Below are 84,981 nucleotides of genomic sequence, written 5' to 3' on the forward strand. Positions count from 1 at the left end.
GTTTGATTTTCAAAAGCAACAGATACTTTCCAATGCTGCCATGCTCGATGCCAAAAAGAAACCCAAAGTCAGTGCTTTTATTCAGGCGGGACTCGGTTATCCCAATCCTTTGAATTTCTTTGACGATTCGGTGAGCCCATTTGCCATTACGGGGGTGAAGTTTGCCTGGGATATCTTTGATTGGGGAGCGACCGATAAGCAAAAGCAGGCGCTTCAAATACAGGCGCAACTGGTGGACAATAAGCGGGAAACGTTCGAATTTAACCTCAATGCACTCAGGGGGAAGTACGTGGAAGAGGTAACGGCTTTGGAAAATCAGCTTTTAACAGATAAGGCTATTGTAACCTTACAGGAAGATATCCTCAATGATTATTCCTCTCAACTGGATAACGGGGTCATTACCGCCACCGATTATACTACCCAGTTGAATGAAGGCATACAGGCGCGGTTGCAACTGGAAGTCCATCGATTACAAATACAACAACTCAAATCAGAATATCTAACTAAAATGGGAAGATAGGTTTTTCTTCTTCCGTGGTTATTGAAAAAAAGAACAACAAAAAATTAAGACAGATGTATAAATTCAGCTTAATCCTATCAGCAATTGGCATAATGGTTTTTTTCTCCTGCGGAAAGGAGGAAAAACGGGCAGATGCCTATGGTAACTTTGAAACGACCAGTACTATTATCAGTGCCGAGTCCAATGGAAAATTATTGTCCCTGAATGTAGAGGAAGGACAGGTCATGGAAGCCGGCCAACTCGTCGCCGTGATTGACACGACTCCATTGGTTTTGCAAAAACAACAATTGCTTTCCCGCATCAATGCCATTCGCAGCAAAACCCAGGATCCGGGTCCACAAATCGATGTGCTTAAGGAGCAGAAGCAAACCCTTTTGCATGAACAACAGCGCATAAAAAATCTATTGGCGGATCAGGCGGCCACTCCAAAGCAACTGGATGATATCACCGCACAGATTGCCATTGTAGACAAGCAGATCGATGCTGCAAAACGGCAGGCCGGGACCGCGAATACAGGAATACTCAGCGAAATCGAACCGGTGCGTACCCAGATCGATGTGCTGGAGGAGCAGATCAGGAAATGTTACATCTATAATCCGGTCAAAGGAACCGTTTTAACCAAACTGGCCGAGCCTTCAGAAATCGTCGCCTTTGGAAAACCTTTATACAGGATTGCCAACCTCGAAACTTTGACACTAAGGGCTTATGTCAGCGGAGACCAGTTGGGTTCAGTGATGGTAGGTCAGCAAGTGGAAGTTTTGACCGACGGACCGGACGGTACCATGGAACGGCAAAAAGGAACGGTAAGCTGGGTTTCCGAAACCTCGGAATTTACCCCAAAAACCATCCAGACCAAAGCAGAAAGGGTAAACCTGGTGTATGCGATTAAGATCATGGTAAAAAATGACGGATCCCTTAAGATCGGTATGCCGGCAGAAGTAAATTTCCTTTCCACCACCAGCAACCAGTAATTTATGGAAAATCATCACGCCATCACGGTAAACAACATCAGCAAATCCTACGGGGAAGAGCAGGCTCTTCGTGACATCAGTTTTGACGTGGAGCAGGGGGAAATATTCGGGCTCATCGGACCAGACGGCGCAGGAAAAACTACCTTGTTCAGGATTTTAACCACGTTGATCCTGGCGGATAGCGGGAATGCCACCGTCGAAGGGAAGGATGTCGTTAAAGATTTTAAAAAAATCCGGAAGACCATTGGTTATATGCCGGGAAGGTTCTCCCTCTACCAGGATCTGACGGTTTTGGAAAACCTGGAATTTTTCGCTACGATCTTTGGTACGACCATTGAAAAGAATTACGATTTGGTCAAGGAAATTTATCAGCAAATCGAACCTTTTAAAAATAGGAGAGCCGGACAACTTTCAGGAGGGATGAAGCAAAAACTGGCCTTGTCCTGTGCGTTGATCCACAAACCGGAAGTGTTGTTCCTCGACGAACCGACCACCGGGGTGGATGCCGTATCCCGGAGTGAATTCTGGGATATGTTGAAACGGTTGAAGAAAAAAGGGATCACGATCCTGGTTTCCACGCCTTATATGGATGAAGCCAGCAGATGCGACCGAATAGCACTGATCCAGAAAGGACAGATTTTGTCCATTGATACGCCGGAAAAAATTACACAACAGTACGATCTCAATTTGTATGCCATTTCTTCGGATAACCGCTACCGCCTCCTGCAGGATTTGAGGACTTTTGATCAGTCGGAAACCGTTTTTTCTTTTGGCCACAAAATGCATTTATCGACCAAAAAACCATTGGACGAATCTTCCCTCCGAAGTTATCTGACGGATCAAGGTCACCAGGATATTGAGGTCGATAAAATTTCGGCAGGCATTGAAGATTGTTTTATGGAATTGTTGCGGGATGAAGGGGTCGCGAGTGGGCGGGATTAGCCTGGAGTGGCAAGAGGTTGGTATTAATAAAGAGAAAATCAAAAAAATAGTGGAATACGCAATAGAAGTAAAGAAGTTAACCAAGAAATTCGGGGCTTTCACCGCTGTGGATGCCATTAGCTTTGAGGTGAAACCGGGGGAGATTTTCGGATTCCTGGGGGCCAATGGAGCGGGAAAAACGACGGCCATGCGGATGTTGTCGGGCCTTTCGATGCCGACTTCCGGAGAGGCCAGCGTTGCTGGATTTGATGTGTACCTGGAACAGGAAAAGATCAAAAAGAATATCGGTTATATGAGTCAGAAATTTTCTCTTTATGAAGATCTGACCATCAATGAAAATATACGTTTTTTTGGAGGGATTTACGGCCTTCCGTTGAGGGAGATAAAAGCCAAAACAAAAGTGCTTTTGCAGGAACTCCAGCTGGAAGGTTCGGCCAGGAAGCTCACAGGATCCTTGCCCTTGGGCTGGAAGCAAAAACTGGCTTTTTCGGTAGCCCTTTTCCACAATCCCAAAATTGTATTCCTCGATGAACCTACCGGCGGGGTGGATCCTATTACAAGAAGGCAATTCTGGGAGATGATTTATGCCGCTTCTGAAAAAGGGGTGACGGTTTTTGTGACGACCCACTACATGGATGAAGCTGAATATTGCGACCGTGTTTCCATCATGGTGGATGGGGTAATCGCGGCCATGGATACTCCTTCGAAGTTAAAAGAAAATTTTAAGGCGGCTTCCATGGATGAGGTGTTTTTGAAATTAGCTAGAGGAGCATCATAAAAGGGAAAAGTAAAAAGACTAAAGACTAAAGTATCATTTATCAAAGGATAAAATAACCCGCAACAAGCCACCCAGTAACCAGATATCCAGCAACCAGCAACCAGCAACAAGTATGAAAGTATTTATAGCATTTGTAAAAAAAGAGTTTTTCCATATCCTGAGGGATAAGCGGACGTTGCTTATTCTTTTTGGGATGCCTATTGTTCAGGTTTTAATATTTGGATATGCCGTGACGAATGATTTTAAAGGTGCAACCATTGCTGTCTTTGATCAATCTAAAGATGATTTGAGCATTGAGCTTACCGAACGATTGGAAGTGAGCGGTCATTTTAAAATTGTCAAATCCATTAAGACACAGGACGATATCCACAATGCTTTTAAAGCAGGAAAAATAAAGCTGGCCGTTATTATTCCGCCAGATTTTTCAGCAAAATTTTATGGAGCAGGAAATGCCCCGGTTCAGTTCATCGCTGACGGGACAGAGCCCAATACCGCTACGATGCTGATCAATTATGCCTCGTTAATGTTACGGCAATTTCAGGCGAAAAAGCAGGAAGGTTACGTTATGCCATTTGCTATTGGCATAGAAACGCAAATGGTTTATAATCCCGAATTAAAAAGTGTTTACATGTTTGTTCCCGGGGTGATGACGATGATTTTATTGCTTATCTCCGCCATGATGACCTCCCTTACCCTGGCACGCGAAAAAGAACTGGGAACGATGGAACTGCTTTTGGTCTCTCCTCTGCATCCCATGTTGATCATAATCGGAAAAGTAACCCCTTACATTTTACTTTCCATGATTATAGGATTGTTTATTCTGGCGATGGGGGTTTTCATTTTTGGCGTTCCTGTGATAGGCAGTCTTGCATTACTGTTGTTGTTAAGTTTGTTGTTCATCATTACTTGTCTGGCATTGGGTATATTCATTTCCTCCATGACGAATAACCAGCAAACCGCCATGATCGTATCGCTCATGGCCCTGATGATGCCGACCATGCTGCTTTCAGGGTTTGTTTTCCCCATAGAGAGTATGCCTAAATTACTCCAGGGGATCTCGTATATCGTTCCCGCCAAATATTTTATTGTCATTTTGAAAGACATAATGTTGAAGGGCAGCCCCTTTAGTTTTATTTGGAAAGAAGTCGCTTTTTTGGGAGGGATCACCCTCATTTTTCTGGGGCTAAGCCTTAAGAGTTTTAAAATAAGAATTGAATAAACAGCAAATATATGCGCACGATATTTATCATATTAAAAAAGGAATTGTTGCAGGTCTTTCGCAATAAAGCGATGTTGCCTATTTTAACGGTTATCCCTATAGTGCAGCTCATTTTGTTGTCTTATGCTGCGAGTAATGAAGTGAAAAATCTGGGGCTCGTCATTTACGATGCCGACCATTCTGATTATTCCAGGCAGTTGCGGGATAAGTTTGCCGCCTCAGGGTATTTTGTCCTTAAGGCCATGACAGACGACATGGAAGGCGCCGATGTTTTATTGCAATCTGACGAAGCTGACATTGTGTTGAATATTCCTGCCGGTTTTGAAAGAGATTTGTTGCGAAACCAGGTGACAGAAGTTCAGTTGAGGGTAAATGCCATCAATGGTTCAAAAGGGGGACTGGCCGGTTCTTATGCCGCTACGGTTATTGGTGATTTTAATAAACAAAAATTACCGGAGGCTCTTCGTACCGCTTCGGTGCGGGTGCAAAAAATGCCCGGATTTAACGTTACTTTCTCCAATTGGTACAATCCCACACTGGATTATAAAATTTTCATGGTACCGGGAATCCTGGCTGCCCTGGTCACAATATTAACCTTGTTATTATCCGCAATGAATGTGGTGCGTGAAAAAGAATTGGGTACCATAGAACAAATCAACGTTACCCCGATATTGAAATACCAGTTTATCATAGGGAAATTAATACCATTTTTGTTCATCGGCCTTTTTGACCTGGTGCTGGGACTCGCCTTTGCCAAGCTCTTTTTTAATATCCCCATTGTTGGGGACTTATGGCTGATCTTCGCTTTTTGTATCGTAAATATTATTGCTATTCTGGGAATAGGGTTGCTCATCTCAACTACGGCAGATACTCAGCAACAAGCGATGTTCATCGCCTGGTTTTTTATGATGATTTTCCTGCTGATGGGAGGACTTTTTACCCCGGTGGAAAGTATGCCAAAGTGGGCGCAGTATTTTACTGTTCCCAACCCGATTTATCACTTCGTTGAAGTAATGCGTATGGTGATGCTTAAAGGCAGCGGGTTCCAGGATATTAAACAACATTTTTATATCATGGGAGGACTGGCTGTGGGGATCAATGCTTTGGCGGTTTGGACTTATCGGAAACGGGGGTAGTGGTTAACTCTCCTCGTCGTAAAACAAAGTGTAATATCTCATGCCCTTTGCATCATTATAGCCCTGTTCAATGTTGCTCTCGTTGCCGTGAACATAGATATGGAAATTCTTATCCAATTTAATGACGCTGCGGAAACGTCTTTTGACATCTTTAAAGGCATCGGTTGAGATCTCAAAACTATCCGCAACAGGAATATCTGTTTCCCGGGTATAATTTTCTTTATAGGTTTTAAAAGTAGAAGCGGTTTCCGGGTTGGAGAAGACTTCCGCCTCAAATGTTTGGCTGTCGAAATTCTCATTATTGGCGAAGTAATGGATGGTATTGTTCTTCACCTCTATCTGTTCATGGGTGCTGATCTCATCGTTGCTTTCCGCAAAATGCCTGGCCATGTTGAGAAAATTCTGAGTGTAGTGATAATTGTCTTCCCGGGCTTTTATGTGTAAAAAAGCCATTTTCCAGTATTCGGCTTCCTGGGATTTTGTGTCAACAATACTTACAATATACCCGTCGGTTTTTCCGGAATTAAAAATGATACATCCTTTATCCAGTTTGTTGATATTGACACCGGTATCAAAGCCAATTTCAAATCCGTCTTCTTTCTCATCAACTTTGAGGTAGGTGTCCTTGTTTTCTGTTTTAAACAAACCGATAGCATCCACCAATTCATCTTCCACCACACAATCCTTCAGCAATACCACATAAAATTCACCGCCGTTTATTTTGGGGTGATTAGACTGTTCATAGAGGTGTCGGCCAATATTTTTTGATTGTTCCAAAAGGGTTTCCGGGTTTTCGAAAATCTTGGACGCATAAGAAAAAACTTCGTTCAGTTCAATATCGGTGCTGTGGGCAAAGTTGTAAAATATTTCATTTTTGAAAGGACTCAGAAAGTATTTCAACAGCAGTTCTTTCATGAGTTCACTGCCCAGGTACAGCTCGTTTTCAGAAAAACGGGTGCCTTCCTCCCTTGCCTTATTACCAACCTTATGAACAAAGGTTTTATCTAATCTTACATTTGAAAAATCTATCATTGCTGTTTTTACTTAATTTACCACATAGACACATAGCTATTTTTTTTCTATGTATTCTATGTGACTATGTGTTAAAATTAAAGTTCTAATTTCAAAAACCGTCCTGTATGGCTGGTTTTGTGTTTCGCCACCTGCTCAGGAGTGCCTTCACAAACGATGTTTCCTCCACCATTTCCACCCTCTGGGCCGATATCGATGATGTGATCCGCCACCTTGATGACATCCATATTGTGCTCGATAACGATGATGGTGTTTCCCTTTTCAACCAGTTTGTTGAGTACGGCCAGCAGGTGTCTAATGTCTTCAAAATGTAAACCGGTGGTTGGTTCATCGAGAATATAAATGGTATTGCCGGTATCTCTTTTCGACAACTCTTCGGCCAGTTTTACCCGTTGAGCTTCTCCGCCAGACAACGTGGTGGCCTGTTGGCCGAGGGTAATGTACCCGAGACCGACTTCGTTCAGCGTTTTGACTCTCCTGTAAATTTTAGGTATGGCCTTGAAGAATTCCACCGCATCTTCAACGGTCATATCCAGCACATCACTGATTGATTTTCCTTTAAAAAGAACCTCCCTTGTTTCCCGATTGTAGCGGAGCCCCATACATTTTTCACAATGCACATAAACGTCTGGCAGGAAATTCATCTCGATTACCCTCATTCCCGAGCCCTGGCATTCTTCACACCGGCCGCCTTTAACATTGAATGAAAACCTTCCTGGTTTATACCCCCGGATTTTTGCCTCAGGTAAATCGGAGAACAATTTCCGGATGTCGGTAAAAAGGCCGGTATAGGTGGCCGGGTTGGATCGCGGCGTTCTGCCGATGGGGGATTGATCAATTTCGATTACTTTGTCGAGGTGTTTAAGGCCTTTAATGGAGTCGAATGGCAGAGGTTTCCCCAGGCTGTTATGAAACTCTTTTCTAAGGATGGGGTAAAGCGTCTCGTTGATGAGGGAAGATTTCCCACTGCCGGAAACTCCCGTGATACAACAAAATACCCCCAGGGGAATTTTTAGGGATACATTTTTCAGGTTATGCCCGGTAGATCCTTTGAGTTCCAAAAACTTCCCGTTGCCTTTGCGGCGTTTTTCCGGAATCTCAATGCGGATTTTATTGGTCAGGTAATCCGCGGTTAGGGTATGTACGTTTTTCAGGAAATCTTTTGGCTTTCCGGCGCCCACCAGTTCCCCTCCGTGTTTTCCTGCTCCTGGTCCCAGGTCGATGAGGTAATCAGAAGCCAGCATGATGTCCTTATCGTGTTCGACCACGAGCACGGAATTGCCAATGGAGGCTAATTCACGAAGGGCCTCTATGAGTTTCTGGTTGTCACGCTGATGCAAACCGATGCTGGGTTCGTCGAGAATATAGGTGATTCCCGTGAGCTGGGAACCAATTTGTGTGGCCAGCCGGATCCGTTGGGCTTCTCCTCCTGACAAGGTACGGGCCGGTCGGTCGAGGGCCAGGTAGTCCAGCCCTACATGTAACAAAAAGGTCAGCCGGAAACGGATTTCCTTGAGGATTTCAGTGGCAATCACCAGCTGGCGCTCACTCAGGTGACCTTCGATTTCATTCATCCATTGGTTCAGGTCCGAAAGGTCCATGGCCGCGAGGTCGGCAATATTTTTTTCATTGAGTTTGAAATGGAGGGCTTCCTGTTTCAGTCGTTGTCCCTGGCATTCCGGGCAAATGTCGATGGTCATGAATTCTTCGGCCCAACCCCGTATTTTTTCAGAAGTAGAATCTTTGTACCAATGCGTCAACATTTTGATCAGGCCCTCATGGGCAAGATCATAAGAGTAGTCATTGGTGGGGTTGACGGCAATTTTAAAGCTTTCGTCTCCTCCTTCCAGGATAGTTTTCAAAGCCTCCTTCGGGAGATCTTTGAGGGGGGTTGAAAAACTGAATTTGTATTTTTTGGCTATAGCCCGCAATTGTTTGAACGTGAGATTGTCTCTAACCTCTCCAAAGGGAACGATAGCGCTATCATTGATGCTTTTGGAATAATCAGGAATGACTTTTTCCATGTCCACGGCATTTACTTGCCCCAATCCTTTACACGTTGGACAATAACCATAGGGCGAGTTAAAGGAAAAGCTGTTGGGAGAGGGCTCATCATAGGAGATGCCTGACGTTGGATCCATCAGGTGTTTGCTGAAAGTAGCGACTTCCTCCGTATCAAAATCCATCACCAGCAACAATCCATTGCCCATTTTCAGGGCAGCATCCAATGATTCATTAAAGCGGTCGTTGTGTTTGGGACCAATGGTTAACCGGTCCACTACCACCTCAATGTCGTGAACCTTGTATCGGTCAACCTGTAAATTAGGGGTGATTTCGATGATTTCTCCATCCACCCTGACCCGTGAATATCCTTGTTTTCGGGTGTACTCGAAAAGCTCCCGGTAATGGCCTTTACGCCCTTTTACCAGGGGGGCGAGCAAGGCGATCTTGCGCCCGGCATATTGGGTCAGGATATGATCCTTCATCTGGGCTTCGGTATACTTGATCATTTTCTCCCCCGTTATGTAGGAATAGGCCTCACCGGCCCTGGCAAACAATAACCTCAGGAAGTCGTAAACCTCCGTCACAGTACCCACCGTTGATCTCGGGTTCCGGCCTGTAGTCTTTTGTTCGATGGAGATTACCGGGCTAAGTCCCGAAATATGCTCTACATCCGGGCGTTCCATTTCACCGATAAATTGACGGGCGTAAGCGGAGAAGGTTTCCATATAACGACGCTGTCCTTCGGCGAAAATCGTATCAAAAGCCAGGGAGGATTTCCCACTACCGCTGATTCCAGTGATGACCACCAGCTGGTTGCGGGGAATTTGCAGATCAATGTCCTTGAGGTTATGCACACGGGCACCGATGACTTCGATGAAATCTTCAGAAAAAGAGTTTGGATCAGATGGATTATTATTAGTCATGGACGCCTGAATGTTTATTCCTGAACAACTTGCCAAAGCAGCTTGTTTTATGATTGTAGCTCAAACCGCAAAAATAGCAATTTTTTGTTTGAAATTATACTTTCCATTTTTTGTCTTCAGGCATACCTATTGCTTTTTGGGAGATGCTTTTAAAGCATGTTTGTTTTATTTTTCGTAATTTGAAAATGCTTGCCTGTTTTTTAAAATGGGCCTTAAAGGGCAGGGAAATATCAGAGGTATGCGATTAAAACAATTGACCATCGGTTTGTGGTTGTGGTGGAGTTTAACCCAACTTTCTGCCCAGGTGCCCTTTACCTGCCAGGGTCAGTATTTTCTCAGTTTATCCCCAACGGTGACCAGTAATTCAGGACTTTACCTGGTGGAAATCGATCCGGTTTCGGGCAATACTGTTTTTAACACGATAACCACCTCGGTGGGCGCTACAGTCAATGCAATGGGGTATCGAAGTACCGATAATTTCATCTATGGAGTCAATCCTCAAACATTGACTCTCTATCGGGTCGGGGCTGATGGGATTGCTCAAAATCTTGGGGTTCCCCAGGGGATTATTACCAACGGGTTCGCCTATTATGCCGGGGATGTTACGCCGGATGGGAATTATCTCGTTCTACTCGGGCAGGCTACCGCCAATAATATTTCCGGGTACCTGGCCTTTGTGGACCTCACCGATCCCGATTATCAAGTGACTTCTTTGAGTCTGATCAACCCTCTTTCCGGGATATATGACATTGCCTTTGATCCATACACCGGAGAATTGTACGGTTTTAGTACTGGTGATGCCAGGTTGGTGAAAATCGATCCGGCTACGGCCACCATTACAAGCGGATTCCCGATGCAACCCCAGGTAAACCAGCTTGGTGCTATTTTTTTTGATGTGTCGGGCAATTTGTTTGGTTATGGCGCCATCAACGGACAACCCACTTTGGTGTCGATCAATAAAAATACAGGCATCATGACCTCGGTGGCGAATGGCCCCCCTTCCGGTGGGGAAGACGGTTGTTCCTGTCCTTATACCATTGAACTGAAAAAAACCGTTTCGACCGATATTGCCTTGCCCTGCACTGAAGTGATCTATACCTTCGTGATATTCAATGGTTCGGGCATTCTGCAAACCGGCCTTCAGCTGACGGATATCCTGCCGGAAAATTTTACCGTACTGGAGATCCTTTCCAATCCTTTTGGAGGCATTGAAACGATCAGCGGACATGCTTTTGATATCAATAATATGAGTGTGCCTCCTGGAATAGACAGCATCCATGTTTTGGTTGAAATTGGTCAGAATGCCCTGGGATTGTATCAGAACCAGGCTGTATTGACCGGACTGCCCTCGTCGTTGGGTGATTTTACCTATTCCGACTACCCAAACACACTTATCACTCCGGACAGTACGCCCATACAGATTAACCCACTCGACATCACTTTTATTGAAGAGGAGTACATGATTTGTCCCGGAGATTTTGAAGTGATCGATGCCAGTTTGTACGGGGTGACTTACTTGTGGGAAGATGGTACAGATGTGCCTATCCGGGTATTGGATACGCCCGGGGATTATTCCGTTACCGTTACCTCCGGTTGTGACCAGGTGGTAGCGAATATTATAGTAACCACGGAGCTCGTTTATTCCTATCTGGAAGAGCAATATTACCTTTGCGAAGGAATCCCTATCCTGCTAGACGTAAATTCTTTTGGAAATATTATTCAGTGGGAAGACGGGGCTGTTTCACCACAGCGAGAGATCGAAGCTGCTGGAACCTATGCGGTAACGGTTTACGACGGTTGTGAAGTGACGGTCATTGATTATGAAGTTTTATCGGAAGATTTTTTTGTAAATATCCTTCCTGAATTCATTCAAATTGAACTGGGATCGTTCACCCCTTTAAACGCTATATTTTCAGCGGAAGGGGCAATGGTAAGCTTTGAATGGATCGATCCATTGAGTAACAGCTTGTCCTGTTATGATTGCCTTTCCCCCATTTCAAGCCCCTTTGATGATGTGGAATATACTTTGATCATGTCGGTGGAAAACGGATGTATTTACCAGGATTCGGTGGTGGTGGAAGTTAAAAAAGATCGGGCGATTTATATTCCCAATGCCATCAGTCCGAATGGCGATGGCGTAAATGAATATTTTTACGTACAGAGCAAACGCAATAATGTAGTGGTAAATAAAATGAGCATTTTTGACCGCTGGGGTAACCTCGTATTTAAAACAGAAAACGTTCCTGTTAACCAGGAGCGTAGCGGATGGGATGCGAAATTTAAGGGAGAACCCGTTCAAAGTGGGGTTTTCGTTTACCTGGTCGAACTGGAATTCATTGACGGTTTCGTCCTGATGAAGCAAGGAGATGTGACGGTGATCCGGTAAACTGGTTCCTGGTTATCGATAACCAGCAACCAGCAACCAGTTCCTAGTCTTCCAGATCTAAAGCCTGATCAATCCTGGAAAGCATATCCAGATAATGGAATTTTGTCGATTCATCCGATACCTTTTTGCCGTTTTTCGCCAGGTTGGTCCTCAGCTTCATCAGGGAACCTTTGGCCACGGATTTTATATCGGTGGCATCGCTATTGCCTTTGTCGTCTTCGAGTAATTTAAAAAGCATTTCCACATGAGCTTTTTGCAGGTTACGGCGATAGACATCCACTGGCCCGGGGGTGCTCAGTTCTGACCAGATGCCATTTTGAACCTCCGAAAATAAGTCGGTCAGTTTATAGCTGTTTTTGTCCATGGCTTCTCCTTCGATCAATCGCTTCATACGGTCGGCTTCAAAAAGTCCGTTCAGCGTTGACTTTTGCAGGCCGTTAATTCGGTCGATAATGCTTGCTCCGCCGATGCGTTGCAGGATATCCCGGTCAATGAGCCAACTCGGAGTGCGGAAAAGTTGATCGTTGATGAACCTTACGGCCTCCCTTTGCCGTTTGGCGGGTACTGGAGTAAAGACAACGCCTTCTTCATCGGCGGTTTTCCGGAATTCATACACACCGCCGACATTGGTTCTAACATGGCGCATGTACCGGCCCAACTGGCTGTAAACATTTTCGTACATCTCGCTGAGCTGATCGTAATCCTTGCCTTCCTGCTTCGACCATTTTATCAGTTCGGGCAGGATACGTTTTAAATTGTTGATCCCCATTTGGCTGGCGTAAACCGCATCATCGCCGAGATCTTCCGTCTGTGAACTTGGATCATCAGGGTTACCCCGCTGTTGTCCGTAACGGTATTCCGGATTCCCTGCTTTTTCTTTTACCCATTGGTTGAGGGTAGCCGCCTCGTCATCCGGTTTTTCCACATTGGGCAGAAGTTTATAACCGTAATAGATGGCCCAGTCATCATAAGTTCCGATGCCGGGATAAAAATTGGTGACCCCGTCTTCCGGCTGGGCTATGTAGTTAAAACGGGCATAATCCATGATAGAAGGTGCCGTGCCGTGGGTAGCGGTGAAAGTCTTGCTGCGCAAAGAATCAACAGGATAAGCAACGGAAGAACCCATATTGTGAGGCAATCCGAGGGTGTGTCCCACTTCATGTGCCGCTACAAACCGGATCAGTTGTCCCATTACCTCATCGTCAAAGTCGACTCCCCGGGCAGCCGGGTTACAGGCCGCTGTTTGCATCATAAACCAGTTGCGCAACAAACTCATCACATTGTGATACCAGATGATATCACTTTCGATGATCTCACCGGTCCGGGGGTCATGTACGTGTGGGCCCATGGCATTTTGGATGTCGGTAGTGACGTATCGTAATACAGAGTACCGGACATCTTCCGGACTCCAGTCAGGATTTTCTTCTTTGGTAGGGGCCTCCATGCCCATGATGGCATTTTTAAAACCTGCCTTTTCAAAGCTGGGTTGCCAGTCGTTGATCCCCTGGATCAGGTAAGGAATCCATTTTTTCGGGGTAGCCGGATCGATGTAATAGATGATGGGTTTAACCGGTTCCACGATTTCTCCACGAAAATAAGCTGCCGGATCTTTTGGCTCCAGGCGCCATTTGGTGATGTATCGGCGGGTGGCGGCCCTTTGCTCTTCTGATCCGTAATCGATTTGCTGAAAGGAGAAGTATCCCACCCGGGCATCGTAATATCTGGGGATCATAGGTTTTGCCGGCAGGCGCACGAAAGACTGGTTCATGCCAACGGACAAGGTTTGTGTAATCTGGTTATCCGGTAATTTTTTGCCTTTGTAAGTCAACACGTGGCGCACCTCTACATTGTCGGGAAAGGCTTTCATGTATTCGACAAAACTTCTGGTTTTATCGAGTCCGCTGATCTCAAAATCTTTTCGTTCCGAACTCGATAGTGCACCGATCATTTCCACATCATCACTAAAAAAAGGTGTTACTTCGATCACATAGGAAGTGCTGTCTTTGGAGATGGCTTTGATGTCAAATACCTCGATTACCGGTTCGAAATTATTGTTTTTCACCGATTGGTAAACTGGTTTTTCAAAGTCTGCCACACTATTGTACGACACCGACCTCAAAAGGATTTTGTTGTCTTTTTTTTGCCAGCGGATCACCTGCTGTGGCCTGGAACGCATCCCGGCGCCACCGAAATTCAGGTTTTTGACATGGCCGGAGATGCGGCTCACTACAAGTATTTCTTCTTCCAGGATATCGTCAGAAAGTTCGAAGTAATATTTCCCTTCGACTTTATGAATATCGAACAATCCTTTCTGGCTGACGGCTTTGTCCGTTATCAGTTCATCGTAGGGGTGTTTTTTCTCTTTCTTTTCTTCTTCTTTTTTAGGCTCGTCCTGGGCGACCACGAAACTGGGCAGGAAGAACAAAAAAATGAAAAGCGTTGTGAATGTTTTCAGGGAATAGGTATTGTTTTTCATGATTATGTAGGTTAATTTTTTACTTTATCCAAGATCACAAAGTATCACATCATTTTCCTCCCAGTCTTTTTTAATATATCAAATTTTATTGCTTAGAGTTGCGAATTTGACAACCGGTATAAGGTGAAAATAATTCTCATTTTTAAATGTAAAAAAGAATATTAGGGTTTGATTCTGAAAGCATTTGTTATGTATTATTGATTGCCTTCGATTATTTCGGATATTTTCATTTTGAGATCCTCCAGATTGTTTTCAATAATTGACCAAAGAATTTCGATATCTATCCCAAAATATTCATGTACAATACGATTTCGAAAGCCAATTATCCTTTTCCATTGAACAGTTTGGTATTCTTTTTGAATTTCATGAGATAATCTATTGGCGGCTTCTCCGATTATTTCAAAATTCCTCACCACCGCATCTAATCTCATGTCATCTTCCTTAAAATCATCTTTCGAGAGGTTCTTTGTATATTTTTGGATCTTATCGATGCTTTCAATAATATCCTCAAGTAAAAATTTATCAGAACGTTTAGACATACTCTAAATCCGGTTTTATGAATTGATAGTATTTTTCTTTTACTCCATTCCTGGAAACTAAATCTACTTTTTTATGTAAAATGGCCTCTAATTCTTCTGCAAGGTCAATAAATTCTATGCCGATATTTCGATTGAAATCAACCAATATGTCAATATCACTGGTTTCATTAAAATCGTTACGACTCACAGAACCAAAAATTGCCAATTCCTTGATGCTATATTTTTTGAACAACCTAGTTTTGTTTTTTCTAAGTTGATCAATAAATTCTTGTTTATATATTTTATTCGTTACATCCATGGTTCTGGATTTTTTTAACCTTAAAAGATTACCAAATGACTAATCTCAAAGAGAATTAGACCTAAAAATACATTTGTTATAAACCAAAACAAACATGACACACACTTTTGTTCATTATTCAAAATATATAATTATTAAGCCCCCTTTGGGTACACCTAATATATTCTAACCTCAGTTACTTCTTTTTAAATTTATACAGCCGCACACTTCCTTCTTCCTCATACCCGTCAAACACCCATCCTTTGGTATTGAGGATAGCCTCGCCAATAACGCCAACGGCCAGGTCACGTTTGGCCGGTTTGCCATAGACGAGGACTTCTTCGCCCAGGGCAAGCCTGAATTCCCTGATATCTCCACCAAAAGCTTCAATATACATAACGGCATCTTCGGTAGATTCGACCGCCTGGATGTGTTGCGGTATTTTTTCGCCACAGGCAAAAAACAGGAGGGCAATAAAAAATAATTTTTTCATGGATCAAATATTATCAGTTAATTAAATTTTGTCTTTTTCGCCAATATTAATGACCTGCGTCGCTGCAATCGAAAGGATGCAATAAGCCAGGAAATAATAAAAACCTTCATGTAGTTCTGCATGGATGTTGTCATCGGAATTTGTTGCCAGAAAAGCCAGGAAAACACCCACTACAAATACGTCTGCCATAGACCATTTGCTGATGATGGCAACGAACCAGTGCAGAAATGTACGGTTTTTTATTTGTTTGAAGAACAGAACTACCATTAAAATAAGCGCCTTGACGAGGGGGACGATCACGCTGAACAATAAAATGAGGTTGGCCACAAGGTTGTTATCATTCTTCCAAAGGGTGCGTATGGTTTTTATGATGCTTTGGGTACTGTCGTACAATCCGATCTCTCCGATGAGCGGCAGTTTGGCTCCTATGTGAATACTCAGAATGGGGAAGGTCAATCCTGGATATAGACAGCTCAGGGAGATAAGAATCAGGGCCACGGCCACGATATTTCTGGGTGTCATGTGTTTTATTTTTCAACAAATATAAGAGAGTGTTCAAAAAAATCATTTTTTCTTTTCCCCGGCCCTCAATAGCGGTACTTTCAATTCCTGTTCCGAGGATTCGATCAGGATGCTCAGCCGGCGCAAACGTGTTGCTTCCTGTTTGGCGCTCATCACCCAGTGGATGGATATTTTTCTGGAGGAAGGAGCCAGTTTTTTAGAAAAGAATAACCAGGCGCGGGGATTGGTTTTTAAGGTTTGTATATAATCTTCACGAAGCTCCTGATGCTCTTGTTCGAAAGAATAAACCTTTGTTTTTTTTTCCTGCCGCTTTTCCCATGCCTGGATACCGGCAGGGCGCATCAACCCTTTTTCGATTAGTGTTTTAACTTTTTCAATATTGACGGCACTCCAGATACTGGTGGGCCTGCGTGGGGTGAAACGGATCATATAACTTTCCTCGTCAACGGATTTGCGAAGCCCGTCTATCCAGCCGTAACAGATGGCTTCATCAACAGATTCGGACCAGGTATAATTTTCCTTGCCTGAATTTTTCTTGTAATAACCCAGCCATAATTCCTGGGCATTGTTGTGGTTTTCTTTCAGCCATTGGCGCCATTCGGTTGTGTTCTTAAAAAAGGTCGGGTTCATTTTTTGATCAAAGTTTTATTTTTTAGCTACATTCATTCACCATCAGGATCAGGATTTTATGATTGTTGGATTAGCAGGATTGATTTTTTTGCCCTGTTCTTATCATCAGACATGGAAAATAGCGACATTCCATCCCATACATGTTCGTGTCGGAATCCGCATGGAGTCTGAATCAAAACGCTTTCCTTTTAAATTCAAAAACATCGTTCCGTGCATAATGCCCGATCACATCAAAATCGAATTTACTTTTGGCAACGACATCCATGTCCAATTCAGCGATGAGGATGGTTTCTTCATTATAAACCGGACCGGCCAAAACTTCTCCCAAAGGAGAAATCAGAACACTGCCTCCGCGACACATAATTTCCGGTTCATTTTGAATCTCTTCCTGCAAATGGGCCGGATAATCTTTTTTAGTGACAAACTGGTTACACCCGATCACATAACAGCGCCCTTCACGGGCAATATGCACAAGGGTCGATTGCCAGGTATCTCTCGCATCAGCTGTTGGGGCCACGTATATTTGAACGCCCTGCTCATACAACGCCATTCGCGCCAGCGGCATCAGGTTCTCCCAGCAGATCAGTCCGCCAAGTTTACCAAAATCGGTGTTCAGTACCTTGAGGGTAGTGCCGTCGCCTTCTCCCCAAAGAATGCGCTCGGTGCCGGTGGGTTTCAGTTTACGGTGTTTGCCGAGGAGGGTTCCGTTATTGTCAAAATAGAGGATGGAGCAATAGAGCGTACCGCTAACTGCATCCCGCTCCGTAACGCCCAAGACAAGGAACAAGCCTGCCTGCCTGACAAAATCACTGATCTGCCGGCAATATTCATCTCCGATAGTGATGCTGTTTTCTGCAAATTGATGCCAAAGAGCTCTCCCCGCTTCCCCGCGCCTGCCGACCACGGTATCGAATGACAAACCCCTTGGGTATCCCGGGATAAAGGATTCCGGAAATACCAGTAAACCGCAACCTTTTTCAGCAGCTTCAGCAATCAGCCTTCCGGTTTTCTCCACCGTTTTTTGTGCATCAAATAATACGGGAGTGGCCTGGACAATGCCCACTTTTATTTTTTTGTTTGAATCGGAAATAGAGCTAAAATTTTATTGTTTAAAAAGTGATTTCGCTGCGATTATCATAAAATGCAAACAACAAAATTAATAGTTTTTGGATTTAAAGTAAAGGATTTTAAATATACGTTGAATTCAGTTAACTAACAAAACCGTACATTTGTGTATGGCCGGATCAACAAAGGATATTCGTCATTATAATAAAGCTTTTACCGAGGCGCTTGACATGCTCAACGATGCGCAGCGTGAGGCCGTGGAGCAGATCGAAGGCCCTGTACTTACCATTGCCGGACCAGGAACGGGAAAAACCCACATGCTCACCGCCCGCATCGGGCGCATCCTTATGGAGACCGATGCCCAGCCCCACAATATTCTTTGTCTGACTTTCACGGATGCCGGGGTCGTGGCCATGCGGGAGCGGCTTCTTGAATTTATTGGCCCGGAGGCGCACCGGGTTCACATTTTCACCTTTCATTCTTTTTGCAATACCATCATTCAAAATCACCTGGAATTATTCGGTCGGCACGAACTGGAACCGCTGAACGAACTGGAAAGGGTGGAGCTCATTCGCCAGCTTATCGATGACCTGGATGTGGATCATCCGCTTAAAAAAGGGCGCGCGGATATCTATTATTACGAAGGGCATTTGTATGACCTGTTCAAAAGAATGAAAGCGGAAGACTGGACCGTTGCTACGGTGCACGAAGCTATCAATAGTTTCCTGGAGAGTTTGCCGGAAAGAGAGGAATACATTTATAAAGTCAACCGAAGAGATACCAAAAAAGGGGAACTCAAAACGGCCAAAATAGAAGAAACACAGCGGCGCATGGATTTATTACGGGCTTCGGTGGACCTTTTTCCTTTGTACCAGGAAGCCATGGACAAAGCCCGAAGGTATGATTTTGACGATATGATCCTGTGGGTGCTGCGGGCCTTTGATCAGCATGAATCCTTATTGCGCAATTACCAGGAGCAATACCTCTATTTTCTCGTCGATGAATACCAGGATACCAACGGCGCCCAGAACGAGCTGTTGCAAAAGCTCATAGGGTTTTGGGACAATCCCAATGTTTTTATCGTTGGCGATGACGACCAGTCGATTTATGAATTTCAGGGCGCCCGTTTGAAAAATCTCGTCGATTTTCATGATCAGTACGAACAGGATCTGAAACTGGTGGTGCTCAAAAATAACTACCGGTCTTCCGGGGCGGTATTAAAACTGGCCGAAAATCTCATTCGGTTTAACCAAAAAAGAATTGTCAACAGCCTGGCAGCCCGCGGGGTAGATAAATCCCTGATCGCTAGTCATCCTGATTTTGCCAAAACCAAAGTGAACCCAAAAATCATCTCCTGGCCCGATCGCTGGCAGGAAATCACCGGAATTGTTTATGAAATAGAACGGCTCCGGCAATCGGGGATAAAGCTGGAAGAAATAGCCGTGATCTATGCACAACACAGGCAGGCCGACAACCTCTTTGCCCTGCTTGAAAAGAAAGGCATTCCTTACAACAGCCGACGAAAAGTAAATATTCTCGATCTGCCCCTGATCCGTAACCTGAGGATGTTCATGGAATATCTCCAATTGGAATACCGCCGGCCGTTCAGTGGAGAATATTTATTGTTTAAAGTATTACATCTGGCATTCCTGGGTATTTCTCCCCAAGACCTGGCATCCCTGAGTCTTTTCATGGCCAAACAGGAGGAACCGGATCATTATTGGCGTCGGGTCATCGGTGATCCGGGGGAATTGAAAAAAGCCGGAGTTAAACATCCTGATTCTTTTTTGAAATTCGCCGCACTTACGGATGAACTTCAGCTGGCCCTTGCCAATGAATCCATCCCTGCTTTCATGGAGAAACTCATCAACCGCAGCGGATTGCTAAAATATATCACAGAGCATCCTGAAAAACTGTGGCTCATGCAGGTGTTGAACACCTTTTTTACGTTCATTCGCCAGGAGAGTATTCGCCGACCGAGGATGACCTTGTCCCGGTTGCAGGAGTTACTGGGAAGTATGGATGACAACCGGCTTCAAATTGGGCTGGAAAAGGTGATCCAGGCCCACGAAGGGGTTCATTTGCTGACGGCCCACGGTGCCAAGGGGCTGGAGTTCCGGTATGTGTTCCTGTTGGATTGTGTTAAGGATTTCTGGGAGCCCAGGAACCGCAGTTCCTACAGATTCGTGATGCCTGATACCCTCACCTTTTCTGGGGAAGAAGATGCCATGGAGGCCCGGCGACGCCTGTTTTTTGTCGCCATGACCCGGGCCAAGGAAGGATTGTATCTTTCTCACAGTCGGATGGAAAAAGGAAAACCGCTGCAGCGGGCTGTTTTTGTAGATGAAATTGCCGATTATAACGGGGTGGAAAAACTTGAACTGGAAGTGCCGGAAGCGCAATTGGTGGAAGCGACTTTCCTGCAATTGCAGGAAGTGGCCCGCCCGAAACTCGACCTCATGGAAAAAGCTGCAGTCGATGCTTTATTACAGGATTTTAGCCTCAGTGTTTCGGCCATGAACATGTATTTGAAATGCCCGCTTGGATTTTATTATGAGCGTGTCCTCCGGGTGCCCACCCTCATGAGCGAAGCTGCCGCCTATGGTACCGCCATGCATAATGCCTTGCAGCGTCTTTTTGACAAAATGCTGATGTCAAAGACGAGATCCTTTCCGGATATTTCAAATTTTTTACGGTTTTTTGAAAATGAAATGTTGCGGCAGAAAGTCCATTTTGCTCACAAGGAATACGAAAGACGCCTTGAAATGGGGAAACGAAACCTCGAAGCTTTGTACCAACAGAAAATTCAACATTGGCACAAAAATGTCAGGGTGGAACTGGTTATAAAAAATGTGGAAATCGATGGAGTACCGGTCAATGGAACCCTCGATAAATTAGAGTGGTACGAAGGAATGAGTGCTCACATTGTCGATTATAAAACAGGCAGCACCAATACGTCGAAATTGGCTAAAATGACCGATTCCAATCCTTTGGGCGGCATTTATCGCAGGCAGCTGATCTTTTATAAATTGCTTTATGAAAATTCAACAGGGGCAAGCCATACGGTGACTCATTCATTCATCCAATACCTCGAACCGGATGAAAAGGGTGTTTTTGTCGAGAAAGAAATCCGTATTTTGCCGGAGGAGACGGAAGCGGTAAAAAAAATGATCGTTATGACTCATCGCAATATCATGGAACATCAGTTTTATGAAGGGTGCGGCGAACCTGATTGTTCCTGGTGTTCCTTTGTAAAAGACAATGTTTTCCCGGAGCGTTTTAGCGATCCGGAGATTGAAGCACTGGACGATAATATGTAAGTTACCTCACTGAAAAATTCAGACAGGATATCGAACGGATCAACCGCGGCCGCTAAATCTCAGGGCTTTCCTTATGCCTGGAGTTTTCCGGAAGCAAACCCAAAAGTGGCTCAACCAGTTTAAGGCTTTTGTGGAGCGGGTTAATCCCTGGAATAACTATATTTGCGCCTTTTGAAGCGAGAATCCGTAATCTCACGGGGGGCTCCGGGGGTAATTTATATTTTCAACTTATGATAAAAACAAAAAAAACGATTTTATATCTCCTCTTGCGCGAATGGTGTTTTATCGGAACCCGATTGTATTTTAAGAAAGTGGAGACCAAATATTTGGAAGACTTTCCGAGGGATAAACCCGTCATTTTTGTCGGCAATCACTGCAATACCTTTATTGATCCCATTCTCATGGCGGTGAATACCCACAGCTATCCTGCTTACCTCGCCACTGCCGCGGCATTTAGAAATCCAACTCTTGCCAAATTTCTATATGCCATTCGCATGCTGCCGGTTTATCGACAAAGAGATGGGGGGGATCCGATAAAGAAAAACGAAGAGATCTTCAATATTTCGATTCAGCAGCTGGAAGCCAACATGCAATTTGTAATATTCCCGGAGGGCAGCCATACGCCTTTCCGCCGGTTGAGGGATTTTAAAAAAGGCTTTGCCCGGATAGGTTTTGAAGCTTTGAACAGAAATAACGGAGCATTGGATGTACTGATTGTTCCCGTAGGGGTGGAATACCGCCAGTATCGAAAGATGCACCAGGAAGTTTTACAAACTTTTGGCAAGGCGATTCCCTTGAAAAATTATTGGGAATCTTACCAAAAAGATAATGCGTTGACGTTGGTTCAATTGAAGAATGATGTTTATAAGGAACTTAAGGAATTAATGATTCATATTCCCACCGAAGAACATTACGAGGCTGTAGAGTCCCTGCGGAATTTTACCCGGCCATGGTTGTATGATTTTTTGGGGTTGAAAAATCCGGATCTCTACGATAAATTCCTTGCAGAAAAGAAAATGATCGCCAGCCAAACGGCCTTTGAAACCGAAAAGCCCGAGGAGATGGAATCCTTTGCCCGGAAAATAACCGATTATCAAAAAGCACTGGATAAACAAAATTTCAGGAACCACCTGGTTCAAAACCCTCCTGACATACTAAAGATGGCTTTTCAGTTCCTTTTGATGATTTTGTTCCTGCCGATTTACCTGCTTGGAGTGATCACCAGTTACATTCCCTATAAATTACCGGTAGTTATTTCCAAAAAACTTTTTAAGGATACCATGTATTATGGGGCGGCTAATTACGCAGGCGGGTTGTTGTTTTTTACCATTTCCTGGATCGTGGAAACCCTCCTGGTTCAAATGATTTTTCACAATGGCTGGATTACCCTTGCTTTTGCATTGCTTATGCCTGTTGCATCATTTTTCTCTTTCAGGTACTGGATCGCTTTGAAAAAATTATGGCATGGCTGGCGGTATATTATTTTTAGCAAAACAAAACCGGAACAGGCAAAAAACCTGAGGGAACAACATGAATCCATTATTAAAGAAACTGCACAAATGATGAAAGCGTTTGGAGCATAATGGAAAATGCTTTGTAGGGTCTGCACATTAATTTACAATAGTTTTTCCGCATGAATAAGGATAAAATTTTAAGGGATCTGGCTTCCCTGATCGGCCAGAACAAAAAACAGATCATCGATCACAATAAACGGGATCTTGCCAATGCCGCAGATCTCGATGCTACCCTGCTGGACAGGCTCAGGGTGGATGAAAAGAAGGTCAACGGCATGGTGAATGCGATTGAGGAAGTGATCCGGATCGAAGACCCGGAAAATAAATTACTGGACGAATACCGCCATCCCAACGGGATGCTGGTTCAAAACAAAGTGGTTCCTTTTGGCAATATCCTGATCATTTACGAATCACGCCCCGATGTGACCATCGAAGCTGCCATCAGCGCCTTTAAAGCCGGCAACCGGATCTTCCTGAAAGGAGGCAAAGAAGCGGTGTTTACAAACACCTTTCTCGTAGGACTTTGGCACCAGGCCCTTCAACAAAACAATGAAGATATCGGCTTTGTCACCTACCTCAACCTAAACCGGCAGGAAACACAGGATCTTATTGAGAAAAATCCTTACCGGATCGACCTCATCATCCCGCGTGGGGGCGACGGACTCATCCATTACATCAAATCAAACACCAGCGTACCCCTCCTGATCAGCGGGCGTGGGAATAATTTTGTGTATGTGCACGAGGATGCCGATTTTGATATGGCCATCGACATCATCGTGAACGGCAAAAGTCGCCTGAGCGTGTGCAATGCTACCGATAAGGTCTTGTTCCATCGAAACCTTCCGGAGCTGGATTCAAAATTATCCAGACTGGTGAGCAGGTTAGCCGCCGCCCAAATCCACGTTTTGGGCACTCCGGAAATGAATAAAAAAAATGAAGCCATTGAGCCTGTTGAGAATGAAGCGATATTTTATGAAGAATTCCTGGCACCAAAAATCCTGTTCGCGGCCGTGGATTCCCTGGAGGAAGCCATAGGAAAGATCAACCAATTCTCGGGCGGGCATTCCGCAAGCATCGTATGCAGTGATGAGCAAGCGGCAGGAACCTTTCAGAACAAGGTCGATTGTGCGGCAGTGTACCACAATGCTTCGACAAGGTTCACCGATGGAGGGGAGTTCGGGATGGGAGCGGAGATTGCCATCAGTACCCAAAAACTGCATTTCAGGGGACCATTGGGGTTGTCGCAGCTGGTAACCAATAAATGGTTCGTTTACGGAAACGGTCAAATTCGTTAAAAATGGACAAAAAGGATATTTTGGTGCTAAAACTCGGTTCTTCGGTATTGACCAACGGGACCAACAGGATCTCCAGGGGGAAGTTAGAAGATGTCGCTTTCCAGCTCTCGGAATTGAGGACAAAATACAGGATCGTGCTGGTCTCTTCAGGGGCTATTGCCACCGCACGTCAGTTCATCGAACCCGGCGATTGGGCAAATGCTGTGGCCTCCAAGCAGGCCATGTCGGCCATCGGGCAGCCCAAGCTCATGCAGATCTACTTCGAGGTATTCAATGATTACCACCTGAAAATCGCCCAGTGTTTGCTGACCTACCGTGATTTTGTCAATCCGGTGTCCAGAGAAAACACCTACAATACGTTGATGGAGTTGATGAACCACAGTTACGTGCCTATCATTAACGAAAACGATACTGTGGCAGTGGACGAAATTGTCCTGGGGGATAACGATAAATTGTCGGCCAAAGTAGCTACCCTGCTGGGCGCAAAAACCCTGATCCTCGCTTCGGATATCGATGGGCTCTACGATAGTAACCCGCATTTGAATCCGGAGGCGAAGCTGGTGACGGATATTTCCGACTTTTCAGCCATCAGCCGATATATCGAAGAAAAAGACTCGGGCCCCGGAACCGGCGGCATGACCTCGAAACTTGAAGCGGCCCGGATTTGTGCCGAAGAAGGAATCGAGACCATCATTGTGAACGGGCGAAGGAGCAGATTCCTGCTGGATTGTTTTGAAAATAAAATCCCCTTTTCGAAGTTTTCAGAGGAAGAGAAATAAACCGAAAATGCCGGATGGCATCCTTTTTAGGCGTTTGGATCGGCTAACGTAGCGCTGACTTTAGTCGGCGGACTTCTGTATCCTTTGAAGAGCAAGCGACACTGTAGATCGCACAAGCGTATCGCTCATCCATTATAGATCATGCACAAAACCACAATACAAAAAGCCCGATTAAACGGAAAGGCTTTTGATTTCGTTTCATTATCTGTGTATTTTCTGAGGCTCGGGCCTGCAAACCTTACAGGCATATTCCGGCCAAAGTTATAAACCTTGATCATTGGCTCCGATTCGTAAAGCCTAAAATCATTTCAGGTTGTCTAAACATAAACTCCATTGAAATATTGCCATTCAGGAAACCCTCTTCAATCGTTGGTGCATTTATTAATGCAAAACAGCATACTTTTAACCACATTCAATTTCTTTTCAGTCCCATAATCTCTATCTTTGGTCTTCTGCCTTGAAAAATGCAGCTATAAAGTATGAAGAACTTGTCAGCGCTCCTTTTGGGGGTATGGCTATTAGCCTATACCACTGCTCTTCCTGCCCAGGATACCAGGAAATCTGATGTACTGTTGCAGTGCGTCGAGCGGTATTACGGAACGAACGATCTTTTGGTCAACGGAAGACCTTACCTGCCTACCAACACCAGGGCATCCGGTTATCCTTTTTTCGGGAACAGTGATTTTTACAAAGGAACCCTGTATGTCAAGGATCTGAAATTCGAAGCCGTCGATATTAAATACGATATTGAAAAGGATCAACTCGTTTTAAGGCAGACCCTGACCAATGGAATCCCGGTGCAGGTGATCGTGACCCCGGCTTTGGTCGATTCTTTCCGGATGGGGGCTAACCTTTTTGTCCAAACGAATGGAATATCGGATGAAACAACCGGGTCTGTTTTTTTAAAGCAACTGTATGTCGGGACTCTTGGGTTTTATCAAAAAAATCTGAAGCTCTTTTATCCCAGTTTTACCCAGGTACATCCTTTCGGGAAATATGGCGACCCGGAAGTAAGCTATTTTCTTGTTTCGGATGGCGTGATGCATGAGGTGAAGAATAAAAAAACTTTCCTCGAATATTTCGGCGCACAAAAACGGTCGGTCAAAAAATTTATGAAACAAAATGACATCCGTTTCAAAAAAGCTACCGACGCTCAATTTTATAACCTGTTGAAATACTGCGATGAACTCAATCTATAAAATATTCAAACCTTTTTTATTTCTGCCGATCCTTCTGGCCATATTGTTTCTTCCCGTATTGGCAGGAGCCCAGACGACAGCGCCCGTAGTAGATGTTTCTTTCAGCGGTTTATCCTGGGATGATTTTGTGCAAAAGGCGGAAAAAACTTTGGGCTTAAAGTTTTACTATGATGCAGAAGCGTTTAACGACATCAGGTTGGGAGCGATTGAGGAGCCTGTTCGGGTTACCGTTTTCCTCAGCCGAAACCTGGAGCCCCGGGGGATAAAAGTGGCACTGGATCGAAATGGCAATATTTTCCTCACCAAAGGAGAAGCTATCGTTACAGAACTCTCAGAGGATATTTATCCAATAGTCATATCGGATCAGCCTTCTGAAGGAGAAACAGGAAAGGAGCAAAGCGATTTTATTGAGACTAAAAAAGAACACCTGGCCAAGGTTTTGGTCATAGGGAGTAAAAAAGAAGGGATTAAAGAAAGGAAGGCCACCCTGAGCGGTTACCTGTATGAAACGGAAGAGAAAATACCGGTTTTTGGGGCTACCATTCTCATTGAAGAACTGGGTATTGGAACGGCCACGGATGAAGACGGCTTTTACAAACTTCGTGTAGATAAAGGCAATTACACCCTGCTGATCAATGAACTGAATCATGCGGAACAGAGAATTCGATTGCAGTTGCTTTCCAGCGGTACAAAAGATTTTTACCTCGAATCAAAATCCATTACGCTGGAAGGGGTTGTGGTGACTTCTGACCGGTACGACAAAGTTCAAAACACTAAAATGGGGTTTGAGCGGCTCAGCACCAATAGCATTAAAGAGATCCCGCTGGTATTGGGAGAAAGGGATATTCTTAAGGTAGCTACTTTGCTGCCCGGCATCCAGAGTGTAGGGGAAGGCGCTGCAGGATTTAACGTAAGAGGAAGTCCGGCGGATCAAAACCTTTTTTATATCGATAATGTGCCGGTTTACAATACCTCCCACCTGTTCGGCTTTTTCTCGGTTTTTAATTCCGATGCCATCAGCGAGTTTTCGCTCTCGAAAAGCAATATTCCGGCCAGATTCGGCGGACGGCTGGCCTCCATTTTTGATATTAAAGCCAAAGAAGGGGATAATCAGCAGGTAAAGGTAAGGGGCGGCATCAGCCCCATCACCGGCAGTGTTTTGGTGGAAGGGCCGATAAAGAAAGAAAAGAGCAGCTTTTTGGTTGGCGTACGCTCCACTTATTCCAACTGGATACTGAAACTCATCAAGAATCCTGATTTCAACAAGACCAAAGTATTTTTTGCCGATGCGATTGCCAAGTTCAATTTTAACATCAACGAGAAAAACAAATTACAGGCCTTCGGTTATTACAGTTTCGATAAAATCAATTTTGCCGGGAACACGCGTTTTGATATGGGCAACGAAGGCGCCTCCATTTCCTGGAAACGCTTTTTAAACGACAAGAGCAACCTGGATTTTTCCGTCGTTTACAGCAAATATGCCCTGGAGACAGAAAACAATGAAGTGGCCTTCGAAGCTTATCGCCAAAACAATGTCCTTCAGCATAAAGAAGCCAAACTGGATTTTACCCTTAGACCCAATACACAACACATACTTTCATTTGGCACCAATGCCATTTTATACGATATCGACCGCGGAACCTTTGAACCGGCCGGAGAGTCAAGCCAGGTCATTGGCAAAGACCTGGGAATGGAAAGAGGAGTTGAATCCGGGGTGTTCGTCAGTGAGGAATGGAGTCCCTCCCCACGGCTGTCAATCATCGCAGGCTTGAGGTATAATTTTTACGCCTACCTTGGTCCCCAGGCGGTGTTCAAATACAAAGATGGCCAGATCAAGGAACCGGGTAGTATCATCGATACCCTGAATTTTTCAAGGAATGAACCCGTTAAGGTTTATTCCGGACTGGACTACCGGGTGGCGGCCAAGTATAACATCAACCCGGACTGGTCTGTCAAGGCTTCTTACAACAAATTGCACCAATACATTTTCCTGCTGTCCAATACGATCGCCCTGTCGCCCACCGATAAGTGGAAATTGACGGATTACAACATTGAACCCATGGAGGGGCAGCAAATTTCCATGGGCATTTATACCTATTTAATGAATAAACGGTTTGAGTTTTCAGTGGAAGGGTATTACAAAAAAGTGGACAAACTGGTTGAATACAGGGATGGCGCAGACCTGCTCGTCAATGAAGTGCCGGAATGGGATATTTTGCAGGGCGACCTCGATGTTTATGGATTGGAACTGATGCTCAAAAAACCGGGAGGACGTTTCAACGGATGGATGAATTATACTTATTCCACGGCCAATGTATTGGTAAACGGACCGATAGAAGGGGAGCAGATCAATTTTGGAAATCCTTACCCGGCCAATCACGACAAACCGCATTCGCTGAATGTAGTCGCCAATTATAAATTCATCAGGAGGTTCAGCCTTTCGGCCAACCTGGTTTATTCCACCGGTAAACCGATTACTTACCCGACAACCGTTTATTACCAGGGAGGCATTCAATTGGTCAACTTTACCTCCAGGAATAAATACCGGGTGCCCGATTACCTGAGAATGGATCTTTCTGTTAAACTGGAAGGCAACCTCAAAGCCGAAAAATTCATGCATGGGGTTTGGGTCTTCAGCATATATAATATTGCGGGAAGGGATAATGTGTACAATGCCTATTTTAAGTCGACCAAAGGAAAGTTAATAGGGTATAAGGTTTCCATTTTTGCCAACCCAATCTTTTCGGTAACGTATAATTTTAAATTTGGAAACTATGACTATTAGATGGTACATCCTCCTGGTTTTGGCCTCGGTTTTGTCAGCCTGTGTGGAAGAGTTTCAGCCTAAACTGGATGAATTTGATAACCTGCTCGTAGTGGATGGGGAAATTACCAATGAAGAGGGCCCTTATACCATAAAACTTTCCGTTTCATCCGGACTGGAGATCATTTCTCCTGAACCCGTGACGGGGGCCACTGTTGCCATCGTTGAAGAAAACGGAGTAGCCGAAACCCTTACGGAACAGGAGCCAGGCATTTACCGTACCGCCCCGGGGGGCATACAGGGTACCGTTGGCAAAAAATATAAGCTGATCATTAACCAAAACGGAAAAAATTACGAATCCGAATACGAGCTGCTCAAGCAGCCCACACCTATCGCTTCCGTTGAGGCAGTCCAGGAATACAAGGCTTTTCCCGATGCCCCCGAAGAGGTTCCCGGCATACAGTTTTATGTCAATACAGGAACTTCGTCCAACGAAAAAGATTATTACCTCTGGAGCCAGGAAGGCACTTATAAATATGAAGCCAATTTATTGATCTATTTCGTTTATGAGGGTGTTATCAAGGAATTTAAGAATAGGGATTCTTTGAAAACATGTTACCTGACGTATAAAGTCGGGGAGGTGTATACCGCGAATACAGATAACCTGACCGTGCCTGTAATCACCAACCTTCCCCTTCATTTTTTACCGGCAACGGATATAAAACTGACCATTCGGTACAGTATGCTGACCCGCCAATATTCCATTACCAAGCAAGCCTATGATTTCTGGCACGCCATTGAACGCCAGACTTCCAATGGGGGGGCGTTGTATACATCCCAGCCTTACCAGATAAGGGGAAATTTAACAAATGTCAATAACCCTGACGAACCGGTGCTCGGGTATTTTATGGTGGCGGGAGTTGCCGAAAACAGAATTTTTGTGGATCGTCCTGAAAATGCTGAAATATACATTGCTGATTGTTTCCTTGATTATATGGGATATGCGTATATTTTTGGTCTTCCACCTAGTGAATGGCCGATTTACGTGACCCAAGGAGAAGGCGGCGGCAGAGCTGTTGCCTCGGATGGATGTATGGATTGCAGGGTAAGCGGAGGAGGGTTACTGCCCCCGCCATTTTGGGAAGAGTGATCCCTTTGAAACAGGGATAATAATTTAAAAATTTATGATGATTACCTGGAATAAAGTTGCGTTGAAATTATTATTGATTTTTTTCGGGGCCCAGGCTTTCGGGCAGGAAAATGGTGAGCGTCTTTTAGCTTGTGTTGATGATTTTCCGGAAGAAAGTACTGTTCTGATAACGGATCGTGACTTTTACCTGGCCGGAGATAAGTTATGGTTCAAGGCTTTTGTTTTTGTCGATGATGAACTCAACAGCGATTTGAGCAAAGTACTCTATGTGGAGTTGTTCAATGATAAAGGGCAGGTCTTTGCCCAGCATAAATTTGAGGTTTCCCAGGGAAATACAGCCGGTGTCTTCAATATTCCTGCGGAGGTCAATACCGGGGTTTATTACTTGAGGGCCTACACACAATACATGAGAAATTTCCCTTTAGAACGGTTTTTTACCCGAGCTGTGACGATCGTCAATCCACAGTCCGAGACAACCAAAATAAAGGTCTCTGACAAAAAAATGAGCGAACCTGGTAAAGGGTCTGTGCTGATTGGTTCCGGTTTAAATAAAGAAACCATCCAACTCAATTTTTCTGCCTCAAAAAAGACTTTCGGACAGCGGGAGGCGGTTGAATTGAATATTGAAAATCCGATACACGCCAATCTGGTCGTCAGCGTAAGGAAAAAAGGAACAGGGTATAGTGAAAATGATATAACACAAATTCTATCGGCCAATCCATGGCTGGCTGCTTCCTATGCCTCACTCCCTCCTTTTAATATTTCCGGGTTAAATTTGAGTGAAATGACCCGGCCAGCTGCTTTGGAGTGGGTGCCCGAAGTGAGAGGCCTAACCCTGACGGGGATGATTCGGAACAAAAATACCGGGCTGCCCGTTCCCGAGGTTTACTGTATCACTTCAGTTATGGGAAAACAAATACAATTGCATATGTCCAAAACTCATGAGGATGGAACATTTATTTTCCCTTACAACCATCTTCAGGGAAATAAAGACATCTTTGTAGCGATCAGGAACAATGAAAACCGGGATCTTGAAATTTTAATCAATAAAGATTTTTCGACCACATTCCCTTCTGTACTACCTATGGCCATGCCATTTGACTCTTCCAGGCATGCGCTTTTTGAGGCACTTTACATTAACAGCCAGCTCAACAGGACTTTTGAGCCGTCTTTTAAAAAAGGAGCATATCCTGAGCCGGGACCAATGCCTTTGCCTTTTAACATCGGTTCACCCGATCTGGTGGTGGAGGTGAAAAACTATATTGATATTCCGACGATGCCCGAGGTGTTTAGGGAGTTGGTGCCTACTGTTTCGGTTCGTGGAAAAATAGGGAGAAGAAAACTGAATGTTTTTGATAAGAATGCCTTTAGAGACTACGATAATCCGTTGGTGCTTTTGGATAATGTGCCGGTAAGTGATGTGGAAAAACTGCTGCAACTTAACCCGGCGCAATTGAAAGCCATAGAGGTGTATCATTCTGACTATTTTCTTGGAGATTATGTTTTTGGGGGTATCGTATCGGTTAAAACCAATACGGAAGATTTTGCAGGGTACAAATGGGGCGACGAATCTGTTTTTTTGACTTATAATACGTTCCTTTTATCCGAAATTTTTCAATACCCTGCGTATGTTGACCAGGTGGATAAACAAAATAAAAAACCTGATTTCAGAACGTTGCTATATTGGAATCCTGAGGTAAGCTTAAATGGGCATCCTGTGAAAATTACTTTTTTTACTTCCGATCATATTTCCGAATACGAGGTGGTCGTCCAGGGCTTTACTCAGGATGGGAGGCCTTGTTTCGGCAGTACAGAGATTGAGGTGCTTAAATAAATAAAAAAATGACTTCAGATGCCTTTGCCCATATCGAAAAAAAGGGGAACGTTAATTTAACTCAGAGGGCAGTCAAATTACTTTTGACCTGTTTAATCGCAACGATATGTTTTTCCTGTGTGGAAGAATTTCAGCCGGAGTTGGATGAATTCGAAAATCTTCTGGTGGTGGATGGCGGCATTACGAATGAAGAAGGCCCTTATACCATTCTTCTCAATATTTCTTCCGGCCTGGAAATTATTAAACTTGAGCCGGTTTCGGGAGCAACCACCATAATCAGGGAGGAAAACGGACCATTCGAGGTACTCTCGGAAATAACCCCCGGAACCTACCAAACGGCCCCTGGAGGCATAAAAGGGGAAATCGGAAAGCGTTACAGGATTGAAATAGCGGTCAACGGAAAATTATATGAATCAGATTATGAATTATTAAAAGAACCTACCGCCATCGAGTCTGTGCAGGCCTCATTAGAATTCAAAGCCTTTCCCGATGCTCCGGAAGAAGTGCCGGGCTACCAGTTTTATATCAATACGGAGTTGTCACCCTACGAACAGGATTATTACCTGTGGCGGCTGGAAGGAACCTTTAAATATGAATCAGATTTTTATATATTTTACATTTACGAGGGAGGTTTTAAGGAGTTTAAAAATCATGATTCCCTTAAAGTTTGTTACAGGACTTATACGGTGGGGGATATTTTTACCACCAATACAAATAACCTGGTCGAACCAAAGCTTTTTGCAAAACCGCTGAATTTTTTGCCTGCAATCGATAATAAACTTTCTATCCGTTACAGTTTGCTCACACGACAGTATTCAATAAGCAAGGAAGCGTATGAATTTTGGCACGGCATAGAACGCCAGACTTCAGGAAATGCTTCATTGTATACGGGGCAGCCTTACCAGATTCGGGGCAATTTGAAAAATATAGACAACCCCGATGAACCCATACTTGGTTATTTTTTGGTAGCCGGGGTTTCGGAAAACAGAATATTCGTGGATCGTCCACTGAATGTTGGATATTACCTGGCCGGTTGCCAACTTGATTACGAAGGGATGCAATATGTAACGTTTACTTCCCCGGATGAATGGCCTATTTATATAACCGTTGGGGAAGATGGTTGGGCACTTTCCGGCAATGGATGCCTGGATTGCCGGCAATTGAGTGGCGTATTGAAAGTACCTGATTTCTGGATCGAATAAAGTCAAAAGCCTCTTGGGGCTCTTTGAACTCTGGCAAATCGAATGCTTTGAATACAATTCATTATCTTGCGGCCAATTTTGGGCTTGACCCGGAACGAATAATTTTCAAAAAATCAAAATTCATGCAAACAATAAGAACCATTATTATTTTTTCAGCGATTACTTTAATCATGGGGATGAAAGCTGGCGCCCAGGATGAGGTTGTCTTCCCTCTTGAAACCGGATCATGGGCGTTCATGCGGCTGGCATACAATACTGAGACAAGTTCCTACAGTGCCTCCTGTTACAGCTACACCTCCATTGGAGATACCACCTTTAACGGAAAAGCTTATCAAACCATCTGGAATGAATACCTCGGTGAACCGGGTTATTTCCGCCAGGAGGGACAAAAGGTATTTTACGTGCCTGATCCTGAAATTTATGCCTGGAACGGCGATGCCAATGAATATACTGTTTATAACTTTTCTCTCAATGATGGGGACATTACCTGGCTTTATGGGTTCACCCAAAGTCAGGTGGATTCGGCAGAGGCGACGGTGTTGGCCGTCGATTCCGTTGCGATTGACACCGTGCAAATGCGTAAAAAAATTGGCTTCGGAGATATTTTACAGGATCTTCCTTATTCAGGTTGCAGCCTTACATGGATTGAAGGCATAGGACAAGCAGATTATTTGCCTTTTTACTTTTGGCCGAGTGAGAATATGTGTGTGACGGCTGATTACCAGACGTTGTTTGATTGTTTGACCATCGGTGGCGAGAATGTTTACGGCCCCTGTAATTGCATCGGATTTACAGGAGTGGAAGAGGTGGTCAATGTTTCGCTGGGCATCACGCCAAATCCTACCAGTGGAAAATTCACCGTAGATCAAATATCCGGGGAAGTTTTAGATATCGCTGTTTTTAACAAACTCGGCATCCTGGTGAAACGAAGCAAAACCGGTACCGTCGATTTGACGAATTACCCGGCGGGGGTTTATTATTTAGTTGCCTTTTCGAAAGGGTATCGTTATACGGGAAAGGTGGTAAAATTTTGATGAATCAGGATATCCTGCCGTTGGGCATTCCGTCCTATTTTGCGGGTGATTCCTTCGGAATGAACGGTAAGAAACTTTCCGGGCAGGGTGCAAAAGGTCTTTCCATGCTACTTTGATCAATAAATTTTCTCGGAAATGAAAATAGTCGTTACAGGGGCTACCGGTCATGTAGGAGTCAATATGATCAGGGCATTACACGAAAAAGGTTTTGAGGTCCTGGCCAATCATTTAAATGGAGATAAACTGTTGGCGATGCAGTTCCCGGAGGTGCAGTGGATTCAGGGGAATGTGCTGGATAAGGCATTTTTAAGCCGGGCCTTTAAGGGCGCAGATGTTGTGATCCACCTGGCGGCCAGGATTTCTATCAGTGGTGATCCCCGCGGAGAAGTCATGAAAACGAATATACAGGGCCCGGCAAATGTAGCCGAGGCTTGCCTCGAAAATAACGTTCAAAAACTGATCCATTTTAGCTCCATTCATGCCTTTAAATTTAGTGGAACGGACCCGATAGTCAATGAGGATAGCCCCCGTGCCGACAATACCTGCTTCAAGTACGACCAATCGAAAATAGGGGGCGAACGAGCGGTTCAGGAGGCTATTTCCAAAGGACTCGATGCGGTCATTCTTAACCCAACAGGGATATTGGGCCCTTACAATTACTGGAACTCTTTCACAGGACAGATGCTCAAGGATCTTTATTGCGGTCGTATCCCGGCCCTGGTGAAATCAGGCTATAATTGGGTAGATGCCCGAGATTTGGCTGATGCAACGATAAAGGCCATAACGCATGGGAAAACCGGAAAAAACTATATCCTGGCAGGGCACAACCTGGATATTAAGAGCATGGCACAGATGGTGCATGGTTTAGGGGGTAAAAAACCGCCGATTTTGTCGGTAAGCTTAGGCGTTGCCAAAATCGGTCTTCCAATCCTTGGACTTTATAGCCGATTGACGAAAACGCCACCGCTGTACACCGAAGAATCGTTGGAAATTCTCAAAAATTACAACCCCAATATATCCAGCGAAAGGGCCGGAAAGGACCTCGGTTTTTCACCCCGCCCCATTGAAGAAACTATAAAAGACTCGATCGATTGGTATAAGGAACAGGGGATGTTGTGAGGTTGAGGTTCTGAAAAAAAAACGATAAACCAGCAAGTCATGATCAACACAGACCAGTTAAACTTTTACCTCCTCATCTGGATTGCCGTAGCGATTGTTTTGTTCCCTTTTCAATTGAGGATCACGGCCCCTTACGGGCGGCACACTACTAAAAAATGGGGCCCCGTTATGGACAACAAAATGGGCTGGCTGGTGATGGAGAGCATTTCCATTCTTCTTTTTGGCTGGCTGTTTTTAACCGGGGACAACGAAAAAACCTGGCCCATGTGGTTGTTTTTTGCCATATGGGTCGGGCATTATACCTACCGGAGTTTTATTTATCCGTTCCGGACCAAAACCAAAGGGAAAGTCATTCCTGTTTCCATCGTATTGATGGCCATTTTTTTCAACCTTATTAACGGGTTTACCAACGGTTATTACCTGGGAAGCCTTGCCGAGGGATACCCCGTTTCATGGTTTTGGGATGTGAGGTTTATCACGGGAATTTTACTATTTGCCGGAGGGGCTTACATCAACTTCAGTTCCGATAATATTTTGCTGGCTTTGCGCAAACCGGGTGAGACAGGTTATACCATTCCCCATGGAGGACTTTTTAAATACATTTCCTGCCCCAATCTTTTTGGAGAAATATTAGAGTGGTTCGGGTTTGCTGTAATGTGCTGGAATTTGCCGGCGCTGGCCTTTGCTGTCTGGACGGCGGCCAACCTGATTCCCCGTGCACTCAGCCACCATCGTTGGTATCGGTCGCATTTCCAGGATTATCCGGCCAAAAGGAAGGCGGTTGTGCCGTGGGTTGTGTAAATGAGTCCCCGGGAAACGGCTATTTTTCCACTACTGCCGTCACTTCGATTTCCACCAGCATCTCCGGATCGATCAGAGCTGAAACTTCCACCATGGTGGAAGCCGGTTTTACTTTTTGAAAAAAGATATGGTGGGCTTTTGCGATGTCTTCCCAGTCTTTGATATTGGTCACGTAAATGCGGGTGCGCACGACATCCTCTACGCAGCTGCCGAGGTTCATCAGCACTTCTTCAATGGTATTGAGGATGTACCTCGCCTGTCCGAAGGCGCTGCCTTTGGCAACCACCTCTCCGTTGGAAACCGCAGTGGTGCCGGATACTTCGATCACATTGCCGATTCTTACTGCCCGGGAGTAACCGACGATATCCTCCCATTTTGCGCCTGTGGTGTAATTTGTTCTTTCCATGAGGTAAAGATAGGCAAGAGCACCGATTTTTGCCTCGCTTTTGCACTTGCTTTTAAGGTATAAATGAGGTAATTTACCAAAAATTTTTAATCATCACTGGCTTTGCCAATGATCAAAGTCAGCGGAATCACCCTCTAAATCTTTCAATCATGGGATTGCATGAACTTGGATACAACGAGAGGATGGAGACTTTCCGGAAAGAGAATAAGCTTGAGGATTTTGAGATCGGAAGGATATCCCAGGAACACAAAGAACGGTATATCGTGAGCACTGCCGAAGGAGAACTGGATGCCGAAATTACCGGGAATATGCGTTTTGCTGCTCAAAGCCGTGAGGATTTTCCGGCGGTTGGCGATTGGGTGGCGCTGAGCGTCTTTGATGACCTCGCGATTATCCACAAGATATTTCCCCGGTATTCCACCATAAAAAGGCAGGCGGTTGGTCATTTTGGGGAAGTGCAGATCATTGCCACCAACATTGATTTTGCCTTTCTCATCCAGACGGCCGACAGGGATTTTAACATCAACCGGCTGGAAAGGTACCTGACATTGTGTTATGAATCCAAAGTCCGGCCTATCATCGTGCTCAATAAAACAGACCTGGTGGATGAGGCCGAAAAGCATGATCTTTTGGAACGGATCACGGCCAGGATCAGGGGCGTGCCCGTTGTGGCGATCAGTAATGAGACAAAATCCGGCTATGAAACGCTCATGGAATTCATTGAGCCGGGCAAGACCTATTGCCTGTTGGGGTCATCCGGTGTGGGGAAATCCACCCTGATGAATAATCTTTCCGGCAAAACGCTCATGAAAACGGATGAGATTAGCCAGAGTTCTTCCAAGGGGAGGCACGTTACGAGCCACCGTGAATTGGTATTGCTTGAAAATGGCGGGATCCTGATCGATAACCCGGGGATGCGTGAAGTGGGCATTGCTGATGCCGGCAGTGGTCTGGAAGAGACTTTTGACGATATTGTAGCCCTGGCCCAAAATTGCAAATTCAAGGATTGTACTCATACCAGTGAAATCGGTTGTGCCGTGATTGAAGCGGTTGAGGCAGGGGAGATAGAGGAGGATGCCTATGAAAATTTTCTCAAGCTGGAACGCGAGAAGGCCCGTTTTGAATCCTCTGTTGCCGAGCGGCGCAAAAGAGACAAGGCTTTTGGTAAAATGGTAAAAAACATGAAGAAGGATCATAAGAAAATGAACCGTTAAAAAAACAAATCGACATTTTTGATCTTGTAAGTCATTGAAAATTAATAATTTATCATTTTGAATCAGCCTTCCTGCGGAGCTTGCAGGTTTATCATTTTAAACCTGCCTCTCTAGGTCTGAAGGCAGGTTTTACATTTCCCTAATGGTGTTGACTAAAAATATAAATTATGGAAACCCAGCTTGTCATTAATGATGTTCGCAGGAAATTGAGTCTCGGCCATACAAAGGACGCGATTTCCATATTGGAAAATTTTCTGGAAGGAAGCCCCAAACACGATCATATCATTCTTCAATCGGCCAGGTTAAATACCCTCGAAAAGCAATTCCAGGAAGGAGGGATTACCCGGGAAGTAGCCAATGTGGAAGGCAATAACATCAATAAGGCTTTGATAAATGTGGCTCGTGAAATAGAGGAAGAAATGTCCGGAAATGTTGTGGATGATCCGTTGGTTTATTATGTAAAGGTTTACTTTTTTGCCTGTGATTTTGAGGTTGCTGAATTGAAGAAGGCGATCATCCGTCAGAATACCCGTCAGCATATTTTCGAATTTGAAATCATCAACTGGCCTTTATGGTCGGGTAGCCCGGACCTGGAAAAGGATATCCGTGTACAGCATTTTGATTCCAAACTGGCTTTTGTGAACAGCGTCATTGAAAAAGTCAGGCAATTTCCTCAAAAACAAAAGGAAGAGAACACCATTGACCTGGTCATTACTTCTTTTTACCTGCCGGGCAACTTCTACAGCTGGAACAACAGGGACCGGAACGGCATCGTCATCAGCCACGGCAAGATCGAACAAATTTTTAACGCCGACCCTGAATCCATTCAGTCGATGATCATCAGGGTCATACAGCGAATGCTGATCTACGCCCTCCATATTCCCGGGCTGGAAGCTCATGAAGCTACCCGGGGTTGCGTGTTTGATTTTACGGTTGATATCAGGGATCTGAAAAATTCGATCGAGATCAATTATCTTTGTCGGCACTGTGAAAAGATCATTTCGGCCGATGAAAAAGGACGGAGTGTGCTGAAACAGTTAAATGAATGGATCGACAACCTGATTTTGGAAAAATAAAGGAAAGTCCTTTAGGTAAAGGATTTGTTTAACCTATTCATCCACTGAACCTGCCTATGATCCAATTTGCCCACACCAACCTTATTACTGACGACTGGCAAAAACTGGCCGATTTTTACATCAACGTCTTCGGCTGTAAACCTTTATTCCCGGAAAGGGATCTGAAAGGGAAATGGCTGGATCGTGCTACCGGCATCCGTGATGCACATCTCAAAGGGATTCACCTGGCCCTTCCTGGTTACGAAAATGATCTTCCGACGCTTGAAATTTTTCAATACATCTCCAACATAGAAAGCCCCGAATCGGTACCGAATACGAAGGGATTTGGACACATTGCTTTTAAGGTTGAAAACGTTTCGGAATGGCTGGATCGTTTGCTGGCCCACGGAGGGTCGATGGTGGGCGAGGTGGTGGAAACAGAGATCGACGGTGCCGGGACCCTTGTCTTCGTTTATGCCCGTGACATCGACGGAAATATCATTGAATTACAAAGCTGGAAAAAATAAAAATGAATGGAAAAAGTAAATGTGCCCGAAAAGTTATCCCTTTTTTCTGACCACTGGAACCCGCGCATCGTGGGTGAACTAAACGGGCAATATGTCAAGCTGGCCAAGCTTAAAGGCGAATTCGTCTGGCACAAACACGAGGAGGAAGATGAATTATTTTATGTGGTGAGTGGGAAACTCAAACTCGAATTCAGAGACAAAGTCGTACATTTGGCCCCCAATGAGTTTTATATTGTCCCAAGAGGCATAGAACACCGGCCGGTGGCCGAAGAAGAGGTGTCGGTGATGCTTTTCGAGCCTGTGGGGACTTTAAATACAGGGGATACGATAAATGCATTTACAAAAGAAACATTGAACAAAATTTAGGGATGATTAATAAAAGACTTAAAAATGTGGCATGGCTGTTGCTACTGCCCTGTTTTGTTTTGGCCCAGGAAGGGTCAAACCTGCAATTGATTTTAGAAAAGGCAACGTTTAGAAAGGGGCAAAGAAATTTTCAGATAGAAGTATATTTGGAGAATAAAGGGCTGGACACTTTATTTGTCATTCAACCTCAATCCGGGCATTTCGAAGGAAATTTTTTGAATCACGGAGACCTGGGTTTTGTCGGAGAGGTCAAAAAACCCTATCAACTGGCCTTAAAACAGGAAGGAGTTTGCGCGAATGAGGAAGTCACCTATTCTTCGAATGAACCGACCAAATTATTTCATTTGTACAACTTCCATGTGGTTACACTATATCCCGGACAACGATCCAAAAAATTTGTAGCGAGTTTTGCCGCCGAACAAACGTTTTGTCCTGAAGCCCAATACACCGTTCAAATAGCTTACGATCCCCAATTCACCACCATTACAAAAGAACAGAAACAACAGATTGAGCTCCGGAAAAATGCCTTTGATGAAATCATGGGAGAGGCCGCAGATTTCATGGAAAAAGAAGGCATAGAAACGGAACAGCGCCAACCTCCGAGATCCCTGATGCATACCATTTGGGATAATGACAATATCATTCAATCCCTTTCCCGAACCAAAGCCAGCTCAGCAGCTGTTGCCGTGGTTAAAGCTTAATCTATAAACACTAATAACATGCTAAAGAATGATCACTTTAAAATCATAATACTGGCCTGCCTGATCCCGTTTTTTGCTACGGGCCAGGAGCAATATCGCTTGATTCTTGAAAAAGGAACCTATGAAACCGGGTCGTCAAAATTGGGATTGGATATTATTATAGAAAATAACAGCCAGGATACTTTGGTCATGGTGAAACCCGGGTATAACCATTTTTTGGAACACTATGCCTTTCAGGGCATCCGTTACATAGGCGAAAAACAAAAACCTTATAACTTACAGCTCAATATCGAAACCCCATGTGAGGAGGAGGTTGAAATGATGGCCCCCGTTCAGGATTATCCAAAATCCGTTCATCTCAGGCATTATGACATCGTTTCCATTCCGCCCGGAGAACGATCTAAAAAATATAGTGTATTCATCAACCTGGCAGGGTTGGAGTTTTGTGAAGAAGGCTTATACAGTGCGCGGCTTATCTACAATCCTCAATACGAAACCATTACCGCAAAGCAGCGTAAATTCCTTGAGAATAAAAAGAAGGCATTTGATGATTTGATCCGGGAATCCAGGACTTACATTGAAAAAGAAAAACTTTCTCCGGATACGTTGAGCACTTCGGGCACCCCATTGCATTTGGTGCTGGACAGCTATTACAATATTCAGTCCCTGACGGAAACGAGCCTGATTTCGGAAAAAATTGAATTGACACAAAAATAGACGCCATCTAAATTGATGAAGCACCTTTTAACGATCGGGCTTTTGATCCTTTCAAACTCATTCATGACCTTTGCATGGTACGGCCACCTGAAATTTGCCGAGTGGAAATGGTTCAACAAGTTGGGATTGTTTTCCATAATCCTCATCAGCTGGGGCATTGCCTTTTTCGAGTATTGTTTCCAGGTGCCTGCCAACAAATTCGGTTTTAAAGCCAATGGCGGTCCTTTTTCCCTGGTGGAACTAAAAGTGATTCAGGAGGTGATTACCCTCATCGTATTCATGGTGTTTACTCTTTTGGTTTTTAAAAATGAGACCTTCAGAGTCAACCATTTGATCGGGTTCATTTTTTTAGTGCTGGCCGTTTACTTCATATTCAAAAAATAATGAAATACCTCACGACTAAAACACTTTCAGCCCTTCAAAAAAAGGAAATCATTGCCCTTTGGAATGCTGAATTTGTCACCACCATCCGTATGGGAGGAGTGGAGGATCTTGAAAAGTATTTGGCAGGAGTGACGAATCATTGCCATCTTTTTATGCTCGATGAAGCGGGCGTGATCAAAGGATGGTTTTTTACGTTTGACCGGGAAGGCCAGCGATGGTTCGTCATGATCGTATCCTCCGGATTTCAGGGTAAAGGATATGGCAGTGCACTGGTTGCGAAAGGCAAGGAAGGGCATTCGGAACTCAATGGCTGGGTCGTCGATTCATTGGACTACAAGATTCAAAACGGGATCACCTACCGGCCTCCGCTCGATTTTTATCGAAAAAACGGGTTTGAGATTCTGCCGGATATCGTGCAGGAAACGCCGAGGTTGAGAACGATAAAAATCAGGTGGACAGAAAAACCGGAAAAGATTGATTTATCCTAACTTTATGAAGTCAGTAAAAACGAAGAAATATTCGACAAGGGCAACCAAATTCCCTTGTCATTGTTAATAAAACATAAGAGAAAAATCAATTTAGACAGTTTTATGAATCAAACGCCGGTACGCAGATTTTGGAGTTTATTGCGGTTGTATAAAAACCAGTTGCGCCAAATTTATGCATTTGCCATCTTCAACGGGATCGTCAATTTGTCTCTCCCCCTCGGAATACAGGCCATCATCAACTTTTTGCAAACCGGGGAGGTGACCTCCTCCTGGGTGTTATTGGTCATTTTTGTGCTTTTAGGCATTGCCGTTACGGGCATCATCCAGGTCTATCAGTTGCGTATCGTCGAAAATATACAACAGGATATTTTTGCCCGTTCTTCCGTTGAGTTCGCTTACCGTATTCCCAAAATAAAATTCTTGAAGCTGGATGAAATACACGCTCCGGAACTGGCCAACCGTTTTTTTGATACCCTGACCATTCAAAAAGGGTTGCCAAAGATATTGATCGATTTTTCATTGGCTTCTTTCCAGATCGTTTTCGGATTAATTCTACTGGCTATTTACAGCCCTTATTTTATCATTCTTGGATTGGCTCTCTTTTTTATTCTCTGGGTCATTTTCAGGATAACGGGTGTCAAGGGCCTGGCGACCAGTCTCAAAGAAAGTAAATACAAATATCAACTGGCCCACTGGCTTGAAGAAGTGGCCAGGATCAATAAAAGTTTTAAGATAAATGCTTTCAACGGGTTGCATTTAATTAAAATGGATGACATCACCTACAAATATTTAGAAGCCCGGGAAAATCATTTTAAAGTACTGCTCAACCAATTCCGTTATTTTATTGGATTCAAAGTATTTGTTGCAGCCGGATTATTGATTTTGGGTGGTTTGCTGGTCTTCCAGGAACAGATGAATATCGGCCAATTTGTAGCCGCTGAGATCATGATCATCCTCATTATCAATTCGGTTGAAAAGGTCATTCGCGTGATTGATACCATTTACGATGTTTTGACAGCGCTGGAGAAAATAGGTTACGTTACAGACCTTGAATTGGATCAGGAAAACGGGCAATTGAATATGGAGACGAAAGGCCCCGTTGAGGTGGAAGCCCGGAATATTAGTTTTACTTATCCCGATGAGAAGCGATCGTTGTTTGATGAACTGTCCTTCAAAGTTCCGGCCGGCGCCAGGGTGGTTATTGCCGGGGAAACGGGAACAGGAAAATCTACGCTCCTGCATTTACTCGCCGGGGTTCATCCTTTGGATGGAGGAGAAATACTGATCAATGGCATCCCCATGGATAATTATTCCAGAAAACAATTGTACGACAGAACAGGAATGGCTTTTTCCTCCAACCAGCTTTTTGAAGGTACTATTCGTGAAAACATTTTAATGGGAAGGGAGGTGCCGGAACGAAAAATTTTGGAAGTGATCCGATTACTGAGATTGGAAGAATTTATTGTCAGACAACCCGGAGGACTGGACTGTGCCATTGATTCAGGAGGCAGGAGGTTGCCGAGAAGTTTTATTCAGAAATTATTGGTGGCCCGAACGATTATCGGCGACCCAATACTGTTGTTGATGGAAGACCCGCTACAGTTTGTCAGCGATGAAGAGAAAAATAAAATCATTGATTATATCATGGATCCGGAGAGAAATTGGACGGTTATTGTGGTGGCGGATTACGCCTATTGGAAGACAAAGAGTAACCAGGTGCTTGAACTTAAAAATAAGATTTAAAAAATGCTGAATATCTCGGAAAATAGCATCGCGGAATTCGTTGATCTGAAGCGGTTCAAGGCTTTTCGGTTGTTGCGAAAAAAAAGTTTCAAAAAATTTCCGCTTTACCTTGGCATAGTTCTTTTGGCCGGGTTGGTCATCAGTTTGTTTTTGCCCTGGACTCAAAATATTGAAGCCAAAGGTTATGTAACGACCCGATCGCCGGAGCAAAGACCTCAAGCCATCCAATCCGTTATTTCCGGCAAACTGGAAAAATGGTACGTTCGGGAAGGTGATTTTGTGGAAGCCGGGGATACTATCGTTTATATTTCGGAGGTCAAAAGTGAGTATTTTGACCCCAACCTTATTGAACGCACTACGGAACAGGCTCAGGCTAAATCACAGAGTATTGATGTTTATGACAATAAAGTTACAGCGCTCGAAAATCAGTATGAGGCGCTGGAAGATGGTCTCCGGTTGAAACTGTTGCAGACCCGGAACAAAATCGAACAAACGCGGAATAAAATAAGAATCGACAGCATTGATCTGTACGCTTACCGTGCAAATTATGAAATTGCCCTGAATCAGCTCAGTCGTACGCAGGAACTTTATGATAAAGGCCTGAAATCACTTTCCGAACTTCAGGAAAAACAGTTGAAAGTACAAGAGGTCCAGGCCAAGGTCACCGTCCAGGAAAATAAATTGCTCAATCAGAAAAATGAGTATGCCAATTTAAAAATCGAGTTGCCGGCCATCGAAAGCGAATATGCAGATAAACTGTCCAAATCACAATCTGACCGGCAAACGGCATTTTCCGGCAGGCTGGAAGCCGTAGCCGCTGCCTCCAAGCTTCAAAATCAATTGAGTAATTACAGCCTGCGCCAAAATTTCTACTACATCACGGCCCCTCAATCGGGATACATCACCAAGACCCTCAAAAAGGGCGTTGGGGAGATCATCAAAGAAGGAACCGATATTGCCACCATCATGCCCGCTGTTTATGATCTTGCAGTAGAAATTTATGTGAAACCGCAAGACCTTCCTTTGTTGCAGACAGGTAATGAGGTTCGCCTGCGTTTTGATGGCTGGCCCGCTATAGTAATCAGTGGCTGGCCGGAATCTTCCACAGGTATTTTTGACGGAGAAATTGCAGCTATCGACCAGTTTATCAGCGAAAATGGACACTACAGGATGTTAATAAGCCCCGCTGGAACACGAAAATCCTGGCCGGAACAATTGAGATTCGGAGCAGGAGCCAATACCTTTATCCTGCTGAACGACGTGCCTTTATGGTACGAAGTGTGGAGGCAGTTAAACGGGTTTCCACCGGATTTTTACCGGAAAGGAAAAGAAGAAAATCAGGATGTTAAACGAAAGGCTCCTATAAAATCTGTAAAATAGCTATGAAATTTTATTCCAGGAAATTAATCAAACCCGGTGACCTTAATGCTCGTAATACTTTATTTGGCGGGGCACTGCTTAAGTGGATAGACGAAGAAGCAGGGATTTATTCAATGACAAAGCTTGATTCCAAAAGCGTGGTGACGAAATATATTTCAGAAATAAATTTTGTAAACTCTGCCCGACAGGGTGATGTAATTGAGATTGGCCTGGGATTTAAATCTATTGGGCGGACTTCGATTTCTTTTTCTTGTACCGTCAGAAATTTATTTTCCAAACAAATCATCATAATCATTGACAATTTAGTATTTGTTAACGTGGACGAGCATGGCAGCCCAAAGCCTCATGGCAAAACTTTGGATAATTTGTCGCTCGATCTAAAAGCGTAAATCACCGGGATGAAAAAAATATTGTGTTTGAAATCAGTGTGTCTGATCTGTTTTCTCCTCGTTTTCCATAATGGTTTTGCCCAGGCAGATTCCTCTTTATTGTCTTTTAACGTGTTTGCGGAATATGTACTGAACAATCATCCTCTGGCCCGGCAGGCGGCATTGAAAGATGATTTTGCTGCCGCGGAATGGATGGCTGCCAGGGGACATTTCGATCCTGTGCTCTCTTCAGGCTGGAACGATAAATTTTTTGACGATAAACACTATTACCGACTCTTTTCCAACCAGTTAAATATTCCCCTTCGGTATGGAATTGAAATTGAAGGCACTTATGAAAATACAGAAGGCGTCTATTTGAATCCCGAGCATAAAACCGACGAGAACGGCCTTTGGAGCCTTGGCGTGAAAGCTAATTTACTCCAGGGCTTATTGATCGATGAGCGTAGAGCCGGTTTACAAAAAGCGGAATTTTTTCAAAAGATTGCAGAAAATCAAAAAGCATCCCTTTTGAATGACCTGCTTTTCCAGGCTTCACAAGCCTACTTGTTGTGGCAAAAAGATTATTTTACCCGGGAAGTGATCAGGGAAGGGATTGATCTGGCGGTTGTTTATTTTGAGGCCACCAGAACCTCTTATCTAAACGGGGAAAAAACAGCCATCGACACCCTTGAAGCCCGGATGATTCTTCAGGACAGGGAGGCACAGCTACAGGCGAACGAGGTTTTATTGGTAAAATCCAAACAGCAATTAGAACAGTATCTTTGGATGGATGGCTTGCCGGGGGAATTGCCACTGCTCACTTCGCCGGAGTCCCAGGAGGAGAATGTTTTTGTCCCTGAGGATAGCCAAACTATGGCTGATCTGGTCAATGTTCATCCTCTATTGCTCGAGAAACAAAATAAGAAAGCATATTATGAGGTCGAACAACGCCTCAAAAAAGATAAACTCAAACCCAAACTCAAAGTCAAATACAATCCATTGTTGGGCACTTCCGGTCAGGGGATTACACCTGTTTTTTCCGCGGCCAATTTTAAATGGGGAATTGACTTTTCAATGCCCTTGTTTTTCAGAAGCGAAAGGGCCGGACTTCAGCAAAGCCGGTTGAAAATACAGGAGGTAGAATATGACATCCTGGATAAGCGTAATGTGCTGGAGAATAAAATAAAAGCGAGTTTGAACCAGCAGCAAATCCTTTTGCAGCAGTTGCAATTGCAGCAAAAAAACATTGATGGTTATTTGACGTTGCTAGAGGCTGAGTATGAAAAAAACCTTTTCGGGGAGAGTTCTGTATTTTTGATCAACAAACGCCAGGAGAAATACCTGGAAAGCAGGATCAAATTAATAGAACTGAACATGAAATATAAAATGGAACAATTGAATTATCTTTACTTAAGCAACCGACTGCTTTATGTTATCTTAAATTAAGTATTTTTTAAAAGATATGGATGCCAGTAAAATTATTCACATTAATATAGATGAGTACATCCTATCCTTCCCTGAAACTGTTCAGCAAATGTTACAGGAACTCAGGGAGACCATCCGCAGCGCAGCTCCCGAGGCAATGGAATGCATTAGCTACAACATGCCGGCTTTCAAATACCATGGTATGCTGGTGTATTTCGCAGGATATAAAAACCATATCGGCTTTTATCCCACCGCATCGGGCATCAGGGCTTTTAAAGACAAGTTATCCGACTATCCGTTCAGCAAAGGAACGGTGCGGTTTCCCTTAAACGAGTCGCTGCCATTGGATCTCATTCGTGAGATGGTTGATTTTCGGGTGAGAGAAAACCTGACAAAAAAAAGTAAGAAAAAATAAATTAAATCTCTTGCACTTTTCCAAAATACAATTAACATGGTCACAAATCTTCAAAATGAATTGCGGCAGCATCTGAACCAGGGCGAATCCCTGCTTTGGACCGGCACACCGAAAAAGGGCATACTCTTCAATTCCGGCGATCTTTTCCTCATCCCTTTCAGTATCTTTTGGTGCGGCTTCGCTATATTCTGGATGTATGGAGCTTCAGAAGGAGGGGGGATTTTTGCACTGTTTGGGATCCCTTTTGTAGTGATCGGGCTCTATTTGTTGTTTGGACGATTTTTTCTTGAGGCCGCTCAACGGGCCAATACGGTGTACGGGATCACCAACACCAGGATCATTATCAAATCGGGTATTTATAGCAAAACCGTTAAATCTCTCCAAATCAAAACGCTGGCGGATATTCAAGTTACGGAAAAAACAGACGGCAGCGGAACCATCACTATCGGGGCAGGAAATCCTTACAATGCTAAGTCTGTTAGTTTGAATAGATTGCCGGGAGTACCCCTAACTCCTGTGTTGGAGCTGATTCCTAATGCCAGGAAGGTATTCAACCAGATCGTCGAACTACAGCAGGAGCAATAGGGGGCAGCATTTTTATTGTTTGTCGAAAAAAAAAACTCCTAAAATTTGGAAGTTCTAAAAATTACTCTTTAATTTGCATACGTTATATTTAAAATATCAAGTATGAGTTATTCGCTATCCTTTTCCAAAGCCATTTTAGTGGTTATTTTTATTTCTGATAAAATTCGTCAGGAACAGTTTGAATTTCTTTCCACAGCGGCTATTTCAAAAATACTCAATATCCCCAAGCCTACCCTGGTCAAAATATTACAGGGGCTCAGCTCCGCCGGGATCATAGAAACCAAGGAAGGCAAACAGGGAGGAATAAGGCTGGCAAAGGATCCTTCTAAAATTACCGTTTTAGATATCATGAATGCGGTTGAAAAAGGCAAAACCTTATTTCAGACATCCTTCAATATCCTCGCAGAGGGGAAAAGACCCGATAAAGCTCAGGCATTTTTGACCACTATATTTAGAAAGGCGGAAGATGATATGAAACAAGCACTTGCTCAGCAAACCATTGATGACATTTTGAAAGAGATGGGAAAATAAATTTTTTTAAACTTAACTATATATTCAAAATACAATGTATAACTATTTAAAATTTTTAACAATGACTTCAAAATTAAAAACATCCATCATGGCCTTTTGGGTCATTACCGCGATGACTTCATTTCAGTCAGCGGCGCAGCAAACCAAATTTTCACTGGAGATTGACCCGGTCACCTTTGTGGCGAAAGGGTATTCCCTCCATTTACGGGTGCAGCCCAAATCTTCTGACCACCTTTTGTTAGGGCTTGGAATTTATGCAATGGATATGCCTGCGGCCCTTGTTAACTTCAATAAAAACAACAGGGATAAAGGCTGGAACGTCAGGTTGGACAAAGGCCTCGGCCTTTTTGGTGAATATCACTTCGCTGAAGTCAACAGAAAATGGTTTGTCGGCGCACAGGCAGGCCTCCAGGAATATAAAATCGATCTGGAAATCCTTGAGGGGAGTGAACAGTTTTCCAACTTACTTTTTATGGGGTACGCCGGGTATGTATTCAGGCCCTTTAAATTTAATCTTTATTTCAAACCCTGGGCAGGAATTGGCTATACGACAAAAATTTCGGATTCAAATCAATTGGGTAGTGAAGTGTACGACGTTGCGCCGATAACTATGTTTGCAACCTTGCACATAGGGTATACTTTTTAGCAAACCGGCTTAAGAAACGACAAAAATTTGCCTGGTTGTTACTTTTTCTGGAAACAGGCTTTAATAAGAATTAAAATCGGGCAAATTTTTTGAAATAAAAAATAATATGTACTTTCAATCTCAGAAAACAAAATACTACTTTAAACAGGTACTTGCATTTTCCTCTCTAATGCGTAATTACCTTACATTCAACTTTCTGACTTCATTACACAGGCAACTTACCGTTCTACCTGAACAAACCTTATAACACAAAAATATTTTTTGCTTTTTCATGCTCCTGGTGTTAACGGAAAGGAGGCATATTCAATGATGATTGGAAATGCCATTCCATTGCCATTGATTTTGTAACACTTAATTACCACATAAATCTTTAACTTATGAAAAAAGCATTAAAAATCGTGGGCATTTTGCTCGGTGTCATTGTCCTCGTTGCACTGGGAGGTTTTGTTTATATCAATTCAAGTGGCATCCCTTCTTATGAGCCGGGTAAAATTGACATCAAGGTTCAGTCCACTCCTGAAAGCATTGCCAGGGGACAAAAATTGGTTTCCCTGCTTTGCGCCAATTGTCACATGAGTTCAACAACCGGAAAACTTACCGGGAAACAGATGACGGATGCCCCTCCGGAATTCGGAACCATTTATTCCGCAAATATTACACAGGATCCCAAGCATGGCATTGGAACTTATACCGACGGAGAACTCCTTTACCTGCTCCGGACGGGCATCAAACGCGACGGGAAATACGCACCTCCATGGATGGCCAAACTGCCCAATATGGCGGATGAGGACCTTCATGCGATCATTTCTTTCCTGCATTCTGATGATCCCATTGTGGCGGCCGATCCTACGATTGCTCCGCTGAGCCAACCTTCTTTCCTGACCAAACTTTTGTGCCGGATAGCATTCAAACCGTTGCCTTATCCGACAAAAACCATTCCGCTTCCGGATACCACAGAAACCCTGGCTTTGGGAAGATACCTCGTTCACAACCTCGATTGTTATACCTGCCATTCCGCTGATTTCAAAACCATGAATATGCTGAATCCTGAATTGAGCGAAGGGTATATGGGCGGCGGAAACACCATGCTGAACCTGGAGGGAAAAGCCATAAAAACTCAAAACATTACCCCGGATGAAGAAACAGGTATCGGCAAATGGTCAGAAGAGCAGTTTGTGAAAGCCGTAAAATATGGCTTGAAGGATGGAGAGGAAGCTCTGCGTTATCCCATGGTGCCTTTTACAAACCTGACGGATCTGGAAGCGCGGGCGATTTACCAATATCTCAAAACCGTTCCCCCACTCAAAAACAAAGTGGGACGTACCGTGTTTGAAGAGTAAAGGCCAAAACCTATAAACAAAATTGAAACAGGGAAGAGATGCTTGTTGAGATAACTTCCAAACAATCATCTCTTCCATTTTTACGATCACCCGATAAGTATAATTATGAAAGAAAAAACAGAATGGCTGAGCACCGTACCGGTCCTCCCTTCATCCGATATTGAAAGAGACCTCCAGTGGTATGCAAAGCATACCGGTTTCGAATTTGTTTTTGGAGACCATATGTTTGCGGGGCTTCAAAGAGAGCAACTTTCTATTTTCCTTCAATGGCATGCCGATACAGCGGAAGATCCTTTGTTGGGTGGTTCCGTGACCCGCATTTTTGTGAAAAATATAGAGCCTGTTTTTGAGGAATTTGTAAAAAGAGGTACGGTAGGCCGGGAAAAACTGAGGATGAATACTCCGTGGGGTACCCATGAATTTGGTTTCTACGACCCCAACAACAATGCTGTTTTTATTGTCGAGGATATATAAACCTGTTTTTGGGGCAAGAAGGACGCCTAAAAAGGAAAATTTCCATTAGAAATTGTAAAAAAAGTTAAAATCGCACTTGCCATTGGTGTAAATACCCTATACATTTGCGCCCTCTAATGGAAAAACAAAATACATATCATATTAAGCTCAAACAATCACCAGGCTGCTTTAGCCTCGATTTGAGTGACGCTTTAAGACACTGTACCTTAAGGTATAGACGCCTTAGGGCGTAATATTTGTATGCGGAGCTATGCGCTCTGTAGTCTCGATCCTTTTTCATTTAATTATTCTTCATTTTTCGTAAAAAGTAAATTTCCTTTTTATGCAATATTTAGTCAAAATGGCTGATGAAAGCCACTATGAATACGCTGTTCCCATTTGCGACATGATGGAGGCTGCGGCGAAAATCCGCGGCACCGGTATTGCCAAAAGAGATCCTGAATACATTCGTAAAAAAATGTCGGAGGGTAAGGCTGTTATTGCTCTGGACGGAGAAATAGTGGTCGGTTTTTGTTACATCGAAAATTGGGAAGGCCATAAATACGTCGCCAACTCCGGCCTTATTGTACATCCCGATTACCGCAATACGGGACTGGCCAAGGCGATTAAAAAAGCCACTTTCAATTTGTCCAAGCTTAAATTCCCCAATGCCAAACTCTTCGGGATCACCACCAGTATGGCCGTGATGAAGATCAATTCCGAACTGGGTTACAAACCGGTGACTTTTTCCGAACTCACCCAGGACGAAACCTTCTGGAAAGGTTGCCAGAGTTGTGCCAATTACGATATTCTCCAGCGTACCAACAAATCCATGTGCCTTTGTACGGGAATGGTATGCGATCTGAGCAAGGTTCCTGAAATGCAAACCGAACAAAGCAAGAAAAAAGCCTGGGAAAACTTTAAAGGCTTCATCAAGGAACGCCGCGAGCGCGTACAGCAAAAACTTCCCCAATTTTCGATCAGCAGCAAAAGGTTTAAAGATGCAAAATAAAAAATTAGTACTGGCATTCAGCGGCGGACTGGATACTTCTTTTTGTGTAAAATACTTAACCCTCGAAAAAGGGTTTGAAGTCCATTCAGCCATTGTAAATACAGGGGGCTTCTCTACGGATGAATTGAAGGCAATAGAGTCAAAAGCCCACAACCTGGGAGTCACCAGCCACGTGACTCTCGAACAAACAAAGGCTTATTACGAAAATATCGTCAGGTACCTGATTTATGGCAATGTCCTGAAAAATAATACCTATCCGCTGTCGGTAAGTGCCGAGCGAATCTACCAGGCGATCGCCCTGGCGGAATACGCCAAATCCATCGGCGCGGAATACATTGCTCATGGAAGTACCGGAGCAGGGAACGACCAGGTTCGTTTTGACCTCATTTTCCAGGTGATCGCTCCTGAAATGGAGATCATCACTCCCATCAGGGATTTGCAATTGTCGCGGAAAGAGGAGATTGACTACTTAGCACAACACGGGGTGGAGGTCGACTGGAAAAAGGCACAATACTCTATCAACAAAGGACTCTGGGGTACCAGTGTCGGCGGGTCAGAAACCCTGACTTCACACAAGGCCCTCCCCGAGTCCGCCTTTCCCAGCCCATTGGAAACTAGCGAATCTCAGACCGTCACCATCGGGTTTGAAAAAGGTGAATTGTGCAGCCTGAACGGAGATCGCATGGATCCTGTTGAGGTTATCAACAGACTGGAAGCCATCGCTTCAAAATACGCCATTGGGCGCGATGTGCATGTGGGGGACACCATCATTGGCATCAAAGGCCGCGTAGGTTTCGAAGCTGCTGCAGCGACCATCATCATCAAGGCGCATCATACCCTTGAAAAGCATACCTTATCGAAATGGCAGCAACACTGGAAGGAACAGTTGGGCAGCTGGTATGGTATGTTTATTCACGAAGCCCAATACCTGGAGCCTGTCATGCGCAATATTGAAACCTTCCTGGAAGATACCCAGGAAAATGTATCAGGTAAGGTTTTTGTAACACTGCACCCCTATCGTTTTGTGGTTCAGGGAATTGAATCAGCGCACGATCTGATGAACTCCTCTTTTGGAGAATACGGTGAAATCAACAAAAACTGGTCGGGCGAGGATGTGAAAGGATTTACGAAGATCCTGGCCAACCCGATGCAGATCTTTCAACATGTAAACCAGAAAAAATGATCGAAGCAGGCATTGTAGGAGGCAGCGGATATGTGGCCGGAGAACTCATCCGGTGCCTGGTCCGTCACCCGGAAGTCCATATCGATTTTGTGTACAGCCATTCCAGCCCCGGAAAGCAAGCTGCTACCATCCATGAAGACTTGTTTCCGTATCCTGAACTCGTCTTTACCGATCAGGTCAATCCCAACGTGGATGTGGTCTTTTTATGCCTGGGCCATGGGCATTCGTCAAAATTTCTGTCGGAAAATACCTTTTCGACAAAAACCAGGATCATCGACCTTAGTAACGATTTCAGGTTGCAGGCCGACGCCCGGTTTGAGGGGAAGGGATTTGTATACGGCCTCGTGGAGTTGAACAGAGAAAAGATCAAACAAGCCAGGTATATCGCCAACCCCGGGTGTTTTGCGACGGCTATCCAATTGGCATTATTACCATTGGCTTTTCACGGGTTATTGAATTACGAGGTGCATATTAATGCAATTACCGGTTCTACCGGAGCGGGGCAAAAGCCAACGGATACCACTCATTTCAGCTGGAGGAACAACAATCTGTCCATTTACAAGGCTTTTAACCACCAGCATCTTGGGGAGATTCGCGAGAGCCTGTTATGCCTGCAGGAAAATTTCAGCCATGATCTGAACTTTCTGCCTTATCGTGGTGATTTTACCCGCGGTATTTTTGCATCGGTTTATACCCAAAGTGATCTTTCCGGAGAAGCATTGAACGATCTGTATAAGGATTTTTACCGTAATGCCCTTTTTACAAAAGTGAGTGATACGGGCATCAATTTGAAACAAGTGGTCAACACAAATTACTGCCTGCTTCAGGTGGAAAAGATTGACGGGAAGGTGCTGATCACCTCTGTGATCGACAATTTACTGAAAGGCGCGGCCGGCCAGGCCATTCAAAACATGAATTTACAGTTCGGGATCGATGAGGGCACCGGACTGGATTTTAAACCCAACTATTTTTAGCCATGAGTTTATTTGATGTATATCCAAGATTTGACATCACCCTGACGCGGGGCAATGGTGTTTTCGTTTATGACGAGAAAGACCAGGAGTACCTTGACCTCTACGGCGGCCATGGGGTCATCTCCGTCGGCCACAGTCACCCGGAATATGTAAAAAAGGTAGGTCAACAGCTTGAAATCCTGGTGTTTTACTCCAATTCCATCAACATGCCCCTGCAGGATGCCCTGGCCGAAAAACTGGCGAAACAAAGCGGTTATCCTGACTATAATCTGTTTTTTTGCAACAGCGGGGCCGAGGCCAATGAAAATGCCATCAAGCTCGCTTCTTTCCATACCGGCAAAAGAAAAATAGTAGCCTTTAACGGCAGTTTCCACGGGCGTACTTCGGGCGCTTTGAATATTACCGATAATCTATCGCTCTCAGCGCCTTTGAATCGAGATAATTTTCCAGTGGAATTTATTGAACTGAATGAGGAAATTCAGTTGGTAAAGGCCCTGGAAGGAAATGATGTCGCGGCGGTCATCGTCGAGGGCATCCAGGGCGTCGGTGGGCTAGACATGCCAACGGATGATTATCTGCGCTTTCTCGAAAAAACCTGTAAGCAATACGGTGCTTTGCTCATCCTCGATGAGATCCAAAGCGGGTACGGGCGCAGCGGCAAATTCTTTGCCCACCAGTTCAGCGGCATCCGGGCCGATATCATTTCTGTGGCGAAAGGCATGGGTAATGGATTTCCCATTGCCGGGGTGTTGATCCACCCTGAGATCAAGGCTGCTTATGGCATGCTGGGTACTACCTTCGGAGGCAGTCACCTGGCTTGCGCTGCCGGATTGGCTGTGCTCGAAATCATTCAAAAAGAGAAATTGGAAGCCCATGTCAGCGAGGTGAGCCAAAGGGTCATTGAGGCCTTGAAGCAGGTGCCGGGCATTAAAAAGATCAAAGGTCGCGGGTTGATGTTGGGCGTAGAGTTTGATTATTCAGTCAAGGAGTTGCGCTCACGGTTGCTCTTTGAACACCGGATTTTTACCGGCTCGGCCTCCAATCCCAATTTGTTGAGAATACTACCTCCGCTGAATATCACTTTTGAAGAACTCAACGGTTTTATCACCGCACTTGAGGCGTTGTTAAGGAAATAAGGGATCAATTTCCATCAAATCTCTATGAATAATTATAAGTTGAAAAAATGCAAAAATTCATCAGTGTAAAAGATGCCGGCAACCTGGAATCATTGCTGAAACTGGCCCTTGAAGTCAAAGGAAATCCTTTTGGCTATAAAACCTATGGTGAAAATAAAACGCTGGGATTACTCTTTTTTAACCCGAGCCTGCGTACCCGGCTGAGTACCCAGAAAGCGGCCATGAATCTTGGGATGAATATCATGGTGATGAATTTCAGCCATGATGGATGGGCACTGGAGATGGCTGATGGTACCGTGATGGACCAGGGCAGCCAGGAGCATGTCAAGGAAGCGGCAGCGGTTATTTCCCAATATTGTGATATTTTGGGCATCAGGACTTTTGCCTCCCTCAAAGATCGGGAGGAGGATTACCAGGAGGAAGTGATCAATAAATTCATTCAAAATGCAACAGTTCCTGTCATTTCCCTCGAAAGCGCCACTTTGCACCCGCTCCAATCTTTTGCGGATTTGATTACCATTGAAACACTCAAGACCGTCAAAAGACCGAAAGTTGTTTTGACCTGGGCGCCTCATCCCAGGGCATTGCCCCAGGCGGTAGCCAATTCCTTTGCAGAATGGATGGCCCGCTCAGAAGTTGAGTTGGTGATAGCCAACCCGGAAGGATTTGACCTGTCCCCTGAGTTTACCAAGGGCGTTAAAGTATTACACCACCAGGAGGAAGCCCTGGCCGGTGCGGATTTTGTTTATACCAAAAACTGGTCTTCCTATGAAAATTACGGAAGCATAGGAAAAGGTTATAACCATTGGATGATGACCAATCAGAAAATGGATTTGACCCATAGCGGAAAATTCATGCATTGCCTTCCCGTCAGGAGAAATGTGGTGGTTGCCGATGAGGTGTTGGACGGCCCGGATTCCCTGGTTTTGGAACAAGCCAATAACAGAACTTTTGCCGCACAAACTGTTTTACTCAAAATGCTTCAGCATGGGAAATAAACTCCGCATCGTTAAAATAGGGGGCAACATCATCGATGATCCTCAAAAACTGGAAGATTTTTTGGTTGATTTTGCCCTGCTGACAGGACCAAAAATCCTGGTTCACGGAGGCGGGAAACTGGCTACTCAGCTCAGTAAAAAACTCGGGGTGGAAACCCAAATGGTTGACGGAAGAAGGATTACCACCTCTGAGGATCTGGATATTGTGGTCATGGTTTACGCCGGTTTGATCAATAAAAAAATAGTGGCCGGTTTACAGGGGAAAGGCTGCAACGCAATAGGCCTTTCCGGTGCCGACGCCGAATGCCTCCGGGCTTCAAAGCGACCGGTAAACCCCATAGATTTTGGTTGGGTAGGCGATATCGAATCGGTCAATGTACCTTCCATCCGGCTTTTTCTGGATGCAGGATTCACTCCCGTTTTTTGTGCCATAAGCCACGACAGCAAGGGCCATCTGCTGAATACCAATGCGGATACCATCGCTTCGGAGCTGGCCATAGGAATGAGCGGCCATTTTGAAACGGAGCTGATCTATTGTTTTGAAAAAAAAGGTGTACTCGAAAATGTGGAGGATGATGAATCGGTCATCCCGCACATCAATACGGCCCGTTACCGGGAACTGAAGGAAAGCGGCGCGATACACAAAGGCATGCTTCCCAAAATGGAAAATTGTTTTCATGCCCTGGAAAAAAAAGTTTACAGGGTGACCATCGGCAGCCCCGAAGTGCTTAAACCCGGGAACCGGTTGTTTACTACTTTAACGTTGTAATATGAATACGGACTTTTTATTTCCAAAGGCGGTGGAATTGCTCAAAGCATTGATCCGTACTCCTTCCTTTTCAGGGGAAGAAGACCAGACCGCCCTGCTGATCAGTCGGTGGCTGGAGGATTTCGGCATTCGCTTTCATCGTTCCGGGAATAATGTTTGGGCACTCAACCAACATTTTGATCCGCTAAAACCTTCAATACTCCTCAATTCTCATCACGATACCGTTAAGCCCAATCAAGCTTATACCAATGATCCTTTTGAAGCAAAAGTAGAAGACGGCAAACTTTTCGGACTGGGCAGCAATGATGCAGGGGGCTGCCTGGTGGCTTTGATGGCCCTTTTTGTGTATTTTTACGAACAAAAAGAGTTGAAATACAACCTCATCCTGGCGGCAACGGCAGAAGAAGAAAATTCAGGAGATCGTGGTATCCGAAGCCTATTGTCCGATCTGCCGGCCATCGATTTTGCAGTAGTGGGGGAGCCTACAGCAATGCAACTAGCCATTGCCGAAAAAGGACTGCTGGTGATTGACGGTTATGCGGAGGGCATATCAGGCCATGCCGCGCACGACAATACCGATAATGCCATTTACCGGGCGCTGGAAGATATTCAGTGGATCAGGAATTATCATTTTCCAAAAGTGTCCGAAACATTAGGGAAAGTAAAGATGAGTGTCACTCAGATCGATGCCGGTTCCCAGCATAACGTGGTTCCGGCAGCCTGTCATTTCGTGGTGGATGTTCGCGTGAATGAAGCCTATACCAATGAAGCCGTTTTCGAGGTGATTGATGCGCATACCCAAAGCAGGATGGTGGCCCGGTCTTTCCGGTTGAAGTCCTCCTCCATTCCTGTGGATCATCCCATTGTCCAGGCAGGGATTCGGTTGGGACGCAAAACTTATGGTTCTCCTACGCTTTCTGACCAGGCTAATTTGAACTGTCCTTCTTTAAAAATCGGGCCCGGCGTTTCGTCCCGTTCCCACAGCGCCAATGAATTTATCTATTTGGCAGAAATCAGGGAAGGTATCGAAGGGTATATAAAAATATTTGATCAGATTTTATAAAAAAATAACCGCATGAAACTTTGGGATAAAGGGTATACTACGGATAATATTGTAGAGCGATTTACCGTAGGAAAAGACCGGGTGCTGGATTTGAAGCTGGCCCCGTATGATGTACAGGGAAATGTCGCTCATGCCAAAATGCTTCACCACATCGGAATATTGAATGAAGCAGAACTCAACGATATACTCAAAGGCCTGGCCGAGATTGGTCAGACGATCGAGGACGGGACCTTCACCATCGAAGACGAGTTTGAGGATGTGCACAGCAAGATCGAATTTGAGCTGGTGAAAAGGATAGGAGAAGCCGGCAAAAAAATCCATACCGCCCGTTCCCGAAACGATCAGGTGCTGGTGGATATGCACCTGTATGTCAAAGATGAATTATGGCATATAAAAGCCCTGGTGCGCATCCTTTTTGAAAGATTGATCGGGTTGAGCGAGCAGCACAAAGATGTGCTCATGCCCGGTTATACGCACACACAGGTGGCTATGCCTTCCTCGTTCGGCTTGTGGTTTGCCGCTTATGCGGAAAGTCTCATCGATGATCTCATTTTGCTGAACGCGGCCTTTAAGATCAGTGATCAAAATCCATTGGGTTCTGCAGCGGGCTTTGGCTCTTCTTTTCCTATCAACAGGACCATGACGACGGAACTCCTTGGGTTTGAAACCATGAAATACAATGTGGTGGCCGCCCAGATGAGCCGGGGGAAGCTTGAAAAAACGACCGCTTACGCACTGTCTTCAGTGGCGGGAACCCTTTCGAAACTGGCGACTGACGTATGTCTGTACATGAACCAGAATTTTAATTTCATAGGATTTCCGAAAGAGCTGACTACCGGTTCCAGCATAATGCCTCATAAACAAAACCCCGATGTGTTTGAGTTGATCAGGGCAAAAAGCAATAAGATCCAGAACCTGCCTTCGGAGATTATGATGATCACGAATAATCTTATCAGCGGGTATCACCGTGATTTTCAACTGCTCAAAGAGAACTTCATGGAAGCCATTGATGCGTTGAAAGACAATCTTGAAGTGACAGAATTCATGCTTCGGCACATACAGGTCAAAGAGGATATTATGGAGAAAGACATTTACGATTACCTGTACAGCGTTGAAGAGGTCAATAAACTGGTGATGGCAGGGATAACCTTCAGGGATGCCTACAAAATAGTGGGTCGCGACATCCTGGGAGGTGACTTTAAACCTGATAAAACGGTTTCCCATACGCACGAGGGGAGTATTGGACATTTGTGTTTGAACGAGATAAAAATTAAATTTGAGAAAAACTTTCAATAGTTCAATCAATTAAAACCAAACCCATGCACCAGCGTATCCATCGAAACATTCGTCGCCTAAAGGATCAGATCCATGAAATTCCGGTAGAACAACTCACCTTCAAACCGACTCCGGAAAAATGGTCCAGGAAGGAGATATTGGGTCACCTGATCGATTCGGCATTGAATAACCTGAAGCGGTTTTTATCCATTTTGCATTCCTATAAAAACTACGATGTCAGGCCCTACGATCAGGATTACCTGGTTAAGGTCAATCAGTACCAGGCGGCTGATATCGATCACCTGGTGAATCTTTGGCAATCGCTGAATCAGCAGATCAGTAACATTGTGAAAGAAATTCCGGTCAAAAAACTGGAGCAGGACGTTTTTGTCAATGAAACCGAAAAAGCGAGCTTTGAATGGCTGATCGGCAATTACATCGATCACATGGAGCACCACCTGGCGCAGATTTTGTCCGTGGAAGGTATTCCACCCAAATATTTCTTGACCACTGAAGAGGCTATATCGGCTCTGGAACAGTCGGCACCAAAACCCTTTGTCACCATGCTCCGACACGGTGAATTGGAAGTCGAATATTACAAACCTGAAAAAGTGGATAAACAGTTGCCGCACGATAAGGACGAATTGTACGTGATCGCCAGTGGTACGGGTGAGTTTGTCCGAGAAGAAGATCGCTATCCAATAAAGGAAAAGGACGTACTTTTTGTCAAAGCCGGACAGGCGCATCGTTTTGAAAATTTTACCGATGATTTTGCCACCTGGGTTATTTTTTACGGGTTAAAAAGGTGATCTGTTGATAGGTTTATTTTTTGATGGTATGATGCTGCGATATTTTTCATTCCAATCAGATTTCAACGCATTTCTTTGATATTTTTGTTGTACGCTTCCATTTCTGCGATTTTCTGCGTAATCTGCGAGCGTTATTTATGATTTTTATGCTGAAACTTCCTCATTGTAATAAGCATTAAAACAAAAAACGCAATATTTTTAGAGCAGATTTCCATTTTTATAATAAATTGATACCTGATCATGAGTTTGGAAAAAATCATCACCTTACATCCTGATGGCGGCAAGGGAGCTATATTGCCGCAGGATCTTTATGAGCAATTAAAAGAAGCCATTATTATGCCTTTCCTTTCCTACCCGGAGATCAGGGATGCCGATATTGAAGCGCATGCCTCTAAAAATATCGAAGGCGAGCTGGAAGGTAAAAAAGCCTGGTACATCGAAATAGTCAAACAGGATTTGCTTGCGAGAGATGCCCTGGAGTACGTACCCGGTGAAGAAGATAAAACCTTGCGACTTAAGATCCTCTTTTGCTAAAACCATATTCTCTTAAGGAAACAATTCAACAATTCAACAATGCGAGAATTCATCAATATAAATAATTGACTTCATTCATGTATTCTCTCATTCATGCATTCAAAAAAAACACCCATGGATTACGGCATTCTATCCCTTGTTCCCCCTGTAATTGCCATTATTCTGGCCATTTATACCCGGCAGGTTTTCGTCTCCCTGCTTTTTGGGATATGGCTCGGCTGGCTGGTCTTGACCGGATTACCACTGGAAGCAGGCTCGGGCTCTTTTAATCCCGGAGATATCGGATTTTTTGAAGGCTTATGGCGGGTAGTCCGCCCTTCGAATCTCTGGAAAGGTTCCATGAATACCATACAGGCGTTGGTGGATGTTTTTAAGGATGCCGGCAATACCCGAACCATCATGTTTTCAGCTTTAGTGGGCGCTTTGATCCTGTTCATCCAAAGGTCTGGAGGAGTGGAAGGATTTATTTTGCGCATCAACAGATTTTTGGAAAAATACGAAAAGAAACAATCAGGTAATAGCAGGGTGGTGGTACAGTTTTTGGCCTGGCTTACGGGACTGTTCATTTTTGTGGAGTCGAGTATTTCGGTGCTTACTGTTGGCGCCTTGTATCGCCCGGTATTTGACAAATTAAAGATATCGCGTGAAAAGCTGGCTTATATTGCCGATTCGAGTTCGGCTCCTTCTTCCATCATCTTGCCTTTCAATGGTTGGGGCGCCTTTATCATGGGGTTGCTGGCCACCGATTTTGTCAATCCCTTTGGCGTGATGATGACGGCCATGAAATACAATTTTTATCCATTCCTGGCGCTGTTAATGGTGCTGGTCATCATTTTTACGAAAAAAGATTTTGGTCCGATGGCCAAAGCGGAAAAGCGTGCCCGCGAGGAGGGTAAGTTGCTGGCCGACGGTGCCCAGCCAATGATTTCAGAGGAACTTACAGAAGTAAAAACCAAGGAAGGCGTTATTCCTCGGTCTAGGAATATGGTTTTTCCCATCGCTCTTATGGTGCTGATGATGCCTGTCATGCTGATTTACACCGGTTGGGGGGCCACCATGGAACACATGCCGGAAGCTTCGGTTTGGAGTAAGGTGTTTTTTGCCATTGGCAACGGTTCCGGTTCCACTTCTGTGTTGACTGCCGTATTGGTTTCCTTGATTTCCACCATGTTCTTTTACGGTGCTCAGGGCATCATGAAAATGAAAGAGATGGTGGATCTGACACTCAAGGGCATTGGCGGTTTGATCCCTCTGGCCCTTCTGATGCTTTTTGCGTTCGCCATCAGCAGCCTCTGTAAAAATGAATTGGGAACGGGTCAGTATGTGGCCAGTGTAGCGCAACAATGGTTGTCGCCTGCCCTGGTGCCTTTCCTGGTATTTGTGGTCAGTTGTTTCATCGCCTTCTCCACGGGAACCTCCTGGGGGACTTTTGCCATCATGATGGCCATAGCCGTCCCCATGGCCAAAGAGATGGACACTAATGTTTATATGGCCATCGCAGCCGTTATGGGCGGGGGTGTTTTCGGCGACCACTGCTCTCCCATTTCCGACACCACCATTCTATCATCCATGGCTTCCGCTTCGGATCACATCGATCATGTGCGGACACAGTTGCCCTATGCATTGGTCGTCGGAGGGGTTACGGCGATTTTTTACCTGGTGATTGGGTTCATTGCGCATGGGTAGTATTTAAATCGGGCGTTTGTGGATGGGGACAGTTCCAAATGGTTTCAGGTTGTTTCAAATGGTTCCAGATGGTCCCTGCACTGTGTGTACGTGGATCTCTCTTCGGTCGATTTCAGAGAGGGCTTTTAAATTCGGGGATTAACGGGTGAATCCTTGGCCGGGTTTGTTGATGATGTGCCCGGATTTGGGCAATAAGAGCGTATTGGATCCAGGCTGAAAGCCTGTCCCCGGGCGTCATCAGTCAGGCTGCCACCATCGGCATTTTTGGAATAGCTTTGGAGGCAGGGGAATATCGGAGAATGCCAAAAACCTTTACATTAGATAAGCCAATTAGTGATTTGTAAACGTGAATCATCAAGGAGGTCAAGCCTTCTGTTTTGGGAACGCAAATTTTTTTAACAAAAAATACCCGGTCTGGATAGTTTTGTGGAGGGAAACGGGGTTTTTTGATAAAAAAAGGTTATATTTATAAGGAGAAAATGAACGTAAAAAACATTGCGTAGCCGCCATAATTCGATTAGTACAAAATCTGTATAGTTTAAAGCTATCATTAATTTCATCCACTTACTTAGTGAGATGCCACCTCCAAAAAAAAAAAATTTAATTTATAAATTTTACGAAAATGGAAAATAACACTAAATCGATTATGGGATTAGCAGCCGTTTTACTTCTGTTTGCAATCGGCTGGGGTATTTACCAATCTTCTATCAAGCAGGAAAAAGTCCGCACTATTAAAAAGCTCGACACAAAAGTAGTTTTATTGGAAAATCAGAGAGATTCCCTGAAAATCAAGGTTGACAGTCTGGAGAAAATTTACGCACAGGTCTCGAAGGACTATGTGGTTTTGGAAAATGCCATTGACAATGCCAAAAAGGAAATTCGACAGAAAGAAGCGATGATCAGAAGCCTTAAAAAAGGTACTTCTGCTGAGATTGACAGCCTGACCAAAAAAGTGGAAGGAATGCTGTCTACTCAAAAGGGTCTACTTGTTACTATCGAAGAATTGGATGCAGAAAAATCGAGTCTTTTGACCAGGGTGAATGTGGCACGAGAGGAAATGAATAGCCTGAGTGCCCGGTTGGATCAAGAGATGTATAACTTGGACAAAGCCCAATTCAAAGGCACCTCTTTCCGGGCAGATATTGAGAAACGGAATGACAAGGTGACGGTAAAAGCCAGACAAGCACGAGAGGTTATCATTAGCTTTGAGCTTAACGATGTCCCGGAGCGTTTTCATGGCAATCAGCCAATTTACCTGGTTATCACCGACGAAAAAAGCACTCCGATAACCACCAATACGGCCACCAAAGCAACGGTTGAGATTAACGACAAAAAAATGGAATTGCTGGCTCAGGATGTCAAGGAATTGGATATAACAAAGGATCAAAGTATATCCTTCCATTATGAGCCGGATGACAAATTGGTAGCCGGTGTTTATACCGCTAACGTTTATGCTACGATTGGAATATTGGGTTCGGTGAGTTTTCAATTGAGGTAGCACTCTTTAGAGGAGGAGAAGGAAACCTTTAAAAAGAAATGGTATGAATTTTTTAGCTGAAATACAAGAAGTCCTCGCGATAGATGTGCGCATCGAGCAGAATAAATTTTATGTCCAACTGGAAGACGGACGGGAGATCGGCGTTCCATACAACTGGTTTTGGCTACTTAACCAGGCAACGGACGCTGAGCGAAAAGACTGGCGGTTTATAAGTGACAGATACGGCATCCATTGGGAAGTCATTGACGAAGACATCTCCATTGCCGGTATCATTAAAGGCCATAAAAATCAGGAACCTCCCAGGCCATGATGCAAAGGCTAAAGGACGAAAGGGAACAAGGACAGAAGGATAAATGGTTTACCTTATGATGGCCGGAATGATGAATGTTACGGATAGGGGCTAGGTCGGATAATTCTAAGTTCGCCGAAACCCTGCGGGTACTTAATAAATAAAAATAGTTCTTTATAAGCTAGATACTACTGATGCACATATTTTCTATCAGGATAGCATCAGATTAACTCTGTCATATTGTAATTGGCATAGGCGGGATATAAAAAAAGATTTGCATTGTACGTGTAGATAACTTATTTTTGCACGTAAATGAGATTGTTATGGATAAAAAGCTCACACTTAGTCTAAATGAAAGAGTGATCGAAAGGGCTAAGGTATACGCGCAAGATCACAAAATAAGCCTTTCAAGGTTAATAGAATCCTATTTAAGTTCATTGATAGAGAACAAGTCTGAAGAAATCGCCATCACGCCATTAGTGGAAAGTTTGAGTGGAGTGGTAAGCCTTTTAGATGAATTTGATAATAAGGATGATTATACTGACTATTTGCTAGAGAAATATAAATGAAAAAATTATTTATAGATACCAATATTGTTCTTGATCTACTTGGTAAACGAGAACCATTTTATGATAATGCAGCTAAATTATTTTCTCTAGCAGACAGGGGTAAAGTAAAGTTATATATTTCATCTTTGACAGTTGCTAATACTAACTATGTTTTATCTAAGCTCAAGTCTAAAAAAGAGGCGAGAGTTATTTTATTGAAGTTTAAGATACTGGTAGTTGTTCTTGAGTTAAATGACAAGATAGTTGAACTCTCATTAAATGATGATGATTTCAAAGATTTCGAAGATAGCCTTCAATATTATACAGCCTTGGAAAACGAAGCAGAAGTAATAATTACTAGAAACCTTAAGGACTTTAAAGCTTCAAAAATTCCTGTAATGACAGCAGGTCAGTATTTGAAAAAATAAAATTCGGCGAATTTTGCCTAGGACGTAAAGCTTCCCTTCGGTCAGCCTGCGCCTGGGCTTGAGTTCGATCTTCGATGGTCGAGGCTTGTAGCTTTGACCGGAATATACCTGTAAGGCTTGCAGCCTGTCTAAAGCCAGGTAAACCTGGGCCTTAGAAAATACACAACCCATGAAACAATCCCCGTCATTCCTGATTCACCACCACCTTCACATTTTCCAATACGATTTCCGATAATAACTCGAGGGCGCCCAATTCGAAGGCCTGATCGATGGCTTCCAGTTTTACCGTTCCCTTTTCTTTCGGTTTGTAATTTTTATAATCCTGGAACAGCACCCCATTCACTTCCCTTGGGTTAAAAGCCTCTCTAAAGCGCATTCCTCCTTCATCGGTATGGTATTCGTAAGCGAGGTAATCCATGCGGTAATTTTCGGTGTCGAACCAATAGACGAATACATCCTGGAAATCATCACCCCCGTTTTCCTGTTTAAAGGTGACCCTGATCTTGTGATATTCCTTTCCTTTCAATTTTACTTTGCCGAGGTAGTCCGATATCACTGCCGGATCGTTCAGGCTAAAAGGCAGGAAAGCAAAATAAATGACGGAGTTTACAGAATTGGCATAGGCCTTTACCTTTTTATCTTCCACAGCGGAGGTATCTCCATTGGTAAGCCGAAGGAATCCGGTATTGTCCAGCACATCTGTAATAGCGTTGCCGTCTTCATCTTTAAAAATACGCTCGTAGCGGTACACACCCTTCTTCCTGGTATAAGTATAATGTCTTGCTCTGAAGTCAAATGAAACGGAGGCGCTTTTCAACAAATCCATACCCGTTTTTTCAATGGCCATAGCGAGGATGGATTGGGCTGATGGCGTGGCGGAAATTTCCTGTAATTGAGGAGATTGGGAAGTGGTGCGATCCTGTTTTTGGTCGTCAGTATTGCATGATAGCATGAAAATAAGAAAAAAAGTGTTACAACATGTAAAAATATATTTGTTCATCATTTTTGATTAAAGAATTAAAATGGGATTTTTTTGAATTTACAATATTAAGATGCATAAAAAATTAAAAAAGGCCAACTGTGATCTGTTTCACTAAAAAAATGTCGAATCACTCAAAAAAACCCTAAAAATATACTAAAATTAGATGCCTAAAAGTATCTTTGCGGTGCTTTTCCAAATTTTATATGGGAAACAATTTTGCGAAAAACTAAGTTGTACCGCAATGAGAAAAAATATCGCTCGATGGAGCAACCTGTTATTATTAACATTTTTTGCCAATAGCATCTTTGCACAAGCTGATACTTCAGCTTCAGGTGGAGGAATGAATCTTCTTTATGCTTTAGGGGTTCTTGTGCTTTTCTTTGTAGCCATGAGGTTTTTCGGAGCCGACGGGCTTACAAAACAAAGTGGAAAAACCATTGCCTTAAAAAGAGGCCATGATATCCACCTCAACGGTGAAGCGGCTAAAACACTGATTGAAGGCGTAAGGGCCAAAACATTTGCTGTGCGTCCTCCTGATTTCTTTAACATTTCTCCTATTCCAAAGGTGACTGTTGCCGTGGGTGACGAAGTTAAAGCCGGAGATATTATCTTTTTTGACAAGAAAAAACCTGAGATCAAATACGCAGCTCCCGTGAGTGGTGAAGTTATTGCCGTCAACAGAGGGGAAAAACGTTCGATCTCAGAGATCGTTATCCTGGCGGATAAAGAAATAACCAGCCGGGCTTATGATGGTTTTGATCTTGCAAAGTCAGATCGTGCCTCCCTGGTAAACTACCTGTTGGAAAGTGGCGTTTGGCCTATGCTGAGACAACGTCCTTATAATATCACACCTGATCCTGAAACGGTACCTGTAAATATTTTTGTATCTACTTTTGATACGGCACCTCTTGCCCCCGATTTAAGTTTCGTCGTGACAGGACAGGAAGATGCTTTTCAGAAAGGACTGGACGTGTTGGCTAAACTGACGAGTGGCAAGGTACATCTTGGCATTGACGGCAGGGGAGGCAATGTTTCCAATGCTTTTACCCAGGCCAAAGGAGTAGAATTGCACACTTTTAGCGGAAAGCACCCTATTGGAAATGTAGGGGTACAAATTCACCACATCAGCCCTGTCAGCAATAAGGCTATTGCGTGGACTATGGGAGTACAAGAGGTCATTACACTCGGGAAGTTATTCCTCCACCAAAAGTTTGATGCTACAAGAATCGTGGCGGTCGCAGGAGAATTGAAAAACCCGGGATATGTCATTACCTACCAGGGAGCCAATGTTGGCGATCTGACAGGAGAAAATCTCAAAGAAGGTAAAATGCGTCTCATTTCAGGGGATGTTCTTTCCGGCAAGAAAAAAGACAAAACACAGTTTCTCGGGTATTACGATGATCAGGTTTCTGTAATCCAGGAAGGAGAGTATTTCGAATTATTTGGCTGGTTGCTTCCACAATCGAAGCGCCCGACGGTATCAAAGACCTACCTGGGCGGGTTCTTTTCTTCAAAGAAAGTAAGCGTTGATACCAATACTCATGGTGAAAAGCGCGCCTTTGTGGTCACGGGAGAATACGAGGCATTACTGCCAATGGATATTTATCCGCAACACCTCCTAAAATCGATTATTGTAGGAGATCTGGAAAAGATGGAAGGACTGGGGATATATGAAGTAGTAGAGGAAGACCTGGCTCTCTGTGAGTTTGCATGTACGTCCAAGCAGCCGGTGCAAAACATTTTGCGGGGTGGTTTGAATGATATGCTTGAGCAAGGCTAAAAAACGAAAATAAACAAAGGAACTGCCTACAAAGTACCGACAGGGGTTTTAAAACCAGGGCGGTCATTTTTCAGGCATTCTATTTGACCTTTAAATAAAACAATAAAAAATATACAAATGAAAGGACTCTTAAATTTCTTTCATAAGATAGAGCCGGACAAGAAAAAGTCGCCGTTTTTACATACGGTGTACGACGGATTTCTGACCTTCGTTTTTGTCCCGGATCATGTTACTGCAAAAGGAGTACATGTCCGTGACCGGATGGATCTCAAACGTCTGATGGTTTTTGTCGTGCTTGCATTGGCAGGTTGTTATGTATTTGGCGCCTATAATATCGGGCACCAGCATTACGCAGCCACTGGGGAGTATGTGCAGTTTGGAGAAGGTATTGGACCCAAGTTCCTTTTTGGTATCCTGAAGTTACTGCCTATCCTGGTGGTCTCTATGGCCGTAGGTTTGGGCATAGAATTCTGGTACGCTGCCAAAAGGGGACACGGCATCGAGGAAGGATACCTCGTTTCCGGCGCTTTGATCCCATTGATCATGCCTCCTGACATCCCGCTGTGGATGTTGACTGTAGCCATTGTTTTTGCCGTGATCATCGGTAAAGAAGCTTTTGGGGGAACGGGCATGAACATTCTCAATATTGCCTTGTTGACCCGTGTATTCATCTTCTTCGCTTATCCGACATCCATCTCAGGAGATGAGGTATGGATTTCAGGAGTGGCAGGAGTAGATGGAGTGACCGGAGCTACTCCATTGTCATTAGCCGCCAAAGGCGGTTGGGACGCGGTGACCAAGGTATATACCGAAGGGCAGATGTGGTGGGGAATTATTCCTGGGTCTATCGGAGAAACTTCCAAACCGATCATTTTACTCGGGGCATTGTTCCTCATTGTCTCAAGAGTGGCCAGCTGGAGAATCATGGTTTCCATGTTCCTGGGGGCAGCTTTTGTAGGGATGTTGATGAATGGTTTTGCGCCTGAAATTACTGCGGATACGCCTGGTGTTTTCAAATTTATGGCTGTGCCTTGGTATTACCAGTTTTATATGGGAAGTTTCCTCTTCGCGATGGCCTTTATGGCAACGGACCCGGTTACGGCTTCCGGAACGAATACAGGAAAGTGGATCTACGGATTCCTCATAGGAAGTATAGGTATGGTGATCCGCATCATCAACCCGGCTTATCCGGAAGGGTGGATGTTGGCGATTTTGCTGTTGAATGTATTTTCACCGCTAATCGACCATTTTGTGGTGGAATCCAACATCAAACGCAGAGCAAAAAGAGCCCAGGCCGTAGCATCGTAAATTAAAGGTGGTTTGCCGGGGGGACACCTTAGGCCAACGACAGCATAAACTAAAAAAATAAATATCGTGAAGACCAATTATACCTTATTTTTTGTCTTTGTGTTAACAGCATTCGTCGCTGTTTCACTTGCCGGATATAGGGAGGTGACCAAAGATGTAGCTGCACAAAATGCCGATATATTTAACAAGCGGGCCATTCTCAAGGCGGTGGAAAATAACCTGGTGCCGTCCGGTAAAGTAGCCGACCTTCAGGACGCTCAGGTTCTTGAACTTTTTGACAAAATGGAAAGCCATGTGCTGGATATGCAGGGGAATGAAGTGAGTGATGTGCAGGCTACAAAGATTGACATGAAGAAAGAACGCAAAAAGCCCGAAGCGGATCGTTATCTGCCGGTTTATATCTATGACAACGGGACGGAGAAATTTTATATCCTCTCTGTTTTTGGAAAAGGGCTTTGGGATGATATCTGGGGGTACATCGCATTGAAGAGTGATTTAAACACGGTGGCCGGTGCGGCTTTTGATCACAAAGGAGAGACTCCCGGGCTTGGGGCTGAAATTAAAGATAACCCTTCCTTTAGCAAGCATTTTGAAGGCACTCAGATATTTAAAGACGGACAATTCGTGTCTATTAATGTTTACAAGACAGCTAAGGATAAATTACACGCGGTAGATGGGATCTCCGGGGCTACGATCACGAGTGCGGGCGTATCCGCTATGTTATATAGTGGTTTAAAGAACTACCTTCCTTATTTCGAAAAGATAAAACAACAATAAAATGGCGAATACTGCAACTGAAACAAAAGTTAAAGAGCCGTTATTTGGTAAAAAAGAGCGGAAATTACTGACCGATCCGTTGAATGACAACAACCCGATCACCGTGCAGGTATTGGGGGTTTGTTCTGCTTTGGCGGTTACTTCCCTGGTTTATCCATCAATTGTGATGGCTATTTCGGTAACCCTCGTAACAGCCTTTTCCAACCTTTTTACTTCCATGCTCAGAAACCTCATTCCCAACGAGGTGCGCATGATTGTCCAATTGGTCATCATCGCCTTCCTTGTATCTATGGTGGAGCTGACGCTGCAATATCTCAACTACCCAATTTACAAACAGTTGTCCGTTTATATCGGGTTGATTATTACCAACTGTATCGTAATGGGCCGTTTAGAGGCTTTTGCGATGGCCAATAAACCCTGGAGGTCTTTTATTGATGGCATTGGAAACGGGGTTGGGTATGGTGTAATTCTCGTGGTGGTGGCTTTCTTCCGCGAAATATTCGGCAAGGGAACCCTTTTCGCAGGGAGCCCTGTTGAAATAAAGATCATAGGAGCCACTGGCGATTTTTTGATCAATACGCAAGAAAGTACTTTATTTGGCTGGTACGCAAACAATAACCTCATGGTATTGCCGGTAGCTGCGATGTTCATCATTGGAATCTACATCTGGATCCAACGTACCCGCAATCAAAAACTGGTAGATATATCCTAAAAATGAATTCCCTTTAGAAAGGGAGTCTATAAAAAAAACTGGTTTCCGGTTGGAGACCAAAAAGTTTAAAATCATGGGTGAATTTATTAATACTTTTATCAAAGCGGCATTTATTGAGAACCTGCTCCTGGCATACTTCCTGGGGATGTGTTCATTTCTTGCCGTATCCAAGTCAGTAAAAACCGCCATTGGTCTGGGAGTTGCCGTAATTTTTGTTTTGGGGATTACGATGCCCATCAACTGGCTGATTAACGAATACCTGCTTGGTGAAACAGGTGTTTTTGGAATGGATCTTACCTTCCTGCGATTTATCCTGTTTATTGCGGTAATCGCTTCTATGGTTCAATTGGTGGAAATGGTAGTGGAAAAATTTTCTCCGACCTTGTATGCTGCCCTGGGAATCTTCCTGCCGTTGATCACTGTAAACTGTGCCATCCTCGGAGGATCTTTATTTATGGTTTCCCGTGAATATACGCTGAGCAATGCCGTTGCTTTTGGAGTAGGAGGGGGTTTTGGTTGGTTTCTGGCCATCGTAGCAATGGCGGCTATCCGTGAGAAGATCCGCTATTCCAATATTCCTGCCCCCTTGCGTGGTTTGGGAATGGCCTTCCTGCTAACTGGGTTGATGGGACTGGCATTTATGAGTCTCATGGGTATTGACCCGGCGATCTTTATGCATCATTAAGAATTAGTACGCTGAAAAAAACATTCGACAATGATTATTATTTTATATGCAGTTTTTGTTTTCTGTGCCGTAATCCTGGCGCTCTCTGTCATGCTTATTATAGCCAGAAAAAAACTGGTGCCTCAGGGAAATGTTTCCATCATCATTAACGGTGATGAAGCCAATCCGGTACAGACAAAACCGGGACAAACCTTATTGTCGGCACTTTCTGAACAAAAAATATTTTTGCCTTCTGCTTGCGGAGGGGGAGGCACTTGTGCCATGTGCGAGTGTCACGTAGATGAAGGAGGCGGGGATGTATTACCTACAGAAATGAACCACCTGACCAGGAAAGAAGCTGCCGAGCACAAACGCCTGGCTTGCCAGGTTAAGGTCCGTGAGGATATGAAAATTCGCATTCCTGAAGAGATCTTTGGGATCAAAAAATGGGAATGTGAGGTGGTGTCCAATTACAACGTGGCTACCTTTATCAAAGAGTTTGTCGTGAAACTGCCTGAAGGAGAAACCCTCGATTTTAAGGCAGGAGGATATATCCAGATCGACGTACCACCGATCGAAGTAGATTTCAAAGATATGGATATCACTTCCCACCCGCGTATGGGTAAAGCGGATGATGAGTTCAAGGAAGAGTGGGACAAATTCAACCTTTGGCCTCTCAAGATGAAAAATCCTGAAATGATTTTCCGGGCTTATTCTATGGCCAACCACCCTGCGGAAGGCAATATCGTTATGTTGAATATCCGTATTGCCACTCCACCATGGGATCGTGCAAAAAATAACTGGATGGATGTCAATCCGGGTATTTGTTCTTCATACGTATTCTCCAGGAAACCCGGAGACAAGGTGACCATTTCCGGGCCTTTCGGTGAATTTTTCATCAAGGAGCAATCTAAAAAAGAAATGGTTTACATAGGGGGAGGTGCCGGTATGGCTCCATTGCGTTCGCACCTGTTCCACTTGTTTCATACCTTAAAGACCACCGACAGAAAGGTGTCTTACTGGTACGGAGGACGGACGAAAAGAGAATTGTTCTACGTCGAAGATTTTAGGAAAATCGAAAAAGAGTTTCCAAACTTCAAATTCTATATTGCTTTGGATAACCCGCTTCCTGAGGATAACTGGCAGGTCAAAGAAAATATGGACTCCGAGGGGGATGGATTCAAAGGTTACATCATGCAGGTATTGTATGATGAATACCTCAAGAATCACCCAGAGCCGGAAGAAGTGGAATACTACTACTGCGGCCCTCCTGCAATGGCTGGCTCCATCATGCAGAAACTTGATGAGTTGGGTGTTCCGGAAGAGAATATCGCTTTTGATGATTTTGGGTAATCAAAAAGGTGATTCAATAAAAAAAAACGGTATCGGATTGGTTTCCGGTACCGTTTTTTTATTGATCTGCTAACCTTTGTGCATTTAGGTTGTTTGCAATTACGGTATTGTTGTTATTCTGGTGCTGAAAATTAATTCTACAGAAAAAAAGAGTGAAAAAACATGTCGGATATCTGTCATCAATGCGGTGCTTCTTTCTCCTGCCATGCAATACAGCCGGGTAGCTGCTGGTGTGCCGATTATCCGCCCGTTTTGCCGTTTGATGATACTTCAAAAGAATGCCTTTGTCCAGCTTGCCTGAAAGCAAAGGTAGCGGAGGCCATCGCACTTTACGTAGAGGAAGTCAGGTCAGGGAAAAGGGTAAATGAGGCGGTCAAGTTCGCGGGACCAACACAGGGATTTAAGGAAGGCATTGATTTTTACGTGGAAAACGGATTTTATGTTTTTACGGAATGGTACCATTTGAAGAGAGGAACCTGTTGTGGAAACGATTGCAGGCATTGCCCGTTTGATCATGTGAATGTTCCGAAATAAAAATGGAGAAGAGGAGAAAGAATAGAGCCACTCATGGGATTTGAACCCACGACCTGCTCATTACGAATGAGCTGCTCTACCGCTGAGCTAAAGTGGCGCTGATTTTCAGGATACAAATATAGGTAATTATCATGTACGAAAACACATACCTATATGCTTATTAAAGATTGATTTTTATCATTTATTGAAATACGTGACTTGCCTTGATCCTTAACCCGGGAAGGAGATCAGAAGTCAGTTCATCCTCATCCGAATACCCGCCTTTACGTTCATATTTACCCGTAGCATTCAACTCAAATATTTCGATAATTTCTTCCTTTGGGAATACCAGCCAGTAGGTATTGATCTTACATTCTTCGTACAACTCAAATTTGATCTGAATGTCTTTTTTGCGCGTGCTGTCGGAGATTATTTCCATCACCATATCCGGACTGCCTTCACAGCCTTTTTCGCTAATCTTTTTGGGGTCACAGATGACGGTAATGTCTGGTTGCACTACGGTATTGGGTTTCCCTGTTTTGGGATGTTGGACAGGAAGGTAAACATCAAAAGGAGCGTGAAAAACTTCACATTTTTTATGCTCAAGGTAATTGTAAATTTTATTGAGTAAAAAAGTAGAAATCCGTTGATGCTTCGTATTGGGCCCGGGACTCATACGGAAGACTTTGCCCCTGATCAGTTCCACCATTTCATCGAATGGCCAGGAGAGGTAGTCCTGGATGGTGTATTCCGCGGAGGGTTCAGCCAGAAGATCCTCTATCGTTTTTTCATCGTGGTTGGTGTAAGATTGCATGGTCAGTTTATTTCGGGAATGAGCCCGGGGTATGGGAAATTGGAGTTAATTCATGTCAAATACGTCACTTACCTTCATTTTTAATCCCGGTAAAATCGCAGAAGCCAATTCATCGTCATCTGAAAATCCACCTTTACGTTCATATTTACCATCTGCATTCAATTCAAATATTTCGATAATTTCTTCCTTTGGAAAAACCAGCCAGTAGGTATTGATCTTACATTCTTCGTACAACTCAAATTTGATCTGAATGTCTTTTTTTCGGGTGCTGTCGGAAATGATCTCAACCACCAGATCGGGGCTGCCTTCACATCCGTGGTCGCTAATTTTTTTTGTATCGCAGATGACGGTAATGTCCGGTTGTACGACAGTATTGGGTTTGCCTGTTTTGGGGTGCTTTACTGGTAGAAACACATCGAAAGGAGCATGAAAAACCACACATTTTTTATGCTCCAGTGTTTGAAAAATTTTCCCTGCAATAAACATGGATACCCGTTGATGCTTACTATTGGGAGCGGGACTCATACGAAATACCTTTCCCCTGATCAGTTCCACCATTTCATCAAATTGCCAGGAGAGGTAATCCTGGATGGTGTATTCCGCGGAGGGTTCAGCCAGAAGATCCTCTATCGTTTTTTCATCGTGGTTGGTGTAAGATTGCATGGTCAGTTTATTTCGGAAATGAGTCCGGGCGTATGAAAAATTGGGGTTAATTCATGTCAAATACGTCACTTACCTTCATTTTCAATCCCGGTAAAATCGCAGAATCCAATTCATCGTCATCCGAATACCCCCCTTTACGTTCATATTTACCCGTAGCATTCAATTCAAATATTTCGATAATTTCTTCCTTTGGGAAAACCAGCCAGTAGGTATTGATCTTACATTCTTCGTACAACTCAAATTTGATCTGAATGTCTTTTTTACGTGTGCTGTCAGAGATTATTTCCACCACCATATCCGGACTGCCTTCACAGCCTTTTTCGCTAATCTTTTGGGGGTCACAGATGACGGTAATGTCCGGTTGTACGACCGTATTAGGCTTCCCTGTTTTTGGGTGTTTTATTGGAAGATAAACATCAAAAGGTGCATGAAAACATTTGCATTGCTTTCCTTTTAAAAAATGATATATGGTTGAGAACAAAAAACCTGAAGCCACCTGATGCTTCGTATTGGGCCCGGGACTCATACGAAATACCTTGCCCCGGATCAGCTCCACCATTTCATCGAATTGCCAGGAGAGGTAATCCTGAATAGTGTATTCTGCCGAAGGCTCCGCAAGAAGATCCTCTATTGTTTTTTCATCGTGGTTTGTATAAGGTTGCATAGGTCAGATTAAGGTTGAAAATAAATTCAGTTCCACTAAATTACGGGAAGTCCATTAGAATAACAAACCCAATCCCCTCTATAAAAGCCGCGAAAGGGCTGAATGTGACCTTTTTCCAGTATTTTTTTTGATCACTGAACCGGATACGTTTATACTTTCTTCCGCAATTTTTGCAACAATTCGGGTAATTGTCTTAGTGCCGCCATTTGTTTGTAGATTGTCCGGGCTTCATCCGCAGGGTTGCCATAATAGCTTTTTCCGGCCTCAAGGTCTTTGGATACCATTGATTTGGCCATCACTACCACATCATCACCAATAGTGAGGTTTTGGATGATGCCCACCTGTCCATAAATGACCACACGATTGCCGATACGGGTATTTCCACCAATGGCTACCTGTGCCGTAATCTGACAATGTTTCCCTACCACTACATCATGACCAATATGCACCATACAGTCCAGTTTCGTCCCTTCTCCGAGGATCGTATCGCCTGAAACACCCATATTTACCGTTGAATTGGCACCGACATCTACGTGGTCTTCAATGATGACCCGTCCTCCCGAACGCCATTTTTGAAGTCCCTCCGTCGTTTTTTTGTAATAAAATGCATCGGTTCCAATAATAGATCCGGATTCCACCAGCACGTGATCTTTAATGATCACCCGCCCTCTGATGACGGCGTTGGATTGTATGAGACAATTTTTTCCGATCTTCACTTCGGGGCCAATTACCGCACCGGGTTCCACAATGGTGGAGGGATGAATCTGTGCCGTTTCACCAATTGTATGATTCAACGGTTCAAAAGGATTGTGCTGTATGACAATACTGTTGTAAGCCTTAAAAGGAGCATCACATACGAGTAGGGCTTTCCCTTCCGGGCATTGTGTTTCTTCATTCAGGATGATGATGGTCGCCGCTGAATTCAGCGATTTTGAAAAATATTTCTGAACATCCACAAAGGTAATATCCCCTTCACGTACATTATGAATCTCATTGATGCCCATGGCCATCAGATCCGCGTTGCCAATAATGCGTGCACCAATTTTTTGTGCAATTTCCTTAACAGGAATCGGTTGATCAAATGTCATTTTCCTAACTTTAAACTTTAGCCTTTTTAATTTTTGGATCGAATGTTCATCTTAAAATAAGAAAATAAACATCAGAGTATCACACCATCAAATCAATGCGCTTCCAGCCAATCTTCTCCAACGCCCATATCCACTACAATCGGAACCTTGAGACCTGGGATAGCATTTTTCATTTTATCGTCCACCAGTAATTTAACTTCCTCCAGTTCACCCTTGGGCACATCGAAAACCAATTCATCATGCACCTGGAGGATCATTTTTGTTTTCAAATGACTCTTTTTCAGCGCTTGATGGATATTGGCCATCGCAATTTTTATCATATCGGCTGCTGTGCCTTGTATCGGCGTGTTGATGGCGTTTCTTTCGGCTCCGCTGCGGATCATGCCATTCCGGGAATTAATATCTCTCAGGTGGCGCCTTCTTCCCATCATGGTCATCACATAGCCGTTTTCGCGTGCGTCAGCTACCGTTTTGTCCATATACAGCCGAAGGCCGGGATATTGCTTAAAATAGCTTTCTATGAGTGTTTTGGCTTCGGCTCGTTTTAAGTTTAGCTGCCGGGATAAATTGGTGGCCCCGGCCCCGTAGATGATACTGAAGTTAACGGTTTTGGCGCGGTATCTTTGTTCCCGGTTGACCTCATCATACGGCACATCAAAAACGCCGGCGGCGGTGGCCCGGTGAATATCCTTCCCTTCGATAAAGGCCTTTTGCATGGCTGTTTCTCCGCTCATCTCCGCGATGAGCCTCAATTCTATCTGTGAATAATCCGCAGCGAGCAGCACATGGTTTTTGTCGCGTGGGATGAATGCTTTTCGTACGCGCGCGCCTTCGGGTGTTCTTACCGGAATATTTTGGAGGTTGGGGTTGTTGCTGCTTAAACGCCCAGTGGCTGTCAGGGCCTGGTTGAATGAACTGTGAATCCTTCCGGTCTTTGGATTTATCATTTTCGGCAGGGCATCCACGTAGGTGGATTTGAGTTTGGATAACCCCCTGAACCTTAGGATGTCATTTACTATTTCAAACTCCTGGGACAATTCAGCCAGTTTCTCCTCGTCTGTGGAATACTGCCCGCTTTTGGTTTTGCTCCAGCGGTAGGGAATTTTCAATTTTTCAAACAACACTTCTCCTACCTGTTTGGGAGAGGCTATATTAAAACGTACTCCTGCTTTTTCATAAATAGTGGCCTCGGCTTTGTCGATATCAGTACCCAGTTCTTTTGAATAGATATTCAGGTAATTCGCATCAACATTAACGCCTTCAAATTCAAGATCGACAAGTGCCTTGATCAATGGCTCTTCAATAGTATCGTAAAGGTCCTTTAATCCCTCCTTTTCCATTTTGGGAAACAAATACTCTTTCAGCTGAAGCGTGATGTCGGCATCTTCCGCTGCGTAATCACTGACCTTTTCAACCGGAATATCCCTCATGGACAGCTGGTTTTTACCTTTGCCTATGAGGGAAGAAATGGAAACGGGTTTGTATTTCAGGTAAGTTTCCGAAAGATAATCCATGTTGTGTCTCAATTCAGGCTCCAGCAGGTAATGTGCGATCATCGTATCCTGGTAGAGCCCTTTAACTTCCACATCGTACCATTTCATGACGATGGCATCGTATTTTATGTTTTGGGCGATTTTGACAATTGTTTCATCTTCCAGGATGGGTTTAAAGAGGTCGACAATGGCATAAGCATCCACTCGGTCTTCAGGGATGGAAATATACCAGGCCTCACCAGGTTTTATGGCAAATGACATGCCGACGAGTTCAGCGAGGTTCGGATCGATATTTGTGGTTTCCGTATCAAAGCAGATCGTCTTTTCCGACGCCAGTTTTTTGGCGAGGGCCTGGCAATCCCCGAGGTTATCGACAAGATGATAGGAATGGGAGGTATTTTCTAAATTTTTCGTAGCAATGGAGTGGCTGGGCAATGGAGTGGGCGCCACGGAAGCACTCATCTCTGCATTTCCGAAAAGGGATCCCTGGGTGGCTGTAGGTTTATGAACAGGCTCCGTTTCGTCAGTACCCAGTATCTGGGTGGCGAGGGTTCTGAATTCGAGTTCTTTGAATACTTCCGCCAGCATTTCCTTATCAGGTGGGTCGAGCCTGTATTCTTCAGCGTTGAATTTTATAGGTACATTAATATCTATGGTGGCAAGCTGCTTGGAGAGCAGCCCTTGCTCCGCAAAATTGATTACGTTTTCCTTTTGCTTGCCTTTGAGAGATTCAACATTTTCCAGAAGGCCTTCCACTGTGCCAAAATCCTTAAGTAATTTGATGGCGGTTTTAGGACCGATTCCAGGGATGCCCGGTATATTATCCACGCTGTCTCCTATGAGCCCCAACATATCGATGACCTGGTCGATTCGGTCAATATCCCATTTTGCCTTAACCTCCTCTACACCCATGATCTCCACGTCATTTCCCATCCTGGCCGGTTTGTATAGGAAAATATTTTCGGAAACCAGTTGGCCGAAGTCTTTATCAGGAGTCATCATATATACCTGCATACCCTCCTTTTCGGCCTGTTTGGCCAGGGTGCCTATGACATCATCCGCTTCAAATCCTTCCTTGGTAACGATTGGAATTTTAAATCCCTTTAATATTCTGTGGATATAGGGAATGGCTGAAGTAATATCTTCCGGTTGGGACTCCCTGTTGGCTTTGTACGGTTCATAAGCTTCGTGCCTGAAAGTAGGTCCGGGAAGGTCAAAAGCCACGGCGAGGTAATGGGGGTGTTGATTTCTCATAAGATCCCACAGGACACGAGTAAATCCGGTAACGGCAGAAGTATTGACGCCTTTTGAATTGATCAGTGGTCGGCTAATGAATGCATAATGAGCCCGGTACATTAAAGCGTGTCCGTCGAGCAGGAAAAGTTTTTCTTTCGGCATGATTTCGATATTGGTTCAGATTAGCAAGGTAAGGAATTATTATAAAATTCGGGGTGTGTTGCTTTGGATCAAAATAAAAAATCACGCTAAGTCGTCATGATCTTCATCAAATTAACGACTTAGCGTGATTTAAAGTTGCCAACCGCTATAGGTTGTTAAAGTTTGTCAGTTTAGAAAGTTACGTTGTATTTAAGCAGGAATTGTTCCGTGACGCTGGCTCTTCTTCCCGTGCCATTTATGCCATTTGGAGCGTTGTAGTCGGTGATCTGTACTTTGATATCATGATCGTAAAATACATTCAGGGTAACGGCAGCCTGTAATCCTTTGAAGATATTGAAACCAATTTCATTCACCCAGTCCACATCGATATTCTGTGGTTCCAATTTGTAATTAGAGAACAGAGCCAAACCGGAAGTGTAAACGAGACGGTCTTCGAGGAATTTGTTGGAGTAATTCATCCTGGCCAGTGCTCCCAATGCACTAAATACATTTTCCCCGGGGGGATTGCCATGAACATTGAGGGCAGCGATGCCATCATCTGCAACAATGATCCATTTTCCACCAATAGGAGAGAAATAGATGGAAAGTTTATCGGACAGTTTGTAATCGATTCCTACAGACAAGGTAATGCCTGCCGGTGAAAAAAGTTTCGATTGCAAAACAGCCGTACCATTTCCGGAAATATCTGACAGGAAATTTCCGGGATAATCGGCGGTGCCGTTATAAGTGGGAGTGAGTTGACTCATAAAGGAAAAGTCAGCTGCGACGAAGATCTTTGATCCCTCTTTGATGGCATATCCGGCTTTTGAATTGAGTCTGAGCTCGTCGATAGCCTTTTGGAAGGGTATTTTTGTGTCCGACCCCTGGGCAATCACCCCTGACCCAAGACGTTGAAGGCCGAGTTGCCAGGCGGCCACGTTGTCCCACGCGATCCTGTCCTTTTTATATTTAGCAAAAAAGCTAACCGCTCCGCCAATACCCAGTCTATTTTGACCGGCTCCTTGTTTGGGATTGATCTGAAGCAATTGAGCAAAATCCAGCCCAAGGCCTGCTCCTGCTTTCCATACGGGGTCCTCCTGTTTTTCTTCAGCGGCATCCTGGGCCGTTAAATTGCCAGAGGGAATAAAAAACGAGACCATTAAGGCTGCAATGATTAAAAATAAATTTTTCATCAGCATGAAATTTTTGTAATGAATAGAATTGGTGGTTGAACCGGTCCATGGTGGACGAGGCTCCGCCCATTCATTAATCAGGGAAACGCCTGAAAAAATGATGGTTTTTTATGAAATATTATTTGGCTTAAAAATCTCCACTTTTTCAGACATGAGCTTGCTGAGTGGAATGATGATATCACTTTCTTCCGTTTCAAGGGTAAAAGTGGTTCCATCAATGCTTTTTACCGTTCCTTTTGTCCCGTCAATACTTATGGTTTGGCCAATGGAGATCTTTTCTTTATGATAAAAGGAGGAGAGCATACTGGCCATTAATCCTTTTGAAGCAAAGCCATAACCCAGTGCAAAAGCCAGTACTACGCCTGCAAGAATAATCGACATATTGTTTTCAATAAAATCGGTTTGCAGGTCAGCCTGCTTGAGGCTTATCATTATGACATTGAGGAAAAGAAAATAAAAGGCAACATTGGAAATTAGCTTTGAAGCAGGGATCGCCAGGGATTCGCAAGCGGTAAAAACGGCTTTTTTCAAGGTGTCGGCAATCACAACCCCAATGATCAGCACAATAAGGGCAGAAAGAACCTTAGGGATGTAATTCATGATACTGGTCATAAGGTCTGAAACTGCCTGCATGCCCAAGACCTCTGTTGCTGCCATGATGAAAATGAAAAGCACCAGATAATAGGCAATTTTTGATAACATTGTGCTCGGCACAATCTTTATATTGGAGTTATAAACAATTTCAATTTCGTTGAGCTTCTCTGCAAGTTTATCAATTCCGATCGCTCCCAGAAATTTTTTCAATAATTTAGCGATCAATTTGGCCAATATCCAGCCAAGAATAAATACAGTTACGGCTCCAATTAATTTTGGCAGTACTCCTGCCAGGGCACTTAATTGTTCACCCAAAATTCCCATTAATGTAAATCCTTTGTCTGTGTTTCCCATTGCGAGTAATTATAATATGGCTTAAAATGAATGGTGTTTATCTAATTATTGGAATATCGCCGGGGCCACCCGGACCCTTGCCTCTTTGCCGGTCAAAACTTCCTGAAGCAGGATCCTCTTTTGACGAGCTATTTTTAGCGTTAATTTTATCTTCATCTCCTCCTCCTGCAATGGCAATGAACATATCCACTACTCTTGGCAGATAGACATCAATGACGCTGCCAATAAATCGGAAAGTGGATAGGGTGCCCATGAGATCTTTTTTCAGATCTTCGCCCTCCTTCGAGGAGTAATATTTTTCCTCTTGTTGCTCCTGTAATTTTTGAAAATTGTTCATTTAAGTTTATATTAGGCTAGTGTCGCGGCAAAAAAATCTGTTTTTATCATCCTTGCTTTTTCCTTAGCTCGTTTTAGTCTCATTTTCACGGCACTTTCCGTTATGTTAATGGCGTCACCAATTTCTTTTATTGACATATCATCCTGATATTTCATCAATAAAATAGCCGTATCGTCAGGAGGTAATTCATCCAGTACTTTTTTTAATTGCTCCACCTCCAGTTCCAGCAATTCACTATCGGGAATATCATCCACCACATCAGCTGCATTTTCAATATCCTCGGAAAAAATATCCTTTTGTTTTTTAGTTCTGCGGATATAATCGATGCAATAATTATAGCTAATAGAGTAAATCCACGTCGAAAATTTTGATTTCCCGCTGAATTTTGCAAGGTTTAAAAATATTTTGGTAAAAATTTCCTGTGTAGCATCCTGAGCCAGTGCTTCATCTCTCAACATGGAAATACACTTGCTAAAAATTTTGCCTGCGTATCTTTCATATAATATGGTAAAGCATTGGGATGCCTGGGTTTCAAGGTAAGAGTGGATGACGTTCATGTCTTCCATACTTTTGTTACATGTATTTTCCGAAGCTTGCAATTCTTGAATGTTTAAAGTGTAATATTTCAAAATACGCCAAGCCGGAATGCTGCAATTCCTCTTTTGACGTAATTATTTCGAAAAGGTACACAAATCTGATAAAAATAATTAAGAAATGTTTAACAAAAGTAAGGAGAATGAAATCAAGGAGTGAGGAACTGAATTTAAAATTTAAAATTTAAAATTATTAGGAATTCTATGTTTCGACAACATTAGAAATTAAAAGACAATGACTTATGGCCAGTTGATCTGGGGATATTTTATTAAATTTTTCATGGATCCGGATGGATTTAAGCAATTCCGGATTTCCTTTTCGGGTGGTAATTTCCAGTAAATTCAGGTTAAGATTTTCATAAAGACTTTTATAATCGGTTAGTCGCCATCTATTTTGTGGTTGAACATCGTTATCAATTAAGGCCCACTTTTTATCAGAAAATTTAAGGAAGTTGTATATGCTGATTGATTTATCGAAATGGGCGAAATGATCGGACATATCCACGAAATGGGACATAATGCCCTCTGGTTTGACCACCCGTTTGAATTCGGTTAATAAACCGGTCAGTACTTCTGGATAAACGTGTTCAAAGGTATTATTGGAGTGTACCAGGTTTATGGTGTTATCCTCTAAAGGCAGGTTTCTGGCATCTCCGACAGTATAAACGATATTAAGCTTTGCCAGCATTTGTTCGAAGGTCAATTGACCGGCATTATTTTGCACGTCCTTCAGGAGATCAAAGCGATGGGGGAGGGGAGGAAAGAATTTATTGATTTCTCCTTTGGCCTGATAGTGAAGGAACATCTCAAGGGTGGCGCAAAGTTTTTCTTTATCGCAGAGTGGGCTGATATCCAGGGTATGGATTTTTGCTGCACCCGCCAGGAACATACTTATGGGTACGACGGGGTACCATCCTGTTCCCAGTTCCAGGGTAACTTTATCGTTAACAGAGGAGATATACTTTTGGCAGGCATCAATATGTTCCTTAGCGTGTTGGAGACGATCCTGGAAGTATTCGTCGGAAAGGAAAACCCCCTTGGTGATGTATTTCTGAAAAAAATAGTTGATATTATGCCGGAAGGGCAGGAAAGAAATACCTTTTTGAACAACGGCCTTAAGTATCCATTTTTTCATCTTAGCAGGATGTGCAGGGTATAAATAACAAGAGCCTTGCAGAATAACTTATGCAAGGCTCTTGAGAAGAAAAAAAGTTGGCAGCGACCTACTCTCCCACCTAAAGGCAGTACCATCGGCGCAAAGAGGCTTAACTTCTCTGTTCGGAATGGGAAGAGGTGTGCCCTCTTGCTATAGCCACCAACAAATCTTTATCACCGGCGAAAAGGCCGGGACATTATATTTTTTGAATGATCAAAGATCATGACAATTGACAGGTGAGATTAATAAAGCTACTAAAGAGCTTTTAGTGAAAAATTTACGAAGAAAGTCTTTGGGTAATTAGTACTACTCGGCTCCATACATCACTGCACTTCCACCTGTAGCCTATCAACGTGGTAATCTTCCACGACCCTACATCCCGAAGGAATGGAATACTCATCTTGGAGTTGGCTTCGCGCTTAGATGCTTTCAGCGCTTATCCATTCCGCACATAGCTACCCTGCAATGCAACTGGCGTCACAACAGGTACACTAGAGGTGCGTCCAACCCGGTCCTCTCGTACTAGAGTCAGATCTCCTCAATATTCCAACGCCCACAACAGATAGGGACCGAACTGTCTTGCGACGTTCTGAACCCAGCTCGCGTGCCACTTTAATGGGCGAACAGCCCAACCCTTGGGACCTTCTCCAGCCCCAGGATGTGACGAGCCGACATCGAGGTGCCAAACCTCCCCGTCGATATGAGCTCTTGGGGGAGATCAGCCTGTTATCCCCGGCGTACCTTTTATCCTTTGAGCGATGGCCCTTCCATGCGGAACCACCGGATCACTTTAGCCTACTTTCGTACCTGGTCGAGGCGTCCCTCTCTCAGTCAAGCACCCTTGTACTAATACGCTCTGCGCATGATTACCAACCATGCTGAGGGTACCTTTGCGAGCCTCCGTTACTTTTTTGGAGGCGACCACCCCAGTCAAACTACCCACCACACAATGTCTCCCGAGGGTATCGGGATTAGAACCTAAGTATAAGAAGGGTGGTATTTCAAGGTCGGCTCCACCACCGCTGGCGCGGCAGCTTCAAAGCCTCCCACCTATCCTACACATCTTATACTCAAGCACAATGTGAAGCTGTAGTAAAGGTGCACGGGGTCTTTCCGTCCCGTTGCGGGTAACCGGCATCTTCACCGATACTTCAATTTCACCGAGCTCGTGGCTGAGACAGTGCCCAGATCGTTACACCATTCGTGCAGGTCGGAACTTACCCGACAAGGAATTTCGCTACCTTAGGACCGTTATAGTTACGGCCGCCGTTTACCGGGGCTTCAGTCAATTGCTTCGCTCCGAAGAACTAACAACCTTCCTTAACCTTCCGGCACCGGGCAGGTGTCAGACCCTATACTTCATCTTACGATTTCGCAGAGTCCTGTGTTTTTGCTAAACAGTCGCCTGGGCCTCTTCACTGCGGCTCTGATTGCTCAGAGCGTCTCTTCTCCCGAAGTTACGAGACCATTTTGCCTAGTTCCTTAGCCACGATTCACTCGAGCGCCTGAGGATGCTCTCCTCGACTACCTGTGTCGGTTTACGGTACGGGTTGTATTATTCTGAAGCTTAGAGGGTTTTCTTGGAAGCATACTTGGGACCACTATCACGTCAAGCTTGCGCTATCAGTGTACTATCGCAGTTCAGCTCAGAAAGCGGATTTGCCTACTTTCTTCAACGCCTACGTGCTTCAACGTA

The 84,981-nt window shown here is 44.1% G+C and carries 80 protein-coding genes, 1 tRNA gene and 2 rRNA genes (2 of these 83 running past the window's edge); 59 read left to right on the forward strand and 24 right to left on the reverse strand.

The window, feature by feature from the left end; all coding sequences use genetic code 11:
• The 6 genes from H6571_15755 to H6571_15780 all read left to right on the forward strand — a co-directional run.
• On the forward strand, positions 1-520 hold the 3' end of the coding sequence (locus tag H6571_15755; protein ID MCB9325196.1) for a TolC family protein. It extends 758 nt beyond the left edge of the window; only the last 520 of its 1,278 coding nucleotides appear in the window; its start codon lies off the left edge, out of view; it ends in the stop codon at positions 518-520.
• Between the two features lie 53 nt (positions 521-573).
• Complete coding sequence (locus H6571_15760; protein MCB9325197.1) at positions 574-1,491, forward strand: HlyD family efflux transporter periplasmic adaptor subunit; 918 nt, start codon at positions 574-576, stop codon at positions 1,489-1,491.
• Positions 1,492-1,494: 3 nt separating this feature from the next.
• The gene (locus H6571_15765; protein MCB9325198.1) at positions 1,495-2,433 is read left to right on the forward strand and encodes an ABC transporter ATP-binding protein; all 939 of its coding nucleotides are present in this window, start codon (positions 1,495-1,497) and stop codon (positions 2,431-2,433) included.
• On the forward strand, positions 2,405-3,211 hold the full coding sequence (locus H6571_15770) for an ABC transporter ATP-binding protein (GenBank protein MCB9325199.1): 807 nt from the start codon (positions 2,405-2,407) through the stop codon (positions 3,209-3,211). The genes H6571_15765 and H6571_15770 overlap by 29 nt, the downstream gene beginning before the upstream one ends.
• A 112-nt stretch (positions 3,212-3,323) precedes the next feature.
• Positions 3,324-4,430, forward strand: coding sequence for an ABC transporter permease (locus tag H6571_15775; GenBank protein MCB9325200.1), 1,107 nt, complete (start codon positions 3,324-3,326; stop codon positions 4,428-4,430).
• A gap of 11 nt (positions 4,431-4,441) precedes the next feature.
• Complete coding sequence (locus tag H6571_15780) at positions 4,442-5,566, forward strand: ABC transporter permease (protein ID MCB9325201.1); 1,125 nt, start codon at positions 4,442-4,444, stop codon at positions 5,564-5,566.
• 3 nt (positions 5,567-5,569) lie between these two features.
• On the opposite strand, the gene H6571_15785 is transcribed toward H6571_15780, so the two are convergent.
• Positions 5,570-6,598 carry a nucleoid-associated protein gene (locus H6571_15785; GenBank protein ID MCB9325202.1) on the reverse strand — a complete coding sequence of 343 codons (1,029 nt, stop codon included), beginning with the start codon at positions 6,596-6,598 and terminating at the stop codon, positions 5,570-5,572.
• 77 nt (positions 6,599-6,675) lie between these two features.
• Positions 6,676-9,525, reverse strand: coding sequence for an excinuclease ABC subunit UvrA (uvrA, locus tag H6571_15790; GenBank protein ID MCB9325203.1), 2,850 nt, complete (start codon positions 9,523-9,525; stop codon positions 6,676-6,678).
• 238 nt (positions 9,526-9,763) lie between these two features.
• Between uvrA and H6571_15795 the strand changes: the two genes are divergently transcribed.
• Complete coding sequence (locus H6571_15795) at positions 9,764-11,911, forward strand: gliding motility-associated C-terminal domain-containing protein (protein MCB9325204.1); 2,148 nt, start codon at positions 9,764-9,766, stop codon at positions 11,909-11,911.
• 43 nt (positions 11,912-11,954) lie between these two features.
• Here H6571_15795 and H6571_15800 read toward each other — a convergent pair whose 3' ends face one another.
• From H6571_15800 to H6571_15830, 7 genes are all read right to left on the reverse strand, one after another.
• Complete coding sequence (locus H6571_15800; GenBank protein ID MCB9325205.1) at positions 11,955-14,327, reverse strand: zinc-dependent metalloprotease; 2,373 nt, start codon at positions 14,325-14,327, stop codon at positions 11,955-11,957.
• Between the two features lie 254 nt (positions 14,328-14,581).
• On the reverse strand, positions 14,582-14,926 hold the full coding sequence (locus tag H6571_15805; protein ID MCB9325206.1) for a DUF86 domain-containing protein: 345 nt from the start codon (positions 14,924-14,926) through the stop codon (positions 14,582-14,584).
• Positions 14,919-15,224 carry a nucleotidyltransferase family protein gene (locus tag H6571_15810; protein MCB9325207.1) on the reverse strand — a complete coding sequence of 102 codons (306 nt, stop codon included), beginning with the start codon at positions 15,222-15,224 and terminating at the stop codon, positions 14,919-14,921. The genes H6571_15805 and H6571_15810 overlap by 8 nt, the downstream gene beginning before the upstream one ends.
• 175 nt (positions 15,225-15,399) lie before the next feature.
• The gene (locus H6571_15815) at positions 15,400-15,696 is read right to left on the reverse strand and encodes a hypothetical protein (GenBank protein MCB9325208.1); all 297 of its coding nucleotides are present in this window, start codon (positions 15,694-15,696) and stop codon (positions 15,400-15,402) included.
• A 21-nt stretch (positions 15,697-15,717) separates the two neighbouring features.
• Positions 15,718-16,218 (reverse strand): paraquat-inducible protein A, encoded by a 501-nt coding sequence (locus tag H6571_15820; GenBank protein ID MCB9325209.1) that lies wholly within the window; start codon positions 16,216-16,218, stop codon positions 15,718-15,720.
• A gap of 42 nt (positions 16,219-16,260) precedes the next feature.
• Positions 16,261-16,848 carry a YdeI/OmpD-associated family protein gene (locus H6571_15825; protein MCB9325210.1) on the reverse strand — a complete coding sequence of 196 codons (588 nt, stop codon included), beginning with the start codon at positions 16,846-16,848 and terminating at the stop codon, positions 16,261-16,263.
• Positions 16,849-17,020: 172 nt separating this feature from the next.
• Positions 17,021-17,938, reverse strand: coding sequence for a carbon-nitrogen hydrolase family protein (locus H6571_15830; GenBank protein ID MCB9325211.1), 918 nt, complete (start codon positions 17,936-17,938; stop codon positions 17,021-17,023).
• Between the two features lie 145 nt (positions 17,939-18,083).
• Here H6571_15830 and H6571_15835 point away from each other — a divergent pair, with 145 nt between their 5' ends.
• The 12 genes from H6571_15835 to H6571_15890 all read left to right on the forward strand — a co-directional run bounded on the left by H6571_15835 (position 18,084) and on the right by H6571_15890 (position 35,924).
• Complete coding sequence (locus H6571_15835) at positions 18,084-21,233, forward strand: ATP-dependent helicase (GenBank protein ID MCB9325212.1); 3,150 nt, start codon at positions 18,084-18,086, stop codon at positions 21,231-21,233.
• A gap of 230 nt (positions 21,234-21,463) precedes the next feature.
• Positions 21,464-22,816, forward strand: coding sequence for a 1-acyl-sn-glycerol-3-phosphate acyltransferase (locus H6571_15840; GenBank protein MCB9325213.1), 1,353 nt, complete (start codon positions 21,464-21,466; stop codon positions 22,814-22,816).
• A gap of 50 nt (positions 22,817-22,866) precedes the next feature.
• The gene (locus H6571_15845) at positions 22,867-24,042 is read left to right on the forward strand and encodes a glutamate-5-semialdehyde dehydrogenase (GenBank protein ID MCB9325214.1); all 1,176 of its coding nucleotides are present in this window, start codon (positions 22,867-22,869) and stop codon (positions 24,040-24,042) included.
• A gap of 2 nt (positions 24,043-24,044) precedes the next feature.
• Entirely contained in the window at positions 24,045-24,821 is a 777-nt protein-coding gene (proB, locus tag H6571_15850; protein ID MCB9325215.1) for a glutamate 5-kinase, read from the forward strand.
• 479 nt (positions 24,822-25,300) lie between these two features.
• Positions 25,301-26,020, forward strand: coding sequence for a hypothetical protein (locus H6571_15855; protein ID MCB9325216.1), 720 nt, complete (start codon positions 25,301-25,303; stop codon positions 26,018-26,020).
• Positions 26,004-28,805: a TonB-dependent receptor gene (locus H6571_15860; protein ID MCB9325217.1), complete on the forward strand. Its 2,802-nt coding sequence runs from the start codon at positions 26,004-26,006 to the stop codon at positions 28,803-28,805. Before H6571_15855 ends, H6571_15860 begins: the two co-directional genes overlap by 17 nt.
• Positions 28,795-29,934: a DUF4249 domain-containing protein gene (locus H6571_15865; GenBank protein ID MCB9325218.1), complete on the forward strand. Its 1,140-nt coding sequence runs from the start codon at positions 28,795-28,797 to the stop codon at positions 29,932-29,934. The genes H6571_15860 and H6571_15865 overlap by 11 nt, the downstream gene beginning before the upstream one ends.
• A gap of 34 nt (positions 29,935-29,968) precedes the next feature.
• Positions 29,969-31,768, forward strand: coding sequence for a hypothetical protein (locus tag H6571_15870; protein MCB9325219.1), 1,800 nt, complete (start codon positions 29,969-29,971; stop codon positions 31,766-31,768).
• An 8-nt stretch (positions 31,769-31,776) separates the two neighbouring features.
• Positions 31,777-32,970: a DUF4249 domain-containing protein gene (locus H6571_15875; GenBank protein ID MCB9325220.1), complete on the forward strand. Its 1,194-nt coding sequence runs from the start codon at positions 31,777-31,779 to the stop codon at positions 32,968-32,970.
• Positions 32,971-33,092: 122 nt separating this feature from the next.
• On the forward strand, positions 33,093-34,004 hold the full coding sequence (locus tag H6571_15880) for a T9SS type A sorting domain-containing protein (protein ID MCB9325221.1): 912 nt from the start codon (positions 33,093-33,095) through the stop codon (positions 34,002-34,004).
• Between the two features lie 135 nt (positions 34,005-34,139).
• Entirely contained in the window at positions 34,140-35,123 is a 984-nt protein-coding gene (locus tag H6571_15885) for an NAD-dependent epimerase/dehydratase family protein (GenBank protein ID MCB9325222.1), read from the forward strand.
• Between the two features lie 39 nt (positions 35,124-35,162).
• Positions 35,163-35,924 carry a DUF1295 domain-containing protein gene (locus tag H6571_15890; GenBank protein ID MCB9325223.1) on the forward strand — a complete coding sequence of 254 codons (762 nt, stop codon included), beginning with the start codon at positions 35,163-35,165 and terminating at the stop codon, positions 35,922-35,924.
• Between the two features lie 19 nt (positions 35,925-35,943).
• On the opposite strand, the gene H6571_15895 is transcribed toward H6571_15890, so the two are convergent.
• Positions 35,944-36,330, reverse strand: a complete 387-nt coding sequence (locus tag H6571_15895; GenBank protein ID MCB9325224.1) for a RidA family protein — start codon at positions 36,328-36,330, stop codon at positions 35,944-35,946.
• Between the two features lie 149 nt (positions 36,331-36,479).
• Here H6571_15895 and rsgA point away from each other — a divergent pair, with 149 nt between their 5' ends.
• The 33 genes from rsgA to H6571_16060 all read left to right on the forward strand — a co-directional run bounded on the left by rsgA (position 36,480) and on the right by H6571_16060 (position 64,870).
• Entirely contained in the window at positions 36,480-37,544 is a 1,065-nt protein-coding gene (gene rsgA, locus H6571_15900) for a ribosome small subunit-dependent GTPase A (GenBank protein ID MCB9325225.1), read from the forward strand.
• A gap of 167 nt (positions 37,545-37,711) precedes the next feature.
• Positions 37,712-38,620 carry a hypothetical protein gene (locus H6571_15905; GenBank protein MCB9325226.1) on the forward strand — a complete coding sequence of 303 codons (909 nt, stop codon included), beginning with the start codon at positions 37,712-37,714 and terminating at the stop codon, positions 38,618-38,620.
• 56 nt (positions 38,621-38,676) lie between these two features.
• Positions 38,677-39,126, forward strand: coding sequence for a VOC family protein (locus H6571_15910; GenBank protein MCB9325227.1), 450 nt, complete (start codon positions 38,677-38,679; stop codon positions 39,124-39,126).
• A 6-nt stretch (positions 39,127-39,132) separates the two neighbouring features.
• Complete coding sequence (locus H6571_15915; GenBank protein MCB9325228.1) at positions 39,133-39,492, forward strand: cupin domain-containing protein; 360 nt, start codon at positions 39,133-39,135, stop codon at positions 39,490-39,492.
• A 2-nt stretch (positions 39,493-39,494) separates the two neighbouring features.
• A complete protein-coding gene (locus H6571_15920) occupies positions 39,495-40,193 on the forward strand; it encodes a hypothetical protein (GenBank protein ID MCB9325229.1) in 699 nt (232 codons plus the stop codon).
• Positions 40,194-40,211: 18 nt separating this feature from the next.
• On the forward strand, positions 40,212-40,910 hold the full coding sequence (locus H6571_15925; GenBank protein ID MCB9325230.1) for a hypothetical protein: 699 nt from the start codon (positions 40,212-40,214) through the stop codon (positions 40,908-40,910).
• A gap of 15 nt (positions 40,911-40,925) precedes the next feature.
• On the forward strand, positions 40,926-41,294 hold the full coding sequence (locus H6571_15930; GenBank protein MCB9325231.1) for a DMT family protein: 369 nt from the start codon (positions 40,926-40,928) through the stop codon (positions 41,292-41,294).
• Positions 41,294-41,782, forward strand: a complete 489-nt coding sequence (locus H6571_15935; GenBank protein MCB9325232.1) for a GNAT family N-acetyltransferase — start codon at positions 41,294-41,296, stop codon at positions 41,780-41,782. Before H6571_15930 ends, H6571_15935 begins: the two co-directional genes overlap by 1 nt.
• Before the next feature lie 102 nt (positions 41,783-41,884).
• Positions 41,885-43,525 (forward strand): ABC transporter ATP-binding protein, encoded by a 1,641-nt coding sequence (locus H6571_15940; protein MCB9325233.1) that lies wholly within the window; start codon positions 41,885-41,887, stop codon positions 43,523-43,525.
• A gap of 3 nt (positions 43,526-43,528) precedes the next feature.
• Entirely contained in the window at positions 43,529-44,905 is a 1,377-nt protein-coding gene (locus H6571_15945) for an HlyD family efflux transporter periplasmic adaptor subunit (protein MCB9325234.1), read from the forward strand.
• Positions 44,906-44,907: 2 nt separating this feature from the next.
• Positions 44,908-45,294, forward strand: a complete 387-nt coding sequence (locus H6571_15950) for an acyl-CoA thioesterase (GenBank protein ID MCB9325235.1) — start codon at positions 44,908-44,910, stop codon at positions 45,292-45,294.
• A 27-nt stretch (positions 45,295-45,321) separates the two neighbouring features.
• Positions 45,322-46,719: a TolC family protein gene (locus H6571_15955; protein MCB9325236.1), complete on the forward strand. Its 1,398-nt coding sequence runs from the start codon at positions 45,322-45,324 to the stop codon at positions 46,717-46,719.
• A 16-nt stretch (positions 46,720-46,735) separates the two neighbouring features.
• Entirely contained in the window at positions 46,736-47,113 is a 378-nt protein-coding gene (locus H6571_15960) for a DUF1801 domain-containing protein (GenBank protein ID MCB9325237.1), read from the forward strand.
• A gap of 36 nt (positions 47,114-47,149) precedes the next feature.
• Entirely contained in the window at positions 47,150-47,698 is a 549-nt protein-coding gene (locus H6571_15965; protein ID MCB9325238.1) for a PH domain-containing protein, read from the forward strand.
• A gap of 102 nt (positions 47,699-47,800) precedes the next feature.
• Positions 47,801-48,229, forward strand: a complete 429-nt coding sequence (locus H6571_15970) for an Rrf2 family transcriptional regulator (protein ID MCB9325239.1) — start codon at positions 47,801-47,803, stop codon at positions 48,227-48,229.
• Between the two features lie 61 nt (positions 48,230-48,290).
• Complete coding sequence (locus tag H6571_15975) at positions 48,291-48,875, forward strand: hypothetical protein (protein ID MCB9325240.1); 585 nt, start codon at positions 48,291-48,293, stop codon at positions 48,873-48,875.
• Positions 48,876-49,252: 377 nt separating this feature from the next.
• Entirely contained in the window at positions 49,253-50,215 is a 963-nt protein-coding gene (locus H6571_15980; protein MCB9325241.1) for a c-type cytochrome, read from the forward strand.
• Between the two features lie 105 nt (positions 50,216-50,320).
• The gene (locus H6571_15985; GenBank protein ID MCB9325242.1) at positions 50,321-50,689 is read left to right on the forward strand and encodes a glyoxalase/bleomycin resistance/extradiol dioxygenase family protein; all 369 of its coding nucleotides are present in this window, start codon (positions 50,321-50,323) and stop codon (positions 50,687-50,689) included.
• 322 nt (positions 50,690-51,011) lie between these two features.
• Positions 51,012-51,680 carry a GNAT family N-acetyltransferase gene (locus tag H6571_15990; protein MCB9325243.1) on the forward strand — a complete coding sequence of 223 codons (669 nt, stop codon included), beginning with the start codon at positions 51,012-51,014 and terminating at the stop codon, positions 51,678-51,680.
• A complete protein-coding gene (argG, locus tag H6571_15995; protein MCB9325244.1) occupies positions 51,670-52,863 on the forward strand; it encodes an argininosuccinate synthase in 1,194 nt (397 codons plus the stop codon). The genes H6571_15990 and argG overlap by 11 nt, the downstream gene beginning before the upstream one ends.
• A complete protein-coding gene (locus tag H6571_16000; GenBank protein MCB9325245.1) occupies positions 52,860-53,837 on the forward strand; it encodes an N-acetyl-gamma-glutamyl-phosphate reductase in 978 nt (325 codons plus the stop codon). Before argG ends, H6571_16000 begins: the two co-directional genes overlap by 4 nt.
• A 2-nt stretch (positions 53,838-53,839) precedes the next feature.
• The gene (locus tag H6571_16005) at positions 53,840-54,973 is read left to right on the forward strand and encodes an aspartate aminotransferase family protein (GenBank protein ID MCB9325246.1); all 1,134 of its coding nucleotides are present in this window, start codon (positions 53,840-53,842) and stop codon (positions 54,971-54,973) included.
• Positions 54,974-55,020: 47 nt separating this feature from the next.
• Complete coding sequence (locus H6571_16010) at positions 55,021-55,971, forward strand: N-acetylornithine carbamoyltransferase (GenBank protein MCB9325247.1); 951 nt, start codon at positions 55,021-55,023, stop codon at positions 55,969-55,971.
• Positions 55,961-56,740 carry an acetylglutamate kinase gene (gene argB / locus H6571_16015; GenBank protein MCB9325248.1) on the forward strand — a complete coding sequence of 260 codons (780 nt, stop codon included), beginning with the start codon at positions 55,961-55,963 and terminating at the stop codon, positions 56,738-56,740. Before H6571_16010 ends, argB begins: the two co-directional genes overlap by 11 nt.
• A 1-nt stretch (position 56,741) precedes the next feature.
• Entirely contained in the window at positions 56,742-57,803 is a 1,062-nt protein-coding gene (locus H6571_16020) for a M20 family metallo-hydrolase (protein ID MCB9325249.1), read from the forward strand.
• 12 nt (positions 57,804-57,815) lie between these two features.
• Positions 57,816-59,099, forward strand: coding sequence for an argininosuccinate lyase (gene argH / locus H6571_16025; protein MCB9325250.1), 1,284 nt, complete (start codon positions 57,816-57,818; stop codon positions 59,097-59,099).
• Between the two features lie 23 nt (positions 59,100-59,122).
• Complete coding sequence (locus H6571_16030) at positions 59,123-59,887, forward strand: DinB family protein (GenBank protein MCB9325251.1); 765 nt, start codon at positions 59,123-59,125, stop codon at positions 59,885-59,887.
• A gap of 240 nt (positions 59,888-60,127) precedes the next feature.
• Positions 60,128-60,421 carry a hypothetical protein gene (locus H6571_16035; protein ID MCB9325252.1) on the forward strand — a complete coding sequence of 98 codons (294 nt, stop codon included), beginning with the start codon at positions 60,128-60,130 and terminating at the stop codon, positions 60,419-60,421.
• Positions 60,422-60,535: 114 nt separating this feature from the next.
• Positions 60,536-62,107, forward strand: a complete 1,572-nt coding sequence (locus H6571_16040; protein MCB9325253.1) for a sodium:solute symporter — start codon at positions 60,536-60,538, stop codon at positions 62,105-62,107.
• A 622-nt stretch (positions 62,108-62,729) separates the two neighbouring features.
• Positions 62,730-63,605, forward strand: a complete 876-nt coding sequence (locus H6571_16045; protein ID MCB9325254.1) for a hypothetical protein — start codon at positions 62,730-62,732, stop codon at positions 63,603-63,605.
• 43 nt (positions 63,606-63,648) lie between these two features.
• On the forward strand, positions 63,649-63,915 hold the full coding sequence (locus H6571_16050; GenBank protein ID MCB9325255.1) for a DUF2442 domain-containing protein: 267 nt from the start codon (positions 63,649-63,651) through the stop codon (positions 63,913-63,915).
• Between the two features lie 302 nt (positions 63,916-64,217).
• Positions 64,218-64,463: a hypothetical protein gene (locus H6571_16055; GenBank protein MCB9325256.1), complete on the forward strand. Its 246-nt coding sequence runs from the start codon at positions 64,218-64,220 to the stop codon at positions 64,461-64,463.
• Entirely contained in the window at positions 64,460-64,870 is a 411-nt protein-coding gene (locus H6571_16060; GenBank protein MCB9325257.1) for a PIN domain-containing protein, read from the forward strand. The genes H6571_16055 and H6571_16060 overlap by 4 nt, the downstream gene beginning before the upstream one ends.
• A gap of 184 nt (positions 64,871-65,054) precedes the next feature.
• Here the strand turns inward: H6571_16060 and H6571_16065 are convergent, their stop codons facing one another.
• Complete coding sequence (locus tag H6571_16065) at positions 65,055-65,822, reverse strand: hypothetical protein (GenBank protein ID MCB9325258.1); 768 nt, start codon at positions 65,820-65,822, stop codon at positions 65,055-65,057.
• A 418-nt stretch (positions 65,823-66,240) separates the two neighbouring features.
• Here H6571_16065 and H6571_16070 point away from each other — a divergent pair, with 418 nt between their 5' ends.
• The 7 genes from H6571_16070 to H6571_16100 all read left to right on the forward strand — a co-directional run bounded on the left by H6571_16070 (position 66,241) and on the right by H6571_16100 (position 72,980).
• Complete coding sequence (locus H6571_16070) at positions 66,241-67,632, forward strand: Na(+)-translocating NADH-quinone reductase subunit A (protein ID MCB9325259.1); 1,392 nt, start codon at positions 66,241-66,243, stop codon at positions 67,630-67,632.
• Between the two features lie 117 nt (positions 67,633-67,749).
• Positions 67,750-68,940 (forward strand): NADH:ubiquinone reductase (Na(+)-transporting) subunit B, encoded by a 1,191-nt coding sequence (locus H6571_16075; GenBank protein MCB9325260.1) that lies wholly within the window; start codon positions 67,750-67,752, stop codon positions 68,938-68,940.
• Positions 68,941-68,997: 57 nt separating this feature from the next.
• A complete protein-coding gene (gene nqrC, locus H6571_16080) occupies positions 68,998-69,717 on the forward strand; it encodes an NADH:ubiquinone reductase (Na(+)-transporting) subunit C (GenBank protein MCB9325261.1) in 720 nt (239 codons plus the stop codon).
• Between the two features lies 1 nt (position 69,718).
• The gene (locus tag H6571_16085; GenBank protein ID MCB9325262.1) at positions 69,719-70,429 is read left to right on the forward strand and encodes an NADH:ubiquinone reductase (Na(+)-transporting) subunit D; all 711 of its coding nucleotides are present in this window, start codon (positions 69,719-69,721) and stop codon (positions 70,427-70,429) included.
• 73 nt (positions 70,430-70,502) lie between these two features.
• Positions 70,503-71,114, forward strand: coding sequence for an NADH:ubiquinone reductase (Na(+)-transporting) subunit E (gene nqrE, locus H6571_16090; GenBank protein MCB9325263.1), 612 nt, complete (start codon positions 70,503-70,505; stop codon positions 71,112-71,114).
• Between the two features lie 30 nt (positions 71,115-71,144).
• Positions 71,145-72,446 carry an NADH:ubiquinone reductase (Na(+)-transporting) subunit F gene (locus H6571_16095; protein MCB9325264.1) on the forward strand — a complete coding sequence of 434 codons (1,302 nt, stop codon included), beginning with the start codon at positions 71,145-71,147 and terminating at the stop codon, positions 72,444-72,446.
• A 162-nt stretch (positions 72,447-72,608) separates the two neighbouring features.
• On the forward strand, positions 72,609-72,980 hold the full coding sequence (locus tag H6571_16100) for a hypothetical protein (protein ID MCB9325265.1): 372 nt from the start codon (positions 72,609-72,611) through the stop codon (positions 72,978-72,980).
• 25 nt (positions 72,981-73,005) lie between these two features.
• Here H6571_16100 and H6571_16105 read toward each other — a convergent pair.
• The 13 genes from H6571_16105 to H6571_16165 all read right to left on the reverse strand — a co-directional run.
• Positions 73,006-73,077: transfer RNA gene (locus tag H6571_16105), tRNA-Thr, on the reverse strand.
• An 84-nt stretch (positions 73,078-73,161) separates the two neighbouring features.
• The gene (locus H6571_16110; GenBank protein MCB9325266.1) at positions 73,162-73,773 is read right to left on the reverse strand and encodes a Uma2 family endonuclease; all 612 of its coding nucleotides are present in this window, start codon (positions 73,771-73,773) and stop codon (positions 73,162-73,164) included.
• 45 nt (positions 73,774-73,818) lie between these two features.
• Positions 73,819-74,436: a Uma2 family endonuclease gene (locus tag H6571_16115; GenBank protein ID MCB9325267.1), complete on the reverse strand. Its 618-nt coding sequence runs from the start codon at positions 74,434-74,436 to the stop codon at positions 73,819-73,821.
• 46 nt (positions 74,437-74,482) lie between these two features.
• Positions 74,483-75,100, reverse strand: a complete 618-nt coding sequence (locus tag H6571_16120; protein MCB9325268.1) for a Uma2 family endonuclease — start codon at positions 75,098-75,100, stop codon at positions 74,483-74,485.
• Between the two features lie 149 nt (positions 75,101-75,249).
• Positions 75,250-76,188: a UDP-3-O-(3-hydroxymyristoyl)glucosamine N-acyltransferase gene (locus H6571_16125; GenBank protein MCB9325269.1), complete on the reverse strand. Its 939-nt coding sequence runs from the start codon at positions 76,186-76,188 to the stop codon at positions 75,250-75,252.
• A gap of 92 nt (positions 76,189-76,280) precedes the next feature.
• On the reverse strand, positions 76,281-79,079 hold the full coding sequence (polA, locus tag H6571_16130) for a DNA polymerase I (GenBank protein MCB9325270.1): 2,799 nt from the start codon (positions 79,077-79,079) through the stop codon (positions 76,281-76,283).
• A gap of 170 nt (positions 79,080-79,249) precedes the next feature.
• Positions 79,250-80,251 (reverse strand): DUF3078 domain-containing protein, encoded by a 1,002-nt coding sequence (locus H6571_16135; protein ID MCB9325271.1) that lies wholly within the window; start codon positions 80,249-80,251, stop codon positions 79,250-79,252.
• Positions 80,252-80,359: 108 nt separating this feature from the next.
• Positions 80,360-81,199 carry a mechanosensitive ion channel gene (locus tag H6571_16140; GenBank protein MCB9325272.1) on the reverse strand — a complete coding sequence of 280 codons (840 nt, stop codon included), beginning with the start codon at positions 81,197-81,199 and terminating at the stop codon, positions 80,360-80,362.
• Positions 81,200-81,236: 37 nt separating this feature from the next.
• Positions 81,237-81,536, reverse strand: coding sequence for a hypothetical protein (locus tag H6571_16145; GenBank protein MCB9325273.1), 300 nt, complete (start codon positions 81,534-81,536; stop codon positions 81,237-81,239).
• Between the two features lie 11 nt (positions 81,537-81,547).
• Positions 81,548-82,102, reverse strand: coding sequence for a sigma-70 family RNA polymerase sigma factor (locus tag H6571_16150; protein ID MCB9325274.1), 555 nt, complete (start codon positions 82,100-82,102; stop codon positions 81,548-81,550).
• Between the two features lie 229 nt (positions 82,103-82,331).
• Complete coding sequence (locus H6571_16155; protein ID MCB9325275.1) at positions 82,332-83,264, reverse strand: class I SAM-dependent methyltransferase; 933 nt, start codon at positions 83,262-83,264, stop codon at positions 82,332-82,334.
• A gap of 75 nt (positions 83,265-83,339) precedes the next feature.
• Positions 83,340-83,449: ribosomal RNA gene (gene rrf / locus H6571_16160) — 5S ribosomal RNA — on the reverse strand.
• A gap of 117 nt (positions 83,450-83,566) precedes the next feature.
• Positions 83,567-84,981 (reverse strand): 23S ribosomal RNA (locus tag H6571_16165); it runs 1,490 nt beyond the window's last position.

It is taken from the genome of Lewinellaceae bacterium, from assembly GCA_020636105.1.
Taxonomy (GTDB): Bacteria; Bacteroidota; Bacteroidia; order Chitinophagales; family Saprospiraceae; genus BCD1.

What these genes read in the sequence shown, in the direction of transcription:
- H6571_15760 (MCB9325197.1), top strand. Translation starts at nt 574, where the DNA reads ATGTATAAATTCAGCTTAATCCTATCAGCAATTGGCATAATGGTTTTT.
- H6571_15765 (MCB9325198.1), top strand. Translation starts at nt 1,495, where the DNA reads ATGGAAAATCATCACGCCATCACGGTAAACAACATCAGCAAATCCTAC.
- H6571_15770 (MCB9325199.1), top strand. Translation starts at nt 2,405, where the DNA reads ATGAAGGGGTCGCGAGTGGGCGGGATTAGCCTGGAGTGGCAAGAGGTT.
- H6571_15775 (MCB9325200.1), top strand. Translation starts at nt 3,324, where the DNA reads ATGAAAGTATTTATAGCATTTGTAAAAAAAGAGTTTTTCCATATCCTG.
- H6571_15780 (MCB9325201.1), top strand. Translation starts at nt 4,442, where the DNA reads ATGCGCACGATATTTATCATATTAAAAAAGGAATTGTTGCAGGTCTTT.
- H6571_15785 (MCB9325202.1), bottom strand. Translation starts at nt 6,598, where the DNA reads ATGATAGATTTTTCAAATGTAAGATTAGATAAAACCTTTGTTCATAAG.
- uvrA (MCB9325203.1), bottom strand. Translation starts at nt 9,525, where the DNA reads ATGACTAATAATAATCCATCTGATCCAAACTCTTTTTCTGAAGATTTC.
- H6571_15795 (MCB9325204.1), top strand. Translation starts at nt 9,764, where the DNA reads ATGCGATTAAAACAATTGACCATCGGTTTGTGGTTGTGGTGGAGTTTA.
- H6571_15805 (MCB9325206.1), bottom strand. Translation starts at nt 14,926, where the DNA reads ATGTCTAAACGTTCTGATAAATTTTTACTTGAGGATATTATTGAAAGC.
- H6571_15810 (MCB9325207.1), bottom strand. Translation starts at nt 15,224, where the DNA reads ATGGATGTAACGAATAAAATATATAAACAAGAATTTATTGATCAACTT.
- H6571_15815 (MCB9325208.1), bottom strand. Translation starts at nt 15,696, where the DNA reads ATGAAAAAATTATTTTTTATTGCCCTCCTGTTTTTTGCCTGTGGCGAA.
- H6571_15820 (MCB9325209.1), bottom strand. Translation starts at nt 16,218, where the DNA reads ATGACACCCAGAAATATCGTGGCCGTGGCCCTGATTCTTATCTCCCTG.
- H6571_15825 (MCB9325210.1), bottom strand. Translation starts at nt 16,848, where the DNA reads ATGAACCCGACCTTTTTTAAGAACACAACCGAATGGCGCCAATGGCTG.
- H6571_15835 (MCB9325212.1), top strand. Translation starts at nt 18,084, where the DNA reads ATGGCCGGATCAACAAAGGATATTCGTCATTATAATAAAGCTTTTACC.
- H6571_15840 (MCB9325213.1), top strand. Translation starts at nt 21,464, where the DNA reads ATGATAAAAACAAAAAAAACGATTTTATATCTCCTCTTGCGCGAATGG.
- H6571_15845 (MCB9325214.1), top strand. Translation starts at nt 22,867, where the DNA reads ATGAATAAGGATAAAATTTTAAGGGATCTGGCTTCCCTGATCGGCCAG.
- proB (MCB9325215.1), top strand. Translation starts at nt 24,045, where the DNA reads ATGGACAAAAAGGATATTTTGGTGCTAAAACTCGGTTCTTCGGTATTG.
- H6571_15855 (MCB9325216.1), top strand. Translation starts at nt 25,301, where the DNA reads ATGAAGAACTTGTCAGCGCTCCTTTTGGGGGTATGGCTATTAGCCTAT.
- H6571_15860 (MCB9325217.1), top strand. Translation starts at nt 26,004, where the DNA reads ATGAACTCAATCTATAAAATATTCAAACCTTTTTTATTTCTGCCGATC.
- H6571_15865 (MCB9325218.1), top strand. Translation starts at nt 28,795, where the DNA reads ATGACTATTAGATGGTACATCCTCCTGGTTTTGGCCTCGGTTTTGTCA.
- H6571_15870 (MCB9325219.1), top strand. Translation starts at nt 29,969, where the DNA reads ATGATGATTACCTGGAATAAAGTTGCGTTGAAATTATTATTGATTTTT.
- H6571_15875 (MCB9325220.1), top strand. Translation starts at nt 31,777, where the DNA reads ATGACTTCAGATGCCTTTGCCCATATCGAAAAAAAGGGGAACGTTAAT.
- H6571_15880 (MCB9325221.1), top strand. Translation starts at nt 33,093, where the DNA reads ATGCAAACAATAAGAACCATTATTATTTTTTCAGCGATTACTTTAATC.
- H6571_15885 (MCB9325222.1), top strand. Translation starts at nt 34,140, where the DNA reads ATGAAAATAGTCGTTACAGGGGCTACCGGTCATGTAGGAGTCAATATG.
- H6571_15890 (MCB9325223.1), top strand. Translation starts at nt 35,163, where the DNA reads ATGATCAACACAGACCAGTTAAACTTTTACCTCCTCATCTGGATTGCC.
- H6571_15895 (MCB9325224.1), bottom strand. Translation starts at nt 36,330, where the DNA reads ATGGAAAGAACAAATTACACCACAGGCGCAAAATGGGAGGATATCGTC.
- rsgA (MCB9325225.1), top strand. Translation starts at nt 36,480, where the DNA reads ATGGGATTGCATGAACTTGGATACAACGAGAGGATGGAGACTTTCCGG.
- H6571_15905 (MCB9325226.1), top strand. Translation starts at nt 37,712, where the DNA reads ATGGAAACCCAGCTTGTCATTAATGATGTTCGCAGGAAATTGAGTCTC.
- H6571_15910 (MCB9325227.1), top strand. Translation starts at nt 38,677, where the DNA reads ATGATCCAATTTGCCCACACCAACCTTATTACTGACGACTGGCAAAAA.
- H6571_15915 (MCB9325228.1), top strand. Translation starts at nt 39,133, where the DNA reads ATGGAAAAAGTAAATGTGCCCGAAAAGTTATCCCTTTTTTCTGACCAC.
- H6571_15920 (MCB9325229.1), top strand. Translation starts at nt 39,495, where the DNA reads ATGATTAATAAAAGACTTAAAAATGTGGCATGGCTGTTGCTACTGCCC.
- H6571_15925 (MCB9325230.1), top strand. Translation starts at nt 40,212, where the DNA reads ATGCTAAAGAATGATCACTTTAAAATCATAATACTGGCCTGCCTGATC.
- H6571_15930 (MCB9325231.1), top strand. Translation starts at nt 40,926, where the DNA reads ATGAAGCACCTTTTAACGATCGGGCTTTTGATCCTTTCAAACTCATTC.
- H6571_15935 (MCB9325232.1), top strand. Translation starts at nt 41,294, where the DNA reads ATGAAATACCTCACGACTAAAACACTTTCAGCCCTTCAAAAAAAGGAA.
- H6571_15940 (MCB9325233.1), top strand. Translation starts at nt 41,885, where the DNA reads ATGAATCAAACGCCGGTACGCAGATTTTGGAGTTTATTGCGGTTGTAT.
- H6571_15945 (MCB9325234.1), top strand. Translation starts at nt 43,529, where the DNA reads ATGCTGAATATCTCGGAAAATAGCATCGCGGAATTCGTTGATCTGAAG.
- H6571_15950 (MCB9325235.1), top strand. Translation starts at nt 44,908, where the DNA reads ATGAAATTTTATTCCAGGAAATTAATCAAACCCGGTGACCTTAATGCT.
- H6571_15960 (MCB9325237.1), top strand. Translation starts at nt 46,736, where the DNA reads ATGGATGCCAGTAAAATTATTCACATTAATATAGATGAGTACATCCTA.
- H6571_15965 (MCB9325238.1), top strand. Translation starts at nt 47,150, where the DNA reads ATGGTCACAAATCTTCAAAATGAATTGCGGCAGCATCTGAACCAGGGC.
- H6571_15970 (MCB9325239.1), top strand. Translation starts at nt 47,801, where the DNA reads ATGAGTTATTCGCTATCCTTTTCCAAAGCCATTTTAGTGGTTATTTTT.
- H6571_15975 (MCB9325240.1), top strand. Translation starts at nt 48,291, where the DNA reads ATGACTTCAAAATTAAAAACATCCATCATGGCCTTTTGGGTCATTACC.
- H6571_15980 (MCB9325241.1), top strand. Translation starts at nt 49,253, where the DNA reads ATGAAAAAAGCATTAAAAATCGTGGGCATTTTGCTCGGTGTCATTGTC.
- H6571_15985 (MCB9325242.1), top strand. Translation starts at nt 50,321, where the DNA reads ATGAAAGAAAAAACAGAATGGCTGAGCACCGTACCGGTCCTCCCTTCA.
- H6571_15990 (MCB9325243.1), top strand. Translation starts at nt 51,012, where the DNA reads ATGCAATATTTAGTCAAAATGGCTGATGAAAGCCACTATGAATACGCT.
- argG (MCB9325244.1), top strand. Translation starts at nt 51,670, where the DNA reads ATGCAAAATAAAAAATTAGTACTGGCATTCAGCGGCGGACTGGATACT.
- H6571_16000 (MCB9325245.1), top strand. Translation starts at nt 52,860, where the DNA reads ATGATCGAAGCAGGCATTGTAGGAGGCAGCGGATATGTGGCCGGAGAA.
- H6571_16005 (MCB9325246.1), top strand. Translation starts at nt 53,840, where the DNA reads ATGAGTTTATTTGATGTATATCCAAGATTTGACATCACCCTGACGCGG.
- H6571_16010 (MCB9325247.1), top strand. Translation starts at nt 55,021, where the DNA reads ATGCAAAAATTCATCAGTGTAAAAGATGCCGGCAACCTGGAATCATTG.
- argB (MCB9325248.1), top strand. Translation starts at nt 55,961, where the DNA reads ATGGGAAATAAACTCCGCATCGTTAAAATAGGGGGCAACATCATCGAT.
- H6571_16020 (MCB9325249.1), top strand. Translation starts at nt 56,742, where the DNA reads ATGAATACGGACTTTTTATTTCCAAAGGCGGTGGAATTGCTCAAAGCA.
- argH (MCB9325250.1), top strand. Translation starts at nt 57,816, where the DNA reads ATGAAACTTTGGGATAAAGGGTATACTACGGATAATATTGTAGAGCGA.
- H6571_16030 (MCB9325251.1), top strand. Translation starts at nt 59,123, where the DNA reads ATGCACCAGCGTATCCATCGAAACATTCGTCGCCTAAAGGATCAGATC.
- H6571_16035 (MCB9325252.1), top strand. Translation starts at nt 60,128, where the DNA reads ATGAGTTTGGAAAAAATCATCACCTTACATCCTGATGGCGGCAAGGGA.
- H6571_16040 (MCB9325253.1), top strand. Translation starts at nt 60,536, where the DNA reads ATGGATTACGGCATTCTATCCCTTGTTCCCCCTGTAATTGCCATTATT.
- H6571_16045 (MCB9325254.1), top strand. Translation starts at nt 62,730, where the DNA reads ATGGAAAATAACACTAAATCGATTATGGGATTAGCAGCCGTTTTACTT.
- H6571_16050 (MCB9325255.1), top strand. Translation starts at nt 63,649, where the DNA reads ATGAATTTTTTAGCTGAAATACAAGAAGTCCTCGCGATAGATGTGCGC.
- H6571_16055 (MCB9325256.1), top strand. Translation starts at nt 64,218, where the DNA reads ATGGATAAAAAGCTCACACTTAGTCTAAATGAAAGAGTGATCGAAAGG.
- H6571_16060 (MCB9325257.1), top strand. Translation starts at nt 64,460, where the DNA reads ATGAAAAAATTATTTATAGATACCAATATTGTTCTTGATCTACTTGGT.
- H6571_16065 (MCB9325258.1), bottom strand. Translation starts at nt 65,822, where the DNA reads ATGCTATCATGCAATACTGACGACCAAAAACAGGATCGCACCACTTCC.
- H6571_16070 (MCB9325259.1), top strand. Translation starts at nt 66,241, where the DNA reads ATGAGGTTTTTCGGAGCCGACGGGCTTACAAAACAAAGTGGAAAAACC.
- H6571_16075 (MCB9325260.1), top strand. Translation starts at nt 67,750, where the DNA reads ATGAAAGGACTCTTAAATTTCTTTCATAAGATAGAGCCGGACAAGAAA.
- H6571_16085 (MCB9325262.1), top strand. Translation starts at nt 69,719, where the DNA reads ATGGCGAATACTGCAACTGAAACAAAAGTTAAAGAGCCGTTATTTGGT.
- nqrE (MCB9325263.1), top strand. Translation starts at nt 70,503, where the DNA reads ATGGGTGAATTTATTAATACTTTTATCAAAGCGGCATTTATTGAGAAC.
- H6571_16095 (MCB9325264.1), top strand. Translation starts at nt 71,145, where the DNA reads ATGATTATTATTTTATATGCAGTTTTTGTTTTCTGTGCCGTAATCCTG.
- H6571_16100 (MCB9325265.1), top strand. Translation starts at nt 72,609, where the DNA reads ATGTCGGATATCTGTCATCAATGCGGTGCTTCTTTCTCCTGCCATGCA.
- H6571_16110 (MCB9325266.1), bottom strand. Translation starts at nt 73,773, where the DNA reads ATGCAATCTTACACCAACCACGATGAAAAAACGATAGAGGATCTTCTG.
- H6571_16115 (MCB9325267.1), bottom strand. Translation starts at nt 74,436, where the DNA reads ATGCAATCTTACACCAACCACGATGAAAAAACGATAGAGGATCTTCTG.
- H6571_16120 (MCB9325268.1), bottom strand. Translation starts at nt 75,100, where the DNA reads ATGCAACCTTATACAAACCACGATGAAAAAACAATAGAGGATCTTCTT.
- H6571_16125 (MCB9325269.1), bottom strand. Translation starts at nt 76,188, where the DNA reads ATGACATTTGATCAACCGATTCCTGTTAAGGAAATTGCACAAAAAATT.
- polA (MCB9325270.1), bottom strand. Translation starts at nt 79,079, where the DNA reads ATGCCGAAAGAAAAACTTTTCCTGCTCGACGGACACGCTTTAATGTAC.
- H6571_16135 (MCB9325271.1), bottom strand. Translation starts at nt 80,251, where the DNA reads ATGAAAAATTTATTTTTAATCATTGCAGCCTTAATGGTCTCGTTTTTT.
- H6571_16140 (MCB9325272.1), bottom strand. Translation starts at nt 81,199, where the DNA reads ATGGGAAACACAGACAAAGGATTTACATTAATGGGAATTTTGGGTGAA.
- H6571_16145 (MCB9325273.1), bottom strand. Translation starts at nt 81,536, where the DNA reads ATGAACAATTTTCAAAAATTACAGGAGCAACAAGAGGAAAAATATTAC.
- H6571_16150 (MCB9325274.1), bottom strand. Translation starts at nt 82,102, where the DNA reads ATGGAAGACATGAACGTCATCCACTCTTACCTTGAAACCCAGGCATCC.
- H6571_16155 (MCB9325275.1), bottom strand. Translation starts at nt 83,264, where the DNA reads ATGAAAAAATGGATACTTAAGGCCGTTGTTCAAAAAGGTATTTCTTTC.